Genomic DNA, 112,408 nt, shown 5'->3' on the forward strand with positions numbered 1-112,408 from the left:
CGCCTATCTGGAAGGCGGTCGCCACGGCTGACGAGACCGAAGGCCGACGAGTGCGGCCGGATGCGGCGCGATATCTCCGCAATGCCCGTATTTTGCCGGTGACTTCTCGCCGGATTCATTCAAGAATGGCGCCGGTTTGAACCGGGCCTGCCCGGCAACTTCCACAGGCGACCACCCGCGAGGTATCTCATGAAATCACTGAAGCTCATCGGTCTGGCATTCGGCGCATCGCTCGCCCTGTCGAGCGCGGCATTCGCGCAGGATGTCACCGTCGCAGTCGCAGGCCCGATGACCGGCGGCGAGTCCGCCTTCGGACGCCAGATGAAGAACGGCGCCGAGATGGCCGTGGCCGATATCAACGCCGCCGGCGGCGTCAATGGCAAGAAGCTCGCGCTTTCGGTCGAGGACGACGCCTGCGACCCGAAGCAGGCCCGCTCGATCGCGGAGAAGATCGCCGGCGCCAAGATTCCCTTCGTGGCCGGGCACTATTGCTCGTCGTCGTCGATCCCGGCTTCGGAAGCCTATGCCGACGGCAACGTGCTCCAGATCACGCCGGCCTCGACCAACCCGCTGTTCACCGAGCGCAAGCTCTGGAACGTGGCTCGCGTCTGCGGCCGCGACGATCAGCAGGGCCTGATCGCCGCGCAGTACATCGCCAAGAACTACAAGGGCAAGAACATCGCGATTCTCAACGACAAGACCACCTATGGCAAGGGTCTTGCCGACGAGACCAAGAAGGCGCTCAACAAGGCCGGCGTCACCGAGAAGATGTACGAGTCCTATAACAAGGGCGACAAGGACTTCAACGCGATCGTCTCGCGCCTGAAGCGCGACAACATCGACCTCGTCTATGTCGGCGGCTATCATCAGGAGAGCGGCCTGATCCTGCGTCAGATGCGCGATCAGGGCCTCAAGACCGTGCTGATGGCCGGCGACGCGCTCGCCGACAAGGAGTACGCCTCCATCACCGGCCCGGCCGGCGAAGGCACGCTGTTCACCTTCGGCCCCGACCCGCGCAACAAGCCGACCGCGAAGAAGATCGTCGAGGCTTTCAAGGCCAAGAACATCGACCCTGAGGGCTACACCCTCTACACCTATGCGGCGATGCAGGTGTGGTCGCAGGCGGCCAAGAAGGCCGGCACCACCGACGCCAAGAAAGTGATGGCGGCGATGAAGGCCGGCAAATGGGACACCGTGATCGGCCCAATCGAGTATGACGCCAAGGGCGACATCAAGCAGATCGACTACGTCGTCTACAAATGGGATGCCAAGGGCGGCTACGCCGAGATCAGCGGCAACGGCACCTGAGCGCGCTAGACGAGCCTTTGGGCCGTTATCAATCAACGCCGCGCCCCGGCTCAAGCCGGGGCGTTTTTTCTTGCGGCAGGATCAAACGGCGGCGGGCAGCGCGCTGGTCGCGGCCTGGGCATTCCGCAATGCCTGCAGGAGATCGCTCGGCCGAAACGGCTTTTGCAGGCAGACCACGTTGGCCAGGCTGGGCGATTGATCGATGAAATCAAGTGTCGTCATTCCGGACACCGCAACGACGGGGAGCGCCGGCGCGTGTTCGCGCAGGGCGGCAATGACGTCGGCTCCGCTGGCGTCACCGAGGAAGATGTCGACGATCGCTGCGTCACAAGCGCTTTCCGCGAAGGCTTTCAGACCTGCCGCACCGCTTTCGGCCTCCACCACCTCGAAATGATTAACCCGGAGCACGATCGCGATCATCGCGCGCACGTCCTTCTGGTCATCGATGATGAGAACGCGAGGCATGGGGAACTCCCGATATCGAAATCAAATCATCTGACTCAGACCTGGAACCCGCCGCAGCGGAGGGGCATTGTGGCACCGCCCAGTAAAGCGCACCTTACCTGATCCCTGTTCCGAGCTCCCACGGAGATTAGGTAAGCTATAACCTTCGGTTGAGTCGTGACCGGTCTGTTCCAGACCCGCGCCCAGAACCCGCACCCATGAACGGACTGTCCAGCCGAATGAGACCAGCGGAGATGCACAAGCCCGACTCGCTCAAGACCGCCCCACGAGAGGTGGACGTGCCCGCGACGATCGAGCGAAGCACATCTCTCTCGACCCTGCCCGCCACTTCGGCCGACCGCACCGCAGCATTGACGATTGTGGGCGTGTCCTCCCTCCTGTTCGTAGCGGCCGTGCCCTTCGCGGGGACCCCTCTCCTGCCCGTCCCGGCCTTCGTCGCAAGCTACCAATCGGCACTCGCCGTGAGCGACATCGTCACCGCCGTGCTGCTGCTGTCACAATTCGTGGTCTTGCGGACACGCGCGCTGCTGTGGCTCGCGACCGGCTATCTCTTCACAGCCGCGGCGGCCCTGGTTCATGCCCTCACCTTCCCCGGACTGTTTGCGCCGACGGGGCTCTTTGGCGCAGGGGGGCAGACCACGGTCTGGCTCTACATGATCTGGCACGCCGGCTTTCCCCTGTGTGTCATGGGTTATGCCTGGCTGAAGGAAAAGGACGGTGGCCCTCGCGTCCGCGGCGCGGCAAGCACCGCGATCTACGCCAGTGTGCTCGGCGTCATCGCGACGATGGCCGTCTTCACCTGGATCGTCACCGCCCAACACGATCTGCTGCCGGTGCTGCTGCGCGACGGCCACTATACGCCGACCATGATCGGAGTCGTGTCGTTCGTGTGGTCGCTGAGCTTTGCGGCGCTGGTCTCGCTCTGGTTCCGCAGACCGCATTCGGTGATCGACGTCTGGCTGATGGTGGTCATGTGCGCCTGGCTGTTCGACATCGCGCTGTCGGCGATCGTCAACGTCGCCCGGTTCGATCTCGGCTTCTATGCCGGCCGGCTCTACGGCCTCGCCGCGGCGACCTTCGTGCTGGCGGTACTTCTGATCGAGAACGTGCGTCTCCAGGCGCACACAGTGAGCCTCCTCGGGAGGCTGCGCCAGCAATCGGCATCGGAGCGCGACTATTACGGCAAGCGCCTCGCGCTGTACGGCGCAGTGATTGAGTCGTCCAATGACGCCATCATCACGAAATCGCTGGATGGCATCATCACCGGCTGGAACAAGGCCGCCGAGCATCTGTTCGGCTATTCCGCCGCCGAGGCCATCGGCAAGTCGATTGACATCGTCGTGCCGCCGGATCGCAAGGGCGAAGTCAGGAGCATCCTCAACCGTATCGCCAGCAACGAGTCGATCGCACAGCACGAGACGACCCGAATCCGGAAAGACGGCCGCCCGCTCGACGTCGTCCTCAACATCTCACCGCTGCGGACCGATGAGGGAGAGATCATTGGTGCCTCCAAGATCGCCCACGACATCACCGAAGAAAAGCAGGCGAGAGAGAAGCTGCGCCGCGAGACGGAGGAACGCCAGCGCATCTTCGAGACATCGCAGGATCTGATCCTGGTCACCGACGGCTATGGTAATTTCGTGCAGGTCAGCCCGAGCGTGAAGAACATTCTCGGCTACAGCCCCGAGGACATGGTCGGGCACAGCGCGACCGAATTCATTCATCCCGACGATCTCGATAAGACGCGGAACGAGATGCGCGCAGCCCGTCGCGGCGCGGCCAAGCGCAGCTTCGAGGCGCGCTACTATCACTATGACGGCCACGAGGTCGCGCTGAACTGGATGGGCACTTGGTCCGAGCCGGTAAAGCGCCACTTCTTCATCGGCCGGGACCTCACCGACAAGCAGGCTGCCGAAGCCCAGTTCCGGCACGTCCAGAAAATGGACTCGATCGGTCAGTTGACCGGAGGCGTCGCCCACGACTTCAACAACGTGCTGACCGTCATCACGGGCACGATCGGCATACTCAGCGATGCCGTGGCTGACCGGCCCGAGCTCGCCGCTATTACCAGGCTGATCGACGACGCGGCCGAGCGCGGCGCGCAGCTGACCAAGCACCTGCTCGCCTTTGCCCGCAAGCAGCCGCTCCGGCCGCGCGAGATCGACGTCAATGCGCTGGTGCTCGATGCCGCCAAGCTCTTGCATCCGACGCTCGGCGAGCAGATCACGATCATGCCGCAGCTCACGGAGGATGCCTGGCCGACCCTGGTCGATCCGGGCCAGCTGTCCACCGCGATCCTCAATCTCGCGCTGAACGCGCGCGACGCCATGCCCGATGGCGGCACGCTGGTGCTGGAGACCCGCAACATCTTCCTCGACGACGGCTATGCCAGCATGAATCCCGACGTGGCCGCCGGCAACTACGTGATGATCGCCGTCAGCGACACCGGCAGCGGGATTCCCGCAGAGCTGATCGACCGGGTCTTCGATCCCTTCTTCACCACCAAGGAGGTCGGCAAGGGCACTGGCCTTGGCCTCAGCATGGTGTTCGGCTTCGTCAAACAGTCGGGCGGCCACATCAAGATCTACAGCGAGGAAGGCCACGGCACGAGCGTGAAGATCTATCTGCCCCGCTCGACCGGGGTGCAGGAGACCGAGTTCGAGGCGCTCCAGAACGCACCCATCGCCGGGGGTGACGAGAAGATCCTGATCGTCGAGGACGACGCGCTGGTCCGGCAGTATGTCGTGACGCAGGTCAGGAGCCTCGGCTATACCGCGCTCGAGGCCGCCAATGGCGCCGAGGCCCTCAAGATCATCGACGGCGACGCGACCATCGACCTGCTCTTCACCGACATCATCATGCCTGGCAACATGAACGGCCGCCAGCTTGCTGACGAAGCGGCCAGGCGCCGCCCCAACCTGAAGACGTTGTTCACCTCGGGCTACACGGAGAACGCCATCGTCCATCATGGCCGTCTCGATTCCGGCGTGCTGCTGCTGGCCAAGCCCTACCGCAAGTCCGAGCTCGCCAAAATGCTCAGGACGGCGCTCGCCAGTTGAGCCTGCGCCATCGCTGCGCTATCGCAGATCGCAAATTGCTCTCAGTTCACGAGGCTGTCTTGAAAAACCTGCTCACCGACATCGCCGGCGTCCGGGTCGGTCATGCCGAAGATGCGAAAGTCGCTTCCGGCGCGACCGCGGTCATCTTCGATTCTCCCGCGATCGCCGCGATCGACGTCCGGGGCGGCGGTCCCGGCACGCGCGAGGATGCACTGCTCGATCTGGCCAACACCGTCGAACGCGTCGATGCGATCGCACTCTCCGGCGGCTCCGCTTTCGGCCTCGATGCCGGCGGGGGCGTGCAGGCCTGGCTCGCCGAACAGGGGCGCGGCTTCAGGATCCGTGAGGCCGTGATCCCCGTCGTCCCGGGGGCGATCGTGTTCGACCTCCTCAACGGCGGCGACAAGGCCTGGGGCCGCTTCTCGCCATATCGCGATCTCGGCTATGCCGCCGCTGCCGCCGCCGGCACCGACTTCGCGCTCGGCAGCGTCGGTGCCGGGCTGGGCGCCACCACCGCCACCTTCAAGGGCGGCATCGGCTCGGCATCGGCCGTGACCACGAACGGCCTCAAGGTCGCCGCGATCATGGTGGTGAACGCCGTCGGCAGCGTCACCATCGGCAACGGCCCATGGTTCTGGGCCGCGCCGTTCGAGGAAAACGGCGAGTTCGGCGGACGCGGTCTGCCGTCTGCGTTCACGCCCGACATGCTGGCGATGCGCATCAAGGGCGGGCCGGCTGCCAGCGAGCGCGAGAACACCACGATCGGCGTCGTCGTCACCGACGCGATTCTGAGCAAGGCCCAGGCCAAGCGGCTCGCGATGATCGCACAGACCGGATTTGCCCGCGCGATCTACCCGGTGCACGCTCCGCTGGACGGCGACGTGCTGTTCGCCGCGGCCACCTGCGAGAAGCCGATCGAGCCGCTGGTGGAGCTCACCGAGCTCGGCATGGTCGCTGCCAACGTTGTCGCACGCGCGATCGCAAGCGGCGTGTACAACGCGACCGCACTGCCATTTCCAGGGGCACTACCGGCGTGGAAGGACAGATACGACTAGAAACGAAGCGGCGGGCACGGCGTTACCCGACGGAGCCCAAGGTGCGCCGTCATGCCGTCTTCCGTGATCCGCTTCTTCCGCTATGCCCCGGACACACGCGAGCTGCAGGTGACTTTCGTCACCGGACGGGTCTATGTCTACGAGGACGTTCCGCCCGAGGTCGCGGCCGCGTTCCGGGAAGCGCGATCAAAGGGCACTTTCTTCAACCTGCACATCCGTGACCGCTTTGCCTATCGCGAGATCACGCATGACTACGCGGATCAGACCGAGGCCTGATCACACGCTTATCGACATCGAAGAAGACGCGGTCGCGGAACCGGACTGCGCCTGGCGCTGCATCATCTGCCCAAACCAGTCATAGGGCGAATTGCCGCCTCCGTTCGCCATCGGACCGCGATGTGCGCCCGGCACCGTCGTCGACATCTTGAAGCCGTCGGCATAGGTGACGGTGGTGGTGGTCGAGCCGTCGGCATTCGTCGTCGTCGTCGAGGTCGACCCGCGGCTCGCCTTTGACGAGGACTCCGACCCACCGCCCGATGCGTCAGCCGAGCCGTCAGCGCCTTGCGCCTGGTGGCCTTGACGCCCGCTCGTCAACGCCTTGGTCATTTCACCGAGATTGATGCTGTCGTCCGAGTTCGCATCCATCTTCGCGAACACGTGGTCGGCCTGCGCCAGATTGGTGCCCCCGGCGCCGAGCGCGTCCTCGAATTCGGACTTGGTGATCTTGCCGTCGCCATCCGCATCGATCTGGGAGAACAGATCCTTCAGCGCAGCCTCCCGACCTTTCGACGTCGGGGACGTCGAGTTCGACGAAGCCGAGCCGTCGGCCGATTGGCTCTGCGCCGCGAACAGCGCGTTCATCGTCTCCGGCGAGATCTGCGGATGTCTGCCCGAATTGACCGGCGAGCTCGCACCGCCGGACGTGCTGCTGGCGCCGTCGATCGCGAACGGATTGGTCGCACCTTGCGCCGATCCCGCCTTGTCCGCCGCCGACGACGATTTCGAGTTCGTCAGCGACTGGATCGCATTGAGCGCACTGGAGACGGCGCCAAGGGCAAACAACATTGCACAACTCCAACCGATGCGGCATGCCGCGGCCAATGTTCTGTCGGGTGAGATCAGCAAGCGACGTGCCATCGGGAAAAGCTCAATGAAATCCGCAATCCACCACGCTTTGCAGTTTCGGGAACATCGGCAATTGGTGCCGGTCGCGGCAGAAATTTCCGCCCACAGGAAGCGCGGCTCCCCTGCATTGCCGGCCGCGGAGGCCCATGTTAGGCGAGGCCATTCGTCGTCCGCCTGCCATGGGAAAACCGCGCCATGACCCAAGCCTTCGCTCCCCGCCCCCTGGCCATTGCGCCCTCGATCCTGGCCTCGGACTTCTCAAGATTGGGCGAGGAGGTCCGCGCCGTGGACGCCGCAGGCGCCGACTGGATCCACCTCGACGTAATGGATGGGCACTTCGTTCCCAATATTTCCTACGGCCCTGATGTCATCAAGGCGATGCGTCCGCACACGAAGAAGATCTTCGACGCGCATCTGATGATCTCGCCCTGCGATCCCTATCTCGAGGCCTTTGCCAAGGCCGGCTGCGACCACATCACCGTGCATGCAGAGGCCGGTCCACACCTGCACCGCTCGCTCCAGGCGATCCGCGCGCTCGGCAAGAAGGCCGGCGTCTCGCTCAATCCGGCAACGCCGATCAGCGCGCTGGAATACGTTCTCGACCTCGTCGACCTCGTTCTGGTGATGTCGGTCAATCCCGGCTTCGGCGGCCAGGCTTTCATCCCCTCCGCGATCGGCAAGATCCGCGACATCCGCGCGATGACGGCGGGCCGTCCGATCGACATCGAGGTCGACGGCGGCGTCGGCCCCGACGTGGCCGGCGCGCTCGCGGCGGCCGGCGCCAACGCCTTCGTCGCCGGCACCTCAGTGTTCAGGGGTGGGACGCAGGACGCTTACAAAGCCAATATCGCCGCGATCCGTCACGCGGCACTTGGGGCACGCGGCGAGGCGATCTGAGACCAAGGCTGTCCGAACCGCAGCTGCGGCCGCTGCGACCAACGGCAATGGATGAACTCCGCGCCACTCTGTTTTCTGCCGGGCTGCGTCGTCTTCTCGCCGAGGCCCTGCAGGATGGAGAGCAAGTGGTCTGGCAGGGGCAGCCCGACGGCATCGCCCGCGCGGCCATGTGGCGATTTCTCTGGTGGATCGGATGTCCCTGGTTGCTGCTGACCGTCATCGCCGTCGGGAACGGTTGGATCGACCAAGCGACCCAGCCTCTCGCAATGATTGGAGTCGGGATGGTTGCAGCTCCGTTCGTGATGCTGCTGCAAGACCTGCAGACGCTTTATGTGATCACCGACCGCCGCGCGCTGATCGTGCGCACGGCCTGGAGCAGACGCACCGTGACCCCTACTTCGTTCGACGCCATGGATGCAGTGTTCGAAATCCTCGACATCGGCAGCGGCGTCGGCCACCTCAACTTTGCGTCAGGGCGCTCGACCCGTTCGCCCGATACCGACTACACCGGGCACTATGGCTTTCGCTTTGTCCGAGACGCACCACGGATCCGGGATATCCTCGACGATGCGCGCACCGGCAAAATACGTCGGCCGCACTTGGAAAGAACTGCGGGTTCTACGGGTGTTGCAACGCGCAAAGCTTGAAACTTTAGCCTTGGTCCGTACTCATCCGGACTTCACTGATTCGTGCAAATCACCGCAAGTGGCTCCTGCCTGCTTTTGACGGGAGCACATCATGACGACGACCCTGATTTGGACTGGCGTAGCGTTGTGGTTCGGAGTCAATGCGGCGATTGCAGCTCGCAGTCTCCACGTGGCGCGACCGGTGAAGGTCGCATCCCCTGCCCGCATCATCCACCTTCATCGTCGCCGGAAGTGATGCCATGCGGCTCGCACTCGTGAAACGTCAGCCGAAGCGCAGGTGCCGTATTCCGCGTCGCCCGCATCCGAACCTTGATGATTTCTTCGGTCGCTTCGAGCGCGCCGATGGCGCGCTGGATGACGATGCCGGGCTCGACAATTCGGACCTCGATCATTCGTTTGCCTCGCAACACCGACACTGAGACTTCTTTTTTCCTACCGCCCATGAAACCGCATTGCCCGAACTGCCTGAAGGAAATGACCAAGGCGTCCGCGTCACGTAACTTGTTCAGTTGCGAGCCCTGTCGCGAGATCATCCAGTATTTTGGCGGCAGCGCGGATCACGGCGAACCCGTCCCGCAATTCTCCTGGCCCATCCGCCGCAAGCGCGCCGCACAGTCCGCCCACGCGGCCTGATCCGCCGTTCGGAAACGCAGCCCTATCCGGTCGCCTCGTTGGCATCTGTCCCGCCGACGTCCCCGGCCAGCCGCGGCGGCCGCACCACCGTGACGGTGCAGGTCGCCTCCGCAGCCACCTTGGCCGACACGCTGCCGAGCAGCATGCGCCTGAATGAGTGCTGCCGCGCGCCGATGATGACGTGGTCGACCTGGTTGGCCTTGGCGAACTCCAGGATCGCGGCGGCGGGATCGACCGCTTCAAGCACATGCGCCGACAGCCGACTCTCGTCCAGCTTCAGCGGCGTTGCCCAATGCCGGAGCGCAACCAGACGGTCGATATGCTTGTTCGACCCCTCCTCGTCCAGGCTGCGGTCGATCGCGATCCGGCTCAGCTTCAGCACGTTGACGCAGGCCAGCCGCGCTGACGGCAAGGTCGCGAGGATACGCTCAGTGGTCACGCGCAGCGCCTCGTTGAGTTCCGGCGCGCCCTCCATGGCGTCGAGGGCAACTGCCAGGATCGGGCTGGATGCGATCTGAGCGGCGACATCGGATTTCGCGCGCGGCGCCATGGCGCCCTGGTTGAAGCGACGCCGCCAGACGACGCTGAGCGGGTCGCGTTTCACACGCTCGGAGCGCGCGGTGAGCTTGACCTGGTCGGGGTGGGCGAGATCGAAGGCGAGCTGCGACGCCGTCGGATAACGCCAGACCGGCTCGATCTCCAGGCACCGCAACACCACTTCCTGAAGCCAGGGCGGATAGTCCGGGCGGACCTTGCGCGGCGGATGCGGGTCGCGCCACAGCCGGCGCCGCATCGCGCGCAGCGTCTCTCCCTCGCCGAAGGGGCGCACACCCGTGGTGAAGAAGTAGAGCAGCACGCCGAGCGAGAACAGGTCGCTGCGCGGATCGTCGCGCACCCCAAGCAGCCGCTCGGGCGCCATATAGGGCGCAGTGCCGTAGGGCAGCCGAAATTCTTCCTGCAGGAGGTCCGGCAGGTGGTTGTGATGCGACAGGCCGTAGTCGATCAGCACCGCCTCGCCGGACTCGCGGAACATGATGCTGCTCGGCTTGATGTCGTGATGGATCACGTTCTGCCGGTGTAAATCAGCAAGCGCGGTTGCGATCCTGGCGACGAGCTGCCGCGCCTCGTCATAGGGCAACGGCAGGTCGGGCAGCCGCTTGTAGAGCGTGGCGCCCGGGATGCGCTCGATCACGACATAGGCCTGGCGGGCAAAGTCCCCGGTGCCGAAGCAGGCCGGCACATGCGGGCCCGCGAGCCGCGGCAGGATCATCATCTCCATCTCGAAAGAGACGATCGCGGCCGGGTCCTCGCCCTCCGATACCCGTGGGATCTTCATCAGCAGGGGCACGTCGATGCCGGGATGGGTGACGGTCCACAACGTCGCCATGCCGCCGGCATGCACGCATTCACCGATAGTGTAACCATCGATTTCAGCGCCGGATCTGACCAGAGGTTTCGGCATCGGTGTCAGCGTCCCTGCGACAGCCGGTCGGCGAGCCAGGAGGGCAATCCGTTGTCGCGGATCCTGCCTGCCGCCGCCGCGACGTCATAGGGCGCGCGGCAATAGGTGATCTGGCAGGAGACCGTGTCGAACAACGCGAAGGCCGCCGATGGATCGCCGTCGCGGGGCTGGCCGACAGAGCCGAGCACGGCGAGCCATTGCCGTCCGCGCAGCAGCTGCACGGGGACATCGGTCTTCGGCACGAAGCTCGTCATCTTCGCCGTGACCGACATGGAATAGAGCGCGGGGCGGTGGATGTGGCCGCAGAAGGTCACATGCGCCGACGTTGCGATCAGGCTCTTGGCGGCATCCGTCGTCGAGCGGACATAGTGCCAGCGCTGAGGGTGAGAGGCTTCCGAATGCACGAACAGGAGGCCCTCATCCTCCACCATCATCGGCAATTCGGCCAGAAACCGCCGCTGCGCCGTGTCGAGCCGGCCTCGGGTCCATTCGATTGCGATCTGCGCCTCGGCATTCATGGTCTCAGCCGTCGAATTGACCGCCTGGTCATGGTTGCCGCGCACGGCGACGGCGCCCTCCGCAACGAGCTCGATTGTGGTATCGACGACCCATTCCGGATCGGCGCCATACCCGACGAAATCGCCGAGCAGAACCAACTGCTCCGCGCCCTTCGCACGGGCCGCCTTCAGGCAGGCCTCAAACGCCTGCCGATTGGCGTGGATATCCGAGAAGACAGCGAGAAGCACGCACCCTCCACCCTCCAGATTCTATTGAAGGCCGAGAAGGCCAATTTGAGGGAGGTCAACACCATGCGCCAGCGCCACGCCCTTTGCCAGCGTAACACCGCGATTTGGCGAGGAGCCTACCGCTCGTCCTTGGGCGGCATCCGGGGCGGCGGCAGCGGGGTGAACACGGCGCCTTGTGCGCCGGCCGGCGGCGCATTGAACTCGCCGGTCGAGGAGTCCCCGCCGCTGGTCTCCAGAATGGTCTTGGGCGTCACGTATTCGCGGACCATGTCGATGAGGCTACCGTCGCCACCGCCGAAATCCGCGGCGCGTCCGCCCTGAGGATGGCCGGCTGCGATCTCGTTCTGCGCGGCATGGGTCTTTTCGGCCAGCCTGTCGTCATACGGCACCCGGAAGGCGCGGGGGATGCCGCTCGGGCGGTTGTCGTCGTCCAGCGCCTCGACCCACAAATAGATCGAACCGGGATCACCTTCCAGCGAATGCGGCTCGACGATGCGGGCCTGCAGCAGCTTGAAGGCGGTGGGCATCCGGTCGGAGCTGGCCCAGCCGAGCAGCCCACGCATTTCAGTGAAGCTGACGACATAGAAGGCACTGGTCACGACAACCGCGACCGCCTTCAGCGACCAGTGCAACCGCGCATAGACCAGCACGACAAGCAGCAGCGCTCCGATCACGGCGTAGGCGACCGAGAGGCTGAGAACGACCGTTTGCAGATTACTCACGGCGCATCCTCACGCCGGTTTTGGGATCGATATCGGCGCCGTTGGCGCGCACGTTGCGGAACGTCTCCAGCAGGGATTTCGGCCGCTGGTCGACATTGATGACCTTGCCCTCGGCATCGAGCCGGAACCGCACCGCTGTCTTCTCGTCGCCGGTGTGGCTGAGAGCGAGCTTGTTGTCGAAGATCACTTGCGCAGTCGGGTTGAGTTTCTGCACCTTCACGCTCGCTGTAACGGGCTCGCCGGTCGTTGCCTGGAAATGCGAGATGTTGACGGTGTATTCGCCGGCGACGATGCCGCGCACGGTGACGATCTCCTCCCGGATGGGCGAGGCGATCTTCTTGCCGTTGACGATGATGAAATCATTGGCCCCGCCGCGGTCGTCGCGATCGAGCGTGAGGAAGCCGGCCTCGCGGTGGCGATACCAGGCGATGTTGCCCGCGGGATCCTGCACGAACAGGTCGAGATCGTCAGGATGATTGTCCGGCCAGTCCATCGTGATGATGAACTCCGCCTTGGAGTCGATCTTGCCTTCCTTCGCATCCGGCGAGACCGCGAGCAGCGCGAGGAAAAACAGGAACGCGATCACCTGGAGCGCCTTGAACAGCATCACGCCAAGGGGGTCGAACGGCTCCTCGCGCGGATAGAGACCGAAATCATCCATCATGACGGCGCACCGGAACCTTTGCGCTCCAGCACCGGCGTCACATAGGTCTCGGTCAGCACCACCGCGTCCGAGAATACCCGCTGCGTCGCGGCGTCCAGCATGTAGTACTGGATGCGGATCAGGATCGAGCCGACGAGGCCGGCCAGCGTCGTGTACATGGCGACCGCCATGCCGTCGCTCATCACCCCCATCGAGGAGCGCATCGCGACCTTGTCTGCGGCATCCAGCCCCGCGATCGGCGCCAGCATGATGATGAATCCGATGATGGTGCCGAGCAGACCGAGCTTCATCAACGTATCGGAGACGAAGGCGCCGAAGCCGTTGGAGCCGCGCAAGCGATCGGCGAGATTTCGCAACAGCAGCGTCTGGTCGACCGGCCGGTAGTCCTGCGCCGCGGCTTTCGTCACCAGGCTCTGGATATGGTCGCGCACCAGTCCGCGCGGCAGCACCGCCGCGCTGGCATCAAGCGCCTTGCTGCCGTCCGGTGCCGCCAGCACTGCGCGGCAGCGCCGCGCCGCCGCTCCCTCCCGCGCGATCGCCCGCGTCCGCAGGAAGCAGTGGCCACACGTGATGACGTAGAGCGCCGCGATCACGGCGGAAATGTAGGTGCGATCCGAGGTCAACATCAGGTGGATCAGCCCGAACCGCCACAGCAGCACGACCGCGAAGATCGAGAGCCCGGTGAAGATCATCCAGAACAGGAGCGCGCTACGCTCGGACGGGTCGGTTGTGGTCCCCGCGATCGATCCAATCGTCATCGAACTCATGCTGCACCGCTCCTGGCCTCCAAGCACTGGCCTGCGACGTGTCCTCGCCGATTAGATCAAAGCCGACGCTCCCGGTCCAAAGACCCATGCCCAATCCGGCTTGGGAAATTTGCCCGAGCTGCACTTCCCGGCATTCCTGCAATTGGCAAGGCGCGGCGGCGTTGTTAGGCTGACCTTACCAAAGGTCGGGGGTGATCGCATGCGCCTCGTGCTTCAGCTTGTCGCCCGTCTGCTGCTTATCGTCGTGCTCTGCCTCGGAGCCGCGACCGTGTGGGCGACGTTCGACGCCTATCGCAGCGTCGATCGGGCGACTGCGGCCTCGGCGCAGCGGGTCGCGCAGGCGCTGCAGGCGCTGTATTGGCGAGAGCTCTTGTTGCGCAGCAGCAGGGCGCGCGAGCATCTTCTGCCTGTTCCAGACTGGCGCACCCTCGAGACGATGAAACTGATCTCGCCCGGCGTCTGTGTCGAGTTCCAGCCAGCCGCGGCATTCGAGAAGCCGCTCTGCGGTCAGAGCGAGGGGCTTGGGAAGGCGCCACCGCACTGGTTCGTCGCCGTTGTTCCCACCTATCTTGGCAGCCACGCCGAGGTGATACGGCCCATCAGTCCCCGCGCGGCGGCTGCGGGCACGGTGGTCGCGACGCCGGATGCCACGGCCGCCGTCTCGCTCGCCTGGGAGTACATCCACAACGTGATCGACGTCGCGCTCCTGATGGCGGCGGCGATCGCGCTGCTGGCTTCGATCGCGATCGCGCACGCGCTGGCTCCAGCGCGCGCCATCGTCACCGCGCTCCAACGTATGGCGCGGGGTCAGTACCGGACGAAATTGCCGCGCTTCCGCTCCATGGAGCTTGCGATGATCGGCAGCGCCGTCGGCGAGCTCGGCGGCCGGCTGGAGGAGGCCACCGAACAGCGCGCCGCGCTGACGCGGCGCCTGATCGAAATCCGCGACGACGAGCGTCGCGCGCTCGCTCGCGAGCTGCACGACGAATTCGGGCAGAACCTTTCCGCCATTCTTGCCTTCGCCAACACGATCGAAACCGCAAGCACGAAAGACAAGAACGGCACCGCGATTGCGCAGGACGCGCGCATGATCTCGCAAGCCACCCATCACCTGATGGCCTCGCTGCGCGATGCGCTCGGGCGGCTGCGCAATCCCCTGCCCGAGGAACTCGGGCTCGAGGCAAGCCTCGTCAACCTCGTCGACAGCTGGCGCTCGCACAGCGCGGCGCGGCCGACGATCCAGCTCGACCTTCGCGGTGACCTCACCGACATCAGTGGGCCGGCCGCCACCACGGCCTATCGCGTGGCACAGGAGTGTCTGACCAACGCGCTGCGTCACGGTGCGGCGCGCGAGATCAGCTTGCGCATCGAGCGCCGCGCCGGCCAGCATGATGCGCTGCTGATCCGGGTCGAGGACGACGGCGGCGGCGACGCGACCCGTGTGGCGCAGTCGGCCGGTTTCGGCCTGACCGGCATCCGCGAGCGCGTCACGGCCGCGGGCGGATCGCTGTCGATCCTGCCGGCGCGCCGCGGCCTCAGCGTCGCCGCCACCATCCCGCTCGCCGCGTGAGGCCGGGAATGAGCGAGGTTGCTGCAACAGGCATCTCCGTGCTGCTGGTCGACGACCATCCGATCGTCCGGCAAGGCTATCGGCGCGTGCTGGAAAGCCAGGGCGATCTGCATGTCGTCGCGGAAGCCGACAACGCCGCGGACGCCTACGGCGCGTTCAAGGCGCATGATCCCGACGTCGTCGTGCTCGATATTTCGATGCCCGGCGCGAGCGGGCTGGAGGCGATCCGCAACATTCGCGCGCGCAGCCCCCGGGCGCGGATCCTCGTTTTTACCATGCACAACGAGGCCGTGCTGGTAAAGGCCGCCTTCAACGCCGGCGCCAGCGGCTTCGTCACCAAGAGCAGCGAGCCCTCCGCCGTCGTGACCGCAATCCGCAACGTCGCCCGCGGCGAGCGCGCCATGAGCGACGACATCGCGCATATCCTGGCCGAGGACAGCTTGTCGGCTGGCTCAGCGCTGGATCAACTGGGCGAACGCGAGATCGAGATCCTGCGCCAGTTCGCCGGCGGCGCCACCACCGAGCAGATCGCGGCGCATCTCAATCTCAGCATCAAGACGGTGCAGAACTATCACTACCTCATCAAGACCAAGACCGGCGCGCGCACGGACGCGCAACTGGTGCGGCTCGCGGCGGCGTGCGGGTTGACGAGAATCTGGCGGTAGAGCTGCCGCTGACCCCGGCCCTTGAATCTTCTCAATCTGCTGAATGAAGTTGGAACGGTTCCGATCCGGCTCCGGTTAATACGGCAGTGAAGGAGGCAAGGGTCATGAGTAAGGGTCACCGTAAAGCAGTCGACCATCCCCCGGTCATTACAGTAGGCGAGCTCATCGACGAGCTCTGCCGCCTGCCGGACACCGCCGTTGTCCACTTCCGCTGCCCCATGCTCGATCAGGAGCTGACATTCCATCGCCTGCGAAAGCGGTCAAAGGACGCGGTCGAAATCGCGGTCAATGCATATCCGGAAAGTCCGCCGGTCGTGCCATCCGCCGAGCCAGCTTTCCGGACACGTAGAGGCTCGACCATCTCGCCGCCGGCTCACAACGGCGGCGTTCTTCACAAGGCAAGGGGTTGATCGACACCCGTTGTGCAGGCGGGCCTACCCAGCCTTCAAACCGCGCAGCAACAACGTCAGCGTCGCATCGACGCGCGCCGAGAGATCGGCATCCTTCCACTCGTCGGCATGAGCCGGATGGTGGAAACGCACGGTCGCATCGAAGATCGCACGCGCCGTCTCCTTCACGTCGCCCACAGCGAATTCGCCCTGCTTCTCGCCGTCGATCAGGATCGCCGCGATCTGGTCGATCATGGTGTCCTTGTGGCATTTGACGGCAGCGCAAGCCTCGCGCGCCAGTGTCAGATAGGTGTCGAACATCTCGGGGTCATCGAGGACGCGCGAACGCTTGGCGGCGAACAGCGTACGCAGCCAGCGCTCGAGCCGGGCCGGGGCCGGACCCTGCTCCCCGGCGATCTCGCGCAGCGGAGCATCGATGCGATCCAGCCAGCGCTTGGCAACAGCCTCGCGCAGCGAGGCCTTGCTCGGGAAATGGCGATAGACGCTGCCGTGGCTCACATCGAGCGCACGGGCAACGTCGACCACCGTGGCCTTGGCAAGTCCGTACCGCCTGAGCACATCCTCGGTGACCTCGAGGATCCGCTCCGGCGTCAAAACAACGGCTTCATTCATGCCAGCACCATGTTCCCGTTTGGGGCTCAGAAACTCCGGCCGTCGGGCTGCTTCCGAAGCGCCCTCGCCGGTCGTTCGGAAAGCCTATGCCCTAATGAGGCAGTTTTGCAGCCTGCGCCGCGATCTGGCGCGCCACCAGCAGATTGAGCCACTGCCCAATCACGCCGGTGAGATTGAGGATTTCGGTCGTCATTGTCTTAAGTCTCCATTCGTCCACGGTCCCCGTTCTTCAATCCGCCCTCCGATCCGAATTGGCTTCGGATGTCGGGCTCCCCGGGGCTTGTCGCGGGACGCCGGTCGGAGCGTCCGGGAACGGATATACATGTCTCGCTAACAGATTTCAATATCTGTCAGTCAATGATTCGTGATTGACCGCTGATTCTGCTGCGGCCAGCCAGCCCGGCTGGCGGGCGACCCACCAGCCAGCCGCGGCCGAGGCCCTCAGCCCCTTGCTCGGGCTGATCATCCCCCGCGACGTTGCTCCCGCCGTTTGTTTCGCCCTCCCCGCTCTGTTAAGTCACGGCGTAAAAACATTCTGGCCGGCACAGCCCCCCTCGGGTCGCCCGCCTACCTTGCTGGAGCCCTCAGATGATCCCCCGCTATACCCGCCCGGAAATGGCCTCGATCTGGGAGCCGCAGACCCGGTTCAAGATCTGGTTCGAGATCGAGGCGCATGCGGCGGATGCCCTGGCCGAGCTCGGGACCATCCCGAAGAAGGCTGCCAGGACGGTCTGGGCCAAGGCCAAGGACGCCGTGTTCGACGTCGCCCGCATCGACGAGATCGAGCGCGAAACCAAGCACGATGTCATCGCCTTCCTCACCCACCTCGCCGAGATCGTCGGCCCCGAGGCGCGGTTCGTGCACCAGGGCATGACCTCCTCCGACGTGCTCGACACCTGCCTCAACATCCAGCTCACCCGCGCCGCCGACCTGTTGCTCGCCGACCTCGACAAGGTGCTGGCCGCGCTGAAGAAGCGCGCCTTCGAGCACAAGATGACGCCGACCATCGGCCGCAGCCACGGCATCCATGCCGAGCCCGTGACCTTCGGCCTCAAGCTCGCTTATGCCTATGCCGAGTTCACGCGCGCCAAGGAACGTCTGATCGCCGCGCGCAAGGAAGTTGCAACCTGCGCCATCTCGGGTGCCGTCGGCACCTTTGCGCAGATCGATCCGCGCGTCGAAGAGCATGTCGCGAAAGCGATGGGCCTCGTCCCCGAACCGATCTCGACCCAGGTCATCCCGCGCGACCGCCACGCCATGTATTTCTCGACCCTCGGCGTGATCGCCTCCTCGATCGAACGTATCGCGGTGGAGATCCGCCACATGCAGCGCACCGAAGTGCTGGAGGCCGAGGAATTCTTCTCGGAGGGGCAGAAGGGCTCGTCCGCCATGCCGCACAAGCGCAATCCGGTGCTGTCGGAGAACCTCACCGGCCTCTCCCGCATGGTGCGCGCCTATGTGACGCCGGCGCTGGAGAACGTCGTGCTCTGGCACGAGCGCGACATCTCGCACTCCTCGGCCGAGCGCATGATGGGTCCCGACGCCACCGTGACGCTCGACTTCGCGCTGGTGCGCCTGGCCGGCCTGATCGAAAAGCTTCTCGTCTATCCCGCCAACATGCAGAAGAATCTCGACCGGCTCGGCGGCCTCGTGCATTCGCAGCGCGTTCTGCTGGCCCTGACGCAGAAGGGCGCGAGCCGCGAGGACGCCTACAAGCTCGTGCAGCGCAACGCCATGCCGGTCTGGCGCGGCGAAGGCGATTTCCTTCAGCTGCTGAAGAAGGACACTGAAGTAAGGAAATATCTCTCGGACGCCGAAATCGAGGAGCAGTTCGACCTCGGCTATCACCTCAAGCACGTCGATACGATCTTCAGGCGGGTGTTCGGCGAGAGCTGATGTTTTCGCCGTTCCGGGGCACGCGAAGCGTGAACCAGGGTGCGCAATTGCGCACCTGAGAATCTCGCGCCACAATCTCCAGATTTCGGGTCCGATGCTGCGCATCGCCCCGGAACGACAAGAGTCACCTCCAGAAGCGGATCCCTCATGCCCATCGTCAATCGCGTTGCCGCCCTCTCGGACGAAATGGCTGCCTGGCGCCATGACTTCCACGAGAACCCCGAGTTGCTCTACGAAGTCCACCGCACCGCGGGGATCGTCGCGGACAAGCTGCGCGAGTTCGGCTGCGATGAGGTGGTGACGGGGGTCGGCCGCACCGGCGTGGTCGGCGTGATCCGCGGCCGCAAGTCCGCCTCTGGCAAGGCCATCGGCCTGCGCGCCGATATGGACGCGCTGCCGATCATGGAGACTTCGGGCGTGCCTTACGCGTCCAAGGTCCCCGGAAAGATGCATGCCTGCGGCCATGATGGCCACACCGCCATGCTGCTCGGCGCTGCAAAATACCTGACCGAGACGCGCAATTTCGACGGCACGGCGATCATGATCTTCCAGCCGGCCGAGGAAGGCGGCGGTGGCGGCAAGGCCATGGTCGAGGACGGGCTGATGACGCGCTGGAATATCCAGGAGGTCTACGGCATGCACAACATGCCGGGCCTGCCGGAAGGCCATTTCGCCACCACGCCCGGCGCGATGCTGGCCTCCTCCGACAACATCCAGATCACGGTCCACGGCAAGGGCGGCCATGCCGGCGCGGGTCCGCACAAATCCGTCGACAGCGTGCTGATCGGCTCGCAGATCGTGAACGCGCTGCAATCGATCGTGGCCCGCAACGTCGATCCGCTGAAGTCCGCCGTCATATCGATCACGCAATTCCACTCAGGCACGGCTTTCAACATCATTCCGGAGATCGCCGAGCTCGGCGGCACCGTGCGCACGCTCGATCCCGAGGTACGCGATCTCGTCGAGCGTCGCATAGGCGAGGTCGCCGACAGCGTCGCGCGGGCCTATGGCGGCTCGGCCGAGACGAAATACACGCGGATGTATCCGGTGACCATGAACCATGCGCGCGAGGCCGGCCTTGCCGCCGATGTCGCCCGCGACATCGTCGGCGCCGATCGCGTCAACGACAAGTTCATCCCGATGATGGGCGCCGAGGACTTCTCCTTCATGCTGGAAGCACGCCCCGGCGCCATGGTGCTGGTCGGCATGGGCGACGGCAACGAGTGCCACCACCCGGGCTACGTGTTCAACGACAACATTTTGGGCCACGGCGCCTCGTTCTGGGCGCGTCTTGTCGAAACGCGGATGCAAGCCGGCTAGTCAGGCCGCACGAATTGCCGCAAAGAACCCTTCGACCTCGGAGCGGAGCACATCCGTCTGGCCCGATAGCTCCTTGGAGGCCGCCAGGAGTTCGGAGGCCGTGATGCCGGTCTCCCTGGCAGCTTGGCTTACCCCCCCGATGTTGCTCGATACGTCATGTGTGCCCTGCGCGGCCTCCTGTACGTTGCGCGCGATCTCGGCGGTGGCTACGCCCTGTTGCTCGACCGCAGCCGCAATCGCCGTCGCAACCTCGTCGACGGCGGCGATTGTTTCGCCGATCTGGCGAATGATGCCGACAGACTCTGTCGTTGCCTCCTGAATCGAGAGGACCTGCTGGCCGATCTCGCCGGTTGCCCTCGCCGTCTGCTCGGCCAGCGCCTTGACTTCGGACGCGACCACTGCAAAGCCACGGCCGGCCTCACCCGCGCGCGCAGCCTCGATCGTCGCATTCAGTGCGAGCAGATTGGTCTGAGCCGCGATCGTGTTGATCAGCTCGACGACGTCGCCGATTCTCTGCGCTGCCCTGGCCAGGCTCTCGATCGCGGCACCGGAGCGCGCTGCCTGATCGACAGCCTCGCCGGTCATCCTGGTCGACTCCGAAACCTGGCGGCCGATCTCCTTGATCGACGACGCGAGTTCCTCGGTCGAGGCCGCCACGGCCTGCACGTTGGTGGACGCCTCTTCCGAGCCGGCAGCCACCACGCTCGATTGCCGGGTCGAGCGCTCCGCGCTTGCGCTGAGCACATCGGCAACGCCCTGTAGACCGGTCGCCGAGCTTCCCAGTCTTTCCAGTACGACCTTCATCCGGCCGTCGAAATCCAGAATGGCCGCAGCAATCGCCTCCTGCTGCTTCTGCTTCTCCGCGAACATCGCCTCCTGATATGCGGAGATGGCAATGTCTATGTCCAACATCACCGCGGTGTTGAGGGCGGTGAGCACGCTGGCCAGCCGCGTCGGCATCCATCGATATTTTCTAACGGCCAGGGCCAGCAGCCGGCAGAGCACGAAATTATACCCGCCGATATACCAGCGCGGCTCCAACCCGATCTTGTTGTGCATCAGCCCGATCATGCGCACGCCACGCATGTAGTCGTGATCGAAGCGGCCGTTGAACAGCCGCGCCCAATGCGAACTCTGCGCCGTTTTCAGCCTCCGCATGTCGTCGCCGATCAAGGCGGCAAGCTGCGGCTCGCTCAATACATGCCGGTAGAATTCGTCGAGGATAGCCGGCAGCGCGGGCTCGGCCACCGACCAGAATTCGCACAGGAGTTCGCCTGTCTCGGTGCCGACGCGCATAAAGCGCATGCGGCCGTCACGATCCTGGTTCTCGTCATTTGGGGTCTGCGCGAGTGTCATGATAGCGCCCTTTGCAATTCATCGGAGGCGAAACGCTGAAAGCGAACAATCACGCGGCAACTACAATGAACTCTATTATTATCTCATTCAGTTAAGCTCGGCTGAGCGCAAAGCAACGCAGGTGAACCGAAATTGATACAGGTTAATAATGCGCGTTAACAAGAATGCCGCTTCGCGGTCCGACGTCTGATCGTTGCAGGGCAAATCCGATGCGACGCACTTCATGCCGCTTCCAGATTTCTGCCATCCGAAATTTGCAACAAAAAGAGCTGTTGACTATACAAAAATGTTACGGATCATAGTGGCACCATGACCTCCGGAGAATCCGCAAAGATGCGGCAGCACAGCGGCGACTTCAGCAGAATATGAAGGACCTTTCGCCTTGTGCAACCTGCCCGAAGAGCGGCTCCTTCGGATTCTGTGCTGCGATTTCCGAAAGTGCGGCACCGTCTGAATCGATCGGCGCATCCGATTGGCAGCACCATCTCGTGGTCCCGGCCGGAAGACAGTTGCTGACGGCAAACCAGGCCTCTCCCGACATCTATGTTTTTTGCGCCGGGTGGGGATTTCGTTTTCTCCAGATGCCGAACGGACGGCGGCAAATACTCGGCTTCCTGCTGCCGGGAGATGTCCTCGCCGGCTCGCTCCTTCACGAGCGCCTGCACTTTTCGGTCAAGGCTCTGACAGCGATCCAGGTCAGCACAATGAAGCGGACGGAGGTCCATGCACGCATTGCGACGAACGTGCGCATCCTCTGGGCCGCTGCTGAATGTTGCGCAAACGAGGCCAAGGCGGCCGACGATACCATTGCCGCGCTGGGCCAGTTCTCCGCAGAGGAACGCATCGCTCATCTGTTCCTGCAGTTGATGAAGCGGATTGCGAGCCGCAACGTGATCCGCGACGAGCGCTATCGCATACCGCTCCGCCAGCAGCATGTCGCCGATGCCGTGGGACTAACGCCGGTCCATGTCAGCCGCGTGCTCAGCGCCTTCAGGGAACGCCGCGTCGCAGATTTGTCGAATGGCGTGCTCGAAGTATTCAATCTGCGCGAGCTTCAGCGACTGGGGGCGCTGAACTGAGCCTGAGCCTCAATTTGCGCCAGCCGTCGCCGTTTGCAGAACACAGCCCGGACCGTCCGGGAACACGGTCGCGCACTTGAGCTGGCGATAGGGTACCGGCCGACCGAACAAATATCCCTGCGCGAAATCAATTCCCATGGAACGAACGTGATCGAGCTGCGGCTCGGTTTCTATTCCCTCGGCGGTAACGCTGATGCCCAGCCCCTTCGCCAGCACGACGGCCGACGCGATCACCGCGGCACAGTCCCGTCTGGGCAGGCCCTGTATGAAGGACTTGTCTATCTTGATCTTGTCGAACGGAAAATTCGTCAGATAGCTCGCCGACGAAAACCCTGTGCCGAAATCATCGAGCACGAGCGTTGCACCGATGGACTTCAGGCGTCGGAACGTCTGCAGTTGCTCGGACTGCTGCTCAAGCAGGACGGTTTCCGTGACCTCGATCTGCAGCCGTCGCGGGTTCAATCCCGAACGAAGCAGTGCCTGCAGCACGACATCGAACAGATTGCCGCGCTTGAACTGGGTAGCGGATACGTTGACCGCGAGCTGAACATGGGGCGGCCAGGACGCGGCATCCAGGCACGCCCGTTGAATGATCCATTCGCTGAGCGGCTGAATGAGACCGGTGCGTTCGGCGAGCGCAATGAACCGATCGGGTGCAACGAGGCCATCAACGGGATGGCGCCACCGCACCAGCGCTTCGGCCGTATGGACCGTGCGGCTTTCGACGTCCAGAATGGGCTGGTAGTGCAGCTCGAACTCCTGCGCGGAGATCGCGCGACGCAGCTCCGCCTCCAGGACTTTTTCTCCCTTGATCGCCTCGAGCATCGCCGGCTGATAGAGACGATGGCCGCGACGACCCGCGGCCTTGACGTCATAAAGCGCGAGATCCGCCTTCTTCAGGAGATCGGCGCTATTCGAGCCATGCTCCGGACAGAGCACGATCCCGACGCTTGCACTGATGTCGATCTGATGGCCCTCGATGTCGAACGGCGCCGCCATGGCGTCAACGATGCGGCGACCGAGATCCACTGCGGCCCCAGCTGCGCCGTCGCCCACACGCCGGATCATGGCGAACTCGTCACCGCCCAATCGCGCGACGAGATCCCGGTCGGTGGCAAGCGACCGCAGGCGCGAGGCGACCGCCTCGAGCAGACGGTCACCGACGTCGTGCCCGAACGTATCGTTGATACGTTTGAACCCATCGAGATCGATCAGATGAACGCTCAAGCGGTCCGGCTGGACGTCAGGCTCCGAGCCAATTCCTGCCTGATCGAACAGCGCACACCGGTTCAACAGGCCGGTGAGGGAATCGTGCGCGGCCGCAAACGAGAGCTTGGCTTCGGCTTCTTTCCGCGCCGTGATATCGACCCGAATGGCCATATAGGCGACTGGCTTGCCGTCGGGACCGAGTTGCGGCGTGATCACGGTATCCACCCAGTACAGCTTGCCGGATTTGGCCCGATTGCAAAGCTCGCCGCGCCAGACATGGCCACCCGCCAGAGAGCGATACATGTCGCGAAAGAGCTGCTTGGAATGGACGCCCGATTTGAGAATCCGATGATTTTGCCCAATCAGCTCCTCGCGCGAATAGCCGCTGATCGTGCAGAAATTGTCGTTAACGTAGTTGATGATGCCCTTCACGTCCGTGATCGCGACGATCACAGCCTGATCGATGGCATACTGCTTCTCGATCAGTTCCTGCATCGTTTCATTGGCCCGCATCTCGGCAAGCCGCTCGCTGGTGACATCCCGATGCACCTCGATCAGGCCGCCGCCGGTCATCGGATGCCGTGAGACCGAGATGAACCGGCCGTCGCGGAGCTCGTGAACCGACGTCGCCATCCCGTCGAACCCATCGAAAGCATCGATGACGCGCTCCGAAATGCCGCGCTTGGCCTTCCTTGCTTCGATGATCTGGCGCAGTCGCGTTCCAGGTTTGATGTCAGCGCGCGTCAAGCCATACATGCTCGCGTATCGCTGGTTACTGGCGATGACCCGCAGGTCCGGCGCGAACACACAAAGGCCGGCGGGCACGCTCTCGATGGCGCGATTCAGGACCGTTGTCGACGTGGGCCGGTCCGCCGATGCCACGAGCCAGACCAGGCCAGCGCACAGCAGCGCGACATAGGCGGCCAGGCCCCCCGTACCGATCTGCAGGACGATCGCCGCAGCAAGCAGCAACACGAGGCCCGCCAACCCGCCGATTCTCTCCGAACGACCTAATGACTGCATCAGAGCTCCCTCCGCCTCTGATGCGAACACTCACGCATCTAAGATGAACTTAAAATCGATCCGCTGCTCCCGAGTTGCGGCCGCAAGCTTTGGTTGCGGTAAATGTCTGAATCGGCCGCTTGATCGGTGTTCTTAACCTGGATCAAGATCCGCTCCGGCCCAGATCTCATCGCCACGATCGCCAGAACCAGAAGAAAGAGCCTGCCCCGGGCCAGCGCAGGATGCGTGAACCGGGTCCAAGTCGTCGCTGCAGTCACCGGCGGCAGGATCTCTTCCCCAGGTCACGACGCGACGACATCGCTGCATCGTGCATGGCTGGAGATCGTACTCACCTATGCCTGCACTACCTCGTGCCGCATCACGAACGGCGCGAGCAGTGCGTGTACTTCGCGCGCAACTGCCTCCTGCTGGTCGGGCGGCAGGCCCGTTAGCGTCACCGTCGCGATTGATCCGTGGCTGCCGTGGGCGCCGACCTTGACCTTGCAGTCGATGCCGCGCTCGACCAGCGGCGCGAGCACCTTGGTGAACACGCGCTCCGCCGCGTCCCAGCGCAGCTGCGGCTTGAACACCTTGCCGACACCGGTCACCGGCATCGGATCGATCGGAATGACCTGCACCGGAACCGCAGCACGCTCCGGCGTGCGCTCGCGCACCCACGATTCCAGCTCGCCCGGTTCGACCTTGGCGCCCGGCTTCAATTGTACATAGCCCACCGGCAACTCGCCGGCATAGGCATCGGGCTGGCCGACCACCGCGGCGAAGCCGACGGCAGGATGGCGGAACATGATCTCCTCGATCGGCGCCGGATCGATGTTGTGCCCGCCGCGGATCACCAGATCCTTGGCGCGACCGGTGATCCAGAGGTAGCCGTCGGCATCCAAGCGGCCGAGATCGCCGGAGTTGACCCACACGCCGTCGACGAACGCGCCCTTGTTGTGCTCGTCGTTGAGATAGCCGCTGAACACACCGGGGCCGGCCATGATCACGACGCCGATCTCGTCCGGTTTGCAGTCGCGGATCAGGCGTCCCTCGGCATCGAGCTGCACGATGCGCACGCGCGCGTAAGGCATGGGAAGGCCGACCGAGCCGAGCCGGATCGGCCGCGACGGATAGGCCAGCGTGTGCACGCTCGATGTCTCGGTCATGCCGTAGACCTCGATCACGGGTAGCTTCAGTTTCTCCTGGATCGCCGAACCGACCGCGACCGGAATCGCCGAGCCACCACCTGCCGCATACTTCAGGCTGGAGATATCAGCGTCACCAGGCGGCACTGCGAGGGTCGCGGCGAGCACCGTCGGCACGCTAGACAGCGCTTCGGGCCTGTAGCGCGCGACGAGCTGCCAGATGTTCTTCACCGCATTCGGATTGCGCCAGCCGCTCGGCGACAGCACGACGAGCGAGCCGCCGCTCGACAGCGTCAGCAGCACCTGCGTCAGCGAGCCCCCGACATGGAACAGCGGCATGCCGAACAGCAGGTTTGCGCCCGGCCTCGCCTTCAGCAGCAGATTGAGCGCCCAGGCCTGATAGACTTGGTTGGCATGCGTGTGCCGCACCAGCTTTGGCGTGCCGGTGGTGCCGCCGGTATGAAAATAAGCGGCGATGTCGCTGCCGCGAATCTGGCGCCCGCTGACGAGGCGGTCCGCCGGCTGCTGCTTGATCAGGTCGCCAAAGGCAAAGATACCCTTCGCCGGATCTCCGCCGCCGAACACCTGCACGATGGCCTTGAGATGCTTCAGTTGAGGGCGGATCTGCTCGACCTTCTGCCAGATGTCGGTGCCGGGCATCGGCCCGAGCGCGACCAGGATCTTGGTATTGGCGGCCTCCAGGATCTCCGCGATCTGGTGCGGCTCGAGCAGCGGATTCACGGGGTTGGCAATGCCGGCGGCCTCCGCGCCGAACAGAGTGACGAAGGCATCCGGCACCAGCGGCAGCATGAAGCTGATGACGTCGTCTTTCTCGGCGCCGAGCGCGTGGAACATGTTGGCGGCTTGCGTGACGCGCGCGATGAAATCGCCATACGTCACGACCAACGGCGTGTCTGCGGGATCGGCATTTTGCAGGAACTGGATCGCCGCGCCGTCCGGGTTGCGCGCAGCACCGAGCCTGATCGCATCGTAGGTGCTCTCGGCCGCGACGCGGTCGGCATAGGGGACCTGCTCGAACGCCCGGACCTCCGCGTCCGTCGAAAGGTCCGGATAGTCGTTGCCGATGAGCCGATCGAGCGCGTGGATACCCATGAAATTCCGTCCTCCCTCAGATGCATGCCCCCGCCCCTGTCTTTTGACATTTTGGTTCGGCGAGGCTCGACCGATGGTGGCCGAGAGCAGGCAGAATGATGGATGATTGAGCATTCGTCCATTGCCAACCGACTGTGGCGCTTGAACCTCCGCGGCTGATCCGTGGACCAAGAACTGGCACTGAATTCGCCCGCCAGCGTCCTGCCGCAAGACTTGAGGTCATCATGACGACGCCCCCGCGGAATCGCATCACACGGCTGATCGCCGCGTTCGCGGCGGTATTCGCAATCGCACTGCCCTCTGCCACTCTCGGCGCGGACGCCCAGTTCGACAAGATGCGTGCCAAGATCGCGGCCTTCGTCGCCGAGAAGATGGAGAAGCTGGGCGGGTCCCGCATCATCTACAAGGTGGACACCGACGGCTTGCGGGAGGCGATCGTTACGGATCTGCGCGACGACGTCTACAGGACCCTCCGCGAGGGCCGGATCGCCTTCTCGGGCCTTGCGATCCGCAACGGCGGCGTCGAGGTGAAGATCGCAGATCCCAGAGGTCGCGAACAGCTCACGCGCAAGCTCGCCTCGGCGGCGGAGGGACTGCCCGCCTATGCGCTCACCGTCACCGATGGCGGAGACGGCCTGGTCAGGCTCGCACCGACCCCTGCCGCATCCGCCGCGCGGCTGCGCGAGTTCGTCGAGGATTCCGTCGCCATGATCGAGCAGCGCCTCAAGGACGCCGGCGTCAAGCTGGCCAATGTCGAGCCCGACGGAACGGACCGCATCCGCATCTTCTTGCCGGGGGTGATGGAGCCCGATCGCGTCACCGCGATCTTCGCCAAGAAGGTCAAGGTCGGCTTCCGTCTGATCGCCCTCTCGATGTCTGCCGAGCAGGCACAGTCGGGAACGCCGCCGGCGGGCACGGAAGTCCTGCTCGGCTTCAAGGACAAGTTTCCCTATCTCGTCGCCAAGGACAGCACGCTCGAAGGCGAGGACATCAGCTATGCCGGCCCGGGATTCACCAGCGACACGAAGGAGCCGATCGCCTCGTTCCGCTTCAACGGCCGCGGCATGCGGCGCTTCGCCCACATGACTGCAGAGAACGTCGGCAAACCCTTCGCCATCGTGCTCGACGACAAGGTGATCTCCGCTCCCGTGATCCGCGAGCCCATCACCGGCGGCTCCGGCCAGATCGCCGGCAACTTCACCCTCGACGAGGCCAACAGCATCGCCATGCTGCTGCGCGCCGGCTCGCTGCCAGGACGCCTTGGCCTTGTCGAGCAGCAGGTCGTGCAACCCGCCGCCAAGCCGTAGGTGAACGGGACCCGTCGCCCGCCGCTTCGATCGTCCGGTCCGTCCGAGACGCCCCTGGGGCTGCCCCGAATCGCGGCCAGACGCGCAAACCACGGCAATTGCCGAAACGCCCGGACAGGCTAGAATTTGCCTCTTGCGGCATCATGGCCGGAAGCGTCATTCAAGCGGTCGTCATTTGATTTCGGCTATACGGATGCCGACCAGGACTGAAGGCCTTACGCGGGGACCAGATCATGCCGTCCGGCAGCGCAGACGTTTCATCGATCCTCGATCGCATCCTCGATGCGGCAACCGACAATCTCAGGATTGCCAAGATCCTGGTCCAGATGGGCCTCGACCCCAACGACGTCACTTACGACGCGATCTTCAATCGCCTGCTGGAGATCTTTGTCCAGAACATCACACTGGCCAATCTGTTCGCCGCGGTCGGCGCCGGCTTCTTCGTCGCCACCCTCTTGATGCGGACCATGGTGCCGCTGCGCGTCGCCAACATGATCGGCTGCGCGTTCTTCACCGTGTTCGGCGCGCTCTCCGCCAACGTCGCCACGTTCCTGCTGTATCTGCTGTTGCTTCCGATCAACGCCTTGCGCCTGCGGCAGATGCTGAAGCTGGTCAAGAAGGCGCGCCATGCGACCGAGGGCGACATGTCGATCGAGTGGCTCAAGCCGTTCATGACCGAGCGCAAATATCGCCGCGGCGACATCCTCTTCAAGCTGCGCGATCCGGCGAAGGAGATGTTCCTCACCGTCACCGGCAAGTTCCTGGTCAAGGAGATCAACGTCGAGATCCTGCCGGGATCGCTGATGGGCGAGCTCGGCTTCCTCACGCCGGACAACCGGCGCACCGGAACGGTCGAATGCATCGAGGACGGCCAGGTGCTGACGATCACCTACGACCGGCTGCTCGAGATCTATTTCCAGGATCCGCAGTTCGGGTACTACTTCCTGGTGCTGACCAGCCAGCGCCTCCTGCAAAACATCGATCGCCTGCAGAAGCAGCTGGCGGCGGAGCGGGCGGCGAGCACGAACAGGATCGCGTAACGGTTGCACGGCCACGTGGCGCCCGCCGTCCGGATCCTTGCAGGGCGCCGCAAAACCGCCCCAAAAACCGAATGGTAACCATGCCGGGCTAGGGTAACGACGTGACCAATTCTCCGACCATCCTGGTGTTCGATTCCGGCCTTGGCGGGCTCACGGTGCTCCGTGAGGTCGTAACCGCGCGCCCTGATGCGCGTTTCGTCTACGTCGCCGACGACGCTTTTTTTCCCTATGGCCACCACAGCGAGGACGAGATCATCGGCCGCGTCGTGCCGCTGATGGGGGAGTTGATCGGCACCCATGATCCCGACCTCGTCGTCATCGCCTGCAACACGGCGTCCACCTTGGTCCTCTCTCATTTGCGCGCGGCCTATTCCGTGCCTTTCGTCGGGACCGTGCCGGCGATCAAGCCGGCCTGCGCTCAGTCCAGGACGCGTCGCGTCTCGGTGCTCGGCACCAAGGGCACCGTGAAACGCGAATACACCAAGGCGCTGATCCGCGATTTCGCGCAAGGTTGCGAGGTGACGCTGGTCGGCTCGCCCGAGCTCGCCTCGCTCGCCGAGGCCGCGCTTGGCGGCAAGCCGGTCAGCGACGGCGACATCCTCGCCGAGCTCGCGCCCTGCTTCGTCGGCGACGCTGCGGACGCGAGCGCGCGCACCGACACGGTGGTGCTCGCCTGCACCCATTATCCGCTGCTGCTCGATCGGCTGAAGCGGCTGGCACCCTGGCCAGTCGACTGGATCGATCCGGCGCCGGCGATCGCCCGACGCGTCTCGGATCTGCTCGGCCCGCCCAGCGGCGGCGCAGCACAGTCGGGGGCCGAGATGATCTTCACCTCGAACCGCGTCCATGGCCTTTCGGCCACGCTGACGCCGTTCTTCGGCGGGCGCGCGGTGGCCTGACCTTGCGCCCCGGTCGCTCGCTGCTAGGCTTCGCCGCCATCATCTCTGCGCAGGTCCTCCCATGTCCGTCCCCGCAAAGCCGCTCAATCGTCTCCGCCAGCTGTGGAGCGAGGGCCGCCCCGCCTTCGGCGCGATCGCGACCATCCCGAGCGTGCAGCTGGTGCAGATCATGGCGCGTTCGCTCGACTGGATCATCGTCGATCTCGAGCACGGCCCGATCGGATTGACCGAAGCCCATGCGATGATCGCCGCGACGACGGGGACGCCATGTACGCCGCTGGTGCGGATCGCCGCGAACGAGCCGTGGCTCGCGAAAGCCCCGATGGACATCGGCGCCTTCGGCATCAACTTCCCGATGATCACCACGCCCGCGGAAGCCGAGAAGGCGGTGCGTAGCGTTCGTTACCCGCCCGGCGGCGACCGGCTCTGGGGCCCCTTCCACGCCCCGTTCCGCTGGGGCCAATCCATGCCCGATTACATGGCCAGCGCCGATGACGAGATGATCTGCATGATCACCATCGAGCATGTCGATGCCGTCAACCGCATCGACGAGATCATGGCGACGCCGGGCATCGACGTCGCCGTGATCGGCCCCGGCGATCTCGCCACCTCCATCAACAAACGCGGCCGGATGGACGATCCGGAGCTGCTGGAGCTGGTCGCGCGTGCAGAGGCCGGCATCCTCAGAAGCGGAGTGCCGATCGGCGGCGTGGCGCGCAGCGCCGACCAGGCCAACGCCCTGATCGACCGCGGCTACCGCGCCATCGCGCTCGGCTTCGACTGGTCGCTGTTCCAGCGCGGCATCATGGCGGCATTCGACGGGATCAAGCGCTGAATCGCGCAACGAGGTGATCGGCCTCGCAGTTCAGGGAGGAATATGCTCAAGGCGACTTTGCGCGACGGTCGCCAAGAATCACGCAACAAGACATTGAAATCATTATAGATTTAGGTCATTAACAAGCCGACAGCCTCGGCGGCGCCGTGATGCGGCGAACCGACCGCCCCCAGGCGGGTTGGTTCATGCTAGAGCGAGCGGGCGGGCCCCGCTCGCTGCCCATATTTTGATCTTTGATTTGGAACTGAAGACCGATGCGCGGGACGCCCAAATCCATATCGCTGCGGCGTCGCCTGATCTGCGACCTCATGCATGCCTCGATGGGCGTGCCCTTCGTTTCACTCTCTCGCTCGCTCAATATCCGCCCCCTGCTGGAGGCTCGCGCATGCGCAACGGCGCCCGCGGGCTGGGCCGCGATGTTCGTCAAGGCTTTCGCCCTGGTTGCGAGGGACGAGCCGATCCTGCGCACCGTCTACGTCAAATGGCCTTGGCCGGCCCTGTACGAGCTGCCGAAGAGCGTGGCGACGGTCGCGATCGCGCGGGTGGACGAGGGCGAGGAATGCGTGCTGCCTCAGCGAATCGCCGCTCCTGAGGCCCTTTCGCTGGCAGCAATCGACGCCGAAATCCGGCTTGGCAAGACGGCTCCGGTCGGGGACGTCCCAATGTTCCGCAAGATCATGCGGGCGACCCGCCTGCCGCTGCCGTTGCGGCGCTTGTCCTGGGCCATTGGTCTGAATTTCGGCCGCCAGCGCGGCAATTGGTTCGGCAGCTTCGGGGTCAGCTCGGTTGCCGCCTATGGCGGCGGTGAGCTTCATCCGATCACGCCCGGCCCCTTCGTCGTGAGTTATGGTCTCGTCGAACCCGACCAGACCATCCGCGTCGTGATCCGATGGGACCACAGGGTCACGGACGCCGCCCCGATTGCAAGGGTCCTGACCCGGCTGGAACAGGTCCTGAACACTGAAATCGCTGCGGAATTGGGCGCGGCCGTCCCCAAGCCCGTCCGGGCGGTGAGAGGCTGAAAGCGCCGAACTTATCCAGAGGCGGTGCGCGCCACCGAGCCCGGGATCTCGAGATTCCGGGTTCGCGCTTCTGACAGGCGTAGAGAATTGACAGCCGGGCCCAAACTCCCCTAAAAGCCGCTTGCTCGCGGGCCGATTTCGGCCCGCGAAGCGTTTCGCGACCCGTGGTCAAGTCCCTTAAGCTTTGGGGATCGGACCTGTCGGTGCCGGGCCAAGCCCGTCACACAGGAGGGCGCGTTTCCTCAAACCCTGTACCTGAAGAGGACGCGATGACTAAGCGCAGTGAGGCGAAGTACAAGATCGATCGCCGTATGGGCCAGAACATCTGGGGCCGCCCCAAGAGCCCCGTGAACCGCCGCGAATACGGCCCCGGCCAGCACGGCCAGCGCCGCAAGGGCAAGCTCTCCGACTTCGGCGTGCAGCTCCGCGCCAAGCAGAAGCTGAAGGGCTACTACGCCAACATCAGCGAGCGCCAGTTCCACGGCATCTACGTCGAGGCAAGCCGCCTCAAGGGCGACACCGGCGAGAACCTGATCGGCCTGCTGGAGCGTCGTCTCGACGCGGTCGTGTACCGCGCCAAGTTCGTCTCCACCATCTTCGCTGCGCGCCAGTTCATCAATCACGGCCACATCAAGGTGAACGGCCGCAAGGTCAACATCTCGAGCTACCAGCTCAAGGTCGGTGACGTGGTCGAGGTCAAGGAAAGCTCCAAGCAGCTCGCCCACGTGCTCGAAGCCAGCCAGCTTCCCGAGCGTGACGTGCCCGACTATCTCGAAGTCGACCACGGCAAGATGACCGCGAAGTACACGCGCGTGCCCAACCTCTCCGACGTGCCGTTCCCGGTCCAGATGGAGCCGCATCTGGTCGTCGAATTCTATTCGCGCTGATCATTCGGCGGACCGACGTTCAAAGGCCCCGGTTTCCGGGGCCTTTTCGTTGTTGGCGGCCACTCCATCCGCCAACTCGTCCGTGCTATGCACCAGCAAACGGAGTTGACCATGAAGCGCCTTCTGGAAGAGGGCTTCAGCAAGATTTCGGGCCTGCCGGAATCAGAACAAGACGGCTTCGCACGAACACTGCTTGAGCTTGCCGGGATCGATCAGCCACCAATTCAACTGACGGCGGCGGAAGAAGCAGATCTTTGTGAGGCCGAAGCCGAGATCGCCCGCGGCGAACTGGCCAGCGCCGACGAAGTCCGCGCGATCTGGGCCAATCACGGGCTGTGAAGGATCGCTATACGAAGCGGGCGCTGGCCCAAATCGACCAAACTCTCACCTACATCGAGGCACGCTCGCCCCTTGGGCGCACTACGATCGCATCATCGCTCTCATTGCATTGCTAGAGACCCACCCCTGCGCAGCTCGAACCACGACGCGTGCATACGTCCGCCGCTTGGCGGTCAACCCTCATCCTCATCTGATCGATTGTCGCGTGACCGAGGCAGAAATTGCTATTATGCGGTTTCGCCACGCCGCTCGGCGTCCACCCAGAGCTCGTTGACCACAACGAGCGCCATTCCCGTTCAGGAGCAAGTTGATGCTCTACACCCCTCCCCCCATCGACCCAAAGGCCCCGCCGGTGCGGATCAATCTGCTGTCGGATACGCAAACCAAACCGACGGCTGGGATGCGCGAGGCGATGGCGCGGGCGGAAGTCGGGGACGAACAGGTTGGCGATGATCCGACCGTGAACGCGCTATGCGAGCGCGTTGCGGATCTGCTCGGCAAGGAAGCTGCGGTCTACATGCCCTCCGGCACGATGTGCAACGTCACCGCGACGCTGGTGCATTGCCGACCCGGCGACGAGATCCTCGCGCATGAGACCGCGCACATCATTGCACGCGAAGGCGGGGCGCATGCGGCGATCGGCGGCTTCCAGGTCACGCAGCTGAAGGGCCCTGATGGTCAATTCACCCCGGAGACTCTTCGCAAAGCTCTGCACCCGCGCACGCGTTACCAGCCGCCGCAGACCGTCGTCAGCGTCGAGCAGACCGCCAATATCGGCGGCGGCACGATCTGGAAGAAGGCGGCGCTCGATGAAATCGTCGCGATCGCAAAGCAGCACGGCCTCGTCACCCACATGGACGGCGCGCGCCTGCTCAACGCCACCGTGGCAAGCGGCATCTCTCCGCGCGATATGACCGCGGGCTGGGATTCGGCCTGGATCGACTTCTCCAAGGGCCTCGGTGCGCCGATCGGCGGCGTGCTGGCGGGCTCGCGCGCCTTCATCGATGCGGTCTGGCAGTGGAAGCAGCGCCTCGGCGGCTCGATGCGGCAGGCCGGGATCTGCGCGGCGGCCTGCATCTACGCGCTCGATCATCACGTCGAGCGCCTGGCCGACGACCATGCCAATGCGCGCGCACTCGCGCGCGGCCTGTCGCAGATCTCAGGGATCGAGGTGCAGGAGCCCGAAACCAATCTCGTGTTCTTCAAGCCCGACGGCGCCGGCATTCCCGGCGACAAGATGGTCGCCGCACTGCGCCAGCGCGGCGTCACGCTCGCGATGATGGACGGCCGCATCCGCGCCTGCACGCATCTGGATGTCAACGCGAGCCAGATCGAAGAAACGATCGGGTATGTCCGCGAGATCGTGCGCGGGGCTTGAGACCCCCGCGTCCTCATCAAGGGCGGCTGTGTCGCGCAACCGCCTCGGCATGGAGTTTCGCGCCGGGCTCGGCGAAGCAGCAGAACACCACGCGAGCGACGGATGGCGCAGCAGCCAGCGCTTCGACCGTCGTGCGCACCGCGATTTCGGCCGCCCGGTCGGCAGGGAAGCGGAAGATGCCGGTCGAGATCGCAGGGAATGCCACCGAGGTCAGCTGGTGCTTCCCGCACAGCTCCATCGATCGGCGATAGCAGGAGGCGAGCAGATCATCCTCGCCGAGCGTGCCGCCATTCCACACCGGGCCGACGGTGTGGATCACATGCGCGGCCTTGAGCCGATAACCCCTCGTGATCTTGGCGTCGCCCGTCCTGCAGCCGTGGAGCATGCGGCATTCGGCGACGAGCTCGGGCCCGGCTGCCCGATGGATCGCGCCATCGACGCCGCCCCCGCCAAGGAGCGACGTGTTGGCGGCGTTGACGATCGCGTCAATGCTGAGTGTCGTGATGTCGGAAACGATGACCTCGAGCTCGGCGCCGGCAATCCGGCGCGCCAGCCGGGTCATGCATCAAGCCGCGACGACCACGCCTTTTTCGGTGAGGAGCTGCTGCAACTCGCCAGCCTGAAACATCTCACGGACGATGTCGCAGCCGCCGATGAACTCGCCCTTGACGTAGAGCTGCGGGATCGTCGGCCAGTTCGAGTATTCCTTGATGCCGTTGCGCAGCTCGGCGGATTCGAGGACGTTGAGGCCCTTATAGCCGACGCCGATATGGTCCAGGATCTGGACGACCTGGCCGGAGAAACCGCACTGCGGAAATTGCGGCGTCCCCTTCATAAACAGAACCACGTCGTTCGACTTCACTTCGTTGGCGATGAATTCCGCGATGCTCATGTCCATGTCCTTCCGGGGCCGAGCCCCCATCGATCACGTCGGGCCGGCTCGACCGATTTAACCCGATACCTGCCTATATATGTAGCCCAAACCGTTATGCATCCAAAGTCAAATGCCGGCGACAGGCCCGCCGGGCCAATCGGCGCCCAGGAGGTCCATAGGCTGACGACATCAATATCATCGCCGGAGAGGACTTTCATACCGTAACGGAGCCCCTATCTAGGACGGACCCCGGTCGCGGAACCGGGTTGCGCGAACGACGTTCTCTTGTGCTGTCTGGAGAAAAACGTGACGAAACAAGCCTCAGCTACGGCCGCTACCCAGCTTTCGTCACCGTCCTCGCGCCCGGACGACCTCGCGAAGCGGCTGGAAGAGGCCTTTCTCGCGGTCCGCAACGAGACCGAACGCCGGGCCGGGCCGCTGTCGCCAGAGGACCAGCAGATCCAGTCCATGCCGGACGCCAGCCCGACGAAATGGCACCGCGCGCATACCACCTGGTTCTGGGAGCAATTCCTGCTCGGGAAGCACGCTGCGGGGTACCGGCCCTTCCATCCGGATTTCGCCTTCCTGTTCAACTCCTACTACGTCAGCGCCGGTCCGCGGCACGCCCGCAACCATCGCGGCGACATCACCCGGCCGAGCGCCGAGGAGATCGGCGCCTATCGCAAATACGTCGATGCAGCCGTCGTCGAATTCTTCCGCGAGGCCGGTGAGGACAAGCTCGGCATGATCGCCCCACTCGTCGAGGTCGGGCTCAACCACGAGCAGCAGCATCAAGAGTTGATGCTTACCGACATCCTGCACGCCTTCGCGCAGAACCCGGTCTACCCGGCCTATGAGCCGGACTGGTGCTTCCCGGGCGCCCCCCGCGGCGGCGATGACTGGCTGCAGCTCAATGAAGGCATCCACACCGTTGGCCATGTCGACGACAGCTTCCATTTCGATAATGAGAAGCCCGCACATCGCGCCCTCGTCGGTCCCGTCAAGATCGCCCGCCATCTCGTGTCCAACGCCGAATGGCTCAACTTCATGCAGGACGGCGGCTACCGAACCGCAACGCTGTGGCTGATGGACGGTTTCGCCGCGGCCAGCAAGGAAGACTGGCAAGCCCCGGGCTATTGGCGCGAGGTCGACGGCCAATGGCAGGTGATGACGCTGGCCGGCCTCAAGCCGGTCGACCCAAACGCGCCTGTCTGTCACATCAGCTATTACGAGGCGGATGCCTTCGCGCGCTGGTCCGGAAAACACCTGCCGACCGAGATGGAGTGGGAAGTCGCGGCCCGCACCAAGCAACTCGACGACGCCTTCGGCCTCGTCTGGCAATGGACCCGCAGCTCTTACTCACCCTACCCCGGTTACCGCGCCGTCGAAGGCGCGCTCGGCGAGTACAATGGCAAGTTCATGGTCAACCAGCTTGTGCTGCGCGGATCCTCGCTTGCAACTCCGCAAGGCCACAGCCGTGTCAGCTATCGCAACTTCTTCTATCCGCACCATCGCTGGCAGTTCACCGGGCTGCGGCTCGCCGATTACGAATAGAGCATGATGCCGGAGAAGCGGGTTCCGAAAAGATCATGCTCAAACAACAAATCTGAATCGCTGCGTCTTCGCGGTTCAGATTCATCCGACGACAAATGCGCGCCGGACAGCGCGTTCAGGAGAGTATCATGAATGTGCACGCCAGCGCTTTGGCCGAAGCCCATCTTCCCGACGAGCAGACCACCGCATTTGCCCGCGAAGCCATCGCGGACCTCTCGCAGCAGCCGAAGAGGCTCTCTCCGAAATTCTTCTATGATGCGACCGGGTCGGAGTTGTTCGAGGCGATCACGCGCCTGCCTGAATATTATCCGACGCGCACAGAGCTTGCGATCCTGAGAGAGCGCGGAGGCGATATCGCAAAGATCATTCCGGAGCACGCGGCGCTCGTCGAGTTCGGCGCAGGTGCCACGACGAAGGTCCGCCTGCTGCTGGATCACTGCAAGTTCGCGGCCTATGTCCCGGTCGACATTTCAGGTGACTTCCTGAAGGCGCAGGCGAGCGGGCTGAAGCGGGATTTTCCGGCGCTCGGCATCTATCCGGTCGCAGCCGACTTCACGACGCCCTTCGATCTGCCAACGCAGGTCGCATCCATGCCGAAGGTCGGCTTTTTTCCCGGCTCGACCATCGGCAATTTTGAGCCGGATGAAGCGCAGAGCTTCTTGAAGAGTGCGCGCAAGATCCTCGGCAAGGGCGCACAGATGATCATCGGCGCCGATCTGGAAAAGGACGAACGGATCCTCTTTGACGCCTATAACGATGCCGCCGGCGTGACCGCACGCTTCAACCTCAATGTGCTGGTGCGCATCAATCGCGAGCTCGGCGGCAATTTCGATCTGTCGGCCTTCACCCATCGCGCGATCTACAATCGCGAGCGGCACCGCATCGAGATGCACCTGATCAGCAAGAAGAGCCAGACCGTACGGCTGCTCGGCACCAGCTTCTCGTTCCGACCGGGCGAGAGCATTCACACCGAGAATAGCTACAAATACAGTATCGACCGCTTCGCCGCGCTGGCGCAAGGGGCCGGCTGGCGCGTTCGCGAAAGCTGGACGGATGCGGCCAAGATGTTTTCGGTGCATGCGCTGGAGGCGGCGGACTAAAGCTTTGCGTCCTTGCGTGCCGACACGTCCTTCGAGACGCGCCCGGGCGGGCTCCTCGGTATGAGGACGGAATGCCGGCAGCAGGTTCACCGGGCGCAGTCGCTGATCAGCCTCGTCCTGAGCAGACCGCGCAGCGGTCGTCTCCGAGGACGAGGCGCCTGCCCGGGCTGCTCCGAGCGCAATTCAACTCCCTTCCGCTTCCTCCATCGCCGACCCCAGCGAGATCGATTCCCACACTGCGACCACGATCAGGATCATGGTCGTCGCGACCGACAGCCAGAGCGGCGAGAGGTCGGCGGCGAACCAGCTCAGAGCCAGCAGCAGGATGATGCCGACGCCGTGTGAGAGCTGGAGGAAGCCGCGGATGGCCAGCTTGAACAGGATGGTGCCGACCAGAAACACCAAAGGCCCGCCGATCGTGCTCGCGATCGTGCGAATGTCGGAGTGCCCGGTCGGGTGCTTCAGCACCAGTTCGTCCGAGACCGCGGTCAGGATGATGCCGGCGACGATCGGCGTGTGCAGATAGGTGTAGGCGAGCCGCGCCAGCCGCCCGGATTCGGCGGACTTCGATATCCGCTCGGAACCGGCCTCGGCGCCCTTGTGGAAATAGATCCACCACATCGCGATGGCACCGACGAGCGCGGAGACGAAGGCGAGGATGTTGTCCGCATTCCACGTCAGCTCGGAAAAAGTGGCGCCGTTGACGACGATGGCCTCGCCGAGCGCGATGATGACGAAGAGACCGCAGCGCTCGGCCATGTGGCCGCCTTCGACAGCCCACGCCTCGACCGAGGAAAACCCGAGCTTCGGTACCCAGAAGCGGGCAGCCGGCGCGATGTATTCCCAGCTCACCGCCGCGATCCACAGCCATAGCCGCGTCTCTCCCTCCGACAGACCGCCTGCGATCCACAGGACCGCGGAGATGGAGAGCCAGGTCAGGATGCGGATCGCGTTGTGCCGTACGGCTGTTCGATGCCGCGGTGTTGCGAACAGCCAGAAAGCGGTGCGGCCGACTTGCATTGCCGCATAAGCGATCGCAAACCACAGGCCTCGCCCCTCGAAGGCGGTCGGGATCGTCGTCGACAGCACGAGGCCGCCAAGCATCATCAGGAAGAGCAGGAGGCGGACCGGCGTCAGCTCGGGATTGAGCCAGTTCGTGACCCAGGCGGTGAAGACCCACACCCACCAGACCGCAAGGAACAGCACCACCACATGCGCCGCACCGAGCGGTGTGAAATGGTGCAGCAGAGTGTGCGAGATCTGCGTGACGGCAAAGACGAAGACGAGATCGAAGAACAGCTCGACAAAGGCCACGCGGCTGTGCTGGCTCGGCACGATAACGCGGAACATTGCGCCGCGTGGATTGTCCGCAGCCATCGTCTTATCCCGGTGTGCGATCAGCTCAGGCGTCTCTTCGGATCACGTGCCCGACACTCCAGGCCCGCCAGGCACCCCGGTTTGCAGTGCCAGGGCATGCAACACCCCGCCCATCTGGCCACGCAGGGATTGGTAGACGATCTGGTGCTGTTGGACGCGCGACTTGCCGCGGAAGGATTCCGAGATCACGGTCGCGGCATAGTGGTCGCCGTCGCCGGCGAGGTCACGGATGGTCACCTCGGCATCGGGGATCGCTGCCTTGATCATCGCCTCGATATCGTGGGCGTCCATGGGCATTCGGGTCTTGCTCCTTCTGGTCTCAGCCTTCGAATCGCTGCCGGGGTCCCCTCGCCGGCAGGCTCAAACTTAGCGTGAACGGCCTTCTAGGTCACGCCTTCCGGCACTATATCCGTGATCCCATCAGGATAAAGGCACGACAAAGTGCCGCGCGCGGCAGATTGATCGAAAAGGCGTGAAATCATGAAGCTTCCAGGGCCCGACCACCCCATCACCATCACTCCAAATCCCCGGCGAGTGCGCGTGACCGCAGGCGACATCGTGATCGCGGAGACCAGCAAGGCCCTGACCTTGAGGGAGGCCAAGTACCCGGCGGTGCAATATGTGCCACGGGAGGACACCAACATGGCCCTGCTGGAGCGCACCGACCGTATCACCCACTGCCCGTACAAGGGGGACGCGAGCTATTACAGCGTCACGGCCGGCGACAAGACGCTGGACAACGCCATCTGGACCTATGAGACGCCCTTCCCCGCCATGGCCGAGATTACCGGCCATCTGGCCTTCTATCCGGACAAGGTGAAGATCGAAGAAGTGGGCTAGCGCGCTCCGTGCGCCGTCGTCATGACCGGGCCTCGTCCCGGCCATCCACGTTCTTGGCGGCAATCGATGGATTGCCCCGGGTCAAGCCGGGGCGTGATTTGAGATCTTGGAGGCCAGCCCGCTAAGCCCTGAAAATCGTGAGTCCCAGTACCAGCAGCACCAAAAAGATCGCGACAAAGACGTAGAACAGGAAGCGGGCGATGTCGGCAGAGGCGGCTGAAATGCCGGTGAAACCGAGCACGCCGGCCACGATCGAGACGAGTAGGAAGATCAACGCCCATTTCAGGATCGTCATGGCCAGCTCCGAAATTGCTGCCGCTCTTGCGGCCCCTCAGGTTTTTCGCGGAAGCTAACTGCGCTATGAGGAACCGGTTCCTACCGCATCAGAGCCTGGGACGGCTCGAACTCTTGCTGAATCGGGTTCCCGGCGGCAAAGTCCGGCAGGGATTGAAGCACCATCGGGGCGGCCATGATCACGGTGTCACATTCTGCGACGATGACCGCGGAGGCTCACGCCGCGCCGAGCATCAAAGCGCGCAACTTGTCGCTCGACCGCGCCCGCACCTTCCTGACGCTGGTTGTGCTGCTGCATCACGCCGTCATTCCCTACACCTATTTCGGCCACACCGATCCGAAGTTCTTCTTCGGCTTCGACATGATTGTGCTCGCCACCGACAGCTTCTTCATGGCGATGTTCTTTTTCCTCTCGGGCTTGTTTGCGTGGTCAAGCATCGCCCGTAAGGGAGCGCGGAGCTATTTGGCAGATCGCCTGCTGCGGCTTGGGCTGCCGTTTGTGATCTGCGCGCTCACGATCATTCCGCTCGCCTACTACGCCATTTCGCTCCGGCACAATCCCGAGATCGGCTTCTCGCAGTACTGGTGGGATATGGTCACGAAGGGCCCGTGGCCGAGCGGGCCGATCTGGTTCCTCTGGGTCCTGCTCGGCTTCGATGCGGTTGCCTGCATCCTGCATCGCCTCTCGCCCAACCTGCTAGATCCGATCAACCGCCTTTCGCTGCACGGCCGCCGACGACCCGCCGCGTTCTTTGCGGTCATGCTCGCCGTCACCGCAGCGTTCTACGTACCCGGGCTGATGTATTTTGGGCCAAGCAACTGGTTCGAGTTGGGGCCGTTCTCGGTGCAGCACGGGCGCGTGATGCTTTACGCGAGCTACTTCTTCTTCGGTGCCGGCATCGGCGTCGCGAATATGGATCGCGGGCTGCTCGCGGCAGACGGCCGGATGGCGAAGGTGAGCTGGGACTGGATGGTCTTGGCGATAGTCCCGTATTGCCTGCTCTGGGTGCTGATCTTCATCAAGCGCGAAATACTGGGAAACCCGTGGCCGCTGCCGAACTGGTATGAGGGACTCTATGCCGTCTGCTTCGCTATCTTCAGCGTGGCCATCATGTTTCTGATCCTGGCCTTCTTCCAGAGGTTCAGGCAATCGGGCTCGGCCAAGCTACTCGATCCGATGCAGGCGGACGCTTATGGCATGTTTCTGGTACACTACCCGATCGCGCTTTGGCTGCAATACTGGCTATTCGACTATGACCTGCCGGCGATCGTGAAGGCGACGATCGGATTCGTGCTGACCGTCGCGTTCAGTTGGGGGCTCACGCGCGCCTTGCGCCAGATCCCCGGGGCAACGAAGGTGCTGTAGCTTGTGAAGGCGGCCTTACGCTGCCTTCCCGCCCATATACTCCGGCAGCCAGCGCTCGTGGGATGTCCGCAGGCTCTCGATCGACACAGGCGCTTCTCCTGCGATTGCGATCGCATCGCCTCCGGTGGTGCCGATCCGCACGCAAGGCACCTCGCAGCCGCGCATCTTGGCGAGCACGCGGCCGGCTTCGGTTTCCGGCACGGTAACGAGATAGCGCGCCTGGTCCTCTCCGAACCAATAGGCCTGCGGCACCAGTGCGCTCGGCGCGGCGAGCAGTTTCGCACCGATGCCGCTCGCCATCGCCATCTCGGCGAGCGCGATCAGGAGGCCGCCGTCCGAGAGGTCATGCACTGCGGTCGCGGTGCCCGCATGGATCATGCCGCGCACGCAATCGCCGTTGCGCTTCTCGGCGGCGAGATCCACCGGCGGGGGCGCGCCCTCCTCGCGGCCGCAGATGTCACGCAGGTAGACGGACTGGCCGAGCCAGCCATGGGTTTCACCGATCAAGAGGATCGCCTCGCCTTCGGCCTTGAAGGCGAGCGAGGCGGATTTGGTGAAATCATCGAGCAGGCCGACCCCGCCGATCGATGGCGTCGGCAGGATCGCACGGCCGTTGGTCTCGTTGTAGAGCGAGACGTTGCCCGAGACGACCGGGAAATCCAGCGTGCGGCAGGCTTCCGAGATACCCTTCAGGCAGCCGACAAACTGGCCCATGATCTCAGGTCTTTCGGGGTTGCCGAAATTTAGATTGTCGGTAATCGCAAGCGGCCTGCCGCCGACCGCGGTGATGTTGCGCCAGGCTTCCGCCACCGCCTGCTTGCCGCCTTCGAACGGATCGGCCTCGCAATAGCGTGGTGTTACGTCGACGGTCAGCGCCAGACCCTTCGGCCCGTCCTGCACGCGCACCACGGCAGCATCGCCGCCTGGGCGCTGCATCGTGTTGCCGAGAATGACGTGATCGTACTGCTCCCACACCCAGCGCTTGCTGCACATGTCCGGCGTGCCGATCAGCTTCTCCAGCGCAGGCCCGAGGCCCATCGGCGCCGGCACCTCGCGGGCATGCACCACCGGCAGCGCCGCGGAGGGGACGTGCGGGCGGTCATAGACCGGCGCCTCGTCGCCGAGCTCCTTGATCGGAAGATCAGCCATGACGTCGCCGCCATGCTTGACCACGAATCGCTTGCTCGGCGTGGTGTAGCCGACGACGGCGAAGTCGAGGCCCCACTTCTTGAAGATCGCCTCGGCTTCCTTTTCCTTCTCGGGCTTGAGCACCATGAGCATGCGCTCCTGGCTTTCCGAGAGCATCATCTCATAGGCACTCATGCCGGTCTCGCGGGTCGGCACCGCGTCGAGATCGAGATCGACGCCGAGGTCGCCCTTGGCGCCCATCTCGACCGCCGAGCAGGTCAGGCCCGCCGCGCCCATGTCCTGGATCGCGATGACGCAGCCCTTCTCCATGATCTCGAGGCAGGCCTCGAGCAGCAGCTTCTCCGCAAAGGGATCGCCGACCTGCACGGTGGGGCGCTTCTCCTCCGAATTGTCATCGAACTCGGCCGAGGCCATCGAGGCGCCATGGATGCCGTCGCGGCCGGTCTTGGAGCCCAGATAGACGATCGGCATGTTCACGCCGGAGGCAGCCGCATAGAAGATCTTGTCGGTATCGGCGAGACCGACCGCCATCGCATTGACGAGGATGTTGCCGTCGTAACGGGTGTGGAAGCGCACCTGCCCGCCCACGGTCGGCACGCCGAAGGAATTGCCGTAGCCGCCGACGCCCGCCACGACGCCGGAGACGAGATGCCGCGTCTTCGGGTGCTCGGGCGCGCCGAAGCTGAGCGCATTGAGGCAGGCGATGGGGCGCGCGCCCATGGTGAACACGTCGCGCAAGATACCGCCGACGCCGGTCGTCGCGCCCTGATAGGGCTCGATATAGCTCGGGTGGTTGTGGCTCTCCATCTTGAAGACCACGGCCTGGCCATCGCCGATGTCGATCACGCCGGCATTCTCGCCGGGGCCCTGGATCACCCACGACGCCTTGGTCGGCAGGCCGCGAAGATGGATGCGCGACGACTTGTACGAGCAATGCTCGTTCCACATCGCCGAGAAGATGCCGAGCTCGGTGAAGGTCGGCTCCCGCCCGATCAGCTTCAGGATGCGCTCATATTCGTCGGGCTTGAGCCCGTGGGCGGCAACCAGTTCGGGGGTGATCTTGGGTTCGTTCTTCATGGATTCGGGGCTTTCGGCGGCGTTGGCCGTTCTTAGGAACATCGGGGGCTCGCGAAAAGCCCTTTATGGCGCATTTTCCCGCTGTCCCACGTTTTGCGCCGGGGGCTCCGCGGGAACAGGAATTGCACGGCGCGGTCGGATCGGATTTAAGGGCTGAAGACCGCAATTGAAGGCCTGTTTCCTTGCACGAATTGACCAAATCATCTCCGCTCCGCCGCCCCGACCTCCACGTCGCCACCGAGGGCGAATTTGAGGGTTGGCGGACCTGGATTCGCGACAGTTTTGAATCCCATGTCGGCCCCTTCTGGCACCGAATCGAGGCGGACGGCAGCGTCCGCTGCGCCTTCCGGGTCGAGAAAAAGCACCTCAACGGCTCCGGCAACGTCCATGGCGGCTGCTTCATGGCTTTCGCCGATTATTGTCTTTTTGCAATTGCCACCCACGAGCTGGATGGGCCGGCCGTGACGACCAATTTCGCCTGCGATTTCCTCGACGCGGCCCGCGAGGGCGAACTGGTCGAGTGCGTCGGCGAAGTGTCCCGCGCCGGCGGCTCGCTGATCTTCCTGCGCGGCAGGCTGACCTCCGGCGGACGGCCCCTGTTCACCTTCTCCGGCACGATCAAGCGGGTGAAGCGGAAACCGGCACCGCAGCCAAACGCATAGCTCGACGGCTTCCCTTTTCGCGTCCCCTCGCCCAGACTTGATCAAGCGCTGTTGCGCCGGGGAGCAGAACAAGGTGCCGCAGAGCACATCGGAGGCGGGTCGCGCGACGGCGTCCGCATCAACGCCGTTGCGGTCCATGCCTGGCGTGCGCAGCTGGCGCGACTACGCGCTGCTGCTGGCTCTGGCTTGCTGCTGGAGTTCCACCTATCCGCTGACCAAGCTGGCGCTGGACACGATCCCGCCCATCACATTCATCTCGGCGCGCTCGCTGATCGCGGCCGCGTTCCTGTTCGCGATCCTGTGGATGCGCGGGGTCAGGATACCGATCGACGCGAAGGCCTGGAAGCTGTTCGCGACCCAGCAATTGATCAACTCGACCTTCCCGTTCCTGATCATCACCTGGTCGCAGCAATATGTGCCGGCCTCGAACACGGTGGTGCTGGCCTCGACCACGCCGATCTTCGCCTTCCTGATCACCTCGCTGATCACGCGGCACGAGCCGGCGACGCTGCTCAAGCTCGTCGGCGCGATCCTCGGCCTTGCCGGCACGACCCTCATCGTCGGCCTCGATGCGCTGCACGGGCTCGGCAGCGAGATCATCGCGGAGATCGCAATCCTGCTCGCCACGATCTCCTTTGCCTGCGCAACCATCTTCGGCCTCAGGTTGTCCGACTACGACCCGATGGTGGTGGCGGCAGGCTCGCTATTGTTCGGCGGCATGATCCTGCTGCCGCCCTCGCTCCTCATCGACCAGCCCTGGACGCTGCAGCCGACTCCGAGGGCAATTGTTGCCACCATCATCATGGGCATCGTCTCAAGCGCGCTGGGACTGCTGCTGTTCTACATCTGCCTCGGCCGGCTCGGCACGCTGACGACGAACGCGCAAGGCTATCTGCGCATCCCGATCGGCGTCGGCCTCTCCGTGCTGCTGCTCGGCGAGAGCGTGCCGTCGAACCTGGCGCTGGGATTGCTGCTGGTGATGGCAGGCGTTGCCGCGATGACGGTGCCGGCGGAAAGGTGGAAGCGTCGCTGAAGCGCCCTGAGCGTCGCCGGCCGACGCGACCGCAACGACGACCGCCCCGGCACCCACGCGATCACGCAGCCTTTTCCAGATGCTGGACGAGGCCGGCGAACAGGCCGCGGCCGTCGGTGCAGCCCATGATGTCTTCGACGTGGTTTTCCGGATGCGGCATCATGCCTAGCACGTTGCCCCTGTCGTTGACGATTCCGGCGATGGAGTGCGCAGCGCCGTTGATGTTGTTGAAATCGTCGACCTCGCCGGCGGCCGAGCAATAGCGATAGAGCACCCGTCCCTCGCCCTCGAGCCGGTTGATCGTCTCCTCGTCCGCCTCGTAGTTGCCCTCGCCGTGGGCGACCGGCACGCGGATCACCTGCCCGGCGTTGTAGCCGCGGGTGAAGGGCGAGTCGGAACGCTCGACGCGCAGATGCACATCGCGGCAGATGAACTTCAGCCCCGCATTGCGCATGAGGACGCCCGGCAGCAGGCCGGACTCGCACAGGATCTGGAAACCGTTGCAGACGCCGAGCACGAGGCCGCCCTTGGCAGCGTAGTCGCGCACCGCGTCCATCACCGGCGCCCGCGCCGCGATGGCGCCACAGCGCAAATAATCGCCGTAGGAGAAGCCGCCCGGCACCACCACGAGATCCGTGCCCGCAGGCAGCGCCGTCTCGGCGTGCCAGACCATCGCCGGCTCACGGCCCGAGATGAGCTTCAGTGCGCGCGCCATGTCGCGCTCGCGATTGATTCCGGGGAAGACGAGGATGGCGGCTTTCATTAGAGCAGTTCGACCCGATAGTTCTCGATCACGGTGTTCGCCAGCAGCTTGTCGGCGGCTTGCTTGAGCGCGGCTTCCGCCTTGGCCTTGTCGGCGCCGGCGAGCTCGATGTCGAACACCTTGCCCTGCCGGACGCTGGCGACGCCGTCGACGCCCAGCGACTTCAGCGCACCCTCGATCGCCTTGCCTTGCGGATCGAGGATGCCCGTCTTCAAGGTAACGGTGACACGTGCCTTCACGTCGAAATCCCCTTCAGCTCTTCACCAGCACGGGGCCTGAGCCCTGCGGACGCTCGTTCTCCATCAGGATGCCGAGACGCTTTGCGACCTCGGTATAGGCCTCGAGCAGGCCGCCGAGATCCCTGCGGAAACGGTCCTTGTCGAGCTTCTCGTTCGACTTGATGTCCCACAGCCGGCAGCTGTCCGGCGAGATCTCGTCGGCGACGATGATCCGCATCATCTCGTTCTCGAACAGGCGGCCGCACTCCATCTTGAAGTCGACGAGGCGGATGCCGATGCCGAGGAAGAGGCCGGTGAGGAAATCGTTGACGCGGATGGCGAGTGCCATGATGTCGTCGATCTCCTGCGGCGTGGCCCAGCCGAAGGCGGTGATGTGCTCTTCCGACACCATGGGGTCGTTGAGCTGGTCGTTCTTGTAGTAGAATTCGATGATCGAACGGGGCAGCTGGGTGCCCTCCTCGATGCCGAGACGCTGCGAGAGCGACCCGGCGGCGACGTTCCGCACCACCACTTCGAGCGGCACGATCTCGACCTCGCGAATCAGCTGCTCGCGCATGTTGAGACGGCGGATGAAGTGGGTCGGCACCCCGATGTCGTTGAGGTGCTGAAACAGGTACTCCGAAATCCGGTTGTTGAGGACACCCTTGCCCTCGATCACCTGATGCTTCTTCGCGTTGAACGCGGTGGCGTCGTCCTTGAAGTGCTGGATCAGGGTACCAGGTTCCGGGCCCTCGTAGAGAACCTTTGCCTTGCCTTCATAAATGCGACGCCGACGGCTCATGGGGATGTACCGTGTTTTGTTGAAATCCATGAATTTGGTGTGCTCCGGTTGACTAGGATGGGACCCACAGCGGAGCTGCCGTGAACGGCGAGGAACCCATCCATAACCCAGAAAACAGAACGGGAACCAAGCCTTTAGGCAACCTATCCGATTGGCTGTCCGAGCACAATCGATCCGGCCGTCCGGCGCCAACTTATACCGTCTTGCCTGCGGCTTAACGGCCCGTTGTTTTTGCCGATTCGTGCTATCTATGTAGGCATGCAGCCGGGGCGCCGCAACGGAAGGGCCCCGCGCCATTCAGCAAGGATTTGGAACAAGGCATGAGCGAGTTCGACAAGCGCCAGGAAGGTTTCGAGAAGAAGTTCGCCCTCGACGAGGAGCAGAAATTCAAGGCGGAGGCGCGCCGAAACCGGCTTCTCGGCCTGTGGGCAGCCGAAAAGCTCGGCATCACCGGTGACGCCGCCACGGCCTATGCCAAGGAGGTGGTCGCGGCCGATTTCGAGGAGGCCGGCGATGCCGACGTCCTGCGCAAGATCACGGCCGATTTCGCCGCCAAGAACGTTGCCGTCACCGAGCAGGCCATTCGCGCCAAGATGAGCGAGCTGCTTGCGGTGGCCGCGGCCGAGGTGAAGGCGGGGAAATGAATCCCGCCCTCTATTTCAGCGTGATCTGAAAAGCCATCGAGCCGTTGATATTGAAGCCCTCCGCTTGCTGCGGTCCGAGTTGCCGGTTGATGCTGGTGTTAACCGACTCCAGCCGGCAATCGCGGGCGATCACCTCGCGCAACAGATCGCATTCGCGCGCCGCCATCTCATAGACCGCGCGGCGCGCGCGCTCGCGCAGCTTTTGGGCCTCCTCGCTGTCCCCGCTGGGGCCAGCGACAAAGAAGTTGATCGACGTTTGCACGCGGACCGATCCTTCCTGCCGCAATGCACCGCCGCCCTGCTCGACAATGGCACGCTGGCCAAGTGACTGTGCCATGGCGGAAGCAGTCATGACCAACATGCCAAGGGCTGCCGAAACAAGGAGCGAACGAGCTTTCATGACGTTTACCTGTGGTTGAAGCAACGCCTCTCTGCTAGCTTCCAGAGATTGCGATCAGGCAAACCCTGGAGGGCAAACATCGGGACGCCGCTTCACCACTGGTTAACCGCTCCTCACCCCTCCTTGAAGCCGTATTCCGGCACATTGCCGCTGGCGCCGTAGTACTTGTACGGCAGGAACTTGCCGCTCATCGTGATCTTGACGCGATCACCCTTCGGGTTGGCGACGCGCTCCAGTGCCATGTCGAAGTCGATCGCCGACATGATGCCGTCGCCGAACTCCTCCTCGATCAGCGCTTTCCAGGCCGGGCCGTTCACCATTACCATCTCGTAGAATCGGTAGATCAACGGATCGGTGGGCGGCATCGGCGTCCCGGTGCCGCGCATCGGCACCTCGTTGAGCATCGCAACTTCCGCCTTCGAAAGGCCGAACAGCTCGCCGGCGTTCGCGGCCTGCGGCTTGGTCAGCTTCATCTGGCCGAGGATCGCGCCGACGATCAGCACCTCCGAATAGCCGCCGATCTTCTCGCAGATGTGCTTCCAGCTCCAGCCCTTCTCGCGTTTGATGTCGAGCAGCTTCTCGGTGAGGTCTTCGCGCTTCATGTCAGGTCTCCTTGGGTTAGGCACTCAATCCGGGGCTGGTCCCGGGCATCCAGGTCTGCCGCGGTTCGTCGCTGCCGGCCGCGATCGACAGTCCGGGCTTGCCGATCTGCACCACCGGTACGTTGCGCGGATCGTGGCCGGGCGTCTCGGCGACGAAGGTCTTGCTGCGCGTCACCAGGAAATCGATGATGTGGTTGCGCAGGGCGTAGTAGAGCGGATGGCGGTGCAGATCGGTGCGGCCGCGGTCCCTCGGCAGCGGGTTCTCGACCACCTCGGCCAGCACGGCGCCGGGGCCGTTGGTCATCAGGAAGATCTTGTCGGCGAGGTAGATCGCCTCGTCAACGTCATGCGTGATCATGAACGCGGTCTGTCCGGTCTCCAGGCAAATACGGCGGACCTCGTCCTGCAGCGTGCCGCGCGTCAGCGCGTCGAGCGCCGAGAACGGCTCGTCCATCAGCATCATCTTCGGCGTGATCGACAGCGCCCGCGCGATGCCGACGCGCTGCTTCATGCCGCCCGACAGTTCGGACGGACGCTTGTGCTCGGAGCCGGAGAGACCGACGAGATCGATGAAGGTCTGCGCATGCGCCCTCACTTTGGCGCGGTCCCAGTTCCGCCACTTCGAGCTGACGGCATAGGCGACGTTGCCGAGCACGGTGCGCCAGGGCAGCAGCGCATGGCTTTGGAAGATCACGGCGCGATCGAGGCTGGTGCCCGAGATCGCCTGACCGTCGACGATGACGGCGCCCTCGCTCGGCGCATCGAGGCCGGCGAGGATGTTGAGCACCGTGGTCTTGCCGCAGCCGGAATGGCCGATCACGCAGGCAAACTCGCCGCGCGTCATCGACAGCCACAGGTTCTCGAAGATGGTGGTCGTGGCACCGCCCGCACCAGGATAGCGCTTCGCGATGCCTTCGATGGAGATGAATTTGTCGGACACCGCTGCTACTCCGGAAACGTGACCATGCGCGTGAAGCGCGCCAGGATCTGGTCGAGCAGCATGCCGATGACCCCGATCAGCAGGATCGCGATGATGACGTTGGTGATCGACAGATTATTCCACTCGTTCCAGACGAAGTAGCCGATGCCGGTGCCACCGACGAGCATCTCGGCGGCGACGATGACGAGCCAGGCGATGCCGATCGAGATGCGCATGCCGGTCAGGATCGTCGGCGCCGCGGCGGGCAGGATCACGGTGAAGGCGCGCCTGATCGTGCCTACCTCGAGCGTGCGCGCGACATTGATCCATTCCTTGCGCACGCTGGCAACGCCGAACACGGTGTTGAGCAGCATCGGCCAGATCGAGCAGATGAAGATGACGAAGATCGCGGAGACCGAGGAATCCTTGATGGTGTAGAGCGCGAGCGGCATCCAGGCCAAAGGCGAGATCGGCTTCAGCACCTGGATGAAGGGATCGAGCGCCTTGCTCAACAGCGGCGACATGCCGATCAGGAAGCCGAGCGGGATGGCGACGAGCACTGCCAGCAGATAGCCGGTGCCGACCCGCGCGATGGAATAGGCAAGCTGGATGCCGAGCCCCTTGTCGTTTGGCCCGTTATCGTAGAACGGCCGCTTGAGGTGCTCCCAGAGCTTTGCCCCGACGTCGAGCGGCCCGGGCATCGCCGATTTGCCTTGTGTGGCCGTCAGCCCCATCAGCTTGGCGTATTCCGGGCTCATCGTCGTCGTCGCCCCCGTCGAGCGCGTTGCGATATGCCAGATGCCGAGGAACGCGGCGAGCAGCACGATGGAGACGAGACCCGCACGGAGACGGAGGGAGGATGTCATCGCGCAAGGCCTCTCCAGATGTCGTCCCGGCGAACGCCGGGACCCATACCGCGGAATTCATCGAGCGCGGCCGATAGGCGCCCCGAACAACAAATCTTCCCCAAGCGCCTCACCGTGGTGGTGGCTGCCGGCGTTCGCCGGGACGACGCTGGGGAGAGAGCGAAGACCATCACGCCCCCTTCCTGATCTTGAAGCTCGCCACATAGTCCTCCGGCTTGGCCGGATCGAACGTCTTGCCCATCACCGCGAAGGATTTGTAGGCGCTTGCAGGCGGCGACAGCCCCATCTCGGTCATCAGCTTCTTGGTATCGGTGGCGAGATACACCTGCTCGGCGATGGTCTTGTAGTCGACCTCCCCCTTGATCTGGCCCCAGCGCTTCATCTGCGTCAGCATCCAGACAGCGAAGGACTGCCAGGGGAACGGATCGAAATCGACCCGCTTGGCATCGGTCTTCACTCCGCCGAGGCCGTCGGCATAGGTGCCGGTCAGGACTTGCTCCAGCACCGTCACCGGCGCATTGATGTAATTGGCCGGCGCGATCGCTTCCGCGATCTGCTTGCGGTTCTCCGCCTTCGACGCGTAGGCGGTCGCATCGACGATGGCGCGCGTCAGCGCCGCAAAGCTGTTCGGCGCGGTGGTGATGAATTCGCGGCTGGCGGCGAAGCTGCAACAGGGATGGCCGTCCCAGATCTCCTTCGACAGGATGTGCATGAAGCCGACGCCGTCATAGATCGCGCGCTGGCAGATGTTGTCCGGCGCGAGGAAGCCGTCGATGTTGTCGGCGCGCAAGTTCGCGACCATCTCCGGCGGCGGCACCGAGCGCAGCTGCACGTCGGTATCAGGATCGATCCCGTGCTCGGCGAGATAATAGCGCAGCAGGTAATTGTGCATGGAATAGTCGAAGGGGATCGCGAACTTCATTCCCTTCCAGTCTTTCGGGTCGCGCTTGTCCTTGTGCTTCATGGCAAGCGTGATGCCCTGCCCGTTGATGTTTTCGATCGCGGGGACGGCAAAGGGAATGGCGCTCGAGCCGAGGCCGAGCGATATCGCGATCGGCATCGGCGCCAGCATGTGCGCAGCGTCGTATTCCTTGTTGATGGTCTTGTCGCGGACTACGGCCCAGCCGGCGGTCTTGACCACTTCGACGTTGAGGCCGTGCTTCGCATAGAAGCCGAGCGGCGCCGCCATGATGATCGGCGTGGCGCATGTGATCGGAATGAAGCCGACCTTGAGGTCCTTCTTCTCCGGCGTGCCGGTCGCGGCGAAGACCTCCGTCGCCGTCTTGAGCGGAAAGAATTGCGACAGCGCCGCAAGCGCGGTCGACGCACCGACCGATTTCAGGAAGGCGCGGCGTGCCACGTCCTGCGGAAACATCGCGCGCATCACCGCGGACGCGACGACACCCTCGTAGCGCTTGTCCTCGCTTTCGATGGGCTCGCAGCGCAGGGCCGACGCGGCCTGCTCGTGCTCGAGGGCCGAGCGGTGCTGGCCGCAAACGCAGCCCGCCTGGAGATTGCGGTCGGAATCAAACGGATCGTCGAACGTGGACATGCTGTTGCGCCCCTTTGTCACATCGCGCGGCGAACGCCGTTGTCCGCCACCTCGGCTCAAGATTCCATCGTGGCCCGGCTAAGCCTTGCGCAGCCGGACCACGATAAACATGCAGGTTCTATGCCGCCTTGCCTGTTACCTGGGCAGCCACCGGCAATCCCTGCTCGATCGGCAGCGACGGGTCGCGCGACCATTCGTTCCAGGAGCCGAAGTACATCCGCACGTCCTTCACGCCGGCGTTCTTGAGCGCCAGGAACGTGTTCGAGGCGCGCGCGCCCTTGAAGCAATACAGGTACACCGGCGTGCTCGGCGTGATGCCGACGGTGGCGCATTCCGCCAGGATCTCGTCCTTGGATTTGAAGCGCGGGCCTTCGGCGGTCGGCTTCATCATGCGGTACCATTCCAGCCACACGGCGCCGGGAATGCGGCCCTTGCGCGGGCAGAAATCCTTTCCGTAAGGAGAAGAGCTGTCGCCGATCCACTCGTCGACATCGCGCACGTCGAGGATCGCGACCCCGGGCTTGCCGACCGCGGCAAGCATGGTCTTGGCATCGATCAGGATCTCGCCCGCTTCCGGCACGATCGGGAACGAGGCCTTCACCGGGGTCGGAACGTCCTTGGTCACCGGCAAGCCCGCGGCCGCCCAGGCGTCGAAGCCGCCATGCAGCACCTTCACCTTGGGATAGCCGAGCATGGTGAGCAGATAGTACCCGCGGCAGGACTGGCCGAAGCCGGAATTCATCGACTGCTCATACACCACCGCCGTTTCCTTGCCGGACAGACCGGCGGCGCCGAAAGCGTCGGCGAACTTGGTCTTCAGCTCGCTGATGCCTTCGGGCGTCGAGGTTGCAAGATAGGTGAAGATGTCGTGCACGTTCACGGCATTGGGCAGATGTCCCGCGGCATAGGCGTCGGGATTGCGGGTGTCGATCACGACGCACGGCTCTAGCTTCAAGAGATCGGCAAGTTCGCTGGCAGAGATCAGAACGTCCGTCATTGGCAGCCTCTCCGTTGAGGTTGGGTGGTCTTCTGGGTGGACTCGTGAAGCTCAGGATTCGGCGAGCATCTTGCGCAGCTGCTTGGTGGCAGGCGTGACGATCGCGACGAAATAGGCCTCGCGCAGGCGCCGCTGCGCGCGGTGGCTTTTCAGGTAGCCGCGCGCGCCACAATGCAGCATCGCCGCATGCGCCGCCGCGACGCTGGCGTCGCCGGCGCGAAGCCGCAGCGCGATCACCTTGCGCCAGTAAGCGTCCTCCTCGTTGTAGGGATCGCGCGCCAGCGCCATGGTCTCGGCGTCGAGCTCGGCAGCGAGATCGCGGAAGTGCACCGGCTGCTGCGGCAAATAGCGGTTGATGTGACCGAGCGGATTGTCGACCTCATCCATGATGCTGATGCAGTCCTTGATCAGGCCGAGTGCCATGCCCGCCTGGAGCAGGATGAAGCCGGCGCGGATCTTCTTGACGAAGGGACCTGCGGGATCGGCCAGGATCAGATCATCCGGCACGAACACGTCGCGGAACTGCACGCCGTAAGTGCCGGTCCCGTCCATCGCGAGGAACGGCTTGCAGGGCGTCAGCGTGATCGCGGGGTCCGAGCAGTCGGCCAGAAACATGACCAGTCCCGGCTCGTCCTCGCGCTCGAAAATGGTGCCGAAATAGTGGTCGGGACCGAGATTGGAGACCCAGGGGAGCACGCCGCGGACGATGTAGCCGCCCTCGACCTTGCGCCCCTTCAATTTGAGCTTCTCGATCCCGAAGAAGCTCTTCATCGGATTGGAGAGGCCGGTGCCGCCGAGCACGCGACCGGTCGAGAAGGCATCGCCGAAACGCTTGGCCAGCTTCGCATTGGTCGAATTGGCAGCGTACCAAACCAGCGTGTCCTGACACCACTTCATGAATGCCGTGCTGCCACAGACCTCGCCGACGGCCGCCATCGCCTGGATGGCGCAGCGCAGGTCGGCGGAACCTTCGTGCGGCACGTGGTTGCCGAAGGCGCCAACCGCACCGAATTTGCGCAGCACCTCTGCCGGATAGACCGATCCGTCGTCGATGCCGGCGGCGAGCGGCGCGAGCTGCTCGCGCGCGATCCGCGCCACCTCGTCTGGAATGGACGGTGCGGGCTGATCCAAAACGTCGGCCCGCGATAAAGCCAGTGAACCCATGATCGTCTCCCGCACCTTGTCCTGGTTGCTATCAGCTAGATGCCGACCTCGAGATTGACCGGGCGGGTGAAGGTGTTGGCGACCGGCGACCACTTCTTCACATGGGTGACCAGCGCGTTGATCTCGTCCGGCGAGATGCCCTCGCATTCCATGTCGACCTTGACGCGCACGTCGGTGAAGCCGACCGGCTTGTCCGAGGTGTCGCCGGTCCCCCAGACCGCGGTGATGTTGAGATCGCCTTCGAGCTCGAGCTCGAGCTTGTTCACGATCCAGCCGCGGTGCACGGCGTTGGCGTGCAGGCCGACCGCAAGGCAGGAGCCGAGCGCCGCGAGCGAGGCTTCCGACGGATTGGGCGCGGTATCGTCGCCCAGGAGTCCCGGCGGCTCGTCGACGATGTAGGGCGGCAGGTTGCGGATGTAGTTGGCGTGGCGGAACTTGCCCTCCGCGACCGTCTTGCACTTCAAGGTCTTGATGACCTTCGGATTCGCCTTGCCATTGGCGATCAGTTGCTCGAGGCCATTCTTGTCGATGGGTGCGAGGCAACCCGTCAGCACTGTCTTCTGAACGACGGCAGTCATCAATCTTCTCCCTGGCAGAAGTGGAAATCGGCAGGATACCGAACGGTCTGTTTCCTTGCATGGAACGTGCCAAGACCCGCCAGGATCAAAATGCGAGGGGGTTGAGCCGTTTAGCGGCCCGCCTGACAGTTGATCGGCGGCGCGCTGCACAAACGCGGTGCAAGTGAGCGGTCGCTTGCGAATAATTTCAGCGCCAACCACATGCGGCTTGCTGATGCGATGCAGCTGCGATTAAGTTGCAGCTATGGCAAAGACGTCATCGAAGAAGAATTCGAATTCGCCCCACGCTGTTGCAAGCGACGACGAATCCGCGCGCGGGCGCCTGCTCAGCGCCGCATCGCATCTGTTCTGCAAGAATGGAATCAACGCCACCGGCATCGACGCGATCATCGAGGAAGCCGGCACTGCGAAGACCACGCTCTACAAGCTGTTCGGCTCCAAGACCAATCTCGTCAACGCGGTGCTGGAAAGCGAAGGCAAGCAGTGGCGCGAATGGTTCATCGGCGCCATGGAGCAAGGCGGCGGCGATGCGCAGGCGAAACTGGCGCGCATCTTTCCTGCACTGAAAAGCTGGTTCGCGGAAGAACGCTTCTACGGCTGTCCCTTCATCAACGCCGTCGGCGAGCACGACAAGGATGCGAAACAATTTCGCAACATCGCGCTAAAGCACAAGAAGATCGTGCTCGGCCATATCGAGAAGCTCGCCGGCGAGTTCGGATCGACGGAGCCTGCGGTGCTGGCTCACCAGCTCGGTCTCATCATCGACGGTGCCATCGTCGCCGCGATGATCTCGCGCGATCCGGGCGTCGCCGATACCGCCGCGCTCACGGCAGGCCCCCTGCTCGGCCAGTCCAAGCCGAAGAAGAAGCGCGCCGAGCAGCTCGAGGCAGTGTAGGCCCGTAAGGCGCCAGCAAAATGCAACCGCTCCAGCGGGCACGCGAGGATTCGGATGAACGTGTCCGCCTCGAGTGGCGCCGAAAGCGGGAGCGGTCAACCACCTGCGGCGTTCGATTCAACCGAAAGCCATTCCGCTCTAGCTGCTCGTCACCCGACGGACCGGCGGCGGCTTCCAGGTCCCGTTGATGATCGATGGCGACTTCTCGTTGGGCCAGTACATGCGCAACATCAGCACGAACTTGCCCGCTGGAGCGGGAAGCCAGTTGCTCTCCTTGTCAGGACCGGGATTGTCCTTCTGAATGTAGAGATCGACCGAGCCGTCTGGATTGGCTTTCAGCTTCTCGCGGGCACTGATGGACTGGCGGTTGATCGGATTGGCGACGAAGAAGTAGTTCTCGTCATACATCGTCAGCGACCAGAAGCCGCCGACCGGAGGAAGCTGCCCCCTCGCGAACCGCGTGACGTATTTGTTGCTGCCGACATACTCTTTGCCGTCGGCGTCCTTCTGGGATGTCGGATAGCATGCATCCTGAATCCGATTGGCGCCAAGCCCGATGGCCGTGACAAGGGCACGGTTGAGATAGTTGGTGCCGTAGACGCCGGCTTCGGCGTCGAAGGCCCAGCCGTTGATATTCCTGATCGCCTTGTTGACCTTGAACTGGAGCATGATGCGATCGAACGCCACCTGCGGGACCCGCTTGGCGAAGGCAGCGTCGAACTTGCCCGCGTCAAAATCCTTGCCGGGGACAAGGCCGATCTTCGCGAACCGGGCGACCTCGGCCGCATCCGCGGCAGCCGGCGGATTGCGCTTCATCAATTGCGCGAGAAGGTTGAAATAGGCAACTGCGTCCAGGCGGTTGACCTGCTCTCGGACCGCCGTCTTCATGTCGATCGACGCATCGACCTTGCCTGCCGGAGGCGTATAGGACTTGCCGTATGCGCTGAGCGGTACGAGCTTGAACTGATCCTGTAGCGCGTGCACGGCCGCATAATCCTCCTGCGTGCCGGTGCAGTAGATGCGGCCCAGAATCCACACCATGCTTGTAGGTGATCTGTATTCCTTCACGCCGGCGGGAAGCACTCCTTTCCAGCCCGGGCCCGTGATCGCGTATGTCTGCGCCCTGGTGCCAGTGGTGCGCTTGCCCGGCACCTGGAATACATTCGTCCAGCCGTCGAGCATCGGAAAAAGGAAGTAGCGGTCCTTCATGTCCGGCATGCTCAGGACCCAGGGCTCGTCTCCCACGTCGATCCAGGCGGTCGTGTAGAGGGTATCGGCATTGGGTGCCGTGACGTCCTTGAAGCTCGCATCGGGGTATTTGCGGAGCTTGACGAACTGCCCCATCGGTCCGCGGGTACCTTCCACCGCCGCAACGTTTGTCATGACCCGGCGGGTCATTTCCATCGTCACGAGCGGGTATCCGTAGATATAGGCGTCCTGGGCGAGCCAGAAATCTTCGCCGCCCTCCAAAGCCCTGACGACTGGGCCGTCAAACTCGGCGCGTGCTGCTCGGGAAATCGCAAGCGCCGACACGGCGGCGCCGAAGGCGGCAAGTGCTTGGCGACGGCTGATTGACATGTCGAACCCTCCCTGCTGCCTCGAGCGTAACCAGCGGGGTTCCATGCTCTTTGACATGCATCAATGATGCTGGATGGCCTTGGACCGGTGTCGCTTTGCCTGCCAATCGCTGCCGTGCCCTACGGAATGTCTGAGTGTCCCGCCATCATCTCCTGCAGCCGCACGAGCTCCGCCTCGAGATCCCGCTCCACATCCGCGGCGCGAATGTCGAGCACGCGATAATCCCGCGCTTCCAGCCAAGCGCGCCGCGACGCGCGGTCTGCGGCGATGGCTTCGCTCTCGCCCGGGTTCACAAGCTCGATTGCGATCCGGTGCGGGAAGGACACGAAATCAGGAATGTGGCGGCCGACCGGGGTCTGGCGCTTGAACTGGCCGGCAAAGCGGCGGTCGCGGGTCAGCGCCTGCCAGAGCAGGCGTTCGGCATCGGTCGGGTTGCGGCGAAGCAGGCGGGCGAGACCGCGCACGGTCGAGCCGCTGTCGGGCATGCCGCCGCCCTGCCCGTGCTCGGCCAGCAGCGCGCGCAGGCGGGTCGCCTGCTCGCCGTCGAGCACGCCGCCCTTGGCCGGCCCCTTGCGCCCTTCCGCGATCGCCATCACCACGCCGTGCAACGTGTGCATGTCCTGCTTGGTCGGCTCCATGCGGGTAAAGATGTTGCGCAGGTTGACCAGCATGGTGTCGCGCTTCTCGGCGGGCCGCAGGAATTCGACCTTGTCGAGTTCGCGCACGAGGTTGTCGAAGAAGGCCTGCATCTGGTGCTGCGAGGCGCGCTCGGAGCGCTCCGGCATGGCGTGCGGCAGCGCGCCCGAGGTGGCCCGCTTGAACCATTCATAGCCGACCAGCAGCACGGCCTGGGCGAGATTGAGCGAGGCAAAGCCCGGATTGACCGGGAAGGTGATGATCCGGTTGGAGAGCCCGACCTCCTCGTTGGTCAGCCCCCAGCGCTCCCTGCCGAACAGGATGCCGGCCTTGCCGCCGCCGGCGACGTGCCCCGCGATCTCGCTGGCTGCGGCTTCCGGCCCCACCACGGGCTTGGCCTGGTCGTGGGGGCGCGCGGTGGTGGCGAACAGGAGGTCGAGGTCGGCGACCGCCTGCTCCACCGTGTCGAACAGTTCGACCTTTTCCAGAATGTGGTCGGCGCCGGCCGCGGCGCGCTGGGCCGCGATGTTGGGCCAGCCGTCCCTGGGATTGACGATGCGCAAGGCACCAAGCGCAAAATTGCCCATGGCGCGCGCGGCCATGCCGATGTTCTCGCCCAGCTGCGGCTCGACCAGGATGACGATGGGACCGTCGAGGGAAAGGCCCGCCTTGCTCTTGTCAGTCCCCGACATCTCGCTTCGCTTTCACACTGTCTCTCAAGGCCCTGGCAAGGCACTGCAAGGAATGGATTCAGGGCGGCCCTTCGCCATGCCCCGCCTGTCGTTTGCCTGTCCTGACGAAATTCTCAAGGGAAATAACGACTTGGATTCGACTTTTGAATCTCGCCGGGAACGCGAGCCCAGCCCGGCTGTGGGCGGCTGGCCGCTCCCCGCCTGCGGAAGCTGGATGAGCTAAAAGTGCATGATCCCTTGGCTTTCGCCCGCCGCGCGGCGATGCTAAGAGGCGGCGGATATTCCCGTGGCGCGCCACGAGCGCCGTTCCCAAGAGGCTTTCCCGATCATGGCAAAAATCAAGGTATCCAATCCCGTCGTCGAGCTCGATGGCGACGAGATGACCCGGATCATCTGGCAGTACATCAAGGACAAGCTGATCAACCCGTTCCTGGATGTCGAGCTGCTCTATTTCGACCTGGGCATGGAATACCGCGACCACACCAACGATCAGGTCACGATCGACGCTGCCGAGGCAATCAAGAAGGTCGGCGTCGGCGTGAAGTGCGCCACCATCACCCCGGATGAGGCCCGGGTGAAGGAGTTCAACCTCAAGCAGATGTGGAAGTCGCCGAACGGCACCATCCGCAACATCCTCGGCGGCGTGATCTTCCGCGAGCCGATCATCTGCAAGAACGTGCCGCGCCTGGTTCCCGGGTGGACCAAGCCGATCATCATCGGCCGCCACGCCTACGGCGACCAGTACCGCGCCACCGACATCAAGTTCCCGGGCAAGGGCACGCTCTCGCTGAAGTTCGTCGGCGAGGACGGCACCGTGATCGAGAAGGAAGTGTTCAAGGCTCCCGGCGCCGGCGTCGCCATGGAGATGTACAATCTCGACGATTCCATCATCGACTTCGCCCGCGCCTCGTTCAATTACGGCCTGCTCCGCAATTACCCGGTGTACCTGTCGACCAAGAACACGATCCTCAAGGTCTATGACGGCCGCTTCAAGGACATCTTCCAGGAGATCTTCGACAAGGAGTTCAAGAAGGATTTCGACGCCAAGGGGCTGACCTACGAGCACCGCCTGATCGACGACATGGTGGCCTCGGCGCTGAAATGGTCCGGCGGCTACGTCTGGGCCTGCAAGAACTACGACGGCGACGTGCAGTCCGACACCGTCGCTCAGGGCTACGGCTCGCTCGGCCTGATGACCTCGGTCCTCCTCACCCCCGACGGCAAGACCGTGGAAGCGGAAGCTGCCCATGGGACGGTGACCCGCCACTACCGCGAGCACCAGAAGGGCAAGGAGACCTCGACCAACTCGATCGCCTCGATCTTCGCCTGGACGCGCGGCCTCGCTCACCGCGCCAAGCTCGACAACAATGCCGAGCTGGCGAAATTCGCGAACACGCTCGAGAAGGTCTGCGTCGACACCGTCGAGTCCGGCTACATGACCAAGGACCTCGCGCTCCTGGTCGGCGCCGACCAGCGCTGGCTCTCGACCACCGGCTTCCTCGACAAGGTCGCCGAGAACCTGACCAAGGAACTGGCGGCTTAAGCCGTCCGCATTCGCCCGACCGGGCCAGAGATCATGACGGGCCGCGCCCATGCGCGGCCCGTTTGCTTTTGGTACCGCTCAGCGGCCGGTACCTTCATTCTCCGCCTGTGCGAGCTCGGCGAGCGCCAGATCGCCGGTATCGGCGAGCCTCGCCTTGGCGGTGGTGTGGACATGATCGGCGAGCGTCGGCATGCGCGCGATCAACGCGTGAAAATCCTGGGCGTCGAGCACGAGCAGCCGCGTCTTGCGCGTCGCCGTCACCGTGCCGCTGCGCTTCGTCTTGTGCAGCAGCGCGATCTCGCCGAAGAAGGTGCCGTCGGCAAGGCGCACCTGCTGGCTCGGCAGCGCGATCTCGACCTCGCCGGCAGTGATGAAATACATCGACAAGGCGACGTCCCCGCGCCGCACCAGGATCTCGCCCTGCTCGATGGTGCGCGCCCGCAACAGCCGCATGATGTCGGCGATCTCCGCCGCCGACAAGTGCGAGAACAGCGGCACCCGCGCCAGCATGCCCCAGGTCACCACGAAATCGCGCCGCTTCACTTCTTCGGCGAACGCGGTCGAGATGATCGCGACCGGCAGCGCGATCATGGCAAGACCCGCGATGATGGCGAAGGTCGAGACGAACTTGCCGAGCGGCGTCACCGGCACGACGTCGCCATAGCCTACGGTGCCGAGCGTGACGATCGCCCACCACATCGCCTGCGGGATGGTGCCGAGCTTGTCCGGCTGCACGTCGCGCTCGATGGCATAGAGCAGCGAGGCGAAGGTCAGCACCGCGCCGACCAGGATGACGATGCAGCCGATCAGCGCGCGCCGCTCGGCGTGCACGGCGGCCAGCAGCGAGCGCATCGCCGGCGAATAGCGGATCAGCTTGAAGAACGGCAGCACGCCAAGGGCTGCCAGCGTCGCATGCTCGCCGGTGGCGAGCACGATCGCGGCGGGCAGGAACGCCATGAGATCGATGATGCCGAGCGCCGACAAGGCATAGCCGACGCGGTCGGACAGCGCGGAGCCGTCGCGCTGCGTGTGGCCGGCGACGGTCCATAGCCGCGCGGCATATTCCAGCGCGAACACGACCACGGACAGGATGGTGATGCCTGCGAACAGCTTGCCGAACCGGTCATCGAGCTCCGGCACCGAGGCGAGGACCATCGCGGCCACGTTGAGCACGATGATGCCGATGATGATTTGGATGAAGCGCGCCCCGGCCGAATAGGCCAGGGGATCGTGCTCCAACAGTTCGTAGAGGCGATCCCGTAAGTTGGGATCGCGAAGCCCACGTCCTCGCGGAACGGGGCGCATGGCGCCTTACGCGCTCGCCATCGCTTTTTCGATGGCGCTCAAGGCCTCGGATGCCTTGGCGCCGTCGGGGCCGCCGGCCTGGGCCATGTCGGGCCGGCCGCCGCCGCCCTTGCCGCCGAGCGCTTCGGAGGCGATGCGCACGAGGTTCACGGCGTTGAAGCGCGCGGTGAGGTCCTGGGTGACGCCGACCACGACGCCGGCCTTGCCGTCCTCGGTGACGCCGACGATGGCGACGACGCCGGAGCCGATCTGCTTCTTGCCGTCGTCGGCGAGGCTCTTGAGATCCTTCATCTCGATGCCCTCGACCGCGCGCGCCATCAGCTTGACGTCGCCGACCTCGCGCACGCCCGATGCTGCGCCGTTGCCGGCGGAGGCGCCGCCGCCCATCGCCAGCTTCTTGCGGGCGTCGGAGAGCTCGCGCTCGAGCTTCTTGCGCTCCTCCATCAGCGCGGCGATCCGTGATGGAACGTCGTCGAGCGAGGTGCGCAGCTCGTTCGCCGCGGTCTTCGCCAGAGATATGGTGTCGTTGGCGTGCCTGCGCGCGTAATTCCCGGTCAGCGCCTCGATGCGGCGCACGCCGGAAGCGACCGCGCTCTCGCCCGTCAGCGTGATCAGGCCGATGTCGCCGGTGCGCTTCACGTGAGTGCCGCCGCAGAGCTCGACCGACCAGCCGAGCGCATTGGCGCCGCGCTCGCGCGCGGTCCTGCCCATCGAGACGACGCGAACCTCGTCGCCGTATTTCTCGCCGAACAGGGCGCGCGCGCCGGCCTCGCGGGCCTCGTCCACGCCCATGATGCGCGTGGTGACCTCGTCGTTTTCCAGCACCACGTCGTTGGCGATGTCCTCGACACGGGACAGCTCCTCGGCCGTGATCGGCTTGGGATGCACGAAGTCGAAGCGCAGCCGGTCAGGCGCGACCATCGAGCCGCGCTGGGCGATGTGGTCGCCGAGCACCTGGCGCAGCGCTTCGTGGATGATGTGGGTTGCGGAGTGATGCGCCCGGATCGTCGAGCGCCGTGCGTGATCCACCTCGAGCTGCAGCGCAGTGCCGAGCTTCACTTCGCCGCTCTCGACCGTGCCGATGTGAACGAAGAGATCGCCCAGCTTCTTCTGCGTGTCGGTGACGCGGATCTTGATGCCGCCCTCGCCCGAGAGCACGCCGGTGTCGCCGACCTGGCCGCCGGACTCCGCATAGAAAGGTGTCTGGTTCAGCACGATTGCACCGGTCTCGCCGGCCTTGAGGCTCGCGACCTCAGCGCCTTCCTTGACCAGCGCGGAGACCACGCCTTCGGCGCTCTCGGTCTCGTAGCCCAGGAACTCTGTCGCACCCAGCTTCTCGCGCAGCGGGAACCAGATCGCCTCGGACGCAGCTTCCCCAGAACCCTTCCACGATTCGCGCGCCTTGGCCTTCTGCCGCTCCATCGCGTCGGTGAACGCGGCCTGGTCGACGCCGATGCCGCGCGATTTCAGCGCGTCCTGCGTCAGGTCCAGCGGAAAGCCATAGGTGTCGTAGAGCGTGAAGGCGACGTCGCCATCGAACATGTCGCCCTTCTTCAGGCCCGCGCTCTTCTCGTCGAGGATGGCGAGGCCGCGCGACAGCGTCTTGCGGAAGCGGGTCTCCTCCAGCCGCAGCGTTTCCTCGATCAGCTTCTCCGCGCGCATCAGCTCGGGATAGGCCTGGCCCATCTCGCGCACCAGCGCCCAGACCAGCCGGTGCATCAACGGCTCCTTGGCGCCCAGCAGCTGCGCATGGCGCATCGCGCGGCGCATGATCCGGCGCAGCACATAGCCGCGGCCCTCGTTCGATGGCAGCACGCCGTCCGAGACAAGGAAGGCCGAGGAGCGCAGATGGTCGGCGATGACGCGGAACGAGGCCACGGTCTGCTCGTTCGGCCCGGTGCCGAGCGCGGACGACGTCGCGTCGATCAGGTTGCGGAACAGGTCGGCCTCGAACACGCTCTCGACGCCCTGGAGGATGCAGGCCATGCGCTCCAGGCCCATGCCGGTGTCGATCGAGGGACGTGGCAAGCCCACGCGCTCCTCCTTCGTCACCTGCTCGTATTGCATGAACACGAGGTTCCAGAATTCGAGGAAGCGGTCGCCGTCCTCTTCCGGCGAGCCCGGAGGCCCGCCCCAGATGTGCTCGCCGCGGTCGATGAAGATCTCCGAGCACGGGCCGCACGGGCCGGTGTCGCCCATCGCCCAGAAATTGTCCGAGGTCGGAATGCGGACGATGCGGTCCTCGGAGAAGCCTGCGATCTTCTTCCACAGGCCCGCCGCCTCGTCGTCGGTGTGATAGACCGTGACCAGCAGCTTGTCCTTCTTCAGCCCGAACTCGGTCGTGATCAGCTTCCAGGCCAGCTCGATCGCGCGCTCCTTGAAATAATCGCCGAACGAGAAATTGCCGAGCATCTCGAAGAAGGTGAGGTGACGCGCGGTGTAGCCGACATTGTCGAGGTCGTTGTGCTTGCCGCCGGCGCGCACGCACTTCTGCGAGGTGGTGGCGCGCTGATAGGGCCGCTTCTCGACGCCGGTGAAGACGTTCTTGAACTGCACCATGCCCGCATTGGTGAACATCAAGGTGGGGTCGTTGCGCGGCACGAGTGGCGAGGACGGCACGATCTCGTGGCCGTTCTCGGCGAAGAAGTTCAGAAAGGTCGACCTGATCTCGTTGACGCCGCTCATGTTCATCCAATCGGGTGTGCTTGGACCCGCTGTCCTGCCGTCCAAACCTGACGTTTCGGCTGATATCTGCGGGCCAAAGCGCTTTTAGACAAGGCCAGCTTCGCTGTCCAGAAACTGTGCAGAGAGATCAGAGGGTTGCTGCAGGCGCGCAATCCCGTTGAAAGACGCGCGTGTCGCGTTGACAGGCTTGGCCGGCTTGTGGTCTCTACCCATCTGTATCGTACGGCCACGTCGGGAGAGATCGGCTTTAGGCAGCCGGCGCCGAAGGAGCAACCGCCCCGGAAACTCTCAGGCAAAAGGACCGCGTGGCTTTGACAGCATCTGGAAAGAGGCGCCGACGGGCATAAGGCCCGGACTGCGTCCGCCGACGGGATAATACTCTCAGGCACAGCGACAGATGGGGCTTCGACTGGTGTCCTCAGGGAATCCTCCCGGGGGAACCGCCGAGGGCCCCTGTGATGCTAGCGCACGACCAAGACTCCCTGAAGCGTACCCCCCTCTACGATCTCCACGTGTCCCTGGGCGGCAAGATGGTGCCGTTCGCCGGCTATGACATGCCGGTGCAGTACCCCGCGGGCGTGCTGAAGGAGCACCTCCATACCCGCAGCAAAGCCGGCCTGTTCGACGTCTCCCACATGGGCCAGATCGCGCTCCGGCCGAAGTCGGGCAAGGTGGAGGATGCCGCCCGCGCCCTGGAGCGGCTGGTGCCGCAGGACATCGTGGCGATCCAGCCCGGACGCCAGCGCTACGCCCAGTTCACCAATGCGGATGGCGGCATTCTGGACGATCTCATGGTCGCCAATTTCGGCGATCACCTGTTCCTGGTCGTCAACGCCGCCTGTAAGGAGCCGGACGAGGCGCATCTGCGCGCGCATCTCTCCGGTGACTGCGTCATCGATTCGCTTGCCGACCGCGCGCTGATCGCGCTGCAGGGGCCCAAGGCGGAGTCAGCGCTGGCGAAATTGTGTGCAGCGGCTCCTGCCATGACGTTCATGGACGCAGGCCCGCACGACGTCGCCGGCATCAAGTGTTTCGTCTCGCGCTCCGGCTACACCGGCGAAGACGGGTTCGAGATTTCGGTCCCCGCTGCGGACGCCGAGCGGCTCGCTCGAACGCTGCTCGACGATCCCGACGTGCTGCCCATCGGCCTCGGGGCTCGCGACAGCCTGCGGCTGGAGGCCGGGCTCTGCCTCTACGGCCACGACATCGACACCGCGACCACGCCGGTCGAAGCCGCGCTGGAATGGTCGGTGCAGAAGAGCCGCCGCTCCGGCGGCGCGCGGGCCGGCGGCTTTCCGGGTGCGGAAAGAATCCTCGCCCATTTCGATCAGGGCGCGTCCCGACGCCGCGTCGGCCTCCGTGCCGAAGGCCGCGCGCCGGTGCGCGAAGGCGCGCTGCTGTTTGCGAATGACGCCGGCGGCGAGCCGATCGGCAAGGTCACTTCGGGCGGCTTCGGCCCGAGCCTGAATGCGCCGGTCGCAATGGGCTACGTTCCCGTGGGCCTCGCCGCGCTTGGCACGAAACTGTTCGCCGAGGTGCGCGGCCAGCGCCTCCCCGTGCAGGTCGCGGCCATGCCCTTCGTGAAAAACACCTACAAACGCTGAGGATCAACAATGACCACGACGCTGTACACCTCCGACCACGAATGGCTCGCGATCGACGGCGATATCGCCACCGTCGGCATCACCGACTATGCGCAGCAGCAGCTCGGCGACGTCGTGTTCGTCGAATTGCCCAAGGTCGGCCGCGCGCTGAAGAAGGCCGAAGCCGCCGCCGTCGTGGAGTCGGTCAAGGCCGCGTCCGACGTCTACGCGCCCGTAACGGGTGAGGTGCTGGAGGCCAACGAGGCGCTCGCCGCCGAGCCGGCGCTGGTGAACTCGGACGCGCAGGGCAAGGCCTGGTTCTTCAAGATAAGGATCGCCGACAAGGGCGAGCTCGGCGGCCTCATGGACGAAGCCGCCTACAAGGCGCACACGGCGTAAGGACGATGGAGCAAGCGATGACCGCGCACCGCAAGACCAACGGCGACACCGCCGCCAGTTTCGTTCGCCGCCACATCGGCCCATCGGCGCGCGATGTCACCGCCATGCTTGAGACAGTCAGTGCCAAGAGCGTCGATGCGCTGATGGCGGAAACGCTGCCGGCCTCGATCCGGCAGGCCGCCGCGCTCGATCTCGGCAAGCCGCTCAGCGAGACCGAGGCGATCGCGCACATGACCGAGCTTGCGCGCCGGAACCAGGTCTTCACCTCGCTGATCGGCCAGGGCTATTCCGGCACCATCCTGCCCGCGGTGATCCAGCGCAACATCCTGGAGAACCCGGCCTGGTACACCGCCTACACGCCCTACCAGCCCGAGATCAGCCAGGGCCGGCTGGAAGCGCTGCTCAACTTCCAGACCATGATCTGCGACCTTACCGGGCTCGACGTCGCCAACGCCTCGCTGCTCGACGAAGCCACTGCAGCGGCCGAAGCCATGGCGCTGGCGGAGCGGCACTCGCAGGTGAAGGCAAAGGCTTTCTTCGTCGACAAGGACGTGCATCCCCAGACGCTGGCCGTGATGCGCACCCGCGCCGAGCCGCTGGGCTGGCAGTTGATCGTCGGCGATCCCCTCACTGACCTCGACAAGGCCGACGTGCTCGGCGCACTGCTGCAATATCCGGGCTCTTCCGGCGCATTGCGCGATCTCAGGCCGGCGATCGCCACGCTGAAGGCCAAGGGCGCGCTGGCGATCGTTGCCGCCGACCTGCTGGCGCTGACGCTGCTGGCTTCGCCCGGCGAGCTCGGTGCCGACATCGCGATCGGCTCGGCGCAGCGTTTTGGCGTGCCGATGGGCTATGGCGGACCGCACGCGGCCTATATGGCCGTGCGCGATGCGCTGAAGCGGTCGCTGCCCGGCCGCATCGTCGGCCTCTCCGTCGATTCCCGCGGCGCGCCGGCGTACCGGCTGGCGCTGCAGACCCGCGAGCAGCACATCCGCCGCGAGAAGGCGACCTCCAACATCTGCACCGCGCAGGTGCTGCTCGCCGTGATCGCTTCGATGTATGCGGTCTATCACGGCCCGGAGGGCCTCATCCAGATCGCACGCACCGTGCACCGCCGCACCGCCGTGCTCGCGAGCGGCCTGCGCAAGCTCGGCTTTGCGCCGCAGTCCGACAACTTCTTCGACACGCTCAGCGTCGACGCCGGCGCCAAGCGCGCCGAGATCGTCGCGCGCGCGGCGAGCGAAAGGATCAATCTCGGCGTCAGTGACAGCGCCCTGCGGATCGCGCTCGACGAGACCACCACGCCGGCGACGGTGGAAGCGGTCTGGCGCGCCTTCGGCGGCACGCTCGCCTATGCCGAGATCGACGCCGAGACGCGCGAGGCGCTGCCGGACGATTTGAAGCGCATCACCGCTTTCCTCACCCATCCCGTGTTCCACGCGCATCGCTCGGAGACCGAGATGCTGCGCTACATGCGCAAGCTCAGCGACCGCGACCTCGCGCTCGACCGCGCCATGATCCCGCTGGGATCCTGCACGATGAAGCTGAACGCGACCACCGAGATGATGCCGCTGACCTGGCCCGAATTCGCCTCGCTGCACCCGTTCGTGCCGCGCGAGCAGGCCGCTGGCTATCACGCGCTGTTCGCCCGGCTGGAGAAATGGCTGTGCGACATCACCGGCTACGACGCGATCTCGCTGCAGCCGAACTCGGGCGCGCAAGGCGAATATGCCGGGCTTTTGGCGATCCGTGGCTACCATGCCGCGCGCGGACAGGGCCACCGCAGGATCTGCCTGATCCCCTCCTCCGCCCACGGCACGAATCCGGCCTCCGCCGCGATGGTCGGCATGGACGTGGTGGTCGTGTCTTGCGAGAAGAACGGCGACGTCGATGTCAATGATCTCCGCGCCAAGGCGGAGAAGCATTCCAACGATCTCGCGGCGGTCATGATCACCTATCCCTCGACCCATGGCGTGTTCGAGGAGCATATCCGCGAGATCTGCGACATCGTGCACGCCCATGGCGGCCAGGTCTATCTGGACGGTGCCAACCTCAACGCACAGGTCGGCCTGAGCAGGCCCGGCGATTACGGCGCCGACGTCAGCCATCTCAACCTGCACAAGACGTTCTGCATTCCGCATGGCGGCGGCGGCCCCGGCATGGGCCCGATCGGCGTCAAGGCGCACCTGGCGCCGTTCCTGCCGGGTCATCCGGTGACGAATGCTGAAGCGCCAGTCGGGCCGGTCTCGGCCGCGCCGTTCGGCTCGGCCTCGATCCTGACCATCTCCTACATCTACATGCTGATGATGGGCGGCGAAGGCTTGAAGCGCGCCACCGAGATCGCGATCCTCAACGCCAATTACATCGCGGTCCGCCTCGATCCGCACTTCCCGGTGCTCTATAAGAACGCGAAGGGCCGTGTCGCGCACGAGTGCATCGTCGATCCGCGTCCGCTGAAGACGACATCAGGCGTTACCGTCGACGACATCGCAAAGCGCCTGATCGACTACGGCTTCCACGCGCCGACCATGAGCTTCCCGGTGCCGGGCACGCTGATGATCGAGCCGACCGAGTCGGAATCGAAGGCGGAGCTGGACCGCTTCTGCGACGCCATGATCGCGATCCGGAAGGAGATCGCCGAGGTCGAGGCCGGCCGCTTCAAGATCGAAGCCTCGCCGCTGCGCCACGCTCCCCACACCGTGCACGACATCGCGGATGACGATTGGAAGCGCGCCTACACCCGTGCGGAGGGTTGCTTTCCCGATGGCGTCTCGCGCACTGACAAATACTGGAGCCCGGTGGGCCGCGTCGACAACGTCTACGGCGATCGCAACCTCGTGTGCTCCTGTCCGCCGGTGAGCGATTACGCAGAAGCCGCGGAGTAGGACGCGACGGCGGTCTCGTAGGGTGGGCAGAGCGCAAGCTCACCACCTCTGTGCGTTGAATAATGGTGGGCGCGGCGCTACACGCCCCTGCCCACGCTACGCCATTCGTGTTGGCAAACCCTCTCGCAAGCATCTCCAGAAATCGCATCTCGGTTCGCACCAAGTCCTGTGCACCAAGTCTGTTGAGGGTGACGGCAGTTCCGCCAGCAGATTGAGCAAAGCCGGCCGCAGCATCAGCAATGCACTCAGATCGCACGGAAGCAAGTCCATGCAAGCCTCAGGCGTCGGCGCGCGATAGGCCGACCACACCGCCGTGCCAGTCTCGAACTCCTCCGCAGCAACGTTCACGACAGGAATATGAGTCTTGGCAAAATCATCATCGGGGGCGAAAAACAGGTCGGAGTCCAGCAAACGCACCCCGAACTTCTGTGCCAGCACAGGAAAACTGCCGAGGTGATCGAGCAACCAGACCAATTGCAGCTGGTCGCGGGGATTCGCTCCGAACCAGAATTCGATCTCGTCGTACGGCTCGCAAAACTCGGCCAGCGATAATTTGCGACCCTTGGCGCCCCGTGGCCAGCGGACCCAATCCGACCAATGATCAGCCGGGCCAAGGTCTGCGGTGTAGGCGGCCAAATAAGCCGAGAGCTTTTCCGCCGGCGGGAGCGGTCCCCACTCAAATGGAACGGGATGACGATCTCGGCCAACCCCGATCGAGCGAGATCACTCCCGCCACCGCAGCCGGTCAAGATCAGCCGCTTCATCGCACCACCTGATCAACGCAACGCAAACGAAACGGGCGCCGATGACGTCGGCAACTCAACGTCCTCAGCGCCCGTTCCTCGCGAAAACTCTTCGCTGGTCGGGGCTTACTCTTCCGCCGGCTCCTCGCCGTCGGCGTCACGCTCGGGCGTACCGGCCAGGATCTGCTCGGCGATCAGGCCGGAGTTCTGGCGGATCGCGGTCTCGATCTTGGCGGTGATGTCGGGATTGCCCTTCAAGAACGCCTTGGCGTTCTCGCGGCCCTGACCGAGGCGCTGGCTGTCATAGGAGAACCAGGCGCCGGACTTCTCGACGATGCCGGCCTTGACGCCGAGATCGAGGATCTCACCCATCTTGGAGACGCCCTCGCCGTACATGATGTCGAACTCGATCTGCTTGAAGGGCGGCGCCAGCTTGTTCTTCACCACCTTGACGCGCGTGGTGTTGCCGACCACCTCGTCACGCTCCTTGATCGCGCCGATGCGGCGGATGTCGAGGCGGACTGAGGCGTAGAATTTCAGCGCATTGCCGCCGGTGGTCGTTTCAGGCGAGCCGTACATCACGCCGATCTTCATGCGGATCTGGTTGATGAAGATCACCATCGTGTTGGACTTGTTGATGGAGGCCGTGAGCTTGCGTAGCGCCTGGCTCATCAAGCGGGCCTGCAGGCCCGGCAGCGCGTCGCCCATCTCGCCCTCGAGCTCGGCCTTCGGCACCAGCGCCGCGACCGAATCGACCACGAGAACGTCGACGGCACCGGAGCGCACCAAGGTGTCGCAGATCTCCAGCGCCTGCTCGCCGGTGTCGGGCTGCGAGATCAGCAGCTCGTCGATGTTGACGCCCAGCTTGCGGGCATAGACCGGGTCGAGCGCGTGCTCGGCGTCGATGAAGGCGCAAATGCCGCCCTTCTTCTGCGCCTCCGCCACCGTATGCAGCGCCAGCGTCGTCTTGCCCGACGATTCCGGCCCGTAGATCTCGACGACACGCCCCTTGGGCAGGCCGCCGATGCCGAGCGCGATATCAAGCCCGAGGGAGCCGGAGGACACCGCCTCGATGTCCATGGACCGGTCGTTCTTGCCCAGCTTCATCACCGAGCCCTTGCCGAACTGCCGCTCGATCTGAGAGAGCGCGGCGGCCAGAGCTTTACTCTTGTCCATGGAAGATCCTTCGACGATACGCAGGGCAGTTGCGGACATTGGGTCGTGCTCCTTATGGCGAGGATTCGCGTGAGGGACAAACGATTGCGAGGCAGCTCGGCGATAAAGGCAATGTACCCTATCTGTTCTATGTTCGCAATATGTTCTTTTGCGGATTTCGGTACTGTCCGTATTTAACCCTCAGTGTCCTAAGTTGATTTTGCGGGTGTCCTAATTCGTTTTAGAGACCCCAAAAGCAAAGACCCCCGGCGCCGGGGGTCTCGTGCTTGTCAGGCAATGGCGAGTGACAAATTCGCCATGTGAATAATTTGGTGCCAGTGTGGCCCATCCTGCGACGGCTTGAGTTTCCCAGTCCGGCCCTCTTGGGGCTTGATGAAAGGTTTGGGGCCGCTGGCCCAACCCGATGCCGACTAATGGAGCCCCCCTGCGATTTCAATTATCATTCAGGGGCCGCAACGAACATTCGCTCTTTGCATTTGGCAAAAGTAAGGCCGCCGCCTCAGTTGGCGGTCTCTTCCTCTTCGTCGTCGTCTTCCAAGACTGCCTTCTGAGCTTGAAGCAGCTTGATGAGCTTGCCGATTTCTTTCGGCCCCATTTCACCTTCGACCAGCAGCCGGACGTTTGTGTCCTTGCCGACCTTGTTACGCATCCATTCGCTTTCGCCCGGGCTAAGCGCAGCACCCGGCTTCTCCATCGGTATGAATGGCGGCGGTGGCGAACCCTTCTGCTCAACGATGACTTCATTCATTGGGATACCCGTTTGGCTTCCCTCGACGCCGACCCAATTTCCGTCTTCTGAGACGAAACGGACGCGCTTCGGAGTTTCAAATTGAAGCGCACCGCCGGACTCCCATTGAATGAGATCGCCGACCGAGGCCCCGCCAAATGAAGGGCGCTCGTCCCGCTCCTCACCCGACGCGGCCAATTCTCGCCCCTGTTGATTAGAAGGGCCACGACTTTCGAATGCTCCCTCTTGCTCTAGGAAGCGGCAGTTTTCCATGTAGGCTTCAGTCACAGGGCCGATCGCACTGTTTATGAAGTTCTCGCGCGTGAGCCACGACCGAAGGGCTTGTTCGGAAGGGTGACCATCTGTGAACCGATCTCGGATTTCTTCGAAGATGCTCGGCGAATAGGCCGCTTCCTTGAGAGCCGCCTTATATCCTTCCGAGGATTCCGGATGGAGGATATCCACCGCGAGCTGGGAAACCCGGGTTTGCCCCTTGCCCGCCTTTTCCAGAAGCCCATAATGAGCAAGACTGGCTAGCATTTTGTCCGAAGCGCCGCTTTGGCCGGAGTATCCCATATGCTTCGCGGCTACCTCACGGTCGATAGGATTGCGCCGGTCGGCCGTATGGATGGCCCGGACCCGTGCAATAGCCTTCGAAAGGCTGATATTGGGATACCCTGGACTTTGCACACGCGTCATAGCGATCACCCTCCAAATGGTTGTATATAAGTAATCGATTAGCGAAGACGCAAGCAATCCTCGCCTCGAAAAACAACTTATCACCCCTAAGAAATTTTAGCAATAAGAGTTGCAGAAGCAATTTTTATATGCTCTATTGCTTCTGCGGGCCGATGGCGGCCCCCGGAGATGTCTATGACTAGGAGGGTTTGAGCCCCCGACGCGCTAGCCGAGCTAGGGGGCGCAGAAAAGGAAAGGCCGCCTTCCCGGGGTTCAATCAGGGAAAAGCGGCCTCGCAATCGGCTTCAAGCTTCAGGGATCGTCTAATGGTAGGACACCCGCCCCTACAAGTGTGGAGATGCCGGTCCGAATCCGGCTCCCTGAGCCTTCATCGAGTTTAGCGGGACCGCCGTGGTTGCAGCCTCAGCGATCCCTAGTCACCCACCCGAGATTGCGCCCCGGGCCGGCGACCAAGCTAGAATATACGCTTTGCAGAGCGGCTTTTCTAGAGTCCCCGGGGCCAATCCTACAGAGGATTGCGCCCTCATGAACGTCCTGTCCCGCGACCAACAGATACTTGTTGTTTCCTGCCTCACTGAAGGCCAGAGCATCCGCGCCACTGAGCGCCTGACCGGCATTCACCGCGACACCATCATGCGCCTTGGCGAGCGCATCGGCCGTGGCTGTGCCGAGCTGCACGACCGCATGATGGTTGGCGTCCGCGTCGGCCGCATCGAGCTTGACGAGATTTGGGGCTACGTCGGCAAGAAGCAGAAGCGCGTTGAGCGCCATGAGATCGGCCATAAGGGCGATCAGTACACGTTCGTTGCGCTTGGCTCTGCCAGCCGCGCGATCATCAGCTACCGCACCGGCAAGCGCGACAGCGAGAATACGGACCTGTTTACGCAGGACTTGCGCGAGCGCGTGCTTGGAGAGCCGGAGATCAGCACCGATGGCTTCCTGCCGTATCAGAACGCCATCCGCGATGCCTTTCGGGGCAAGGCGCATCATGGCGTGATCGTAAAGACGTACAGCGTAACCAACCTGGCTGTAAAAGACGCCGCGCGCCGCTACAGCCCGGCTGAGGTAATCGCAGTAGAGCGCGAGGTAGTAAGCGGCTTCCCGGTCAAAATCTCGACCAGCTACGTTGAGCGCCAGAACCTCACGCTGCGGATGACGCAGAAGCGGTTTGCCCGCCTCACCAACGGCTTTTCAAAGAAACTCACCAACCACGCTGCGGCGGTCAGCCTGTACGTAGCCCACTACAACTTCTGCCGCGTCCATGAGTCCCTGCGGACCACGCCAGCGGTGGCGATCGGCGTTGCGGACCGGGTCTGGACGATAGGGGATCTGATTGACGCGGTGCTGCCGCTGGAGCCGAACAAACCGGTCCGGGTGAAGCGCAACTTCCGGGTAATTGAGGGTGGTAAGGATTAATTTACCATACTAGGTGATGAAACCGGGGGAAACTCCGGTTTTGACTTGAGAATTCATTTTGTGAGGCAGATGGGCCCGATTCGGCGTTGACTCAACCAACAGTGGCTGTCAACGATGCACAAGAGTCTAAACTAGGGTTGGCGCGATAACCACATAAGTGTGAAAGAGTCAAGCCCAAGCATTGACGAATCCATTTACTTTCTATATCCTCAAGAGGCACTCGCGGGCGATAGGCTCGCTTGGCTATTGAGGCTTTGTGTCATGGGCTTTATTTCGCGGCTTTTGGCCGTCATGAGCGGTCATAAAAGAATTCGTATCGACCTCTCTGAGCGTGAGGGCGGATATGCGCTCGTCACCAGCCCTGATCTGCCCGGTTTTTCGGTCATGCTCAACCCGAAGGATCAAGAGGGTGGTATTGACTCGATGAAGTCTGCCATCGTTGGACCGCTCGAAGCATTCGTGAAAGCCGAATGCGAAGCAGTCGAGAACCACAAGCACAACAAAAGAGTGAAAATCCACGAATTGAGCCGAGGAAACGGCTCAAATCTGGTTGCGGAACTCTGTCCTTCGTAAGAATATTGCGGGATGTCCACGCCGGTCATCCCGCCCAAACCAAATACCGTTGTAGCCTCAATGGCTTACAAGCGGCTTGGTGACGCTGGCTTTACGCAACTGCCAGACGATTCGTCGCGTCCGCGCACGCAGCTCTGGAAAAATGCACGCGGGAAGACGGTTTCCGTCGATTTCACGGATGAAACTTTCCAGTTCTGCTGGGAAGAATCCTTGGATACGGCTCTCAAAAGGCAATACTCAGTCCCGGCGCATCCTTGGTCCCCATGGTGGGCCACCATCCTTGGCAGCAATTATCGGCCGAGCGACTAGCCAGTGTCCTAATTCCCCTCTGCGAGTGTCCTAACTAGGACAGTACCCGGATTTCGGGCGATCGGCCTCCCTCCATGTTTGATGCGCCTCAACGGCGCGCGGACGAGATGCCGTCAGAATTCCGATCCGACGGCACCGAACCTTTTCGCGGTCTCCGGCCTTCTCTGGTCATGGACCGCAACTCTGGGGACCATGACCATGACGGAAACCACGCACGGCGCTGCCATGTGGCGCCATCAGCTGCTCGAGGCGGCGCACGAGGAGATGGCGAAGTTCGAGCGACAGGAGAACGAGTTCCGCAGGAAGGATCGCCAGGAGCGTGCCGCCGAGCTCCACCTTCCCCTGAACGAGGTCAGGATTCACTGAGAAGCAAGGACCGGCTTCGGAACTGGCCATCGCCCTTGAGGCGCGTAACGAAGGCTTGGGGTATCTAAACACCAAGATCAAGCCATTGGTGGACCAAGCAATTGCGGGCGGCCTACTGTGCATGGGGTTGTTTTGCAGTTTTGACAGACAGGATGTGACTACGCCTGCCATCGGAAGGCACGAACTCCGGCCCGGTCGCGCACCCGCTACAGCACCGCCAGCAGCACCAGGCCGATCACCAGCACCACGAAGCCAACCGCCGTCGCGGCGGCGAATGACCGCTCTACGTTATCCATGACGCCACCCCGTTCTCGGCGCGCCACGTTTCCCCCATGGCACTGCCGACGGATCAGATCTTGCCGACGGGTATGTCCGCAGTGGCGCGAGCGGATGTCGAAATTGGGACGGGTGCGGGGCCAGTCTGCGGCCCTTCGATCGCGACCTCGGCGGATTACGCCAGCCGTCGCGCGGGTAGACGCGTCAGGCTGTCGTCAGCCGAGCCAGCCAGAGTAGCTCCGCTCAGGTGTTGCAGCCCAGCACCCCAGCCTCCAATGACTCTCGGCCACGCTTGGCGCTCCCAGGCGAGACTTTTTTCATGCCTCCCGGCCGACCCGCGGATCCCGCTCCCCCTGCGTCAGGCGTAGCGAGAAGGCGCGAATCGCGGGTGCCGCCAGCAGCACGATCGGCAGCATCGTCGCCCATGCGATCAGCCACGACACCATCCAGTGCCGAACGAAGCTCATCGGGCTGGCCGCGGGAAAGCTGGCGATCCCCGCCGCGATCAGCGAGGTCAATCCGGACTGGATGATGCCAAAGACGAAATGTGAATAACGGCGGGGAATGCCGAGCATGGGACGTCCATGGTTGCGTGCCGCCATCAGAGAAGCAAGGCACATGCCGTGTGGAGCGATCTGGAACCTTGGCCGGAACCTCCTCAGAGTTCAACGGTTCCGCAAGCAGCCCGTGCGATGTTCAGGAACTTTGTTCATGGTCGGAGAACCACGGAGTTCGAGCGGAGGCTCGCCTTCGGATCAAGCCTCGGTCAATCCGCGCTGGGCAGCCGCCGCATGGTGAACTCGATGTCGCCGCCGGGCAGCTCGCGCCAAGTCTCGACGGCGCTCATATAGCCGGCCTTGGGGTAGCGGGCGAAGAAGGCCTGCGCCCTTTCCCGCGCCGCTGCGCGCGGCAGCGTGAAGGTCTCGCGCAGATAGCCGTCGCCGACCACCTGGCCCGGCTTGCCCACCAGCTTGCGCCGGCGCGCCATCCGCTCGGCGAGATCCCGCGGCCGATCGGCCATCTTCCGCTACTCCTCGACGCAATACGCTCAACCAAATGTAGGCGCGGGCCGAACGAAGAGGAGTCCTGTCCGAAGGGGCGTTGCGCCCTCCGAACGGGTTTCGCGGTCAGTTGGCAGCCGTGCCGCTCTTTGTCTTCTTCGGCGCGCTGGTTGCGGCCGAGGCTTTCGGCGCCGGCTGCTTCGGCGGATCGGAGCGCATGCCGCCCCAGGGATCGTTCGATCCCTTGGAATCCGGGATCTTCTTCAGCGTTTCCTTGTAGGCCCTGTCACGCTCGGCTTCGGCGGCCTTTTCCTCCGGGGTCTTGCTCGGGGCATCCTGCAGCAAATTGAGATTGGGCATTTGCGCGTAGGCCGGTCCCGCCAACACGGCCAGCACCGCGGCCAAACGGAAAAGCTTCATCATCCACTCCTTGATCATCCATGAGGCGCGGACCGCCCCGCCCGTGTCATCCTTGCTTCGGCCCGGCTGCGTCCAAGGGGCCGCTCAAGGCAACGTGTGCCGCTAGAGCCGATCCGATCTGCACGATTTGGGCGCATGCAGCCAATCGTCCCACACCGGCCCGCATTTGGTGCACCCGCCCAGCGCGAAACCGAGCGCGGCCATGCAAAAGACGAGGACACACCGACGCAACATCTTCCACCCGTACCCAAGCAAGGCATCATACCGGGCCAACTCGGGCATTTTCAAGCCGAGGGGACCGGCGCAAGCCGGGTGACTTTGCCGCGGCGATGAGCGCACAATGAGGCGAAACATCCGGCAACACGGGAGAGCGCAACAGCAATGCAAATGCAGCCACAGGCCGAGTTCGGCATCGCAGACGCCCGACGCATCCTCGGCGAGGTTTTTGCGCCCTGGGTCCAGGACCTCAACCTCGCCGTCGAGCGCATCGAGCATGCGCAGCCGGCGGACCTCCCGGACTGGCAGCCAGGCGCGCTGCTGCGCATGCCGTTCTCGGAGCGGCTGTGCCGGCACGGCGGCGTGGTCTGCGGTCAGGCCCTGATGGCGCTTGCCGACACCGCCATGGTGATCGCGATCCTCGCTGCCAATCGCGGCTACCGCCCGATGACCACGGTCGACCAGACCACGCATTTCATGCGCGCGGTCTCCTCGTCCGATGTGCTTGCGGATGCGCGCGTGGTGCGGCTCGGGCGCACCATGAGCTTCGGCCGCGTGACGCTGCTCTCGGCTGCCGACAGCAAGCCGGTCGCGATGGTGTCGAGCGCATTCGCGATGCTGCCGGGGTGAAACGCAACCTGAAAAGAAGAGAGCCGCCGGCAAGCGCAGCGCGGCTCTCGATGCACTCATGTCGGGATGGGAAACGCGATCGCGGCCGCGCTTGGCATCGTCGCGGCGGCGATCTTACTTGCCGAGGATCTCGTCGGCCGCGGTGACGATGCTGGCGTTCGGATTCTTTGCGCAATAGGCGCCGAACTTCTTGGCGTTGTCGATGAACTCGTCGGTGTCGATGATCGCGTTGTCCTCGTCGCCCTTGTACCAGCCGTCCATCCAGGTCAGCACGACCTGGATGTTGTCTTCACCGCTTTCGAGGAACTGCTTGCAGCTCATGGTCGCGAGGTCCCACTTGACCGCGTGGGCGGGCATCGATGACAGCGAGAACGCTGCAGCGAACAAGATCGAAAGCAAAATTTTCATCAGTATCTCCATCGGCGTGTGACGCCATAAAAAAGGGCTCGCAGGCAGGTTCGCGAAGCGGCTCTCCGCTTCAACGTCGTAAACAAAGTCTGAAGGCTTGTGCAAGTAGCGCCAGTTTTGAATTTAGTTGAACGCAATTTCCATGCACTACTTCACACTCATCAACATGGATCGACGCGGATGATCGAGAAGCGTTCAGCACAACGTCACCGTGTTTTCAAGGGTGGAACGATCACCTTCGAAAACAGCGGCATCTCTTGCACGGTGCGAAACATGTCGGCGGACGGCGCGGCGATCGACCTCGACGCCTCCGTCATGCTGCCGCCATCGTTCACGCTTGCGATCGTGCGCGACGGTTTCGTACGGCATTGCCGCACGGTTTGGCGCAACGACAGGCGCATCGGCCTCGCCTTTGTGCAATAGTCGCGTGATGTAAACGAGCGTTCGCATCGCATGCACACCACGATCACGATTGCTTGCCGCGGCGACGCCAGCGCAGGCTTGCGATCGCGAGCACGACGATCCCGATCCCGATCACCGAGGATGCCGCGAGGAAGCGTCCACCAGGACGATCGATGGTACGCGACCATAATGTCGGCCCCTCGCCCGGCCGCGCCAGGCGGAACGCCACCAAGCTGTCGCCGATCGAGGTACCTGCCTCGGAGTGGCCGCCGGCGCCGATCGCAACATATTGCTCGCCCTTCCAGAGATAGGTCATGGGATTGGCAACACCGGGCACCGGCAGCCGACCCTGCCACAGCTCCTTGCCGCTGCGCCCGTCGAAGGCACGCAAATAAGCGTCCATCGCTCCGGTGAAGACGAGACCGCCGGCCGTGACAGCAAGCCCGTTGACGAGCGGCGCGCCCCAGGGCAACGGCACGCCGAGCGGGGCCAGATCCTCGGTGGTGCCGACCGTCGCCCGCCAGAGGATTTTTCCTGCCCGAACATCGACCGCGACCATCTCACCCCATGGCGGCTTGTTGCAGAGCAGCCCAAGCGGCGACGTCACCAACGCACGCGACATCGCGAACGGCGCGCCACGCTGCTGGCCGAAATCGTGACCGGGCGGCGGATTGAAACCGGCCGCCTCGGCGCGCGGGATCAGCTTGATGAGGTGAACGGCGCGACTGGTGTTGGCATAAAGGATCTGGTTGACCGGGTCGAAGGCCGCGCTGCCCCAGTTCACCCCGCCACCGGTGAACGGAAACACCAGAGTGCCTTGCCTTGAGGGCGGCGTGAACAGGCCCTCATTGCGTGCTTCCGCGAACTGACGTTCGCAAGACGAACGGCCGATGCCGGGCATCAGAGATAGCGCATCATCGGGCGAGATCGTCTGCGATGTCAGTGCCGGCACATGTGTCGGGAATGGCTGCGTCGGGGACAGCGCCTCTCCTTCAGCGCCGCCCTGCGGCACCGGGCGTTCCTCGACCGGCCACACCGGCTTTCCGGTGTCACGATCGAGCACGAAGACAAAGCCCTGCTTGGTCGGCTGGATCACGACATCGCGCTGCCCTTCGCCGGTATCGATACGCGTGAGCGTCGGCTGCGCGGCCAGATCATAGTCCCAAACATCGTGATGCACCGTCTGGAAGGCCCATACGAGTTCGCCGGTCGCGATGCGCAATGCGACCACCGAATTGGCGTGCTCGTTGCTGCCAGGCCGCTTGCCGCCCCAGAAGTCCGGCGATGGCGACGAGGTCGGCAGGAAGACGAGTCCGCGCGCGTCATCGACTGACATCGGCGCCCAGACGTTGGCGTGACCGGCTTCGATGCCGTCGCGCTTGAGCGGGTCGAAGGTCCAGCGTGGCTGGCCATTGCGCGCGTCGAACGCACGCACCATGCCGCTCGGCGCATCGACGCGGCGATTGTCGCCGATCGCGGAGCCGACCACGACCACACCGCGGCCAACCGCTGGCGGCGAAGTGACCTGGAATTCACCAGGCCAATCCAGCGGCATGCCGATCTCGAGTTTGACCTCACCGCCGTTGCCGAAATCGGCACAGGGAATTCCAGTCTTCGCGTCGAGCGCGATCAGGCGAACGTCGTTGGTGCCCATGAAGATGCGCGAGCGGCAGGCGGCCTCCGGGGGCGCCGTGTCATCGACCCAATAAGTGACGCCGCGGCAGACATGGCGATTGGCCGGACGCTGGTTGACCGCGATCTTCGGATCGAAGCGCCATTTCTGTACCCCTGTTCCGGGATCGAGCGCGATCACCTCGTTGAAGGGCGAGCAGAAGATGAGGCTGTCCTCGACGAACAGCGGCGTCGCCTGGAATTTGGTTCGCCGCACCACCTCGGGCGGGCGCGCGGTGAGATCGCCGGTGCGATATTCGAAAGCGCGGACGAGCTGACCGACATTGTCCGGCGTGATCTGTCGCAACGACGAGAAGCGCGAGCCGCCGACGTCGCCGCCCCAGCTCTGCCAGGCGAAGCATGGCGAGGCTGCAAACAATACGAACGCAGCGAATGGAGCCGCGAAAAGCTGACGCGCTCGCAACGGCCGCCTCGCTCTATCTCGATTTCTTGGCGGGGTCGCTTGGCCGGGCGCCGCCCCACGGATCGTATTTATCCTTGGGCTCGGGGATGCGTTCGAGCGCGGCCTTGTAAGCCTTTTCGTCGACCTTGGGTGCATGGTCCGCGGGCTTGGCTCCGTCATTGGGCTGGCGCCGGCCTTGCGCCTCCGCCGATCCAGCCGCCAGCGCGAGCGCCAGCGCCAGCGCCGCTGCCGCTATGACCAAAATCCTCATCGATGCAATCCCCCTCGTGTGGGGTACAAACTAGCCCGCGATCGCGGAATAGCAAACGCCGCGCGTTCCTGGCCTCAGCAAATCTTGATCGGCCGGGACTTCGCCGGATCGCGTTCGTGCCTATCTGTTGGCCCGCAGGGGATCCTCACGGATGTTACGGATTATTGCTCATGCGGCGCTGTTCGCCGGAGCGCTCGCACTCGGGGCCTGCGGCTTTGCCGACAGCCGCGCACCGGTGCCTGAGTTCATGCGCATGAAGGAGCCCGAGCAGCCGCCGCCCGAAACGCCACCCGACGTCAAGCGCGTGGTGCGCGAGCAGATCGACGTCGTCTTTCTCCCAACGTCCTATCCGCGCGAGGTGCACGTCGCCCCACCCCATCGTGAGCTGCGAGGACTCGGCTGGACGGCATGCGTCCGCGCACAGCTCACCTCCGCGACGGGCGCGCCGCTCGGCGCCCAGACCTACCTGGTGTCCATCAATGGCGGAAAGGTCGTGGACCGCCGGCGGGCGGAAGCCGACGACATCTGCGGCACGGAGACTTACGAGCCGATCTAGGAACCCGTTCTGCAGCGCGTTGCGGTTCCGGGAAAAACAAGCAGCGCGGCCGGGAACGATCACTGCTTCCTCTTCTTGTTACCGCGGAGGGCAGTCTCGGAGGAGGACACGATGAGGACGTTTACGATTGCGCTGTTGGCTGGCGTCGGTGCTTTGGCAGCCGCGTCGAGTGCGAAGGCTTCCGATATCTATACAATCAGCGAGTACACCAATCCGGATCTTGTCCAGCAAGTGCGGATGGTCTGTGATGACGACGGTCGCTGCTATCGCAAGCGCAGCGGTTCGCGCGTGATCGTGCGCGACTCCTATAACTACATGCCGCGCGACCGCTATTATGAGCGGCGGACGTATCATCGCCACCGGCATGACGGGCCGCGCGCCGGCGTGGGCATTCGCGCCCCTGGCGTCAGCGTCGGTGTGGGCGCCGGCGACCGCTGGTAAATCAATGACGGATTGATAGGCGGGACCGGACGAGACGACTCGGCCGGTCCCGTTCCTATGACCGCCGTTATAGAGCGGCTGATTGCTGCTGGAACTGCTCGTAGGCCGCAATGGCATCCGCAGCGTACATCAAAGACGGCCCGCCACCCATATAGACGGTCATGCCGAGCGTCTCCTCGATCTCTTCGCGCGTTGCGCCCAGCTTGACGAGCGCCTCGGTGTGAAAGCCGATGCAGCCGTCGCAGTGTGCGGCGACACCGAGCGCCAGGGCGATGAGCTCCTTGGTCTTCTTGTCGAGCGCGCCGTCACGCGTGGCGGCCTGGGCCAGCGCGGCAAATCCTTTCATGGTGTCGGGAATGTCGCTCCGCAGCTTCTTCAGATTGGCCGAGATGTTCCGGGTGATGTCGACGTAGTTCTTGTCCATCGGATCCTCGTTAGCTGGATTTGGCTGTGGTCGGAGCCTCGCGCGGCGCACGCAAGGCGATGTAGATCGCGGGAATCACCAGCACGGTGAGCAGCGTTGACGACGCAAGCCCGAACAGGAGCGAGATCGCCAATCCCTGAAAAATCGGATCGAGCAGGATGGTTGCCGCCCCGATCATGGCCGCAAGCGCAGTCAGCAGGATCGGCTTGAAGCGGACTGCTCCCGCCTCCAGCACGACGTCACGGAGCGATTTGCCCCCGGCGCCGCTATGCCGGATGAAGTCCACCAGCAGAATCGAATTGCGGACGATGATGCCGGCCAGCGCTATGAAGCCGATCATCGAGGTGGCGGTGAACGGCGCCCCCAGGAGCCAGTGCCCGATCAGGATGCCGATCAGCGTCAGCGGAATCGGCGTCAGGATCACGAGCGGCAGGCGGAAGCTCCTGAACTGGGCCACGACCAGCACATAGATGCCGAGGATCGCTGCACCGAAGGCCGCGCCCATGTCGCGGAAAGTCACCCAGGTGATTTCCCATTCGCCGTCCCATAGCAGGGTCGGACGCGACTCGTCAGACGGCTGGCCGTGCAGGCTGATCGCGGGCTTCGGCAGCTTGCCCCAATCATGCGCTTCGACGCGATCGGCAACCGCGAGCATGCCGTAAAGCGGAGCCTCGAAGCGTCCGGCGAGCTCGGCCATCACCATGTCGGCGAAGCGGCCGTCGCGGCGGAAGATCGTGGGCGAGCCCTCCTCCACGGTCGCCTTCACGACCTGACCGAGTTCGACCACCGTCTTGCTGCCGGGCAACGTATTGGCCGGCACCGGCGTTGAGGCGAGAGCCTCGTCCCAGACCAGATCGCGCTTCCCGAGGCGCACGGCGATCTCGATCGGGTTGCGGTCCTCGCCTCGATGCGAGTAGCCGATCGAGGTGCCGCCGAAGAGCGTCTGGATCGTGTCGTAGACATCGCGCTGCTCGACGCCGAAGAACTCGAGCCTGTCCTGGTCGATCGAGAGCCGCAGTCGCGGCCGCTTCTCGCCGATGGAATCATCGATATCGACGATGAACGGCACTTCGGCGAAAATCTTCTTGAGCTCGGCCGTGACTGCCCGGCGCGTGGTCGCATCCGGACCGTAGACCTCGGCGAGCAGCGTCGAAAGAACCGGCGGCCCGGGGGGCACTTCGACCACCTTGATGCTGGTGCCCGGGGGCGGACCGAGCGCCTTCAGCTTCTCGCGCAGCTCGAGCGCGATTTCGTGGCTCGCACGCTTGCGCTCGCCGCGCGGCGCCAAATTGACCTGCACCTCGCCGAGCTCGGGCCTCTCCCGCAAGTAATAGTGCCGCACCAGGCCGTTGAAATTGAAGGGAGCCGGGGTGCCGGCATAGGATTGCACCGAGGTCACCTCAGGCAGTTGCCGCGCGATCTCTGCAGCGCCGAACAGCGTACGCTCGGTCGCCTCCAGACTTGCCCCTTCCGGCAGGTCGACGACCACCGCAATCTCGGACTTGTTGTCGAACGGCAGCAGCTTGACCGTCACCGACTTGGTCGCAAAAAGCGTCATCGACAACAGCGTCGCGATGCCGACACCGAGCAGGAACAGCCAGGCCGACCGCTTGCTCCGCACGATCGGTGCGGCGAAGCGCCGGTACAGCCGGCCGAGCCGGCCCTCATCGTGCTCCGCATGCGCCGGAGCCGTATCGCCTTTCGGCGCGAGCTTGAGCATCAGCCAGGGCGCGACCACCATCGCGACGAAGAACGAGAACAGCATGGCGGCCGACGCGTTGGCCGGGATCGGGGCCATATAGGGCCCCATCAGCCCCGACACGAACAGCATGGGCAACAGCGCCGCGACTACGGTCAACGTCGCAACGATGGTGGGGTTGCCGACCTCGGCCACCGCCTCGATGGTCGCCTGCAAGCGCGGTCGGCCATCACGCATGGCCCAGTGGCGCGCGATGTTCTCGACGACGACGATGGCGTCGTCGACGAGAATGCCGATCGAGAAGATCAGCGCGAACAGGCTGACGCGGTTGATGGTGTAGCCCATCAAATTGGCGGCGAACATCGTGAGCAGGATCGTCGTGGGAATCACGACGAAGGTCACCAGCGCCTCGCGCCAGCCGATCGCGATCGCGATCAGGACGACGATCGAGATCGTCGCAAGGGCAAGGTGGAACAACAGCTCGTTTGCCTTCTCGTTGGCCGTCTCGCCATAGTCGCGCGTCACGGTCACCTGGACATCCTCGGGAATGAGGCGGGCCTTCAATTCCTGCAGCCGGTGGGCGATATTCTCGGATACGACGACGGCATTGGCGCCGGCCCGCTTGGCCAGCGCCAGGCTGACGGCGGGCGTCCGCGCCCACTGTCCGGCGGTATCGCGCGATTCCGTCCAGACGCGATGCTCAATCGTGCTCGGGCCAACGACGACGGAGGCGACGTCCTTGACGTAGACCGGCCGGCCGTCGCGGCTCGTGATGAGCAATAGTCCGATGTCGGGAATGCCGGAGAGCGTCTGGCCCGCCGCGACGCTCCGCACGGTGCCGGCATCGCGGACCTGTCCCGCCAGGAACGAGCGGTTGGCATCCTTGACCTTGGCGACGAGTTGCTGAAGCGTGATGCCGAACAGCGACAGCTTCTCCGGATCGGGCTCGACCCGGATCTGCTGCGCCGCCCCGCCCGATATGTAGGTCAGGCCGATGTCGTCGACCTTCATCAACTCCGAGCGCAGTTTGTCGGCGAGCTCGTAGAGATCCTTGTCGGTCCAGCGGCTGGCCGCCTCCGGATTCGGCGACAGCGTCAACACCGTCACCGCGACGTCATTGATACCTCGTCCTACGATCAGCGGCTCCGGGATGCCGACGGGAATGCGATCCATATTGGCGCGGATCTTCTCGTGCACCCGCAGGATGGCATCTTCGAACTTGGTGCCGACCAGGAAGCGCGCGGTCACCATGACGCGGTCGTCCTCAGTCTGGCTATACACGTGCTCGACGCCGTCGATGCCCTTAACGATCGATTCCAATGGCTTGCTCACAAGCTCCACGGCGTCCGGTCCGCGCAGGCCGTCGGCATTGACACGGATGTCCACCATGGGAACGCTGATCTGCGGCTCCTCCTCACGGGGAATGATCACCACCGCGATCAGCCCCACGACGAGCGACGCGAGCAGAAACAGCGGCGTCAGCGGGGATGCGATCGTCGCTCTGGTCAACCGTCCTGACAGTCCGAGATTCATGGCAGCACCAACTGGTCGCCGGCAGAAATGCCGGACAGGATCTCGAGTCCGTCGGGAAGCGCCGGCGTCGGCAATTCGCGACCACGCTGCACCGGCACGTCTATCGTTCCTTTATCCTTCTGAAGCTGAACATAATCGATGCCGAATCGCGTCGTCACATAGCTGGAGGGAATGACGAACGCTGCTCGCGTGCCGCCGGAGATCCAGACCCGCAAGCGGTCACCGACGAAATATTCACCGAGGCCCTCGACAGTCGCATCCGCAATGACGCGCCCCTCCTCGATCTGAGGATAAACGAGATCAATGACTCCGGACTTGGCGACCTCTCCGACGAACTCCGCGCCGTCGACGCGGATCCGATCCCCCGCCTTGAGGAAGCGCGCATGCCGTTCGGGCACGCGGAGCCGCAGCTTGAAATTCTGCTGGGCGACGGTGACGATGGGATCACCCGCGAGCACGACGGATCCCACCGTGATCAGCCGCTTCAGCACGCGACCATCCGCCGGCGCAAGCACCTGGCCCTGGTTGAGTTGCTCGTTGATCACCGCACGTTCAGCGGTCTTGGCCCGGAGGCCGTTCTCGGCGACGTTCAGCGCAGTTCGCTGCTCGTCGAGCTTGATCCGCGGCAGAATACCACGCTCGACCAAACCTTCGGTCCGGCTGAAGTCGAGCTGCGCCTGGTTCGCCTGTGCCTGCAGCGCCTCGATCTGGGCGTCGAGCGATTTCATTTGCAGCACGAGCTTTTCGTCGCCGATCGTGGCGATCGCCTGACCAGCGGCAACGCGATCGCCCTCCCTGACCTTGAGCTGGACAACCGTGCCGCCGATGCGTCCGCGCGCTGGCACCACGCTGACGCTTTCGACCGTGGCGAATACGGCCTTTTCGTCGGCGATCGATTGCTGCGTGACCACGAGCGTTTCGGCCGCACTCGCCAGTGTTGCAGGCAGCCCGATGGCCGCGAAGGCTGCCAGCAAGCCCAATGATCTCGCCAGACATCGCATGGGATAGTTCCGTATCATGATCCAAGCACCATCACGCTGCTACACACAGCTCATTTCATCTGCTTCGGAAGGGGGCGTGTTGATCCTGCTCAAGGCGCCCTCACTCGAACTCTTCTAGATTTCATCTGGTCCTTGCGGACTTCGGCGCGCAAAATGCCTGAAAGAGCGTCTTCAGCACCTTGCGCGCCGGCTCGCTCGCGATCGAATAGAAGATCGTCTGGGCCTCACGCCGGGCGGACACCAGGCCATCCTTGCGAAGGAGCGCAAGATGTTGGGAGACTGTGGAGTCCCGCAAGTTCAGGAACTCGGCGAGCTCGCCGACCGAGCGTTCGCCATCGATCAACTGGCAGATGAGGAGCAGGCGATGCCGGTTGGCGAGCGCCTTCAGCAACTCGCTCGCCTGATCCGCAGCCCGCTCCATGATTTCAGCATTCATCTTCATACTTGCGTATATATGAAAATACGAATATATAGTCAAGCGCTGCACGACAGCCGGAACCGAATTGGCGGAGCAGCTTGGTCCAACGGAGGAAACCCATGGCGGAAGTTGTCGTAATCGGAGCCGGTCTGAGCGGAACGCTGATGGCCTATGAATTGCTGCCACAGTTGAGGAAGGAAGATCGCCTTAGCGTCATCGCGCAAGGGTCCGTCTATCATTTCGTCCCATCGAACCCCTGGGTCGCAGTCGGCTGGCGCAAGCGTGAGGAGATCGAGATCGACCTCGCGGACATCATGAAACGCAAGGGCGTGCGACTGCTGACGCAGGGCGCAAGGCGCGTCCACCCGACCGAGAACAGTGTCGAGCTCGGCGACGGCACGTCGATCAACTATGACTATCTGGTCGTCGCAACCGGTCCCGAATTGGCTTTCGACGAGATTCCGGGTCTGGGTCCGCAAGGCCATACTCAGTCGATCTGCCACGTCGATCATGCCGCACATGCCCGTGAAGCCTTCGAGAAGCTTGCGGCGAATCCCGGACCGGTCGTGATCGGCGCCGTGCAGGGCGCCTCCTGTTTCGGGCCAGCCTACGAATTCCTCTTCATTCTGGAAACTGAGCTGCGCCGGCGAAAATTGCGCGACCGGGTTCCGATGACGTTCGTCACTTCGGAGCCGTATATCGGACATCTCGGCCTCGACGGCGTCGGAGACACCAAAGGGCTTCTGGAAAGCGAGATGCGCGAGAAGCACATCAAGTGGATCACCAACGCCCGCGTCGACAACGTCGCGCCCGGCTTGATGTCGGTGGAAGAGTTCGCCGACGACGGCACGTCTCGCAAGGCCCACGAGCTGCCTTTCGCTTATTCGATGATGCTGCCCGCCTTTCGCGGCGTCGAAGCAGTGCGCGGTATCGAAAAACTGACCAACCCGCGCGGCTTCGTCATCGTCGACAAGCATCAGCAGAATCCCACCTACCCCAACGTCTTCGCGGTCGGTGTCTGCGTCGCGATCGCACCAGTCGGCGCGACACCGGTGCCGGTCGGCGTCCCAAAGACCGGCTTCATGATCGAATCCATGGTGACGGCGACTGCGATGAACATCGGTGCCCTGCTTCGGGGCAAGGCGCCGACAGCCCAGCCGACCTGGAACGCGATCTGCCTCGCCGACTTCGGCGACTCCGGTGTCGCGTTCCTGGCGCAGCCGCAGATCCCGCCGCGAAACGTCAACTGGTCGTCCAAGGGCGAATGGGTGCACCTCGCCAAGGTCGCTTTCGAGAAATACTTCCTGCGCAAGATGCGGCGCGGCGAGAGCGAGCCGTTCTACGAGCGCTTCGTTCTCGACAAGCTGAACATCGCCAAGCTCAAGGAGGTCCGAACCGGCACATGAGCACGACACGCCAGATCGTCTGCGGCAGTTGCGGGCGCATCAACCGTCTGCCCGCCGAACGCGCGCCGCAAGGTGCGCGTTGCGGCGCCTGTCACCAGCCGATGTTCACCGGCCATCCGGTCGAGGTGGACGAGGAAGCCTTCAGCCGACACGTCGCCAACAACGACATTCCCGTGCTGGTCGATGTCTGGGCACCATGGTGCGGCCCGTGCCGCGCCATGGCGCCGATGTTCGAACGGGCCGCGCAGCAGCTGGAGCCGAAAGTCCGGCTGTTGAAGCTCAACTCCGACAACGCCCCCTCATTGTCCTCGCGCCTCAACATCAGCGGCATCCCCACCCTGCTGCTGATGCGCGGCGGCCGCGAGATCGCCCGCCATTCCGGCGCGATGGATGCCCGCAGCATCGTCGCCTGGACCGAAGCCGGTCTCACCCGTTCTTAACTCGCCAACAAAAGGAGTCTGCCATGAATGTCGACAAAGCCGTTCTCGCCTTCGCGGGATGCGTCGTCCTGCTCGGTCTCGCACTGGGCACCTATGTGAATGCGTACTGGTACCTGCTGACGGCCTTTGCCGGGCTCAACATGCTGCAGGCTGCGTTCACCGGCTTCTGCCCCGCCGCGATCATCTTCAAGAAGCTGGGCCTGGGTAGCGGCTGCGCGTTCTCCTGAACGCGTCTGGATGCAGCCTGTGATGCGGGGGAATTTGCCATGACCGATGACACCTTCATCGAAGGACCTCTCTACGAGAAGCGAAGGAAGGTCTATCCGCAATCGGTGCATGGCCCTTTCCGCCGCATCAAATGGGCAATCCTCTGCATCACGCTCGGGACCTATTATCTCCTGCCGTTCGTGCGCTGGGATCGTGGACCCGGCCTGCCTGACCAGGCCGTGCTGATCGACTTCCCGCACCGGCGCTTCTACTTCTTCTTCATCGAGCTCTGGCCACAGGAGGTCTACTATTTCACCGGCCTCCTGATCCTCGCGGCCATGACGCTCTTCCTGATGAATGCGGTCGCGGGGCGGCTGTGGTGCGGCTACATGTGTCCGCAGACCGTCTGGACCGACCTGTTTTATGCGGTCGAGCGTTGGGTCGAAGGCGACCGGCGCGAGCGCATGCAAGGCGACAAGCACTATTGGACCTTCACCCACCTCCGCAAGGTCGCGCTCAAGCACTTCCTCTGGATCATGATCGCTTGGTGGACCGGTGGCGCCTGGGTGCTCTATTTCGCCGACGCGCCGACGCTGGTGAAGGAGCTCGCGACCTTCCAGGCCCCGTTCCTCGCTTACCTCTGGATCGGCATCCTGACCGCCACGACCTATGTCTTCGCCGGTCATGCCCGCGAACAGATGTGCATCTATATGTGCCCGTGGCCGCGGATTCAGGCGGCGTTGACCGATGAATGGGCGCTCAACGTCACCTATCGCCGCGACCGCGGCGAGCCGCGCATGTCGGTGAAGAAGGCGGATGCCGCCCACGCCCACGGCGCACCCGCCGGCGATTGCGTCGACTGCCATCAGTGCATCAATGTCTGCCCGACCGGCGTGGACATCCGCAACGGTATCCAGCTCGGCTGCATCCAGTGCGGCCTGTGCATCGACGCCTGCGACAACGTGATGCGCGAGATCGGCCGCCCTCAAGGCCTGATCGGCTACGACACCGACATCAACATGCAGCGTCGCCGCGATGGCAAGCCGCCGATTTACCGCATCATCAGGCCGCGCACGGTGATCTACGCGGCCGTGATCGCCATCGTCGGCAGCATCATGCTCTACACGCTCGCGACCCGCGCCACGATGGATGTCAACGTGCTGCACGACCGCAATCCCCTCTTCGTCCAGCTCGCGGATGGCGGGGTGCGCAACGATTACACCGTGCGCATTCTCAACAAGGGCGCGCAGCGATCATTCACGCTCGAGGTCTCGGGACTGCCCGGTGCAACCATTCGCGTCGCCGGGATCGAGGCTGCCCCCGGCGGCAAGCCGGTCATCGAGGTCGGACAGGATCAGACCCGTGAGGTCCGAATGTCGCTGCACGTCGGCCCTGCCGACTTGCCGAAGACCTCGCGCGACATCGAGATCGCGATCGCCGAGACCACCGGTGGCGGACGTGCAAGCGCCCGCGACCATTTCGTGCCGGGCGACCAATAGCCCCGCACTGCATCCGGCGGCGTGCCGCCGGATGCTCAACAGGACGTTAATATTACCGTTCGAATTGAAGCCGCGTCCCAACGGTATTTTCCAATCTTTGCGCTAAGCATGGCGGCGTGACGCGGCACGCGTCCGCATGATTGGGGACGGCGGGACATGGTCGACATCGCGCAGCAGGCGGCGATCCACCCGGCATCGGCAAGCAATGCCGGGGCCGCGCGCGCGCCCGTTCCGCTGACGACGATCGACCCCGGCCAGTGGCGTGCGCTGGCGCAGCGCGCGATCGAACCGAACGCATATTACCTGCCCGCCTGGGAGTTCGCCGTCAGCGCATCTGCCCGCGGCCGCGCCGAGGCCTCGGCACTGAGCGCGTTCGACGCATCTTCAACGCGGCTGATCGGGCTGATGCCGGTGATCTCGCTCTGGCGGGCCCGGAAGATCCCCCTGCCGGCACTGGTGAGCGCGCATCCCTACGGCACGCTCTGCAGCCCGCTGATCGACCGCGGCCTGCCAATCGAAGCGGCCGCGACTCTCCTGCAACAGGCGCGCGACGCCGGAGCGCATGCGCTCGTGCTGACCGACGTCGCTCTCGACGGCGCGGCGATGAACGCGCTCAGGCAGATTCTAAGCCGCACCGGCCTCAAGCCGCGCATCCTCTCCTGTTACGTCCGCGCCAGCCTCGATGCGGCGCAGGAAGGCGAGACGCTGCTACGGGAGGCGCTCGGCTCCAGGAAGCTCAAGGAGCTGCGCCGCCAGCGCCACCGCCTGGAGGAGCATGGGCCGGTCATGTTCGAAGTCGCGCGCAAGCCCGACGAGATCAGGCCGGCGCTCGAAGCATTCTTGCAGCTCGAGGCCAGCGGCTGGAAGGGCAGGCGCGGCACCGCGCTGGTCCAGCATGCCGGCGATGCGACCTTCATCCGCCGCGCGGTTCCGGCGCTGGCAGAGACCGCGCAATGCGAGGTCGTCACGCTTCGCGCCGGCACGACGCCGGTTGCCGCCGGCATCGTGTTGCGTCATCAGGATCGCGCCTTTTTCTTCAAGCTCGGCATCGACGAGCGCTTTGCAAGACATTCGCCGGGCGTGCAGCTCACGCTCGACCTCACCCGCCACCTCTGCGCCGATCCCGCCATCTCCAGCGCGGACTCGACGGCGAACGCCGATCACCCCATGATCAACCCGATCTGGCGGGGGCGCTTCGCGATCGGCGATGTGCTGATCCCGCTGCGACGGCACGATCCCATGGTGGCAGTCATTCATGGGGCGCTCTCGGCGCACGGCGCCGTCTATGCGAAAGCGCGCCGAATGGTTCGCCTGCTCCGCAAATAGAACAGCTACTCCGCCGCCTCCGCGTTGATCTCCGCCGAAACCTGCCGGATGGCACGCGCGAGCAGGTTGGGATCCTGCGCGCCGGAGACGGCATATTTCTGCGCGAAGACATAGGTCGGCACGCCGGAGATGCCTTTCTCGGCGGCCTCCTGCGCGTCGGCCGAAACGCGCGCGACGTCCGCGTCAGTGGCGAGGCGCTTGCGCACGTCGTCGGCATCGAGACCGACATCGGCGGCTGCCCGCACGAGCACGTTCACATCGGTGAGATCGCCGCCGTCGCGGAAGTACAGCTCCATGAGGCGCTGCTTCATCTCGGGCGCCTTGCCGATGGCTTCCGCCCACAGGATCAGGCGATGGCAATCGGTCGTGTTGGGCTGGCGCGCCACCAGCTCGGGCTTGTAGACGAGGCCCTCCTCGCTTGCGGCCGCGACGACGCGCCCGGCAATGCCCTTATAGGCCTCGACCGAGCCGAACTTCTGGGTGAGATAGGCCTCGCGGCTGATGCCCTCGCGAGGCACCCAGGGATTGAGGAAGAAGGGCCGGAAGCTGAGCTTGACCGGCACGTCGGGCACGAGCGCCAGCGCGCTCTCGATGCGGTGCTTGCCGATATAGCACCAGGGGCACACCACATCGGAGACGACGTCGATCTGGAGCGGTTTCAGCGTGCTCATGTCAGGCGCCTCCTTCGGGCGGTACCAGGTTCGCCCAAAGATAAGCCGAACCCGCCCCGAGGCAAGAGCGCTAGGTCATGGCCGCCATCTGCTTCAGTCGCTCCGCGGTGCGCTCGTCCGCCGGGAAGAAGGTCTCCAGCGCCAGCTCCGACAGCGTGATGTCGACGGGCGTGCCGAACACCATGGTGGTGGAGAAGAAGCTGAGGATCTCTCCGCCATGGCGCAGCTTGAAGGGAATCGCGACGTTGTCGCTCGACAGCGGCGCGGATCGGGCCGGAATGGGATAGCTCCTGAGGTCATTGTAGAGCTTGATCAATTCAGGATCGGCGGTTGCCTCGCATTGCCGGTGCAGCCGCTCGAGCAGATGCCCGCACCATTCTGCGAGATTGACCGTGCGCGCTGCCAGGGCCTGCGGATGAAAGGCGAGCCGCAGCACATTGAGGGGCTGGCCGAGCAGATGCTGCGGAATGCCATCAAGCAGCGGCGCCACCATCCGATTGGCGGACACCAGGTTCCAGTGCCTGTCCACCGCAAGCGCGGGGTTGGGCTCATGTGCTTTGAGGACGAGGTCGATCGCCTGGCGGGCTGACTTCAATGCAGGATCCTCCAGCGTACGCTGCGGGAACGCAGGCGCATAGCCAGCGGCGACCAGCAGGACGTTCCGTTCGCGCAGGGGCACGTCGAGGCGCTCGGCGAGTCTGAGCACCATCTCGCGCGACGGCGCAGCGCGCCCGGTCTCGACGAAGCTCAGGTGCCGTGCCGAGATCTCCGCTTCGCCCGCAAGATCGAGCTGGCTCATGCGGCGGCGCTGCCGCCATTCGCGCAAATGGTCGCCGATGTGGACCGGCTGGCTGCGCTCGGTTCGTGCGGTGGAAGCGTGTGCGTTCATGGTCCGAAACCTATCACGCGGATTTCGGCCCTTCCATTACCCGCAAGGTAATCGAATCGGGGCGCAGACGCGCGCATTTTCGGTCGAACAGGAGAGATGACCATGATCGCACTGCTGCTCTACCGGACCGTTGCAGACCACGTCCTGCCCTGGGCCTTGGCGTTCGGAACCCGGATGCTGGCGCGCAGCCTCAACATGCCCGAGCCGCTGGTGCATTCGACCGGCGACTATGTCGTTGCCCAGGTCATCGCCTTCGAGCACGGCGTCGGCAGGAGTCTCTGCCCGCTCCGCCTCGCCCGCCTGCTGCGCGCATGGTGGCGCGGTCGGCTCTGAGTTCACCCTAGCCCAACAAAGGAGACCTACGATGATCGAAGCTTCCACCTTCCTGCGCCGCGCGCTTCTTGCCGATGCCATCTTCAGCGGCGTCGCCGCCCTCGGCTTCACCTTCGGTGCAAGCGCGTTCGCAAGACTGTTCAATCTGCCGGACATGCTGCTGCTCGAAGCCGGCCTGTTCCTGATCGCCTACACCGGGCTGGTCGGCTGGCTCGCGTCGCGCGCCTCCGTGGCGAGGGCGCTCGTGCTGCTGGTCGTGATCGGCAACGCGGCATGGACGGTCGGCAGCATCGCGCTGCTCCTTTCGGGCGCGGTGTCGCCGAACCTCGCAGGCGAGCTCATGGTCGTGGCGCAGGCTATCGCGACCGGCGTGTTCGCCGAGCTGCAATATGTGGGATTGCGGAGAAGTGCCAGCGCGGCGGCGGCGTGAGACCGCACTCGGCGCCCTCGTCGCCCGGCTCGTCCTCGGCGGAGCCGGACCGGGCGACGCCTGAGCTGGGGTGAGCTTGCGTTACGATCTTGCGCGACCGGCCTTGCCGGCGAAGTGCTTGCCGTTCACCTTCTTCTTCGCGGTCGCGCTCTTCGGGCCTGCCTTCTTGGCCTTGCGCTCGGCCCGCGCCTTCACCTTGGCGCGTTCGGCCCGTGCCTCGGCGCGCAGCTTCTTGCGCTTCCTTTCGCAGGAGTCACACCTGCAGCCGATCGGCTTCAGATAGGCTTTGAAATAGTCGGTGCCGTAGTCGTAATTGATCTCCTCGCCCGGCTCGATGTTCTTGATGGCGCGAATATAGACTTTGCGCTCGCGCGGCCGGACGTCGGATTCTGCATTGGGCCGGCAAGAATGGTTGATGTAGCGGGCGAGGTTCTTGCGCACCGACCCGTCGATGGTCCAGCGGCCGTTGAGCTCGAACAGATATTTGTTCTCGATCTCGTCCTGCTCAGGAATTCGCGAATCCAGGATCGGTCCGAAATAGCGGATGATCCGGGTGCCCTTCTTGATTGGCTTGGTGGCGAAGAGGCCGAGTCCGGTCTTGGAGCGGCCGACGCGATAGGGTTTGTTCGAGGTTGTGGCTGGCATGATCAGGAGTACGGAGACGCGAACGAGGCTGGAGGAGCCCAAGCGAAGCTGTTCTTCTAGAACGATTCCGTGCCGGTGTCAGGTGTCTGGCAGTGCTGTTTGAACCTTGCCCACAATCAAGGCGTCTGATGGTGCGAGGTTCCAGCTGCACCGAAGTGTCATCATGATCCGCATCACCACCCCATTGCTCGTCACGCTGCTCCTATGCGCCGGCCTCGGCTGCGCCAACGCCCAGGCGATCGGCAGCAGCTACTACACCTCGACGGCGCCAAAGGACTGCCGCCAAGTCGGCCAGCCAAGCGACCTCGACGGCAGCACCACGCGGGTCTGTCCGGGCAAGGGCGGGCTCGTGGTGCTGATCGCCGAGGATGATCTGCGCGAGGTCGTCTCGGTGGGCCGCAATCGCAAGCAGGCGGCCGAGGAACCGGCAGCCAATGTCTGGTTCGCGCCGTTCAACTCGTCCGAGAGCACCATCGAATGGCGCACTGCCGGTGAAAAGCCATTTGCGATCATCCAGCGCTGGCACATCGCGGACAACACCGATCCCGACAAGCAGGGGCGGCCGAAGACGAAGGCCATACTGGTCGTGACCCGGCTGCCGCCGGGCCCGGTCTGCCACGTCGCCTATGTCGATGCGGTCGCCAACCCGACCGCGAACGAGCTTGCGCGCAAGGCTGCCGACGATTTCGCCCGCAGCTTCACCTGCGGCAAGGATGAAGTGAAGGTCATCGGCACGAGCGGGCGCGCCGTCGAGCTCGCCACGATGCGCTAGGCGCCTGCCCGAGATCCGCTACACGGGAAGCTTCGGAGTCACGGGCGCCGTCAGCATCGCCTCAAGCAGGCGTTCCGCCGTCGTCCCCTCGGGCAGCCGCGCGAGAATGTCCTCGAGACGGCCGTCGAGCAGCAGCATGGTAAAGCCGTGCACCATCGACCAAGCACGCGCGATCGCGGCGCCCTGGTTCAGCGTCAACGCGTCGCCGCTGATCTGCTCCTGCCGCATCATGCCGATCGCATTTGCAAGCCCGGCGAAAGAAGCTTCAGCCGCCTCATGCAGCGACGGCCGGGAATAGTCCAGGCGCTCGGTGCGGAACATGATGCCGTACATGCCAGGATGGGCTTGCGCATAGGCGACGTAGGCTTTCGGCCGCGCCAGCGCACGCTCGAGCGGCGTGGTGGCGGCATCGCACGACGCGGCCATCGCCGCGTTGAACTGGCGGAAGCCGACGGCCGCGAGCTCGCTGAGCAGCCCCGTCAGATCGCCGAAATGATGAGTGGGTGCGGCATGCGAGACCCCGGCCTCGCGCGCGACCGCACGCAATGTGAGGCCGGCGAGCCCGTCGCGCTCCAGCACCCGCTCGGCGGCCTGGAGCAGCGCTTCGCGCAAGGCGCCGTGATGATACGGGGTCTCGGTCTTTGCGCCCGTCGTGCGGCGTCTCGGTCGCGATGCCGCAGCAGACGTCGTGCTTCTGGAAGTGCGCGAGCTTCGCGCCGGTTCGCTCTTGGTGTCGGTCTTGCCCATTCGCAAGCTATATGACGCAATATTGACAGTGTAAAGATTTCGCTTGACCGGCGCGGCAACCCGCGTTATCTAATCTTTACGATGTAAAGATAGGGAGGGATAGGCCGTGCAGCACGATGCCATCGTTGAGCGCCACGACAACGTTGCGCCGATCCCGTTCGAAGCGGACGCGCCATTCCTGAGGGTCATCGGCGAATTGCCGCGCGAATTGAATGGGACCCTCTACCGCAACGGTCCAAATCCGCAGTTCGACTCGCCGGGCGCGCACTGGTTCGTCGGCGACGGCATGCTGCATGCTTTCCACCTCGAGAACGGTCGTGCGAGCTATCGCAATCGCTGGGTCCGCACGCCGAAATGGCTCGCCGAGCACGACGCCGGCCGCGCGCTATTCGGCGGCTTCGGCCGCAAGCTGCCGGACGCCCCGGCTGATCTCACCGATGGCGGCGTCGCCAACACCAACATCATCTTCCATGCCGGCAAGCTGCTGGCGCTGGAAGAAGCGCATCTGCCGACCGAGATCGAGCCGGGGACGCTGGCAACGCGCGGCTATTACAATTATCAGGCGCGCGTTGCGGGCAGTTTCACCGCACATCCGAAGATCGATCCCATCACCGGCGAACTGGTGTTTTTCGGTTATAACGCCGCCGGGCCGCTGACGCCTGCCCTCTCCTACGGATCGATCGACGCCTCCGGCAAGGCCACACGCTTCGAACGGTTCGAGGCGCCCTATGCCAGCATGGTGCACGACTTCATCGTCACCGAAAACCACGTGCTGTTCCCGATCCTCCCGATCACCGGCAGCATGGCTCGCGCGATGAAAGGGCAGCCGCCCTACGCCTGGGAGCCGGACAAGGGCGCGTATGTCGGCGTGATGAAGCGCAGCGGCACGACGAAAGACATTGTCTGGTTCCGAGCCGAGGCCTGCTACGTCTTCCATGTCATGAATGCGTGGGAGGACGGCCAGCGCATCGTCGCCGATGTCATGCAATTCGAGGAGGCGCCGCTGTTTCCGCATCCCGACGGCCGGCCGACGGACCCGCAGAAGTCGCGCGCCCGCCACTGCCGCTGGACGTTTGATCTCTCGGGGAATACCGACCGCTTCCAGCAAACTTATCTCGACGATCTCACCGGCGAATTCCCGCGGATCGACGACCGCCGCGCCGGGCTGAAGAGCCGTCACGGTTGGTACGCCTGCGCCAATCCGAAACTGCCGATGTTCGGCGCGTTGTCGGGCATCGTGCATGTCGACGGCAACGGCAGGAGGCTCGGCCATTATCTACTGCCGGCCGGCGACACCATCTCCGAACCGGTGTTCGTCGAGCGGTCGAAAGATGCGGCCGAGGGCGACGGCTGGCTGCTCGCGGTTGTCTGGCGCGCGCGGGAGAACCGCAGCGACCTCGCCGTGTTCAACGCCACCGATATCGAGGCAGGTCCGGCCGCATTGGTGCAACTCGGCCACCGCGTCCCCGACGGCTTTCACGGCAATTGGGTGGGGGCGCAGTAGCTCTCGTCAATACGGGCCGCGACGAGGTCGCGAGTCCCGCCCGAGGATGTTTGCGTCAACAAACAGGTTCCATGCACATGCTCTCGATCACCGCGGACATCCTCGCTGTTCTTGCCCTGGCCGGCGCCGCGCTCGCAATCCTGACGATGCGACTGCGCCGGCGAAGCCTCACGTTCTTCGAAGGCGGCGTCCTGCTGGCCACCTGCCTTCTATTTGCCGCCGCACTCCCGATAATGTCGCGCCTGCCCTGGGCAGACCTGGTCGACGAGATGACCGACCATCTCGTTGCTGCACTTCATGTCCTGGAGATCGCCTACGTCGTTCTGACATTGTAGGAGACTGGTTCGACTCGGTGCGGCGTCCTGACCGTCGCGCCCTCTCCTGATGGCGGTTCCGAAGCCTGCGCTGCTGGGTCTGGGCCCGGCGTTCCGGTGGGTCTTGCGGCGGCTTTCGCCGCTTGCAGCATCGCGGTTGTCTTCACAAAAGTGATATGCCGGGCATCGCCAGATCACGTACGATGGCCTGGCCTGCGCCTTGCCCACGCCCGCTGAACAGGAATGACGATGAAGGACGTATTCGCCCGCCTCGCCTCCGATCTCCTCTCCGTTATCATCTTTCTGGCGGTCTATCTCGTCACAGACAACGTGATCCTCGCAACGGCAGTGGCGATTGCCGGCGCGTTCGCGCAGGTGATCTATGCGCGTCTCAAGGGACAGCCGCTCCATTACATGACCTATGCGAGCCTCGCTCTGGTGGTCGTGCTGGGCGGTATCACGCTGCTCACCAATGATCCGCGCTTCATGCTGGCAAAACCCTCGATCGCACATTTCGCGATCGGCGCGATCATGCTCAAGCGCGGCTGGATGCTGCGCTACATGCCGCCCGCTATCGTCGAGACCGTCCCGGAATATGTCACCATCGCGGGCTATGCCTGGGCGGCGCTGATGTTCGTGATCGGTGCCGGCATGTTGGCAGTCGCCGCCACCGGCGATCTGAAGCTGTGGGCGTTCTATCTCATGGTGGTCGCAGGCGGCGCCAAGATCCTGGCCTTTGCCGTGCAGTATTTCGTTCTGCGGCTGATCGTGACCAACCGCCGACGCGCCGCTGCCCGCGCCTAAATGCCCTATCGGAGGGTTAGTCAGGAGCTGCAAGTTGAGCTATAGGCTCGCTCAGGACGGGTCGCGGATCCTCGCGGGCCGCGGAAATTTGTTCGGGAGACGGGAATGGCCGTAGACGGCAACTGGAATCTGACCATGACGACCCCGATGGGCGAACGCCAGGCAACGCTGAGCCTGAAGGCTGCGGGCGGCACGCTCACGGGCACGCAGGGCGCGGAAGGTAATACCGCCGAGATATTCGATGGCACCGTCAGCGGCGACAACGTGTCCTGGAAGGTCTCTATCGACAAGCCGATGCCGCTGACGCTTGAGTTCACCGGCACCGTCTCCGGCGACAGCATCAGCGGCGAAATGGGCATCGGCCCAATGGGCAGCTTCCCGTTCACGGGCGCGCGCGCGTAAGGCTGCGCAGCCATCATGCGCGTGCTCCGTCTTATCGCGGCGGCGTTGCTGTGCGTCGCGACACAAGCGGCACGCGCGGATGACAGCGAACCGGCGTGGCGCGCAAGCGCGCTCGCCATGGTGCCGGCGGGCTATGTCGCCGGCCTCGCCTATCGGACCGATGGTTCGACTGGCTATCTCGCGGTCTATCCTGCGACGGCGAACGATCCGAAGACACCGGCAAGCGTGTTCGCAGGGCGCCAGGCCCTCGTCGTCACGCTGACACCGGATGCGACACGCGCAGTGTCGGCCGATCTGAAGCCGCGCGCCGAGCCCGATCCGGACAATGACGAGGCCGATTTCGCCAAGCTCCACGCCGAACTTGCGGCGAAGCGTGCATCGCTCCCCGACGGCACCGAGCCCTGCAGTCTCGGCGCCTGGTCCATCGACAAGGATCCAAACGGCCTCAACGTGCGCGCCGAGCCGTCAACCACGGGGCGCGTGCTCGGCACGTTGCCGCCGCCCTACCGCCTGAAGCTTGGCGGCGCCGAGAACACGCCCGATGGCGGCTGGCTCACCGAATTCAGCATCATCGGCTTCAAGAACGGCTGGTTTCTCATCGAAGGCGCAAGGCCGCCGGGCCAGGACTACGAGGACGAGAAGCGATATCCGCGCAGCGCGCCAAAGCCGTATGCCGGACGCGGCTGGGTCGCCTCCAACAAGGTCGGCGCGAACTACGCCAATGGCGCCACCCGCGCGGGCGGCCTGTTTCAGGCGCCCTTCATCGACGCCAAATGGACGCCGGCCCAGCGCGAGCTCGGCGGTCCGATCGACGGCGACGGCGGGCCGAAACGGCTGATGGCCTGCAGCGGCTTCTGGGGTCTGGTCGAGAGCCATGACGGCGTGCGCGGCTGGTGGCGCGCGCTGTGCTCCAACCAGGTCACCAACTGCAGTTAGGACGTTGACGCATCCGCATCGCCCTGGCCGGGCTTGTCCCGGCCATCCACGTCTTCGCGGCACCAAGAACGTCGTCGATGCCAGGGACGAGCCCGGGCATGACAATCGTTGGTAAGGCGAGATATGCAATCAATCGCAAGCATGGGCGAGCGAAGAGCTAGCCCAAATTCAACTCCTTGAAGAAGTCGTTGCCCTTGTCGTCGATGATGATGAAGGCAGGGAAGTCGACGACTTCGATGCGCCAGATCGCTTCCATGCCGAGCTCGGGATATTCGAGCACCTCGACCTTCTTGATGCAGTGTTCGGCAAGGTTCGCCGCGGCGCCGCCGATCGAGCCGAGGTAGAAGCCTCCATACTTCTTGCACGCCTCGCGCACCGCCGGCGCCCGGTTGCCCTTGGCCACCATTACCATCGAGCCGCCAGCGGCCTGGAACTGGTCGACGAAGGAATCCATGCGTCCGGCGGTGGTCGGACCGAACGCGCCGGAGGCGTAGCCTTCGGGCGTCTTGGCCGGACCGGCGTAGTAAACCGGATGGTTCTTGAAATAGTCGGGCAGCGGCTCGCCCTTCTCCAGCCGCTCGCGCAGCTTGGCATGGGCGGAATCGCGCGCGACGATCATGGTGCCCGTCATCGAGACTCGTGTCTTGATCGGATATTTCGAGAACGTCGCGAGGATGTCCTTCATCGGCTGGTTGAGATCGATCTTGACGACCTCGCCGCCGAGCGTCTGCTCGACCTGCGGCAGGTACTGCGCCGGGTTGTGCTCGAGCTCTTCCAGATAGACGCCGTCCTTGGTGATCTTGCCGAGCACCTGGCGGTCGGCCGAGCAGGACACGCCGAGCCCGATCGGCAGAGAGGCGCCGTGACGCGGCATGCGAATCACGCGCACGTCGTGGCAGAAATATTTGCCGCCGAACTGCGCGCCGACGCCGAGCGACTGCGTCATCTTGTGGATTTCCTTCTCCATCTCGACGTCACGGAAGGCGTTGCCGTCGGGCGAGCCGTGGGTCGGCAGCGCGTCGAGATAGCGTGCGGAAGCGAGCTTCACCGTCTTCATGCACAGTTCGGCCGAGGTGCCGCCGATCACGATCGCGAGGTGATAGGGTGGGCACGCCGCGGTGCCCAGCGTCAGGATCTTCTCTTTCAGGAACGCAAGCAGCCGGTCCTTGGTCAGGACAGAAGGTGTCGCCTGGAACAAGAAGCTCTTGTTGGCCGAGCCGCCGCCCTTCGCCATGAACATGAACTTGTAGGCATCATCACCCTCGGCGTAGATCTCGCACTGCGCCGGCATGTTGTTGGCAGTGTTCTTCTCCTCGTACATCGAGAGCGGCGCGACCTGCGAGTAGCGCAGATTTCGGCGCAGGTAAGCATCGCGCGCGCCTTCCGACAGCGCCGCCTCATCGTCGCCGTCGGTGATGACGTTGCAGCCCTTCTTACCCATGATGATCGCGGTGCCGGTGTCCTGGCACATAGGCAGCACGCCTCCGGCCGCGATGTTGGCGTTCTTCAGGAAGTCGAGCGCAACGAACTTGTCGTTCGGGCTTGCCTCGCCGTCCTCCAGGATCGCGCGGAGCTGCTTCAGATGGCCGGGCCGCAGATAGTGGTTGATGTCGCCGAAAGCCGCCTCCGACAGCGCCCGCAGCGCCTCCCGCGACACCACCAGCATGTCCTTGCCCAGAACCTTCTCGACCCGGACTCCTTCGGACGAGATCTTCTTGTAGGGCGTCTCGTCCTTGCCCAGCGGGAAGAGCGGGGTGTGCTTGTACGGCGGAAGGGGCTTTGACTGGTCGGGAAAAGCTGTGGGAGCGTTCATGGAGCGGATCTCAGGTTTGCGGCCTTGGCGGGCCTCGGCGTAGAAGCGTTCTAAGCCCATTTTGGACGGAAAAGAAAGGGAGCGAGAGCCACGGGAGAGGCAGCCCAAGCGAGCGGGAAGGCCATTGGCACAGCTCGTGGAAATGGCCCCTCCGACCCTTGCGCTTCGCGTCCGGCGACGCTTGAATGCGCGCCCTAAGGGGCTTTTCATCATGACATTGAAACTGAACGTCCGCGGCGCGATCCTGGTCGCCGCCGCCATCACCGGCCTTGTGGCTCTCGCTTCGCCTGCCCGCGCCGACCGCTGTGACGACAGCGCCAAGGAGCTGGCGAACCAGGTCGATCGCCTCAAGGTGAATTTCCGCGCCGCCAATGTCGTCTACATGACCCACCCGGCGGCCAAGGAGCTGTCCGTGGGCTGCCGCGGCGACAAGTACTCGATCGAGCTCTATGCCAAGGGCGATCGCAAGCCCAAGCCGGAGTTCTACGCGCTGGTGGGATCGATGGCCGCGATCGTCTTCACGGTGACGAAGGACGACACGACGACGGGCGCGACGCGCTGCCTGAAGCGGATGGGCCTGTTGCGCGGCGACAAGGTCACCATGCGCTACCGGCGACTGAACATGGAATGCACACGCACCAAGTCGGACGCCTCCATCGCGATCACGCGCGGCAAGGACGAGTAGGCGCTCCCTTTTTCCCTCTTGCAACGTAGACGGCGGCGCCTGCATCCGGCAGCCACAAGCTCCGCCATTGCGAGTGTGGCGAAGCAATCCGGAATCCGCTCCGCGGCGACCGCCTGGATTGCTTCGTCGCAAGAGCTCCTCGCAACGACGACGAGAGGCCTCATCATCTCGCGAACACCGGGATGCCGTACCAAATGAGCATCGTCGACCGCGGCAATCCCTCGCATTTTAACAATTGCCTTGAAGGAAATTTCGCTCCTGGTGGGGCAGGCTCAATTGTTTCATTCTGTGAGGACTTGCGAATGAAGGTTTCGACAGTTGCGCCCCCGCCAATCGCGATCGTGGTCCCGAACTACGACACGACCAAGCAGCAGGACGACCAGGCCAAGGCCAAGGACACCGACCCGGTCTACAAGCCGCAGCCGCCTGCGCCGCTGCCGCCGGGCCAGGGCACGCGGATCGATCAGCTCGCCTGATCAGGATTGCCAAAGCCGGAGCGTCCGCGCCGATCGGTCGGGCCTTCGTACGTCCGGCTGTATCTGATGGACTCGAGGGTGTCCCAACTCGCGCACAATCGGTCTAACCGTCCAGCTCCCGATAGCGGCGGAAGATGCCCTGCTCGTTGAAGGCAATGCGGCGATCGCTTTGGAGATAGGCCTTGATGTTCGGCCGCGCGGCGATGCGGTCATGCAGGCCGACGAGGCCTGGGATGTCCCTCTCGAACGCCGTCATGCGCTTGGGGAAGGCATAGCGCAGTCCCGCGACGATCTGGAATAGCGAGAGGTCGACATAGGTCGGTCTGCGGCCGGTCACATAGGCACCGCCGCTGTCGGCGAGAAGCTGCTCGAAATAGCCGAGATATTTCGGCACGCGCTCGCTCCAGAACTCGGCGGTACGCTTCTTCGCCGGCGCTTTCTGGTCCTCATAATAGAGCGAGGGCCCGAGCGGATGATGGGTGTCGTGAATCTCGACGACGAGGTCGGTGATGGTGAGCTGAAGCTGATGGACCCAGAGCCGGCCGGCTTCCGTCTTCGGCGCCAGCCCATGGCGGGCACCGAGATAGAGCAGGATGTTGGCGGTCTGGCCGATCACGAGCTTGCCTGCTTTGAGGAACGGCGGCGCAAAGGGCGGTGTTCCCTTGTGCGCATCCATCATCTTCATCATCGCGGACGGGCCGCGCGGGCCGCGCGCGACATCGACGTAAGCGACCCCCGCCTCCTCCAGCGCCAGCCGCACATATTCGCCGCGGCCCTGGATCTCGGGCCAGTAGTAGAGCTCGTATTTCATAAGAGGGGTCCGTGAACGTGGCGACGGACCCAATGTATCATTCGCCGCCAAGTTCCGTCAGCATCGCGAGGACGGCTGCCCCCATGACGGGTGCTGATCGAGCAATCCGCCCAACAAAAGGGCGCCGTGCCGAAGCACGACGCCCCCGTGTGTTGCTGTATCCGACGATCAGTTGGTCTGCTGGATCGCCGACAATTCCCAGCCGCTGCCCGGCCGCCGGGCGAAGGTCCAGACTTCGGTCGCCTCGCCGGGCTGTTCGCTGCCGGCAACGACTGCGCCGGTGTTGCGATCCACCGTCTTGTCGGTGAGGGCGAAGCGCAGCGCCACGGTGGCGTAGTCGGTCTCGCCTTCGCGCCAGGCTTCCGCGAGGTCACCCTGCAACAGCTTGACGTCGGTCACCTTGTTGACGACGTTGCGCGCGCGGTTCTGGGCGAGGTCCTGCTCGAAATAGGAGACCATCTCCGGTGTCGCGAGCGTATGCAGCTTGGCCACGTCCTCGTTCGACCAGGCCGTCTGGATCTCGCCGAGCAGGCGCTCGAACGCCTCATAGTCGTCCGGCTTGATCTCCAGCGGCGCGTTGTTGGCGCCGAAACCAAAGCCACCGAGTCCACCGCCAAGACCACCCCCAAGACCACCGGCCAGCCCGCCACCGAGGCCGCTACGCTGGTTCGTCTGCGGTCCGGGACCGGCGCCTGCATCCGCATTGGCGTAAGCCTCACGTGGAGCATGACGGCGCTGCCACCAGGACATCGCCAGCCGCACAACGAGCACCACGAGCGCGATCTGGATCATCAGGCCGAGGATCGAGGACAGGCCGCCGAGGCCGCCGAACAGGCCGCCGCCGAACAGCATGCCGAGCAGGCCGGCGCCGAGGAAGCCGGCCGCAAGGCCGCCCATGAAGCCGCCTGCACGGCCGAACAGGCCGCCGCGCGCGGGCGCGTTTGCAGCCGACTTCATGCCTGCGCCCGGCTGGGTGTAGGTGCGGTTGAACTGCGAGGCCGAGCCCGGCGCGGTTGTGGTTGAGGGCGGGGCCGAATAGGAGCGCGAACCGCGCGAACCCGACGACATGCCACCACCGGCCCTGGCGTCGGCTGACGAGATCGTCAGTGCGGTCGGCAGCGCAAGCGCCAGCACGACGGCGATCGCGTTGAAGAGATTGCGGGAGCGAAGCGAGAAAGTCATGTGCGTTTCCCAAATCCCCGGCATGGGGACGTGCGCTTAAGATGGGCAGACTTGCCGAAAAGTGAAGCCGGTTTCGGAACCCGCGGCTGCGGCCCTCAGTCGCGGGGATGTGGCAAAAGCCCATATTTCGCGGAGGCTTGGCGGGGCATGGAAGGGAACCAGGGCCGCTGGTTCTGCGGCGAACCTCACCCCTGCTTCGTCATCGTCTCCTTCACCGCCGCCACAAGCTGGCTGAGCGTGAACGGTTTCGGCAGGAAGTCGAATTGCTGACCCTCGGGCAGGCTCTTCTCGAACGCATCCTCGGCGTAGCCCGACACGAAGATGAACTTGATATCCGGGTTCTTCTCCCGCATGGCCTTCAGAAGCGTCGGGCCGTCCATCTCGGGCATGACGACGTCGGACACGACGAGATCGATCGCCCCGCCCTGCTCCTCCAGCATCTCCATGGCCTCGACGCCGTTCTCGGCCTCGACCACGGTGTAGCCGCGCGAGCGCAAGCCGCGTGCGTTCAGCGCGCGCAGGCCCTCCTCGTCCTCGACGAGCAGGATGGTGCCCTGGCCCGTGAGATCGGTGCGCGGCTTGGCCTCCACTGCAGCGGGCGCGGCTTCCTTCCCCGCGCCGATGCTCGCGCTGACCGTAGCCGCCGGCTGCTCGGCGTGCAGGTCAGCCTCGGCATGATGACGCGGCAGGAAGATGTGGAACGAGGTGCCCTGCCCCGGCTCGGAATCGACGTAGATGAAGCCGCCGGTCTGTTTGACGATGCCGTAGACGGTCGAGAGGCCGAGACCCGTGCCTTTGCCCACTTCCTTGGTCGAGAAGAACGGCTCGAAGATCTTGTCGCGGATGTCGGCGGGAATGCCGGTGCCGGTATCGGCGACCTCGATCCGCACGTAGTCCGCCGCGGGCATGCCCTTGTAGGCGAGCTTGGCAGCATCCTCGGTGGTGACGTTGGCGGTGCGGATGATCAGCTTGCCGCCGTCGGGCATGGCGTCGCGCGCGTTGACCGCGAGGTTGACGATCACCTGCTCGAACTGGGAGACGTCGACCTTCACCGGCCAGAGGTCGCGGCCGTGGACGAGGTCGAGCTTGACCTTCTCGCCGATCAGCCGGCGCAGCAGCATGGTGAGGTCGGAGAGCGCATCGCCGAGATCGAGCACCTGCGGTCGCAGCGTCTGCCGCCGCGAGAATGCCAGCAGCTGCCGCACCAGGGTCGCAGCCCGCGTCGCGTTCTGCTTGATCTGCATGATGTCCTGGAACGACGGGTCGGTCGGCTTGTGCGCGTTCAGCAGGAAGTCGTTCGCCATCATGATGGCGGACAGCACGTTGTTGAAGTCGTGGGCGATGCCGCCGGCGAGTTGGCCGACGGTCTCCATCTTCTGCGACTGGTTGATCTGGTTCTCCAGCGCGCGCCGCTCGGTGGTCTCGAGCATGTGCACGATGGCGGCTTCGGCCTCGTTCTCGGCCGAATCGACCGGCGTGACGAAGAATTGGCCCCAGCGCTCCTTGGTCCCTTCCAGAGCGACCTCGACCGGCGCGATGTCGGCTTGGCCCTCTGCGGCCTGGTTGATGGCCGCAATCAAGAGATGCCGGTCGCGCGCATTGACGGCGCGGAAGATCGATTTGGAGGCGTTATCGAGCCCCAGCGCCTGGCCGAGCTTGGCGTAGCGCGCATTGGCGCGCACGACATTGCCGGCCCGGTCGACCGTCGCTATCGCCATCGGCGTATGATCGAAGAAGCGCATGAATCGCACTTCGGCAGCGCGATCCGGATCGCTGCGCTCGTCGCGGGCACGGCTGATGACGAGCGTGCGCGAGGGCCCCGGCGCACCGTCGGCGCCGAAGGCGAGCTTGTGATAGAGCCGCACCGGCATCGTCTTGCCGCTGCGCATGCGCAGGTCGATGTCGAAGACTTCCGTCTTCACCTCGCCAGGCACCGCTACGATCGAGGTCAGCAGCGAGGCGCCGTCGCCGGAGACGATGTCCGTCAGCTTGAGCCCGCCCGAGCCGATCTCGGCGAGGTCGTAGTCGAGCCAGTTCGCCAGCGTCGCGTTGACATAGGCCAGCTCGCCGGCCGGATTGACCGAGAAGAAGCCACACGGCGCGTGGTCGAGATATTCGATCGCGTGCTGGAGCTCCTGGAACACGTCCTCCTGGCGCTCGCGGTCGCGGGTGATGTCGGCGATCGACCAAACCGCGTATTTCGCCTCGCGCTTTGCGGAGCCGAGCGGACGCACCCGCATGCGCAGCCAGCGGCCCTGGCTGCCATCGAGGCCGGAGATGCGCACCTCCTCCTGCTGCCGCTTGCCTTCGCGGGCGGCCTTGAGCAGGCGAAACACGGCTTCGGAGACGTCAGGGTTGCCGATGAAGACCCGCTCCACGGGACGCACGTCCTGCGGACCAGTGGCGCCCGTCAGCGTCAGATAGGCAGCGTTGGAATAGACCACGTGTCCGCGCGCATCGGTGACCGCGAGGCCGTCGAAGGCGTGATCGGAGATGCGGCGAATGACGGGATCATCGAGATTGCGGTCGGCAAAGCGGATGATGCCGGCAGCGAAGGCGAACAGGTTGAACAGACCCACCATCGCCAGCACGGCGAGGATGCCGAGGATGTAGGGCTGCGCCTGCGCGCGCCCGAGCGTCATCAGCCCGACGGCGACCGCGACGAGGCCGGCCGCCACCAGCAGCACCAGAGCAATGCTGCCCGAGCGCGGCGACGGCTCGGCCGCCGCAACGGGCTCTCGTGTGAGGTCGTGGTCGGTCTCGGCGGTCATTCTCGAGCTGGCGCAGCCTGTCGGCAGAGAATCAACGCGCTACGGGGCGCGTGGGGTCCTCCCTGCCTGAATCGGACCCTGAGGTGCAAGGGCAGCAGGGGCGAAACGTACGCTGATTCCCAGATTACGGCCATTTCCGGTGCTTTCCGGGTGTTTTATCCCCGCCCGGCGCTGAATCCGCGCTTTAGCCGCATGACGTAACCGATGACTTCGGCGACGGCATGGTAGTGCTCGGTCGGGATTTCCTGGTCAATCTCGACGGTGGCGTAGAGCGCGCGGGCCAGCGGCACGTTCTCCACGATCGGGATGTCGTGCTCGCGCGCGATCTCCCGGATCTTGAAGGCGAGATTGTCGACGCCCTTGGCGACGCAGATCGGTGCCGACATGCCGCGCTCATACGACAGCGCCACCGAGTAGTGGGTCGGGTTGGTGATGATGACGGAGGCTTTTGGAACCGCCGCCATCATGCGCTTCTTGGCGCGCTGCTGCCGGAGTTGCCTGATCTTGCCTTTGATGTGCGGGTCGCCTTCGGACTGCTTGAACTCTTCCTTGATCTCCTGGAGCGACATCTTCTGGCGCTGGAACCAGGTGCGGTACTGGAAGAAATAATCGGCGATGGCGATGATCGCGAGCGCCGCGACCACCGAACCGAGCAAATGGATCGTCATGCTGGTGGAGGCGCCGAGCATGGCGGCCGGGTCGAGCCTCACCATGGCCTCCAAGCGATGCCGTTCCGGCCACAGGATCATGGTCATGACCACGCTGAGGGCGATCAGCTTGCCGATTCCTTTCAGGAAGTTCGCGGCCGCTTGCTTGCCGAAGATGCGCTTGAAGCCGGCGCCGGGCGATATCTTGCTGAGTTTCGGCGTCAGGGATTCGCTCGACCACACCAGGCGGTGCTGCAGCATGTTGCCGGCTATGGCTGCCAGCACCAGCATCAAGAGGGGCACGCCGATCGCAGCGAGCACGGCGTACTCGATCTGCTGCATCAGGACGAGCAGCGCCTTGCCGTCGGTCTTGATCATCCAGGCATTGGCGAGAAGGTTGCGCATCGGCGTCAGCAGCCCGCTGCCCACCGAGCCCGAGAAGGTCGAGACCACGAGCGTACCGCCCGCCATCATGAACCAGGTGTTGATCTCCTGGCTCTTGGCGACGTCGCCGCGCTCCAGCGCATCATCGAGGCGCTTTTGCGTCGGGTCTTCTGTTTGACTCTCCGGGTCCTTGTCGTCTGACATCGACCTACCGTGGCCTCAGAGGCATCATCTGGTGCATCACGCCGATGAAGTAATCGAGATAAGTGCCCATCATCGCCGAGAGCACGACGGCGAGCACCAGGAAGCCGGCGAAGATCGAGAGCGGCACCCCGACGAAATAGACCTGCATCTGCGGCATCAGCCGCGCCAGCACCCCGAGCCCGATGTTGAACACGAGGCCGAACACCAGGAACGGTCCGGAGAGTTGCAGGCCCAGACGGAACGCGGCTGCGAAGGCACGCGTTGCCAGCGAAGCGACACCGCCGCTCGACACCGTCTCGCCCGGCGAGAAGATCGTATAGCTATCGTTCAGCGCTGCGATCACGAGATGATGGCTGTCGGTGGCGAACAGCAGCGTTATACCGAGCATGGTCAGGAAGTTGCCGACCAGCACGCCCTGCTGTCCCTGGGTCGGATCGACCGAGGTGACGAAGCCGAGCCCCATCTGCTGCGCGATCACGGACCCGGCGACCTGAAGTGCCGACAGCGTCACGCGCGCGGTCGCACCCAGCACGATGCCGATCGCGATCTCGTGCAGCATCAGCACGAGCAGCGGCGCGAGCGAGCCCATGTCGACCTGATAGGCGTTGCGATGCAGCGGCAGGATGATCAGCGTGAGCAAGAGCGCAATCGACAGCTTTATCCGAGTCGGAATGTTGGTCTCGCCGAGGCCCGGCAGCAGCATCACCATCGCGCCGACCCGGGCGAAGGCGAGCATGAAGGAAGCGGCGAGCGCCGGCAGCAGCGAGACGTCGATGCGCATAATTCACGCATTGTGCCTCAGCCGCCGATGATTCGCGACGAGATCCGCATCATGTGGGCGTGCATCGAATCCGCCATGAACGGCAGCGCCAGCAGCATCGTGGCAAAGATGGCCAGAATCTTCGGCACGTAGATCAGCGTCTGCTCCTGGATCTGCGTCAGCGCCTGGAACAGCGACACGATGACGCCAACCACCAGACCGACCACCATCAGCGGCGAAGAGACGATCACGATGGTCCAGATCGCATCGCGCGCGACGTCGAGGGTTTCGGGTCCGGTCATTTGGCAGATTCCTTTGTTCATCTCTTGCCTCCCCACCACTATTTCGAGCGATGCGAAGGCCTCTCCCCCGTTCGTTGCGAGCGGAGCGAAGCAGTCCAGGCTGCGGCCGAGGAAGGATTCTGGATTGCTTCGTTCCGCTCGCAATGACTCGGGGGCCGAAATCAGATCGGCATCTTCATGATGTCTTCGTAGGCCGCGATGACGCGGTCCCGCACCGAGACCAGCGTGGACACTGCGACGTCGGTGTCCGCGACGGCCGTCACCACGTCCATGACGTTGGCCTTGCCGGCGGCCATCGCCACCGTCTGCGCATCGGACTTGCGGCCGGACTCCATGACGCTGCCGACGGCGTCCTTCAGCAGCGAGGCAAAGGATTGCCCGCTCGGTTCGCTGCCCTTGCCTGCGCCGCTGTTTTCCAGCACACGGGCGAGACTGGCGTACGCATTGGCGGCGACTGTCGGTGATGCCATGGCTCAAATGTCCTGTTCAGCTCTTGAGGATGTCGAGCGTGCGCTGGATCATCCGGCGCGTCGCAGTGATGATGTTGAGGTTGGCCTCGTAGGACCTTTGCGCATCGCGCATGTCGGTCATCTCGACCACCGAGTTCACGTTGGGATACTTGACGTTGCCGCTCGCATCCGCAGCCGGATTGTTCGGCTCGTATTTGACGCGAAAGCTGGACTGGTCGGGCTTGATCCGGCCCAGTGTGACCACTTGCGCATCGAGCGTGCGGTCGAGCGCGGAGGAAAAGGTCGGAACCTTGCGCCGGTAGGGATCGCCGCCGGCGGTCTGAGCGGTCGAATCCGCGTTCGCGATGTTTTCCGAAATCACCCGCATGCGGCCGGCTTGCGCCCGCAGACCGGAGGTCGCGATTGCCATCGAGCGGGCAAAGTCGCTGCTGTCATTGGCCATGATGCGCCCTTAGCTGCCTTGTTTCCGGATCATGCTCTAGCCTTTGCCGATCGCCGTCTTCAGCAGGCGCAGGCTCTTCGAATAGAGCGAGGTCGCCGCCGCGTAATCCATCTGGTTGCTGGCGGCTTTCATCATCTCTTCCTCGAGATTGACGGCATTGCCCGCTGGACGGGTCTCAAAGCCCGCGTTCCTGTTCTGGTCGAATGCGGAGGCGGCCCCCGATGGCGCCATGTGGGAGCTGCTGGTGCGCGTGAGCGCCAGTGGTCCCATCGAGCCTGCGACTGTGCCGCTCTTGTCGAACTTCGGCTCGACCAGGTCGCGCGGCCGGAATTTGGGCGTGTCGGAATTGGAGACGTTCTCGGACAGGACGCGCTGGCGTTCCTGGTGCCACTGCATCTTGGTGCGAAGCGCCGACAGTTCCGGAATATCGTTGATGGACATGGTCGCGGCTCCTTCCGCCGCCACGGACCCTGGGTCCGAAGCTAGGCAGAATTTGCCGCGTGTATGGTTAACAGCTGGTTAAGATATCACGGGCCCGTGTCCCCGAACGGCACACGCATGCGCCCGCCCGTGATTTTTCGCTCCCAAACCGGTATTAACCCATCCGTTTGGCGGTGCGTGCACGGGCCAAGAAGTCGTTTTGGATCGAGCGATTCATGGGTTATTAAGAGTTGGGGACGGCAAAACTTGC

General features: G+C 64.2%; 115 protein-coding genes and 1 riboswitch (1 of these 116 cut by a window edge). Of the genes, 55 read left to right on the forward strand and 60 right to left on the reverse strand.

Annotation, left to right across the window (positions count from 1 at the left end):
* A protein-coding gene (locus tag K408_RS0122915; protein WP_024340839.1) for an ABC transporter ATP-binding protein crosses the window boundary here: on the forward strand, positions 1–31 show its end. The gene continues 707 nt to the left of window position 1, outside the view; only the last 31 of its 738 coding nucleotides appear in the window; the start codon falls outside the window, past its left edge; its stop codon occupies positions 29–31.
* Positions 32–189: 158 nt separating this feature from the next.
* Positions 190–1,308, forward strand: coding sequence for a branched-chain amino acid ABC transporter substrate-binding protein (locus tag K408_RS0122920; protein ID WP_024340840.1), 1,119 nt, complete (start codon positions 190–192; stop codon positions 1,306–1,308).
* Positions 1,309–1,389: 81 nt separating this feature from the next.
* Here the strand turns inward: K408_RS0122920 and K408_RS0122925 are convergent, their stop codons facing one another.
* A complete protein-coding gene (locus K408_RS0122925; protein ID WP_024340841.1) occupies positions 1,390–1,773 on the reverse strand; it encodes a response regulator in 384 nt (127 codons plus the stop codon).
* Between the two features lie 233 nt (positions 1,774–2,006).
* On the opposite strand from K408_RS0122925, the gene K408_RS0122930 reads away from it, so the two are divergent.
* Genes K408_RS0122930 through K408_RS0122940 form a run of 3 tightly spaced genes read left to right on the forward strand, consistent with a single transcriptional unit; the run spans position 2,007 to position 6,163 of the window.
* Positions 2,007–4,832, forward strand: a complete 2,826-nt coding sequence (locus K408_RS0122930) for a PAS domain S-box protein (RefSeq protein WP_029674264.1) — start codon at positions 2,007–2,009, stop codon at positions 4,830–4,832.
* Positions 4,833–4,891: 59 nt separating this feature from the next.
* On the forward strand, positions 4,892–5,887 hold the full coding sequence (locus K408_RS0122935; protein WP_024340843.1) for a P1 family peptidase: 996 nt from the start codon (positions 4,892–4,894) through the stop codon (positions 5,885–5,887).
* Between the two features lie 51 nt (positions 5,888–5,938).
* Positions 5,939–6,163, forward strand: coding sequence for a KTSC domain-containing protein (locus tag K408_RS0122940; RefSeq protein ID WP_024340844.1), 225 nt, complete (start codon positions 5,939–5,941; stop codon positions 6,161–6,163).
* On the opposite strand, the gene K408_RS0122945 is transcribed toward K408_RS0122940, so the two are convergent.
* On the reverse strand, positions 6,164–6,952 hold the full coding sequence (locus K408_RS0122945; protein ID WP_024340845.1) for an EF-hand domain-containing protein: 789 nt from the start codon (positions 6,950–6,952) through the stop codon (positions 6,164–6,166).
* Positions 6,953–7,207: 255 nt separating this feature from the next.
* Between K408_RS0122945 and rpe the strand changes: the two genes are divergently transcribed.
* Together rpe and K408_RS0122955 are read left to right on the forward strand one after the other, a co-directional pair.
* A complete protein-coding gene (gene rpe, locus K408_RS0122950) occupies positions 7,208–7,909 on the forward strand; it encodes a ribulose-phosphate 3-epimerase (RefSeq protein WP_024340846.1) in 702 nt (233 codons plus the stop codon).
* 47 nt (positions 7,910–7,956) lie between these two features.
* Entirely contained in the window at positions 7,957–8,556 is a 600-nt protein-coding gene (locus K408_RS0122955) for a hypothetical protein (protein ID WP_024340847.1), read from the forward strand.
* A 206-nt stretch (positions 8,557–8,762) separates the two neighbouring features.
* Here the strand turns inward: K408_RS0122955 and K408_RS42845 are convergent, their stop codons facing one another.
* The 6 genes from K408_RS42845 to K408_RS0122990 all read right to left on the reverse strand — a co-directional run bounded on the left by K408_RS42845 (position 8,763) and on the right by K408_RS0122990 (position 13,550).
* Complete coding sequence (locus K408_RS42845; RefSeq protein ID WP_196232392.1) at positions 8,763–9,089, reverse strand: hypothetical protein; 327 nt, start codon at positions 9,087–9,089, stop codon at positions 8,763–8,765.
* A gap of 122 nt (positions 9,090–9,211) precedes the next feature.
* The gene (locus tag K408_RS0122970) at positions 9,212–10,651 is read right to left on the reverse strand and encodes a serine/threonine protein kinase (protein ID WP_024340850.1); all 1,440 of its coding nucleotides are present in this window, start codon (positions 10,649–10,651) and stop codon (positions 9,212–9,214) included.
* 5 nt (positions 10,652–10,656) lie between these two features.
* Complete coding sequence (locus K408_RS0122975; protein ID WP_024340851.1) at positions 10,657–11,397, reverse strand: metallophosphoesterase family protein; 741 nt, start codon at positions 11,395–11,397, stop codon at positions 10,657–10,659.
* Positions 11,398–11,513: 116 nt separating this feature from the next.
* On the reverse strand, positions 11,514–12,119 hold the full coding sequence (locus K408_RS0122980; protein WP_024340852.1) for a hypothetical protein: 606 nt from the start codon (positions 12,117–12,119) through the stop codon (positions 11,514–11,516).
* Positions 12,112–12,783 carry a DUF2135 domain-containing protein gene (locus tag K408_RS0122985; RefSeq protein WP_024340853.1) on the reverse strand — a complete coding sequence of 224 codons (672 nt, stop codon included), beginning with the start codon at positions 12,781–12,783 and terminating at the stop codon, positions 12,112–12,114. The genes K408_RS0122980 and K408_RS0122985 overlap by 8 nt, the downstream gene beginning before the upstream one ends.
* A complete protein-coding gene (locus tag K408_RS0122990) occupies positions 12,780–13,550 on the reverse strand; it encodes a MotA/TolQ/ExbB proton channel family protein (protein ID WP_024340854.1) in 771 nt (256 codons plus the stop codon). Before K408_RS0122990 ends, K408_RS0122985 begins: the two co-directional genes overlap by 4 nt.
* A 199-nt stretch (positions 13,551–13,749) precedes the next feature.
* Here K408_RS0122990 and K408_RS0122995 point away from each other — a divergent pair, with 199 nt between their 5' ends.
* Both K408_RS0122995 and K408_RS0123000 read left to right on the forward strand, forming a co-directional pair.
* Positions 13,750–15,120 (forward strand): sensor histidine kinase, encoded by a 1,371-nt coding sequence (locus tag K408_RS0122995; RefSeq protein ID WP_024340855.1) that lies wholly within the window; start codon positions 13,750–13,752, stop codon positions 15,118–15,120.
* A gap of 8 nt (positions 15,121–15,128) precedes the next feature.
* Positions 15,129–15,785 carry a response regulator gene (locus K408_RS0123000; protein ID WP_024340856.1) on the forward strand — a complete coding sequence of 219 codons (657 nt, stop codon included), beginning with the start codon at positions 15,129–15,131 and terminating at the stop codon, positions 15,783–15,785.
* Between the two features lie 434 nt (positions 15,786–16,219).
* Here the strand turns inward: K408_RS0123000 and K408_RS0123010 are convergent, their stop codons facing one another.
* Positions 16,220–16,807 carry a TetR/AcrR family transcriptional regulator gene (locus tag K408_RS0123010; RefSeq protein WP_024340858.1) on the reverse strand — a complete coding sequence of 196 codons (588 nt, stop codon included), beginning with the start codon at positions 16,805–16,807 and terminating at the stop codon, positions 16,220–16,222.
* 588 nt (positions 16,808–17,395) lie between these two features.
* On the opposite strand from K408_RS0123010, the gene purB reads away from it, so the two are divergent.
* Positions 17,396–18,703: an adenylosuccinate lyase gene (gene purB / locus K408_RS0123020; RefSeq protein WP_024340859.1), complete on the forward strand. Its 1,308-nt coding sequence runs from the start codon at positions 17,396–17,398 to the stop codon at positions 18,701–18,703.
* A 147-nt stretch (positions 18,704–18,850) separates the two neighbouring features.
* A complete protein-coding gene (locus K408_RS0123025; protein ID WP_024340860.1) occupies positions 18,851–20,023 on the forward strand; it encodes a M20 aminoacylase family protein in 1,173 nt (390 codons plus the stop codon).
* Here the strand turns inward: K408_RS0123025 and K408_RS0123030 are convergent, their stop codons facing one another.
* On the reverse strand, positions 20,024–21,379 hold the full coding sequence (locus tag K408_RS0123030) for a globin-coupled sensor protein (protein WP_024340861.1): 1,356 nt from the start codon (positions 21,377–21,379) through the stop codon (positions 20,024–20,026).
* Positions 21,380–21,867: 488 nt separating this feature from the next.
* Between K408_RS0123030 and K408_RS0123035 the strand changes: the two genes are divergently transcribed.
* On the forward strand, positions 21,868–22,458 hold the full coding sequence (locus tag K408_RS0123035) for a Crp/Fnr family transcriptional regulator (protein WP_028145965.1): 591 nt from the start codon (positions 21,868–21,870) through the stop codon (positions 22,456–22,458).
* A gap of 9 nt (positions 22,459–22,467) precedes the next feature.
* On the opposite strand, the gene K408_RS40330 is transcribed toward K408_RS0123035, so the two are convergent.
* Together K408_RS40330 and K408_RS0123045 are read right to left on the reverse strand one after the other, a co-directional pair.
* Complete coding sequence (locus K408_RS40330; RefSeq protein ID WP_080654911.1) at positions 22,468–24,690, reverse strand: putative bifunctional diguanylate cyclase/phosphodiesterase; 2,223 nt, start codon at positions 24,688–24,690, stop codon at positions 22,468–22,470.
* 332 nt (positions 24,691–25,022) lie between these two features.
* Positions 25,023–26,927, reverse strand: coding sequence for an acyl-CoA synthetase (locus K408_RS0123045; RefSeq protein WP_024340864.1), 1,905 nt, complete (start codon positions 26,925–26,927; stop codon positions 25,023–25,025).
* A gap of 224 nt (positions 26,928–27,151) precedes the next feature.
* Between K408_RS0123045 and K408_RS0123050 the strand changes: the two genes are divergently transcribed.
* The 8 genes from K408_RS0123050 (at position 27,152) to K408_RS0123085 (ending at position 34,634) form a co-directional block, all read left to right on the forward strand.
* A complete protein-coding gene (locus K408_RS0123050) occupies positions 27,152–28,234 on the forward strand; it encodes a SecDF P1 head subdomain-containing protein (RefSeq protein ID WP_024340865.1) in 1,083 nt (360 codons plus the stop codon).
* A 233-nt stretch (positions 28,235–28,467) separates the two neighbouring features.
* Positions 28,468–29,274: a Crp/Fnr family transcriptional regulator gene (locus K408_RS0123055; protein ID WP_024340866.1), complete on the forward strand. Its 807-nt coding sequence runs from the start codon at positions 28,468–28,470 to the stop codon at positions 29,272–29,274.
* A 101-nt stretch (positions 29,275–29,375) separates the two neighbouring features.
* The gene (gene murI / locus K408_RS0123060) at positions 29,376–30,173 is read left to right on the forward strand and encodes a glutamate racemase (RefSeq protein WP_024340867.1); all 798 of its coding nucleotides are present in this window, start codon (positions 29,376–29,378) and stop codon (positions 30,171–30,173) included.
* A gap of 61 nt (positions 30,174–30,234) precedes the next feature.
* A complete protein-coding gene (locus tag K408_RS0123065; protein ID WP_024340868.1) occupies positions 30,235–31,008 on the forward strand; it encodes an HpcH/HpaI aldolase family protein in 774 nt (257 codons plus the stop codon).
* A 254-nt stretch (positions 31,009–31,262) separates the two neighbouring features.
* Positions 31,263–32,030, forward strand: a complete 768-nt coding sequence (locus tag K408_RS0123070) for an acyltransferase (protein ID WP_024340869.1) — start codon at positions 31,263–31,265, stop codon at positions 32,028–32,030.
* 269 nt (positions 32,031–32,299) lie between these two features.
* Positions 32,300–32,917 carry a 30S ribosomal protein S4 gene (gene rpsD / locus K408_RS0123075; protein WP_024340870.1) on the forward strand — a complete coding sequence of 206 codons (618 nt, stop codon included), beginning with the start codon at positions 32,300–32,302 and terminating at the stop codon, positions 32,915–32,917.
* A gap of 111 nt (positions 32,918–33,028) precedes the next feature.
* Entirely contained in the window at positions 33,029–33,256 is a 228-nt protein-coding gene (locus K408_RS0123080) for a hypothetical protein (RefSeq protein ID WP_024340871.1), read from the forward strand.
* A gap of 310 nt (positions 33,257–33,566) precedes the next feature.
* The gene (locus K408_RS0123085; RefSeq protein WP_024340872.1) at positions 33,567–34,634 is read left to right on the forward strand and encodes a threonine aldolase family protein; all 1,068 of its coding nucleotides are present in this window, start codon (positions 33,567–33,569) and stop codon (positions 34,632–34,634) included.
* A gap of 16 nt (positions 34,635–34,650) precedes the next feature.
* Here the strand turns inward: K408_RS0123085 and K408_RS0123090 are convergent, their stop codons facing one another.
* Both K408_RS0123090 and grxD read right to left on the reverse strand, forming a co-directional pair.
* The gene (locus tag K408_RS0123090; RefSeq protein WP_024340873.1) at positions 34,651–35,196 is read right to left on the reverse strand and encodes an O-acetyl-ADP-ribose deacetylase; all 546 of its coding nucleotides are present in this window, start codon (positions 35,194–35,196) and stop codon (positions 34,651–34,653) included.
* 3 nt (positions 35,197–35,199) lie between these two features.
* Positions 35,200–35,526, reverse strand: coding sequence for a Grx4 family monothiol glutaredoxin (gene grxD / locus K408_RS0123095; protein WP_024340874.1), 327 nt, complete (start codon positions 35,524–35,526; stop codon positions 35,200–35,202).
* Between the two features lie 288 nt (positions 35,527–35,814).
* On the opposite strand from grxD, the gene egtB reads away from it, so the two are divergent.
* Together egtB and egtD are read left to right on the forward strand one after the other, a co-directional pair.
* Positions 35,815–37,062, forward strand: coding sequence for an ergothioneine biosynthesis protein EgtB (gene egtB / locus K408_RS0123100; protein WP_024340875.1), 1,248 nt, complete (start codon positions 35,815–35,817; stop codon positions 37,060–37,062).
* Positions 37,063–37,190: 128 nt separating this feature from the next.
* Complete coding sequence (gene egtD / locus K408_RS0123105) at positions 37,191–38,162, forward strand: L-histidine N(alpha)-methyltransferase (RefSeq protein ID WP_024340876.1); 972 nt, start codon at positions 37,191–37,193, stop codon at positions 38,160–38,162.
* A gap of 183 nt (positions 38,163–38,345) precedes the next feature.
* On the opposite strand, the gene K408_RS0123110 is transcribed toward egtD, so the two are convergent.
* The gene (locus tag K408_RS0123110; RefSeq protein WP_024340877.1) at positions 38,346–39,539 is read right to left on the reverse strand and encodes a low temperature requirement protein A; all 1,194 of its coding nucleotides are present in this window, start codon (positions 39,537–39,539) and stop codon (positions 38,346–38,348) included.
* Positions 39,540–39,581: 42 nt separating this feature from the next.
* Complete coding sequence (locus K408_RS0123115; RefSeq protein WP_024340878.1) at positions 39,582–39,836, reverse strand: BolA/IbaG family iron-sulfur metabolism protein; 255 nt, start codon at positions 39,834–39,836, stop codon at positions 39,582–39,584.
* A gap of 183 nt (positions 39,837–40,019) precedes the next feature.
* Between K408_RS0123115 and K408_RS0123120 the strand changes: the two genes are divergently transcribed.
* Positions 40,020–40,379: a DUF427 domain-containing protein gene (locus K408_RS0123120; RefSeq protein ID WP_024340879.1), complete on the forward strand. Its 360-nt coding sequence runs from the start codon at positions 40,020–40,022 to the stop codon at positions 40,377–40,379.
* Positions 40,380–40,500: 121 nt separating this feature from the next.
* On the opposite strand, the gene K408_RS0123125 is transcribed toward K408_RS0123120, so the two are convergent.
* Positions 40,501–40,674, reverse strand: a complete 174-nt coding sequence (locus K408_RS0123125; RefSeq protein WP_024340880.1) for a DUF1328 domain-containing protein — start codon at positions 40,672–40,674, stop codon at positions 40,501–40,503.
* A gap of 174 nt (positions 40,675–40,848) precedes the next feature.
* Here K408_RS0123125 and K408_RS0123135 point away from each other — a divergent pair, with 174 nt between their 5' ends.
* Positions 40,849–42,039: an acyltransferase family protein gene (locus tag K408_RS0123135; protein ID WP_024340881.1), complete on the forward strand. Its 1,191-nt coding sequence runs from the start codon at positions 40,849–40,851 to the stop codon at positions 42,037–42,039.
* 15 nt (positions 42,040–42,054) lie between these two features.
* Here K408_RS0123135 and purL read toward each other — a convergent pair whose 3' ends face one another.
* Entirely contained in the window at positions 42,055–44,265 is a 2,211-nt protein-coding gene (gene purL / locus K408_RS0123140; protein WP_024340882.1) for a phosphoribosylformylglycinamidine synthase subunit PurL, read from the reverse strand.
* 182 nt (positions 44,266–44,447) lie between these two features.
* Between purL and K408_RS0123145 the strand changes: the two genes are divergently transcribed.
* The gene (locus K408_RS0123145) at positions 44,448–44,927 is read left to right on the forward strand and encodes a PaaI family thioesterase (protein ID WP_024340883.1); all 480 of its coding nucleotides are present in this window, start codon (positions 44,448–44,450) and stop codon (positions 44,925–44,927) included.
* Between the two features lie 73 nt (positions 44,928–45,000).
* A complete protein-coding gene (locus K408_RS0123150) occupies positions 45,001–45,960 on the forward strand; it encodes a DMT family transporter (RefSeq protein ID WP_024340884.1) in 960 nt (319 codons plus the stop codon).
* 61 nt (positions 45,961–46,021) lie between these two features.
* Here K408_RS0123150 and purQ read toward each other — a convergent pair whose 3' ends face one another.
* From purQ to purC, 3 genes are read right to left on the reverse strand one after another with little or no spacing between them, the layout of a single operon-like run.
* On the reverse strand, positions 46,022–46,723 hold the full coding sequence (purQ, locus tag K408_RS0123155) for a phosphoribosylformylglycinamidine synthase subunit PurQ (RefSeq protein WP_024340885.1): 702 nt from the start codon (positions 46,721–46,723) through the stop codon (positions 46,022–46,024).
* On the reverse strand, positions 46,723–46,962 hold the full coding sequence (gene purS, locus K408_RS0123160) for a phosphoribosylformylglycinamidine synthase subunit PurS (RefSeq protein WP_024340886.1): 240 nt from the start codon (positions 46,960–46,962) through the stop codon (positions 46,723–46,725). Before purS ends, purQ begins: the two co-directional genes overlap by 1 nt.
* Positions 46,963–46,975: 13 nt before the next feature.
* The gene (purC, locus tag K408_RS0123165; protein WP_173015815.1) at positions 46,976–47,743 is read right to left on the reverse strand and encodes a phosphoribosylaminoimidazolesuccinocarboxamide synthase; all 768 of its coding nucleotides are present in this window, start codon (positions 47,741–47,743) and stop codon (positions 46,976–46,978) included.
* A gap of 320 nt (positions 47,744–48,063) precedes the next feature.
* Between purC and K408_RS0123170 the strand changes: the two genes are divergently transcribed.
* Complete coding sequence (locus tag K408_RS0123170; protein ID WP_024340887.1) at positions 48,064–48,387, forward strand: DUF1476 domain-containing protein; 324 nt, start codon at positions 48,064–48,066, stop codon at positions 48,385–48,387.
* 10 nt (positions 48,388–48,397) lie between these two features.
* Here K408_RS0123170 and K408_RS43490 read toward each other — a convergent pair whose 3' ends face one another.
* From K408_RS43490 to K408_RS0123210, 8 genes are all read right to left on the reverse strand, one after another.
* Positions 48,398–48,787 (reverse strand): hypothetical protein, encoded by a 390-nt coding sequence (locus tag K408_RS43490; protein ID WP_024340888.1) that lies wholly within the window; start codon positions 48,785–48,787, stop codon positions 48,398–48,400.
* A 113-nt stretch (positions 48,788–48,900) separates the two neighbouring features.
* Positions 48,901–49,389, reverse strand: coding sequence for a cyanase (cynS, locus tag K408_RS38485; RefSeq protein ID WP_024340889.1), 489 nt, complete (start codon positions 49,387–49,389; stop codon positions 48,901–48,903).
* A gap of 16 nt (positions 49,390–49,405) precedes the next feature.
* Positions 49,406–50,329 (reverse strand): ABC transporter ATP-binding protein, encoded by a 924-nt coding sequence (locus tag K408_RS0123185; RefSeq protein WP_024340890.1) that lies wholly within the window; start codon positions 50,327–50,329, stop codon positions 49,406–49,408.
* Positions 50,330–50,334: 5 nt separating this feature from the next.
* Entirely contained in the window at positions 50,335–51,174 is an 840-nt protein-coding gene (ntrB, locus tag K408_RS0123190; protein WP_024340891.1) for a nitrate ABC transporter permease, read from the reverse strand.
* Between the two features lie 169 nt (positions 51,175–51,343).
* Positions 51,344–52,726, reverse strand: a complete 1,383-nt coding sequence (locus tag K408_RS0123195) for a CmpA/NrtA family ABC transporter substrate-binding protein (RefSeq protein ID WP_024340892.1) — start codon at positions 52,724–52,726, stop codon at positions 51,344–51,346.
* 118 nt (positions 52,727–52,844) lie between these two features.
* On the reverse strand, positions 52,845–53,723 hold the full coding sequence (locus K408_RS0123200; RefSeq protein ID WP_024340893.1) for a sulfurtransferase: 879 nt from the start codon (positions 53,721–53,723) through the stop codon (positions 52,845–52,847).
* A 51-nt stretch (positions 53,724–53,774) separates the two neighbouring features.
* A complete protein-coding gene (locus tag K408_RS0123205; protein WP_024340894.1) occupies positions 53,775–54,887 on the reverse strand; it encodes an acyl-CoA dehydrogenase family protein in 1,113 nt (370 codons plus the stop codon).
* Between the two features lie 35 nt (positions 54,888–54,922).
* Entirely contained in the window at positions 54,923–55,465 is a 543-nt protein-coding gene (locus K408_RS0123210; RefSeq protein ID WP_024340895.1) for an OsmC family protein, read from the reverse strand.
* A gap of 244 nt (positions 55,466–55,709) precedes the next feature.
* Here K408_RS0123210 and K408_RS0123215 point away from each other — a divergent pair, with 244 nt between their 5' ends.
* Positions 55,710–56,360 carry a TetR/AcrR family transcriptional regulator gene (locus tag K408_RS0123215; protein ID WP_024340896.1) on the forward strand — a complete coding sequence of 217 codons (651 nt, stop codon included), beginning with the start codon at positions 55,710–55,712 and terminating at the stop codon, positions 56,358–56,360.
* A 138-nt stretch (positions 56,361–56,498) separates the two neighbouring features.
* On the opposite strand, the gene K408_RS0123220 is transcribed toward K408_RS0123215, so the two are convergent.
* Both K408_RS0123220 and K408_RS0123225 read right to left on the reverse strand, forming a co-directional pair.
* Entirely contained in the window at positions 56,499–57,938 is a 1,440-nt protein-coding gene (locus tag K408_RS0123220) for a DUF1254 domain-containing protein (protein ID WP_024340897.1), read from the reverse strand.
* Positions 57,939–58,057: 119 nt separating this feature from the next.
* Positions 58,058–59,266: a TrmJ/YjtD family RNA methyltransferase gene (locus K408_RS0123225; RefSeq protein ID WP_024340898.1), complete on the reverse strand. Its 1,209-nt coding sequence runs from the start codon at positions 59,264–59,266 to the stop codon at positions 58,058–58,060.
* A 328-nt stretch (positions 59,267–59,594) separates the two neighbouring features.
* Here K408_RS0123225 and K408_RS0123230 point away from each other — a divergent pair, with 328 nt between their 5' ends.
* A complete protein-coding gene (locus tag K408_RS0123230) occupies positions 59,595–60,809 on the forward strand; it encodes an NADP-dependent isocitrate dehydrogenase (protein WP_024340899.1) in 1,215 nt (404 codons plus the stop codon).
* A gap of 78 nt (positions 60,810–60,887) precedes the next feature.
* Here the strand turns inward: K408_RS0123230 and K408_RS0123235 are convergent, their stop codons facing one another.
* Complete coding sequence (locus K408_RS0123235) at positions 60,888–62,114, reverse strand: cyclic nucleotide-gated ion channel (protein ID WP_024340900.1); 1,227 nt, start codon at positions 62,112–62,114, stop codon at positions 60,888–60,890.
* A gap of 6 nt (positions 62,115–62,120) precedes the next feature.
* On the reverse strand, positions 62,121–64,799 hold the full coding sequence (alaS, locus tag K408_RS0123240; RefSeq protein ID WP_024340901.1) for an alanine--tRNA ligase: 2,679 nt from the start codon (positions 64,797–64,799) through the stop codon (positions 62,121–62,123).
* A 222-nt stretch (positions 64,800–65,021) separates the two neighbouring features.
* Positions 65,022–65,112, forward strand: a riboswitch (glycine riboswitch).
* A gap of 145 nt (positions 65,113–65,257) precedes the next feature.
* Here alaS and gcvT point away from each other — a divergent pair.
* From gcvT to gcvP, 3 genes are read left to right on the forward strand one after another with little or no spacing between them, the layout of a single operon-like run.
* Positions 65,258–66,403 (forward strand): glycine cleavage system aminomethyltransferase GcvT, encoded by a 1,146-nt coding sequence (gene gcvT, locus K408_RS0123245; RefSeq protein WP_024340902.1) that lies wholly within the window; start codon positions 65,258–65,260, stop codon positions 66,401–66,403.
* A gap of 9 nt (positions 66,404–66,412) precedes the next feature.
* The gene (gene gcvH, locus K408_RS0123250; RefSeq protein ID WP_024340903.1) at positions 66,413–66,781 is read left to right on the forward strand and encodes a glycine cleavage system protein GcvH; all 369 of its coding nucleotides are present in this window, start codon (positions 66,413–66,415) and stop codon (positions 66,779–66,781) included.
* Between the two features lie 17 nt (positions 66,782–66,798).
* A complete protein-coding gene (gene gcvP, locus K408_RS0123255; protein WP_024340904.1) occupies positions 66,799–69,666 on the forward strand; it encodes an aminomethyl-transferring glycine dehydrogenase in 2,868 nt (955 codons plus the stop codon).
* Between the two features lie 96 nt (positions 69,667–69,762).
* Here the strand turns inward: gcvP and K408_RS38490 are convergent, their stop codons facing one another.
* The 3 genes from K408_RS38490 to K408_RS0123270 form a co-directional block, all read right to left on the reverse strand.
* Positions 69,763–70,302, reverse strand: coding sequence for a hypothetical protein (locus K408_RS38490; RefSeq protein ID WP_051160695.1), 540 nt, complete (start codon positions 70,300–70,302; stop codon positions 69,763–69,765).
* A 233-nt stretch (positions 70,303–70,535) separates the two neighbouring features.
* Entirely contained in the window at positions 70,536–71,624 is a 1,089-nt protein-coding gene (gene recA, locus K408_RS0123265; RefSeq protein WP_024340905.1) for a recombinase RecA, read from the reverse strand.
* Between the two features lie 460 nt (positions 71,625–72,084).
* Positions 72,085–73,011 carry a hypothetical protein gene (locus K408_RS0123270; protein ID WP_024340906.1) on the reverse strand — a complete coding sequence of 309 codons (927 nt, stop codon included), beginning with the start codon at positions 73,009–73,011 and terminating at the stop codon, positions 72,085–72,087.
* Between the two features lie 525 nt (positions 73,012–73,536).
* Between K408_RS0123270 and K408_RS38495 the strand changes: the two genes are divergently transcribed.
* From K408_RS38495 to K408_RS42855, 4 genes are all read left to right on the forward strand, one after another.
* Positions 73,537–74,427: a hypothetical protein gene (locus tag K408_RS38495; RefSeq protein ID WP_024340907.1), complete on the forward strand. Its 891-nt coding sequence runs from the start codon at positions 73,537–73,539 to the stop codon at positions 74,425–74,427.
* A gap of 261 nt (positions 74,428–74,688) precedes the next feature.
* Entirely contained in the window at positions 74,689–75,000 is a 312-nt protein-coding gene (locus tag K408_RS0123285) for a hypothetical protein (RefSeq protein WP_024340908.1), read from the forward strand.
* 12 nt (positions 75,001–75,012) lie between these two features.
* Positions 75,013–75,309 (forward strand): hypothetical protein, encoded by a 297-nt coding sequence (locus K408_RS42225; RefSeq protein WP_155251392.1) that lies wholly within the window; start codon positions 75,013–75,015, stop codon positions 75,307–75,309.
* Between the two features lie 198 nt (positions 75,310–75,507).
* Positions 75,508–75,675, forward strand: a complete 168-nt coding sequence (locus K408_RS42855; RefSeq protein WP_035698441.1) for a hypothetical protein — start codon at positions 75,508–75,510, stop codon at positions 75,673–75,675.
* A gap of 593 nt (positions 75,676–76,268) precedes the next feature.
* Here K408_RS42855 and K408_RS0123300 read toward each other — a convergent pair.
* The 3 genes from K408_RS0123300 to K408_RS0123310 form a co-directional block, all read right to left on the reverse strand.
* Positions 76,269–76,526, reverse strand: a complete 258-nt coding sequence (locus tag K408_RS0123300) for a DUF2798 domain-containing protein (protein WP_024340909.1) — start codon at positions 76,524–76,526, stop codon at positions 76,269–76,271.
* Between the two features lie 191 nt (positions 76,527–76,717).
* Positions 76,718–76,972: a hypothetical protein gene (locus tag K408_RS0123305; protein WP_024340910.1), complete on the reverse strand. Its 255-nt coding sequence runs from the start codon at positions 76,970–76,972 to the stop codon at positions 76,718–76,720.
* A 106-nt stretch (positions 76,973–77,078) separates the two neighbouring features.
* The gene (locus tag K408_RS0123310; RefSeq protein WP_024340911.1) at positions 77,079–77,372 is read right to left on the reverse strand and encodes a hypothetical protein; all 294 of its coding nucleotides are present in this window, start codon (positions 77,370–77,372) and stop codon (positions 77,079–77,081) included.
* 381 nt (positions 77,373–77,753) lie between these two features.
* Here K408_RS0123310 and K408_RS0123315 point away from each other — a divergent pair, with 381 nt between their 5' ends.
* Entirely contained in the window at positions 77,754–78,218 is a 465-nt protein-coding gene (locus tag K408_RS0123315) for a PaaI family thioesterase (protein WP_024340912.1), read from the forward strand.
* A gap of 114 nt (positions 78,219–78,332) precedes the next feature.
* On the opposite strand, the gene K408_RS0123320 is transcribed toward K408_RS0123315, so the two are convergent.
* Entirely contained in the window at positions 78,333–78,626 is a 294-nt protein-coding gene (locus K408_RS0123320) for an HdeA family protein (protein ID WP_024340913.1), read from the reverse strand.
* 180 nt (positions 78,627–78,806) lie between these two features.
* Here K408_RS0123320 and K408_RS0123325 point away from each other — a divergent pair, with 180 nt between their 5' ends.
* A complete protein-coding gene (locus K408_RS0123325) occupies positions 78,807–79,049 on the forward strand; it encodes a PilZ domain-containing protein (RefSeq protein WP_024340914.1) in 243 nt (80 codons plus the stop codon).
* A gap of 43 nt (positions 79,050–79,092) precedes the next feature.
* Here K408_RS0123325 and K408_RS0123330 read toward each other — a convergent pair whose 3' ends face one another.
* Both K408_RS0123330 and K408_RS0123335 read right to left on the reverse strand, forming a co-directional pair.
* Positions 79,093–81,123 carry a pyrroloquinoline quinone-dependent dehydrogenase gene (locus K408_RS0123330; protein ID WP_024340915.1) on the reverse strand — a complete coding sequence of 677 codons (2,031 nt, stop codon included), beginning with the start codon at positions 81,121–81,123 and terminating at the stop codon, positions 79,093–79,095.
* Positions 81,124–81,136: 13 nt separating this feature from the next.
* The gene (locus tag K408_RS0123335; RefSeq protein ID WP_024340916.1) at positions 81,137–81,373 is read right to left on the reverse strand and encodes a hypothetical protein; all 237 of its coding nucleotides are present in this window, start codon (positions 81,371–81,373) and stop codon (positions 81,137–81,139) included.
* A 151-nt stretch (positions 81,374–81,524) separates the two neighbouring features.
* On the opposite strand from K408_RS0123335, the gene K408_RS0123340 reads away from it, so the two are divergent.
* Together K408_RS0123340 and K408_RS0123345 are read left to right on the forward strand one after the other, a co-directional pair.
* Positions 81,525–81,929, forward strand: coding sequence for a hypothetical protein (locus K408_RS0123340; RefSeq protein ID WP_024340917.1), 405 nt, complete (start codon positions 81,525–81,527; stop codon positions 81,927–81,929).
* Positions 81,930–82,040: 111 nt separating this feature from the next.
* Positions 82,041–82,370, forward strand: coding sequence for a hypothetical protein (locus K408_RS0123345; RefSeq protein ID WP_024340918.1), 330 nt, complete (start codon positions 82,041–82,043; stop codon positions 82,368–82,370).
* A 67-nt stretch (positions 82,371–82,437) separates the two neighbouring features.
* Here K408_RS0123345 and K408_RS0123350 read toward each other — a convergent pair whose 3' ends face one another.
* From K408_RS0123350 to K408_RS0123365, 4 genes are all read right to left on the reverse strand, one after another.
* On the reverse strand, positions 82,438–82,794 hold the full coding sequence (locus K408_RS0123350) for a carboxymuconolactone decarboxylase family protein (RefSeq protein WP_024340919.1): 357 nt from the start codon (positions 82,792–82,794) through the stop codon (positions 82,438–82,440).
* A 10-nt stretch (positions 82,795–82,804) separates the two neighbouring features.
* The gene (locus K408_RS0123355) at positions 82,805–86,026 is read right to left on the reverse strand and encodes an efflux RND transporter permease subunit (RefSeq protein ID WP_024340920.1); all 3,222 of its coding nucleotides are present in this window, start codon (positions 86,024–86,026) and stop codon (positions 82,805–82,807) included.
* The gene (locus K408_RS0123360) at positions 86,023–87,027 is read right to left on the reverse strand and encodes an efflux RND transporter periplasmic adaptor subunit (protein WP_029674269.1); all 1,005 of its coding nucleotides are present in this window, start codon (positions 87,025–87,027) and stop codon (positions 86,023–86,025) included. The genes K408_RS0123355 and K408_RS0123360 overlap by 4 nt, the downstream gene beginning before the upstream one ends.
* Before the next feature lie 121 nt (positions 87,028–87,148).
* Positions 87,149–87,469: an ArsR/SmtB family transcription factor gene (locus K408_RS0123365; RefSeq protein WP_028145971.1), complete on the reverse strand. Its 321-nt coding sequence runs from the start codon at positions 87,467–87,469 to the stop codon at positions 87,149–87,151.
* Positions 87,470–87,564: 95 nt separating this feature from the next.
* On the opposite strand from K408_RS0123365, the gene K408_RS0123370 reads away from it, so the two are divergent.
* The 5 genes from K408_RS0123370 to K408_RS0123390 all read left to right on the forward strand — a co-directional run bounded on the left by K408_RS0123370 (position 87,565) and on the right by K408_RS0123390 (position 92,323).
* Positions 87,565–88,851, forward strand: coding sequence for an NAD(P)/FAD-dependent oxidoreductase (locus K408_RS0123370; protein WP_024340923.1), 1,287 nt, complete (start codon positions 87,565–87,567; stop codon positions 88,849–88,851).
* The gene (gene trxC / locus K408_RS0123375; RefSeq protein ID WP_024340924.1) at positions 88,848–89,291 is read left to right on the forward strand and encodes a thioredoxin TrxC; all 444 of its coding nucleotides are present in this window, start codon (positions 88,848–88,850) and stop codon (positions 89,289–89,291) included. The genes K408_RS0123370 and trxC overlap by 4 nt, the downstream gene beginning before the upstream one ends.
* Positions 89,292–89,314: 23 nt before the next feature.
* Positions 89,315–89,518 carry a YgaP family membrane protein gene (locus K408_RS0123380; RefSeq protein ID WP_024340925.1) on the forward strand — a complete coding sequence of 68 codons (204 nt, stop codon included), beginning with the start codon at positions 89,315–89,317 and terminating at the stop codon, positions 89,516–89,518.
* Positions 89,519–89,557: 39 nt separating this feature from the next.
* On the forward strand, positions 89,558–90,997 hold the full coding sequence (gene ccoG, locus K408_RS0123385) for a cytochrome c oxidase accessory protein CcoG (protein ID WP_024340926.1): 1,440 nt from the start codon (positions 89,558–89,560) through the stop codon (positions 90,995–90,997).
* Between the two features lie 156 nt (positions 90,998–91,153).
* Positions 91,154–92,323 (forward strand): GNAT family N-acetyltransferase, encoded by a 1,170-nt coding sequence (locus tag K408_RS0123390; protein WP_024340927.1) that lies wholly within the window; start codon positions 91,154–91,156, stop codon positions 92,321–92,323.
* A gap of 5 nt (positions 92,324–92,328) precedes the next feature.
* Here the strand turns inward: K408_RS0123390 and K408_RS0123395 are convergent, their stop codons facing one another.
* A complete protein-coding gene (locus K408_RS0123395) occupies positions 92,329–92,994 on the reverse strand; it encodes a DsbA family oxidoreductase (RefSeq protein ID WP_024340928.1) in 666 nt (221 codons plus the stop codon).
* Between the two features lie 70 nt (positions 92,995–93,064).
* On the reverse strand, positions 93,065–93,883 hold the full coding sequence (locus K408_RS0123400; RefSeq protein ID WP_024340929.1) for a helix-turn-helix domain-containing protein: 819 nt from the start codon (positions 93,881–93,883) through the stop codon (positions 93,065–93,067).
* 102 nt (positions 93,884–93,985) lie between these two features.
* On the opposite strand from K408_RS0123400, the gene K408_RS0123405 reads away from it, so the two are divergent.
* Positions 93,986–94,216, forward strand: coding sequence for a hypothetical protein (locus K408_RS0123405; RefSeq protein WP_024340930.1), 231 nt, complete (start codon positions 93,986–93,988; stop codon positions 94,214–94,216).
* A 31-nt stretch (positions 94,217–94,247) separates the two neighbouring features.
* A complete protein-coding gene (locus K408_RS0123410; protein ID WP_024340931.1) occupies positions 94,248–94,646 on the forward strand; it encodes a hypothetical protein in 399 nt (132 codons plus the stop codon).
* Positions 94,647–94,727: 81 nt separating this feature from the next.
* Here the strand turns inward: K408_RS0123410 and K408_RS0123415 are convergent, their stop codons facing one another.
* Positions 94,728–95,291 carry an SET domain-containing protein gene (locus K408_RS0123415; protein WP_024340932.1) on the reverse strand — a complete coding sequence of 188 codons (564 nt, stop codon included), beginning with the start codon at positions 95,289–95,291 and terminating at the stop codon, positions 94,728–94,730.
* Positions 95,292–95,454: 163 nt separating this feature from the next.
* Here K408_RS0123415 and K408_RS0123420 point away from each other — a divergent pair, with 163 nt between their 5' ends.
* Positions 95,455–96,063: a hypothetical protein gene (locus K408_RS0123420; RefSeq protein WP_024340933.1), complete on the forward strand. Its 609-nt coding sequence runs from the start codon at positions 95,455–95,457 to the stop codon at positions 96,061–96,063.
* An 18-nt stretch (positions 96,064–96,081) separates the two neighbouring features.
* Here the strand turns inward: K408_RS0123420 and K408_RS0123425 are convergent, their stop codons facing one another.
* Complete coding sequence (locus tag K408_RS0123425) at positions 96,082–96,810, reverse strand: TetR/AcrR family transcriptional regulator (RefSeq protein WP_024340934.1); 729 nt, start codon at positions 96,808–96,810, stop codon at positions 96,082–96,084.
* Positions 96,811–96,916: 106 nt separating this feature from the next.
* Here K408_RS0123425 and K408_RS0123430 point away from each other — a divergent pair, with 106 nt between their 5' ends.
* The 5 genes from K408_RS0123430 to K408_RS0123450 all read left to right on the forward strand — a co-directional run bounded on the left by K408_RS0123430 (position 96,917) and on the right by K408_RS0123450 (position 100,770).
* Entirely contained in the window at positions 96,917–98,314 is a 1,398-nt protein-coding gene (locus K408_RS0123430) for a carotenoid oxygenase family protein (protein ID WP_024340935.1), read from the forward strand.
* Positions 98,315–98,391: 77 nt separating this feature from the next.
* Positions 98,392–98,649, forward strand: a complete 258-nt coding sequence (locus K408_RS0123435) for a hypothetical protein (protein WP_349509768.1) — start codon at positions 98,392–98,394, stop codon at positions 98,647–98,649.
* Between the two features lie 228 nt (positions 98,650–98,877).
* Complete coding sequence (locus tag K408_RS0123440) at positions 98,878–99,432, forward strand: inner membrane-spanning protein YciB (protein WP_024340937.1); 555 nt, start codon at positions 98,878–98,880, stop codon at positions 99,430–99,432.
* A gap of 105 nt (positions 99,433–99,537) precedes the next feature.
* Positions 99,538–99,834, forward strand: coding sequence for a hypothetical protein (locus tag K408_RS0123445; RefSeq protein WP_024340938.1), 297 nt, complete (start codon positions 99,538–99,540; stop codon positions 99,832–99,834).
* A 15-nt stretch (positions 99,835–99,849) separates the two neighbouring features.
* Entirely contained in the window at positions 99,850–100,770 is a 921-nt protein-coding gene (locus K408_RS0123450) for an SH3 domain-containing protein (RefSeq protein WP_024340939.1), read from the forward strand.
* A gap of 157 nt (positions 100,771–100,927) precedes the next feature.
* Here the strand turns inward: K408_RS0123450 and K408_RS0123455 are convergent, their stop codons facing one another.
* A complete protein-coding gene (locus K408_RS0123455; RefSeq protein ID WP_024340940.1) occupies positions 100,928–102,583 on the reverse strand; it encodes a fumarate hydratase in 1,656 nt (551 codons plus the stop codon).
* Positions 102,584–102,794: 211 nt separating this feature from the next.
* Between K408_RS0123455 and K408_RS0123460 the strand changes: the two genes are divergently transcribed.
* Together K408_RS0123460 and K408_RS42860 are read left to right on the forward strand one after the other, a co-directional pair.
* On the forward strand, positions 102,795–103,268 hold the full coding sequence (locus K408_RS0123460) for a hypothetical protein (RefSeq protein WP_024340941.1): 474 nt from the start codon (positions 102,795–102,797) through the stop codon (positions 103,266–103,268).
* A gap of 302 nt (positions 103,269–103,570) precedes the next feature.
* The gene (locus K408_RS42860) at positions 103,571–103,744 is read left to right on the forward strand and encodes a hypothetical protein (protein WP_196232393.1); all 174 of its coding nucleotides are present in this window, start codon (positions 103,571–103,573) and stop codon (positions 103,742–103,744) included.
* Positions 103,745–103,847: 103 nt separating this feature from the next.
* Here K408_RS42860 and K408_RS0123470 read toward each other — a convergent pair whose 3' ends face one another.
* From K408_RS0123470 to flgB, 9 genes are all read right to left on the reverse strand, one after another.
* On the reverse strand, positions 103,848–104,555 hold the full coding sequence (locus tag K408_RS0123470) for a glutathione S-transferase (protein WP_024340942.1): 708 nt from the start codon (positions 104,553–104,555) through the stop codon (positions 103,848–103,850).
* Positions 104,556–104,723: 168 nt separating this feature from the next.
* The gene (locus K408_RS0123475) at positions 104,724–105,761 is read right to left on the reverse strand and encodes a Tim44 domain-containing protein (protein ID WP_024340943.1); all 1,038 of its coding nucleotides are present in this window, start codon (positions 105,759–105,761) and stop codon (positions 104,724–104,726) included.
* Between the two features lie 161 nt (positions 105,762–105,922).
* Positions 105,923–108,508: a cell cycle histidine kinase CckA gene (gene cckA, locus K408_RS0123480; protein WP_024340944.1), complete on the reverse strand. Its 2,586-nt coding sequence runs from the start codon at positions 108,506–108,508 to the stop codon at positions 105,923–105,925.
* 155 nt (positions 108,509–108,663) lie between these two features.
* Positions 108,664–109,743 carry a flagellar biosynthesis protein FlhB gene (flhB, locus tag K408_RS0123485; protein ID WP_024340945.1) on the reverse strand — a complete coding sequence of 360 codons (1,080 nt, stop codon included), beginning with the start codon at positions 109,741–109,743 and terminating at the stop codon, positions 108,664–108,666.
* A gap of 4 nt (positions 109,744–109,747) precedes the next feature.
* Entirely contained in the window at positions 109,748–110,524 is a 777-nt protein-coding gene (fliR, locus tag K408_RS0123490; RefSeq protein WP_024340946.1) for a flagellar biosynthetic protein FliR, read from the reverse strand.
* Positions 110,525–110,541: 17 nt separating this feature from the next.
* Positions 110,542–110,805, reverse strand: a complete 264-nt coding sequence (gene fliQ, locus K408_RS0123495) for a flagellar biosynthesis protein FliQ (protein ID WP_024340947.1) — start codon at positions 110,803–110,805, stop codon at positions 110,542–110,544.
* A 161-nt stretch (positions 110,806–110,966) separates the two neighbouring features.
* Positions 110,967–111,275: a flagellar hook-basal body complex protein FliE gene (gene fliE, locus K408_RS0123500; RefSeq protein WP_024340948.1), complete on the reverse strand. Its 309-nt coding sequence runs from the start codon at positions 111,273–111,275 to the stop codon at positions 110,967–110,969.
* Positions 111,276–111,291: 16 nt separating this feature from the next.
* Entirely contained in the window at positions 111,292–111,717 is a 426-nt protein-coding gene (gene flgC, locus K408_RS0123505; protein WP_024340949.1) for a flagellar basal body rod protein FlgC, read from the reverse strand.
* Positions 111,718–111,753: 36 nt separating this feature from the next.
* Positions 111,754–112,158: a flagellar basal body rod protein FlgB gene (gene flgB, locus K408_RS0123510; RefSeq protein ID WP_024340950.1), complete on the reverse strand. Its 405-nt coding sequence runs from the start codon at positions 112,156–112,158 to the stop codon at positions 111,754–111,756.
* Positions 112,159–112,408 lie beyond the last annotated feature (250 nt).

Source organism: Bradyrhizobium sp. in8p8, from assembly GCF_000426845.1.
Lineage (GTDB): Bacteria > Pseudomonadota > Alphaproteobacteria > Rhizobiales > Xanthobacteraceae > Bradyrhizobium > Bradyrhizobium japonicum_C.

Coding starts and splice junctions, on each gene's coding strand:
- K408_RS0123110 (WP_024340877.1), bottom strand. CDS start 39,539: ATGGCTGCGGACAATCCACGCGGCGCAATGTTCCGCGTTATCGTGCCG.
- K408_RS0123415 (WP_024340932.1), bottom strand. CDS start 95,291: ATGCCAGCCACAACCTCGAACAAACCCTATCGCGTCGGCCGCTCCAAG.
- K408_RS42855 (WP_035698441.1), top strand. CDS start 75,508: ATGACGGAAACCACGCACGGCGCTGCCATGTGGCGCCATCAGCTGCTC.
- egtD (WP_024340876.1), top strand. CDS start 37,191: ATGAATGTGCACGCCAGCGCTTTGGCCGAAGCCCATCTTCCCGACGAG.
- fliQ (WP_024340947.1), bottom strand. CDS start 110,805: ATGACCGGACCCGAAACCCTCGACGTCGCGCGCGATGCGATCTGGACC.
- K408_RS0123065 (WP_024340868.1), top strand. CDS start 30,235: ATGTCCGTCCCCGCAAAGCCGCTCAATCGTCTCCGCCAGCTGTGGAGC.
- K408_RS0123355 (WP_024340920.1), bottom strand. CDS start 86,026: ATGAATCTCGGACTGTCAGGACGGTTGACCAGAGCGACGATCGCATCC.
- K408_RS43490 (WP_024340888.1), bottom strand. CDS start 48,787: ATGAAAGCTCGTTCGCTCCTTGTTTCGGCAGCCCTTGGCATGTTGGTC.
- cynS (WP_024340889.1), bottom strand. CDS start 49,389: ATGAAGCGCGAAGACCTCACCGAGAAGCTGCTCGACATCAAACGCGAG.
- K408_RS0123080 (WP_024340871.1), top strand. CDS start 33,029: ATGAAGCGCCTTCTGGAAGAGGGCTTCAGCAAGATTTCGGGCCTGCCG.
- ccoG (WP_024340926.1), top strand. CDS start 89,558: ATGACCGATGACACCTTCATCGAAGGACCTCTCTACGAGAAGCGAAGG.
- K408_RS0123085 (WP_024340872.1), top strand. CDS start 33,567: ATGCTCTACACCCCTCCCCCCATCGACCCAAAGGCCCCGCCGGTGCGG.
- K408_RS0123200 (WP_024340893.1), bottom strand. CDS start 53,723: ATGACGGACGTTCTGATCTCTGCCAGCGAACTTGCCGATCTCTTGAAG.
- K408_RS0123440 (WP_024340937.1), top strand. CDS start 98,878: ATGAAGGACGTATTCGCCCGCCTCGCCTCCGATCTCCTCTCCGTTATC.
- K408_RS40330 (WP_080654911.1), bottom strand. CDS start 24,690: ATGCAGTCATTAGGTCGTTCGGAGAGAATCGGCGGGTTGGCGGGCCTC.
- K408_RS42860 (WP_196232393.1), top strand. CDS start 103,571: ATGAAGGTTTCGACAGTTGCGCCCCCGCCAATCGCGATCGTGGTCCCG.
- K408_RS0123310 (WP_024340911.1), bottom strand. CDS start 77,372: ATGAAGCTTTTCCGTTTGGCCGCGGTGCTGGCCGTGTTGGCGGGACCG.
- K408_RS0123435 (WP_349509768.1), top strand. CDS start 98,392: ATGCTCTCGATCACCGCGGACATCCTCGCTGTTCTTGCCCTGGCCGGC.
- K408_RS0123125 (WP_024340880.1), bottom strand. CDS start 40,674: ATGACGATCCTGAAATGGGCGTTGATCTTCCTACTCGTCTCGATCGTG.
- gcvH (WP_024340903.1), top strand. CDS start 66,413: ATGACCACGACGCTGTACACCTCCGACCACGAATGGCTCGCGATCGAC.
- rpe (WP_024340846.1), top strand. CDS start 7,208: ATGACCCAAGCCTTCGCTCCCCGCCCCCTGGCCATTGCGCCCTCGATC.
- K408_RS0123450 (WP_024340939.1), top strand. CDS start 99,850: ATGCGCGTGCTCCGTCTTATCGCGGCGGCGTTGCTGTGCGTCGCGACA.
- K408_RS0123000 (WP_024340856.1), top strand. CDS start 15,129: ATGAGCGAGGTTGCTGCAACAGGCATCTCCGTGCTGCTGGTCGACGAC.
- K408_RS0123470 (WP_024340942.1), bottom strand. CDS start 104,555: ATGAAATACGAGCTCTACTACTGGCCCGAGATCCAGGGCCGCGGCGAA.
- K408_RS0123325 (WP_024340914.1), top strand. CDS start 78,807: ATGATCGAGAAGCGTTCAGCACAACGTCACCGTGTTTTCAAGGGTGGA.
- purL (WP_024340882.1), bottom strand. CDS start 44,265: ATGAAGAACGAACCCAAGATCACCCCCGAACTGGTTGCCGCCCACGGG.
- K408_RS0123345 (WP_024340918.1), top strand. CDS start 82,041: ATGAGGACGTTTACGATTGCGCTGTTGGCTGGCGTCGGTGCTTTGGCA.
- gcvP (WP_024340904.1), top strand. CDS start 66,799: ATGACCGCGCACCGCAAGACCAACGGCGACACCGCCGCCAGTTTCGTT.
- K408_RS0123305 (WP_024340910.1), bottom strand. CDS start 76,972: ATGGCCGATCGGCCGCGGGATCTCGCCGAGCGGATGGCGCGCCGGCGC.
- alaS (WP_024340901.1), bottom strand. CDS start 64,799: ATGAGCGGCGTCAACGAGATCAGGTCGACCTTTCTGAACTTCTTCGCC.
- K408_RS0123455 (WP_024340940.1), bottom strand. CDS start 102,583: ATGAACGCTCCCACAGCTTTTCCCGACCAGTCAAAGCCCCTTCCGCCG.
- grxD (WP_024340874.1), bottom strand. CDS start 35,526: ATGAGCATCGCGGAATTCATCGCCAACGAAGTGAAGTCGAACGACGTG.
- K408_RS0123050 (WP_024340865.1), top strand. CDS start 27,152: ATGACGACGCCCCCGCGGAATCGCATCACACGGCTGATCGCCGCGTTC.
- K408_RS0123390 (WP_024340927.1), top strand. CDS start 91,154: ATGGTCGACATCGCGCAGCAGGCGGCGATCCACCCGGCATCGGCAAGC.
- K408_RS0123225 (WP_024340898.1), bottom strand. CDS start 59,266: ATGTCGGGGACTGACAAGAGCAAGGCGGGCCTTTCCCTCGACGGTCCC.
- K408_RS0122930 (WP_029674264.1), top strand. CDS start 2,007: ATGCACAAGCCCGACTCGCTCAAGACCGCCCCACGAGAGGTGGACGTG.
- K408_RS0122985 (WP_024340853.1), bottom strand. CDS start 12,783: ATGATGGATGATTTCGGTCTCTATCCGCGCGAGGAGCCGTTCGACCCC.
- fliR (WP_024340946.1), bottom strand. CDS start 110,524: ATGCGCATCGACGTCTCGCTGCTGCCGGCGCTCGCCGCTTCCTTCATG.
- K408_RS0123300 (WP_024340909.1), bottom strand. CDS start 76,526: ATGCTCGGCATTCCCCGCCGTTATTCACATTTCGTCTTTGGCATCATC.
- K408_RS0123405 (WP_024340930.1), top strand. CDS start 93,986: ATGATCGCACTGCTGCTCTACCGGACCGTTGCAGACCACGTCCTGCCC.
- K408_RS0123270 (WP_024340906.1), bottom strand. CDS start 73,011: ATGACGCGTGTGCAAAGTCCAGGGTATCCCAATATCAGCCTTTCGAAG.
- K408_RS0122945 (WP_024340845.1), bottom strand. CDS start 6,952: ATGTTGTTTGCCCTTGGCGCCGTCTCCAGTGCGCTCAATGCGATCCAG.
- K408_RS42225 (WP_155251392.1), top strand. CDS start 75,013: ATGTCCACGCCGGTCATCCCGCCCAAACCAAATACCGTTGTAGCCTCA.
- K408_RS0123475 (WP_024340943.1), bottom strand. CDS start 105,761: ATGCCGGGGATTTGGGAAACGCACATGACTTTCTCGCTTCGCTCCCGC.
- K408_RS0123210 (WP_024340895.1), bottom strand. CDS start 55,465: ATGACTGCCGTCGTTCAGAAGACAGTGCTGACGGGTTGCCTCGCACCC.
- K408_RS0123115 (WP_024340878.1), bottom strand. CDS start 39,836: ATGCCCATGGACGCCCACGATATCGAGGCGATGATCAAGGCAGCGATC.
- K408_RS0123055 (WP_024340866.1), top strand. CDS start 28,468: ATGCCGTCCGGCAGCGCAGACGTTTCATCGATCCTCGATCGCATCCTC.
- K408_RS0123070 (WP_024340869.1), top strand. CDS start 31,263: ATGCGCGGGACGCCCAAATCCATATCGCTGCGGCGTCGCCTGATCTGC.
- flgC (WP_024340949.1), bottom strand. CDS start 111,717: ATGGCCAATGACAGCAGCGACTTTGCCCGCTCGATGGCAATCGCGACC.
- K408_RS0123030 (WP_024340861.1), bottom strand. CDS start 21,379: ATGACACTCGCGCAGACCCCAAATGACGAGAACCAGGATCGTGACGGC.
- K408_RS0122955 (WP_024340847.1), top strand. CDS start 7,957: ATGGATGAACTCCGCGCCACTCTGTTTTCTGCCGGGCTGCGTCGTCTT.
- K408_RS0123170 (WP_024340887.1), top strand. CDS start 48,064: ATGAGCGAGTTCGACAAGCGCCAGGAAGGTTTCGAGAAGAAGTTCGCC.
- K408_RS0123220 (WP_024340897.1), bottom strand. CDS start 57,938: ATGTCAATCAGCCGTCGCCAAGCACTTGCCGCCTTCGGCGCCGCCGTG.
- flhB (WP_024340945.1), bottom strand. CDS start 109,743: ATGTCAGACGACAAGGACCCGGAGAGTCAAACAGAAGACCCGACGCAA.
- ntrB (WP_024340891.1), bottom strand. CDS start 51,174: ATGACATCCTCCCTCCGTCTCCGTGCGGGTCTCGTCTCCATCGTGCTG.
- flgB (WP_024340950.1), bottom strand. CDS start 112,158: ATGTCCATCAACGATATTCCGGAACTGTCGGCGCTTCGCACCAAGATG.
- K408_RS0123195 (WP_024340892.1), bottom strand. CDS start 52,726: ATGTCCACGTTCGACGATCCGTTTGATTCCGACCGCAATCTCCAGGCG.
- K408_RS0122970 (WP_024340850.1), bottom strand. CDS start 10,651: ATGCCGAAACCTCTGGTCAGATCCGGCGCTGAAATCGATGGTTACACT.
- K408_RS0123365 (WP_028145971.1), bottom strand. CDS start 87,469: ATGAAGATGAATGCTGAAATCATGGAGCGGGCTGCGGATCAGGCGAGC.
- K408_RS0123090 (WP_024340873.1), bottom strand. CDS start 35,196: ATGACCCGGCTGGCGCGCCGGATTGCCGGCGCCGAGCTCGAGGTCATC.
- K408_RS0123410 (WP_024340931.1), top strand. CDS start 94,248: ATGATCGAAGCTTCCACCTTCCTGCGCCGCGCGCTTCTTGCCGATGCC.
- K408_RS0123445 (WP_024340938.1), top strand. CDS start 99,538: ATGGCCGTAGACGGCAACTGGAATCTGACCATGACGACCCCGATGGGC.
- K408_RS0122925 (WP_024340841.1), bottom strand. CDS start 1,773: ATGCCTCGCGTTCTCATCATCGATGACCAGAAGGACGTGCGCGCGATG.
- gcvT (WP_024340902.1), top strand. CDS start 65,258: ATGCTAGCGCACGACCAAGACTCCCTGAAGCGTACCCCCCTCTACGAT.
- K408_RS0123205 (WP_024340894.1), bottom strand. CDS start 54,887: ATGGGTTCACTGGCTTTATCGCGGGCCGACGTTTTGGATCAGCCCGCA.
- K408_RS38495 (WP_024340907.1), top strand. CDS start 73,537: ATGAACGTCCTGTCCCGCGACCAACAGATACTTGTTGTTTCCTGCCTC.
- K408_RS0123215 (WP_024340896.1), top strand. CDS start 55,710: ATGGCAAAGACGTCATCGAAGAAGAATTCGAATTCGCCCCACGCTGTT.
- K408_RS0123315 (WP_024340912.1), top strand. CDS start 77,754: ATGCAAATGCAGCCACAGGCCGAGTTCGGCATCGCAGACGCCCGACGC.
- cckA (WP_024340944.1), bottom strand. CDS start 108,508: ATGACCGCCGAGACCGACCACGACCTCACACGAGAGCCCGTTGCGGCG.
- K408_RS0123230 (WP_024340899.1), top strand. CDS start 59,595: ATGGCAAAAATCAAGGTATCCAATCCCGTCGTCGAGCTCGATGGCGAC.
- K408_RS0123320 (WP_024340913.1), bottom strand. CDS start 78,626: ATGAAAATTTTGCTTTCGATCTTGTTCGCTGCAGCGTTCTCGCTGTCA.
- K408_RS0122990 (WP_024340854.1), bottom strand. CDS start 13,550: ATGAGTTCGATGACGATTGGATCGATCGCGGGGACCACAACCGACCCG.
- K408_RS0123135 (WP_024340881.1), top strand. CDS start 40,849: ATGATCACGGTGTCACATTCTGCGACGATGACCGCGGAGGCTCACGCC.
- K408_RS0123235 (WP_024340900.1), bottom strand. CDS start 62,114: ATGCGCCCCGTTCCGCGAGGACGTGGGCTTCGCGATCCCAACTTACGG.
- K408_RS0123285 (WP_024340908.1), top strand. CDS start 74,689: ATGGGCTTTATTTCGCGGCTTTTGGCCGTCATGAGCGGTCATAAAAGA.
- K408_RS0123425 (WP_024340934.1), bottom strand. CDS start 96,810: ATGGGCAAGACCGACACCAAGAGCGAACCGGCGCGAAGCTCGCGCACT.
- fliE (WP_024340948.1), bottom strand. CDS start 111,275: ATGGCATCACCGACAGTCGCCGCCAATGCGTACGCCAGTCTCGCCCGT.
- K408_RS0123360 (WP_029674269.1), bottom strand. CDS start 87,027: ATGCGATGTCTGGCGAGATCATTGGGCTTGCTGGCAGCCTTCGCGGCC.
- K408_RS0122920 (WP_024340840.1), top strand. CDS start 190: ATGAAATCACTGAAGCTCATCGGTCTGGCATTCGGCGCATCGCTCGCC.
- K408_RS42845 (WP_196232392.1), bottom strand. CDS start 9,089: ATGATCTCGCGACAGGGCTCGCAACTGAACAAGTTACGTGACGCGGAC.
- K408_RS0123025 (WP_024340860.1), top strand. CDS start 18,851: ATGCCCATCGTCAATCGCGTTGCCGCCCTCTCGGACGAAATGGCTGCC.
- K408_RS0123335 (WP_024340916.1), bottom strand. CDS start 81,373: ATGAGGATTTTGGTCATAGCGGCAGCGGCGCTGGCGCTGGCGCTCGCG.
- K408_RS0123460 (WP_024340941.1), top strand. CDS start 102,795: ATGACATTGAAACTGAACGTCCGCGGCGCGATCCTGGTCGCCGCCGCC.
- K408_RS0123120 (WP_024340879.1), top strand. CDS start 40,020: ATGAAGCTTCCAGGGCCCGACCACCCCATCACCATCACTCCAAATCCC.
- K408_RS0123350 (WP_024340919.1), bottom strand. CDS start 82,794: ATGGACAAGAACTACGTCGACATCACCCGGAACATCTCGGCCAATCTG.
- purC (WP_173015815.1), bottom strand. CDS start 47,743: ATGAGCCGTCGGCGTCGCATTTATGAAGGCAAGGCAAAGGTTCTCTAC.
- K408_RS0123340 (WP_024340917.1), top strand. CDS start 81,525: ATGTTACGGATTATTGCTCATGCGGCGCTGTTCGCCGGAGCGCTCGCA.
- purQ (WP_024340885.1), bottom strand. CDS start 46,723: ATGAAAGCCGCCATCCTCGTCTTCCCCGGAATCAATCGCGAGCGCGAC.
- recA (WP_024340905.1), bottom strand. CDS start 71,624: ATGTCCGCAACTGCCCTGCGTATCGTCGAAGGATCTTCCATGGACAAG.
- K408_RS0123395 (WP_024340928.1), bottom strand. CDS start 92,994: ATGAGCACGCTGAAACCGCTCCAGATCGACGTCGTCTCCGATGTGGTG.
- purB (WP_024340859.1), top strand. CDS start 17,396: ATGATCCCCCGCTATACCCGCCCGGAAATGGCCTCGATCTGGGAGCCG.
- K408_RS0123045 (WP_024340864.1), bottom strand. CDS start 26,927: ATGGGTATCCACGCGCTCGATCGGCTCATCGGCAACGACTATCCGGAC.
- K408_RS0122995 (WP_024340855.1), top strand. CDS start 13,750: ATGCGCCTCGTGCTTCAGCTTGTCGCCCGTCTGCTGCTTATCGTCGTG.
- K408_RS0122940 (WP_024340844.1), top strand. CDS start 5,939: ATGCCGTCTTCCGTGATCCGCTTCTTCCGCTATGCCCCGGACACACGC.
- K408_RS0123420 (WP_024340933.1), top strand. CDS start 95,455: ATGATCCGCATCACCACCCCATTGCTCGTCACGCTGCTCCTATGCGCC.
- K408_RS0123380 (WP_024340925.1), top strand. CDS start 89,315: ATGAATGTCGACAAAGCCGTTCTCGCCTTCGCGGGATGCGTCGTCCTG.
- K408_RS0123010 (WP_024340858.1), bottom strand. CDS start 16,807: ATGAATGAAGCCGTTGTTTTGACGCCGGAGCGGATCCTCGAGGTCACC.
- K408_RS0123400 (WP_024340929.1), bottom strand. CDS start 93,883: ATGAACGCACACGCTTCCACCGCACGAACCGAGCGCAGCCAGCCGGTC.
- rpsD (WP_024340870.1), top strand. CDS start 32,300: ATGACTAAGCGCAGTGAGGCGAAGTACAAGATCGATCGCCGTATGGGC.
- K408_RS0123370 (WP_024340923.1), top strand. CDS start 87,565: ATGGCGGAAGTTGTCGTAATCGGAGCCGGTCTGAGCGGAACGCTGATG.
- trxC (WP_024340924.1), top strand. CDS start 88,848: ATGAGCACGACACGCCAGATCGTCTGCGGCAGTTGCGGGCGCATCAAC.